Raw genomic sequence first — 114,505 nt, forward strand, 5'->3', positions numbered from 1 at the left:
CACTTCGACCTCGTCCGTCCCGGCATCGCGATGTACGGCGTCTCGCCCAGCCCCGAGATCGGCCTCCCCGCCGACTTCGGACTGCGCCCGGTGATGACCCTGGCCGCCTCCCTCGCGCTGGTGAAGCGCGTTCCCGAAGGCCACGGCGTCAGCTACGGCCATCACTACGTCACGTCCGGCGCGACCACTCTTGGCCTGGTCCCGCTCGGGTACGCGGACGGCATCCCACGCCACGCCTCCTCCACCGGGCCGGTGCTCGTCGAGGGCAAGTGGCGCACGGTCGCGGGGCGGGTCGCCATGGACCAGTTCGTCGTCGACCTGGGCGGTGACGACCCGGGCCCGGGCGCCGAGGCCGTCCTCTTCGGCCCCGGCGACCGCGGCGAGCCCACCGCCGAGGACTGGGCGAAGGCGGCCGGGACCATCGCGTACGAGATCGTCACCCGGATCGGAAACCGCGTTCCGCGCGTCTACGTCGATGACGCACATGAGGGGAGCGGTACGTGAGCGAGAGCATCGCGGGGGCCGCAGTCTCCGCGGCCGAGGTGTCCCGCGGTGGCTGGCGCCGGGCCACCGGTGTCGCCGGCATAGCGATAGGCGTGCTCGCCACCGGAGCCGCCGCGGGTGTCGCCATAGAGCGGATGACGGTCGGCCGGGGCATGCGGAAGAGGGCCAGGCTCGCCCTCGACTCCGCCGGACCGTACGGCTCCCTGCGTGGCACCCCGGGCAGGGCGTACGCCGACGACGGCACAGAGCTGTACTACGAGATCGACGACCCCGACCCCGACCCCGAGGCGACGCCCGCGCGGCGGCGCCGGCTGTTCGGCCGCAAGGCCCCGGCCCCGGTCACCGTCGTCTTCAGCCACGGCTACTGCCTCAACCAGGATTCCTGGCACTTCCAGCGGGCCGCGCTCCGGGGCGTCGTACGGAGCGTGTACTGGGACCAGCGCAGCCACGGCCGTTCGGCGAGGGGCGCGGCGCAGGTGGAACGCGGTGAGCCGGTCAGCATCGAACAGCTGGGGCGCGATCTGAAGGCCGTCATCGACGCCGCGGCGCCCAAGGGGCCCGTCGTGCTGGTCGGTCACTCCATGGGCGGCATGACGGTGATGGCCCTCGCCGACCAGTACCCGGAGCTGATCCGGGAGCGGTGCGTGGGCGTCGCCCTGGTCGGTACGTCGTCGGGGCGGCTCGGGGAGGTCAACTTCGGGCTGCCGGTGGCCGGCGTCAACGCGGTGCGGCGGGTGCTGCCGGGTGTGCTGAAGGCGCTGGGACAGCGGGCCGAACTGGTGGAGAAGGGGCGCCGGGCCACCGCGGACCTGTTCGCCGGGGTCATCAAGCGGTACTCGTTCGCGTCCCGGGACGTGGACCCGGCCGTCGCCCGGTTCGCCGAGCGGATGATCGAGGGCACGCCGATCGATGTGGTCGCCGAGTACTATCCGGCGTTCAACGACCACGAGAAGACCGAGGCCCTCGCCCACTTCGCCGGACTGCCGGTGCTGGTGCTGGCCGGGGTGCAGGACCTGGTCACGCCCAGCGAGCACAGCGAGGAGATCGCCGGTCTGCTCCCCGACGCGGAGCTGGTGCTGGTGCCGGACGCGGGGCATCTGGTGATGCTGGAGCACCCGGAGGTGGTCACCGACCGCCTCGCCGACCTGCTCGCCCGCGCGGGAGCGGTGCCCGCTGCGACTACCGTGGGTGGCTATGGAAGCAGCACCGCACAACCCGGCTGAACCGCGGCCGGCCGCGCCCTCCGTCGAGCTGACCGTCACCTCCCCCGAGCAGATGCGCGAACTGGGGCGCAGGCTCGCCAAACTGCTGCGGGCGGGTGACCTCCTGCTGCTCTCGGGCGAACTGGGCGCCGGGAAGACGACGCTGGCCCGGGGACTGGGCGAAGGGCTCGGCGTACGGGGCGCGGTCACCTCGCCGACGTTCGTGATCGCCCGCGTGCACCCGTCGCTGGGGGACGGACCGCCGCTGGTCCACGTCGACGCGTACCGGCTCTCCGGCGGGCTGGACGAGATGGAGGACCTGGACCTCGACGTCTCCCTGCCCGATTCGGTGATCGCCGTGGAATGGGGCGAGGGCAAGGTCGAGGAGCTGACCGACGACCGCCTCCAGATCGTCATCCACCGCGCGGTCGGCGACACCACGGACGAGGTGCGGCGGGTGACCGTCACCGGCCTGGGCGAGCGCTGGGCGGGAACCGGCCTGAGCGCGCTGTCGGCCTGACGGGGTTCCAGGGAGCGCCGCGCCATGTTTCCGACATGGCGTCGGCAAACTGTTGCGCTCGGGGTCTCCGGCGTGGTCACATGGTATCCAGTTCGTAGTTAGGTCTGCCTAACTACGTCCGCCCCCGGCCCACAGGAGGCGTCCATGCCGGCCCCTCAGAACTCCCGTGAGTCCACGGCGCAGCCGCAGTCGCTTCCCGGGGTGCCCCTGCGTGATCTGCTGGCCGCGTGCGCCGCGGCCGCGGCGGTCTCCACCCCGCCGCGCGCCCCCGAGCCGCCGCGCCCCGAGCAGGTGCGCGGCCACCGCAAGGCGGCGTAGTTCCGCATCTCGACGGCAAAGTCTCACGGCACGACGACAACCGTCCGCCCGATCGTCGCGAACTTCCACATCGCCGCGCCGTCCGCGCGCGTCTCGCGGATGCCGCCCGTCCGCTCCCGGGGGTCGAGCACCGGTGCGGAACCGTCCAGCGCCGCGCTGAACCCGATCGCCGTGTCCCCGACGGTGGCGAACCGCACGACGTGCTCGACCGGAACCCCGTCCGATCCGGTGACCTCCCCGGACCGGGAGGTGACCCGGTAGGAACCCGGCGCCGGGTCGACCGTGCTGGGGCTGACCCCGAAGGTGCGCCGCACCTTGCCCCCTTCGTCCACCAGCCACACCCGGTCGGCGCCCAGGGAGTACACGACCCGCTCGCCCACCCCCGACCGGGCGGGCAGCACGGTGCGGGAGTCGTGGCGCGGGAACGCCTTGCGCACGGCCACCGCGGCCGCCGGGCGGCGCAGCTCGGGCGGGACGTTCACCGCCGCCTGGTGGCCGAGGTAGCCGATCGTCGCGAGGGCAGTCGCGGTCAGCCCCGCCACGATCAACGAGCTGGTGCCTGCCACCGCCGTCACCTCTGTCCCGCTCTGGACCGCTCTGTACGTACGTGGACGGACGGTAGCAGTCCGTGACCGTCCGGCCGGTGCGGCCGTGGCCGGGGCGCGGGAGCCGTAGGCTGTTTGCGTGCTCTTGCTCGCTCTGGATACCGCCACCCCCGCCGTCACCGTCGCGCTGCACGACGGCGACGACGTCATCGCCTCGTCGAGCCAGGTGGACGCCCGCCGGCACGGCGAGCTGCTGCTCCCGGCGATCGACCGGGTCCTCGCCGAGGCAGGCCTGCGGCTGGACGCCGTCACCGGCATCGTCGTCGGCATCGGGCCCGGCCCCTACACCGGACTGCGGGTCGGTCTGATGACCGCGGACACGTTGGGGCTCGCGCTCGGTGTGCCCGTGCACGGTCTGTGCACGCTGGACGGCCTCGCCTACGCGGCCGACCTGAAGGGCCCCTTCGTGGTGGCGACCGACGCCCGCCGCAAAGAGGTCTACTGGGCGCGCTACGCCGACTCGCGCACCCGCCTCACCGAGCCCGCCGTGGACCGGCCCGCCGACATCGCCGAGCAGGTGGCGGGCCTGCCCGCGGTCGGCGCCGGCGCGCTGCTGTACCCGGACACCTTCCCCGAGGTGCACGAGCCCCAGCACGTGAGCGCCGCCGCACTGGCCCGGCTGGCCGCACAGCGGCTCGCCGACGGCGAGGAACTGCCCGCGCCCCGGCCGCTGTATCTGCGCCGGCCCGATGCCCAGGTCCCCAAGAACTACAAGGTGGTCACCCCCAAGTGACGGGAACCGACACTGCCGTGCTGCGCGAGATGCGCTGGTGGGACATCGACTCCGTGCTGGAGCTGGAGCGCGACCTGTTCCCCGAGGACGCCTGGTCGCGCGGGATGTTCTGGTCCGAGCTGGCCCATGCGCGCGGGCCCGGGGCGACCCGGCGCTACGTCGTCGCCCAGGAGGGCGAGAGGATCGTCGGCTATGCGGGCCTCACCACCTCCGGCGCGGAGTCCGACGGCGGCCCCACCGCCGCTGCCGACATCCAGACCCTCGCCGTCGCCCGGGACCACTGGGGCACCGGCCTCGGCTCGCGGCTGCTGACCGAACTGCTGCGGGCGGCGACCGCGTTCGAGTGCGCCGAGGTGATGCTGGAGTGCCGGGTCGACAACGTCCGGGCCCAGAAGCTCTACGAGCGCTTCGGCTTCGAGGTCATCGGTGTCAGGCGCGGCTACTACCAGCCGGGGAACGTGGACGCCCTGGTGATGCGGCTGACCGACCCGTCCACCTCTGTCAACCCGGCGAGTCCCGTCGACGGCAACGGCGTACAAGGAACCGAGATCCATGGCTGACGAACCTCTGGTACTGGGGATCGAGACCTCCTGCGACGAGACCGGCGTCGGGATCGTGCGCGGGACCACCCTGCTGGCGGACGCGGTCGCCTCCAGCGTCGACGAGCACGCCCGCTTCGGGGGCGTCGTCCCCGAGGTGGCGAGCCGCGCCCACCTGGAGGCGATGGTCCCCACCATCGACCGCGCCCTGAAGGAGGCGGGCGTCGGCGCCCGCGATCTCGACGGCATCGCCGTCACCGCCGGTCCCGGACTCGCCGGGGCGCTGCTGGTCGGCGTCTCCGCGGCCAAGGCGTACGCCTACGCCCTCGGCAAGCCCCTGTACGGCGTGAACCACCTCGCCTCCCACATCTGCGTCGACCAGTTGGAGCACGGGACCCTGCCCGAGCCGACGATGGCCCTGCTGGTCTCCGGCGGCCACTCCTCGCTCCTGCTCTCCACGGACATCACCTCCGACGTCCGCCCCCTCGGCGCGACCATCGACGACGCGGCCGGCGAGGCCTTCGACAAGATCGCCCGGGTGCTGAACCTCGGCTTCCCCGGCGGCCCGGTCATCGACCGCTACGCCCGCGAGGGCGACCCGGAGGCGATCGCGTTCCCGCGGGGACTGACCGGCCCCCGCGACCCGGCGTACGACTTCTCCTTCTCGGGGCTGAAGACGGCCGTGGCCCGCTGGATCGAGGCCAAGCGGGCGGCCGGTGAGGAGGTGCCGGTGCGCGACGTGTCGGCGTCCTTCCAGGAGGCGGTGGTGGACGTGCTCACCCGCAAGGCCGTACGGGCCTGCAAGGACGAGGGGGTCGACCATCTGATGATCGGCGGCGGGGTGGCCGCCAACTCCCGTCTGCGGGAGCTGGCCCAGGAGCGCTGCGAGGCGGCCGGCATCCGGCTGCGGGTGCCCCGCCCCAAGCTGTGCACGGACAACGGGGCGATGGTCGCCGCACTGGGCGCGGAAATGGTCGCCCGGCGCCGTCCGGCCTCCGACTGGGACCTGTCGGCCGACTCCTCCCTGCCGGTGACGGAGCCGCACGTGCCGGGCGTCGGGCACGCCCACGACCATGTGCACGAGACCGCCGGGGAGAACCTGTACGGATGACGGTCGCGCTGATGTGGGAGGCACGGGCGGTGTCCGGCGGGGGCGCGGACCTGCTCGCCTGGGCGGAGGAGCGGGTCCGTGAACTCCCCCGACGCCCCCTGCGCCGCGAGACCTTCCGCGCCCCGCAGGACCGCGTCCTGGTCATCACCTGGTGGGACGCCCCCTACGACGCGGACCTGCCCGAACTCCCTGAGCCGGACGGGGAGTTGATCACCCGTCCGGTGCACCGGTGGCGGTTCGAGTCGCTGGGGAGTGGCTGAATCCGGGCGGCTGCCGGCGCGTGGACGCACGGGCTCTCACGCGGCAGACGGCGAATATTTCGTCATGGCCCACGAATGTTCCGGGAAATCCGGGGGCTCTGAGGTCTTCGTCAACAGGTCCGGCAGGGTTACGATCGCCGCCATGACTTCCCCGCAGCCCGCTGGAACCCGGACACGAGCACGCAGGACGCAGACCGCGACGCTCGCCGAGATCGCGCGCGAGGCCGGCGTCTCCGCACCGACTGTTTCGAAGGTCCTCAACGGTCGTGCCGATGTCGCTCCCGGCACCCGCAGCCGGGTCGAGGAACTGCTGCGCGCCCACGGCTACCGGCGCCGCCGGGCGGAGGCCACCCGCTCGCCCCTGATCGACCTGGTCTTCCACGAACTGGAGAGCGCCTGGGCGATGGAGGTCATCCGGGGCGTGGAGAACGTCGCCCGGGACGCGGGACTGAGCGTCGTGCTCTCCGAGAGCGCCGGGCGGCTCACCCCGGGCCGCACCTGGGCCGACCAGGTCGCCGCCCGCCGCCCGCACGGCGTGATCCTGGTGCTGTCCGGCCTCGACGAGTCCGGGCGGGCCCTGCTGACCAGCCGCTCCATCCCGTTCGTCGTCATGGACCCGGCCGGCGACCCGGGCACCGACGTGCCCTCCATCGGCGCGACCAACTGGCAGGGCGGACTCGCCGCCACCCGGCATCTGGTCGAGCTGGGCCACACGAGGATCGGCGCGATCAGCGGACCCTCCCGGATGATGTGCAGCCGCGCCCGCATCGACGGCTACCGGGCCGCCCTGGAGACGGCCGGGCTCCCGGTGGACCCCGCGCTGATCGTGACCGGCGACTTCCACCACGAGGCCGGCTACCGGCAGGGCCTCGCCCTGCTGCGCCGCGAGGACCGGCCCACCGCGGTCTTCGCCGGCAACGACCTCCAGGCGCTCGGGCTGTACGAGGCGGCGCGCGAGCTGGGGCTGCGCATCCCGGAGGACCTCAGCGTGGTCGGGTTCGACGACCTGCCGGTGGCCCGCTGGGTGGGTCCGCCGCTGACGACCGTACGGCAGCCGCTGACGGAGATGGCGGAGGCGGCGGCCAAGCTGGTCCTCGACCTCGGCAAGGGCGAGGACACCCCGGCCGCGACCCGGGTCGAACTGGCGACGAGCCTGGTGGTGCGGAGCAGCACGGCCCCGCCGGCCGGGGCCTGAGCTCGGGTCGATCCGGACCCCTGGTGTGAGGCCCCGCCTGCAGGCAGGCCCTTCTCCCCGCCCGGTCCCTTACAGCCGGGTCTTGAAGGTAGCCGTAGCCGCACCGCGGCCCCGAGCTCTTGCCGGCCGGTCGTCACGGCGGCCGACCGGCCCGTCCGGCCGGCGCGTCTCCGCCCGCGCCACCGCCCTGCGCGTCCCGCACCACCGCGTGCCGGCGCCAGGCGCGGGCGAGTCGCGCCGGCGGGTCGGCGCGGCCCGGCCAGGCCGCCGGCGAGGCGCCGAGGTGGCCGGTGAGCAGGTAGGGCCCCCAGCTCTTGCCGGCCGGTCGTCACGGCGGCCGACCGGCCCGTCCGGCCGGCGCGTCTCCGCCCGCGCCACCGCCCTGCGCGTCCCGCATCACCGCGTGCCGGCGCCAGGCGCGGGCGAGTCGCGCCGGCGGGTCGGCGCGGCCCGGCCGGGCCGCCGGCGAGGCGCCGAGGTGGCCGGTGAGCAGGTCGGGCGCCCCGTCCGCTGCCCGACGGGGGTGTTCAACAGCCCCTACGAGGTGGGCGGCCCGGTGTGCGCGAGGACTCGCTCGGCCGACGAACGGACGCGCGGGAGCTGTGGGCCTCGCTGAAGTGACGTGGTGGGCGCGAGAAAATCCGGCGTGGGTGTCGATTCCCGGGCTTCTCGTTCGACGTAGGGGTGAGAGGCCGGGAACGACCCGGTCCGCACCACACGAGGAGTCACCATGCCGCGCTATCTCTCCATGATCCGGATCGACGAGAACAACGCCCCCGAAGGCGGCCCCAGCCCCGAGCTGATGCAGCGGATGGGTGAGCTGATCGAGGAGATGACCAAGGCCGGGGTCCTGCTGGACACCGCCGGACTGACCCCGACCGCCCAGGGCACCCGGGTGCACTACGAGGACGGCCGGCTGTCGGTGACCGACGGACCGTTCACCGAGTCCAAGGAGGTCATCGGCGGCTACGCGATGCTGCAGGCCAAGGACAAGGCCGAGGCGATCGAGTGGACCAAGCGGTTCCTGAAGGTGCACGAGCCGCACTGGACGGTGACCTGCGAGGTCAGGGAGGTCGTGGAGGCCTGACCGGCCCGCGCGCCCGGGACTCTCCTTGGCTCCGTCGCCGTACGGGTGTCTGATGGTGGGTTGTGACACCACAGCCCACCGCCGGCCCCCACGACCCGGCCGGGATCGTCGAGACCGTGTTCCGCATGGAGTTCCCGCGCGTCGTCGCCGCCGTCACCCGGATCGTCCGGGACGTGGGAATCGCCGAGGAACTCGCGCAGGACGCGCTGGTCGCCGCGCTGGAGCGGTGGCCGGCGGACGGCGTCCCCGAGAACCCGGGCGCCTGGCTCACGACCGCCGCCCGCAACCGCGCCGTCGACCTGGTCCGCCGCCGCGAGACCTACGCCCGCAAGCTGGCCGAGATCGGCCGGGACCAGTCGATGGTGACGGCCCCGCCGGAGGAGCCCGCCGACCCCGACGACATCGACGACGACCTGCTGCGTCTCGTCTTCACCGCCTGCCACCCGGTGCTGTCCGCCGAGGCCCGCACCGCCCTCACCCTGCGTCTGCTCGGCGGCCTGACCACGGCGGAGATCGCCCGCGCCTTCCTCGTACCCGAACCGACGGTGGCCCAGCGGATCGTACGCGCCAAACGCACCCTGGCCAGGAAGAACGTCGCCTTCGAGGTGCCGTACGGCCCCGACCGCGAGGCCCGCCTCGGCTCGGTCCTCGACGTCATCTACCTGATCTTCAACGAGGGGTACGCGGCGACGGCCGGCGACGACTGGCTGCGCCCGGCGCTGTGCGAGGACGCGCTGCGGCTGGCCCGCGTCCTGTCCGCGCTGATGCCGAAGGAACCCGAGGTCCACGGGCTCACCGCACTGCTGGAGTTCCAGTCCTCCCGCGCCGCCGCCCGCACCGGCCCGGATGGCGCACCGGTCCTCCTCAAGGACCAGAACCGCGCCCGCTGGAACCGCATGCTCATCGCCCGCGGCGTCGCCGCCCTCACCCGCGCCGACGCCACCGCCGCCGGCGCCCCGGGCGCGTACGCGCTCCAGGCGGCCATCGCCGCCTGCCACGCGCACGCGTACCGCTACGAGGAGACCGACTGGCCCCGCATCGCCACCCTGTACGCCCTCCTCGCCGCCCGGGCGCCCTCCCCGGTCGTCGAACTCAACCGCGCGGTCGCCGTCTCCATGGCCGAGGGCCCCGCCGCCGCCCTGCCCCTCGTGGACGCCCTGACCGGCGTACCGGCGCTCCGGGACTACCACCTGCTGCCCAGTGTCCGCGGCGACCTGCTGGCCCGTCTCGGCCGCAGGGAGGAGGCACGCGCGGAGTTCGAACGGGCGGCGTCACTGACCCGCAACGCGCCCGAACGGGAACTGCTGCTGCGCCGCGCGGCGGAGGACGGCGCCTGAACGGCGCTTCCGCTCAGCGCACCGGGTGCCCCAGCAGCATCGTCGGCGCGCCGTCGACCCGGGTCAGGAAGACCGTGACGGACCCGGAACCCGTCGGCTTGGGCAGCACCTTGCGGCGCAGCTCCTCCGGCTCGACCGCCGAGCCGCGCTTCTTCACGGTCAGGGTGCCGACCCCGCGCTCCCGCAGCAGCGCCTTCAGCTTCTTGACGTTGAAGGGGAGGCGGTCGGTGATCTCGTAGGCGGTGGCGTACGGCGTCGGACGGTGCTCGTCCGCGGTGACGTAGGCGATGGTCGGGTCGATGAGCCCGCCGTCGAGTTGTTCGGCGACCTCCGCGACCAGATGGGACCGGATCACGGCACCGTCCGGCTCGTACAGGTACCGCCCGGGCGGGCGGACGGCGGGGTCGGGCAGTCCGCGGGAGGCGAGGGTGTGCGGACCCGGGAGCAGGGTCGCGCGCACCGGGCTCTCCCGGCCGGTGCCGAACCACAGCACCGCCTCCTTCACGTCCCCGCCGTCCGAGATCCACTCGGCCTCGGCGTCGCCGGGGACGGCCTCGTGCGGGATGCCAGGCGCCACCTTGAGCGCCGCGGCGCGGGGGGCCGTACGGGCGGCCCCGACCGCCCAGGACAGCGGGGGCGAGTACGCCTCGGGGTCGAAGATGCGGCCCCGCCCGCCGCGCCGGGCCGGGTCGACGAACACGGCGTCGTACCCGGCCGTGTCCACCTCCGTCACATCCGCCTCGCGGACCTCGATCAGCCCGGCGAGCCCCAGCGCGTCGGCGTTCGCCCGGGCCGCCGCCGCGGTGAGCGGATCCCGGTCCACGGCCAGGACCCGGATCCCGGCGCGGGCCAGCGCGATGGCGTCCCCGCCGATCCCGCAGCACAGATCGGCCACGGAGGTCACACCGAGCTCCCGGAACCGCTCCGCCCGGTACGCCGCGACGCTCGCCCTGGTCGACTGTTCGACCCCGTTGGGCGTGAAGAACATCCGTGCCGCGTCCCGCTCCCCGAACTTCGCCGCCGCACGCTGTCGCAGCCGCGCCTGGCCGAGCGCGGCCGACACCAGTTCGGCGGGGTGCTCGCGGCGCAGCCGGGTCGCGACGGCGAGTTCCTGCGCCGGGTCGGTGTCGCGCACCTCGTCGAGGAGGGCGCGGCCTTCGGGGGTGAGGAGGGGAGCGAGGTCGTTCACCGGGTCATTGTGGGCCAGTCGGTGGACCGTATGCCTCCGGCCGCGGTGTCGGGCCGGGTGCGGACCGTCCGGCTGCGAGGATCCGGCCCCATGGGAGCAGTAGGACAAAATGATAAAAAGCTGCCGTCGCGTGGTGCTCGGATCGGCCTCGCCGTCCTTGCTCTCGCCACCATCGCCTCCGGCTGCGAACAGGACGGCGCCGACGTCGAACCCGCGGGCGGCCAGCAGCCCCTCCAGGCGCCACCGGCCCGCGCACTCGACTCCTACGCCACCAAGCTGCGCGCCGCGCACGCCGCGAGGGTCGCCGCCGCGAAGCGCTGGGGCCTGCAACGGGTGCCCCTGACCGCCCCGCCGCCCCCGGAGAGGAAGCCGAGGATCACCACCCGGGACGGCTTCGAGGTCGACGGCCACCGCCGGCTGGGACTCCCGCCGGTCTTCACCACCGTCCCCACGAAGGAGAAGATCCTCTTCCTCACCATCGACGACGGCGAAGAGAAGGACCCGGCGTTCCTGCGGATGATGAGCGAGCTGAATATCCCCTACACCGCCTTCCTCAGCGACTACCTGGTCAAGGAGGACTACGGCTACTTCAAGAAGATGCAGGACAGGGGAGTCGGCCTGCACAACCACACCCTGCACCACCCCTACCTCCCGGCCCTGTCCCGCGCCCGCCAGAAGCGCGAGATCTGCGGCATGCAGAAGGTCATCGAGAAGCACTACGGCAGGCGCCCCGCCCTCTTCCGCCCGCCCTACGGCAACTACGACAAGAACACCCTGCGCGCCGCGAAGGCCTGCGGGATCACCCATGTCCCCCTGTGGAACGAAGAGGTCTTCGTCGACCGCTGGGAGTACCGCGAGTGGGACCGCTCGCTGCACCCCGGCGACATCGTCCTCTCCCACTTCCGCGGCCGCGACGACTGGAAGGGAACGATGCCGGACATGGTCCGCCGCTTCCTGGACAAGGTCACCGCCGAGGGATACGCGGTGGCGCGGCTGGAGGACTACCTGTGAGCCGGAGCAGGGCCTCGGCGGCGGCCCTCCTGCTGGCCCTGACCACCGGATGCACGTCGCCCGACGCGCCGGTCCCGGCGCCGGCACCGGACGACGCGACCGCACGGGCCTCCGCCCCGGCCGGCGCGCGTCAGGACCTCCCGCCGCTGGTCGACCACGTTCCGACCGACGACCCGGTCGTCTTCCTCACCTACGACGACGGCGCCGAACGCGACCCCCGCTTCATCGACCTGGTGCGCGAGCGCCGGCTCCCCGTCAGCATGTTCCTCACGGACAGCGTGATGGGCCCCGGCTACGCCCACTTCGCCCGCCTGCGCGCGGTCGGCGCGAGCCTGCAGAACCACACCCTGGACCATCCCGCCCTGCGCGGTCTGCCCTACGCCGGACAGCGCGCCGAGATCTGCGGCCAGCAGCGCAAGCTCAGGTCCCGCTTCGGCATCCGCCCCCGCCTCTTCCGCCCGCCCTACGGCACGTACGACACCACCACCCTGCGCGCCGCCGCCGACTGCGGCATTGCCGCGGTGGTCCTGTGGCGGGCGGTCCTGGAACCCGACGGCCACGTCACCTACACCCGCGGCCCGCACCACCTGAACCCCGGCGACATCGTCTCCGTACCGTCGGGCGAGGCACCGACGCTGTCACTGGCGGAACGGACGGTACGGCTGCTGGGGGAACTGGAGGAGCGGGGGTTGAAGGTGGGGCGCCTGGAGGACTACGTGGGTGAATCCTCACCGACGCTTTCTGGCGAGCACGGATCACCGTCCGGCGCTTGAGGGGCAAGGCCCGTTCGGGCCCGAAGCGGCAGCCCTTGCTGCACAACGAACGTGCCGACGAACGCCCCCACCGCCGACGCGCCGCACGGCAATTGGCACTCCGCTTGACCGAGTGCTAATCGCAGTCATAGTCTCGGCTTTGGCACTCCCCCCTGGAGAGTGCCAAACACGCGACGGGCAGGTCCGGCACCCGCGACGACGGATCCACCTGGTCGCCACCTCAGACAGTTAACCCCGTGAGATCTCCGAAGGGGGAGGTCGGATCGTGACGACCGCCAGCTCCAAGGTTGCCATCAAGCCGCTCGAGGACCGCATCGTGGTCCAGCCGCTCGACGCCGAGCAGACCACGGCTTCGGGCCTGGTCATTCCGGACACCGCCAAGGAGAAGCCCCAGGAGGGCGTCGTCCTGGCTGTCGGCCCGGGCCGGATCGAGGACGGCAAGCGCGTCGAGCTCGACGTGAAGGTCGGCGACGTCGTTCTGTACAGCAAGTACGGCGGCACCGAGGTCAAGTACAACGGCGAGGAGTACCTCGTCCTCTCGGCCCGCGACGTCCTCGCGATCGTCGAGAAGTAAGGGGACCCCGGGGCCCGACCCCGGAGAACCCGACCTCGAAGCAAGCACATTTGCTCGACACCGCGCCCCTGGCCCCAGCATCCGACAAGGAGCCGGGTGACCGGGGGCGTAGTGATTTCACCTAGATTTCGAGAGGGCTCCCGCTGCCATGGCGAAGATCCTGAAGTTCGACGAGGACGCCCGTCGCGCCCTCGAGCGCGGCGTCAACAAGCTTGCCGACACGGTGAAGGTGACGATCGGTCCGAAGGGCCGCAATGTCGTCATCGACAAGAAGTTCGGCGCTCCCACCATTACCAACGACGGTGTCACGATCGCCCGCGAGGTGGAGGTCGACGACCCGTACGAGAACCTCGGCGCGCAGCTGGTGAAGGAGGTGGCGACCAAGACCAACGACATCGCTGGTGACGGCACCACCACCGCCACGGTGCTGGCCCAGGCGCTGGTCCGCGAGGGCCTGAAGAACGTGGCCGCCGGCGCCTCCCCGGCGCTGCTGAAGAAGGGCATCGACGCGGCCGTCGCCGCGGTCTCCGAGGACCTGCTCGCCTCGGCCCGCCCGATCGACGAGAAGTCCGACATCGCCGCCGTCGCCGCGCTGTCCGCCCAGGACCAGCAGGTCGGCGAGCTCATCGCCGAGGCGATGGACAAGGTCGGCAAGGACGGTGTCATCACCGTCGAGGAGTCCAACACCTTCGGTCTGGAGCTGGACTTCACCGAGGGCATGGCCTTCGACAAGGGCTACCTGTCGCCGTACTTCGTGACGGACCAGGAGCGCATGGAGGCCGTCCTCGACGACCCCTACATCCTCATCACCCAGGGCAAGATCTCCTCCATCGCGGAGCTGCTGCCGCTGCTGGAGAAGATCATCCAGGCCAACGCCTCCAAGCCGCTGCTGATCATCGCCGAGGACGTCGAGGGCGAGGCCCTGTCGACCCTGGTCGTCAACAAGATCCGCGGCACCTTCAACGCGGTCGCCGTCAAGGCTCCGGGCTTCGGTGACCGCCGCAAGGCGATGCTGCAGGACATGGCCGTCCTCACCGGCGCCACGGTCGTCTCCGAGGAGGTCGGCCTCAAGCTCGACCAGGTCGGCCTGGACGTGCTGGGCTCCGCCCGCCGCGTGACCGTCACCAAGGACGACACCACGATCGTCGACGGCGGCGGCAAGAAGGACGACGTCGAGGCCCGCATCGCGCAGATCAAGGCCGAGATCGAGACCACCGACTCCGACTGGGACCGCGAGAAGCTCCAGGAGCGCCTCGCGAAGCTGGCCGGCGGCGTGTGCGTGATCAAGGTCGGCGCCGCCACCGAGGTGGAGCTGAAGGAGAAGAAGCACCGTCTGGAGGACGCCATCTCCGCGACCCGCGCCGCGGTCGAGGAGGGCATCGTCTCCGGTGGTGGCTCCGCGCTGGTCCACGCCGTCAAGGTCCTCGAGGGCAACCTCGACAAGACCGGCGACGAGGCCACCGGTGTCTCCGTGGTCCGCAAGGCCGCCGTCGAGCCGCTGCGCTGGATCGCCGAGAACGCCGGCCTCGAGGGCTACGTCATCGTCTCCAAGGTCGCCGAGCTCGAGAAGGGCAGCGGCTACAACGCCGCCACCGGCGAGTACGGCGACCTGGTCAACGCCGGCGTCATCGACCCGGTCAAGGTGACCCGTTCCGCCCTGGAGAACGCCGCCTCCATCGCCTCCCTGCTCCTCACGACCGAGACCCTGGTCGTCGAGAAGAAGGAAGAGGAAGAGCCGGCCGCCGCCGGTGGCCACGGCCACGCCCACTGACGACGCCGTAAGGTTCGCCAGAAGTCGAGCGAAGGCCCGGCACCCCGAAAACGGGGCTGCCGGGCCTTCGCCGTACCCACGACGATCGGAGTGGCTGCGGGGGAGGGGAGGGCGAGGAACCAGGTGCTGTACGGGGAACGGTCCGGGAACCCGTTGGCGCGGACCGTGGAACTGACCGTGGGCGGGCTGCGCAGAGGCGGCAGGACGACTCCGTTGGAGGAACTGAACCTCGGCGCCATGGCGGAGGCGTTCCTGTGTCGGGCTTGGGGGTGACCCCCCGGCAGACCGGTACGGGCGGAGGCGTCAGTCAGAGCCTCGGCTGCAGGAGCAGCACACTCCACGAGACCCCTGGACGTCCCTGCAGGTCCGGCTGCTCGCGGACCGTCAGTACGTCGAGTGCGGCCCGGCGCGCCAGCCGGATCGTCTCGGACAACGGGACATCGAACATACGCCGTCCGGAAGGGACGGGGCCGTGCCGGAGGGTGATGAGCACACGCCCCCTCGGGGACAGCAGCGACCGAACGCGCGTCATGGCCGGCTCCCGGTCCCCGTACTCCAGGTGCATCCATACGCCGACGATCAGAACGAGGTCGAAAGGACCGCGTATGCCGGGGAGTCCGGGCAGCGCGCTGTCGATCCACGTGAGGGGCACGCCGGTGTGCAGTCGCTGCCCGATCTCGCGGAGTTCGGGCGTCGGCTCGACCGCCACCACGTCATGGCCCAGCCTTGCGAGCCCCGCCGCGTCCCTGCCCGATCCCGCGCCGAGATCGGCGACCCTGCTGGGAGGGGACGGCAACAGGGGGAGCACCTCCCTGTGGACATCGTGGAAGGAGATGCTTTCGTACTGGCGCGCAAGATCCTCGGCGGCGGCACCATAACCCGCCACCCCAGCAGGAGGGGAGCGTCTACTACGCCTTGGACCGGGTGGGTGGTTGTTCTCAGCCTCACGCATTACTCACCATCCATGCAGAAGACAGAGCGGAAAAGGCGCAGGGAATCTGACGTACATCGTTTCAGCCGAGTTCAATGAACGATAGTCTTTTTACTTGTGTGCCCCTGCGGCGTCCGGTAAAGTCCTTCCGTATTTCTTCTCTTCTCTTCTCTTCTCTTCTCTTCTCGGCTGAGCCCTTGGGTGAGGGGTAGGCATGCAAAGTGGACTGCAGTGTGTCGATTCGGAATTCTGTGAGGAGATCGCCGGCGCGCCCGACAGCACCTTCTCGGAGATTTACGAGGGTGATCCGCCGAGTCGTGTCATCTGGGAAACCTCGCGGTTCCGCCTTATCGCCGACATGTCCCCCCTGTGCGCCGGTCACCTGCTGCTCCTCCCGGTCGAACATTATCTCAGCTTTGCGGAATTCATCGATGTGCGGCACGGTGAACTGGCGGCCGTCTTCTCGGTCATGGGGTCCTTATATCGAAGCGCCTTCGGACCGCTTACCGTGCTTGAGCACGGGTCCTCCGACGCCATGCGGACGCGCGCGTGCATTTCTCATGCGCATTGGCACCTACTGCCGGTCGACGGTCATCGCGTCGATTCCTTGATATCGGCGGACGGGCTGCCCGGAGTTTCCCTTACGAACATCAAGGACCTGGCGACCCTGCGGGGTGAGCCATATTTTTTCTGCGCCCATGAGGGCGAATACAAGGTGTATGACGGGCATTTCCCCATGCGCAGCCAGTATCTACGTTCCGTCGTCGGCCGCCTGCTCGGTATCCCCGACCCGCTCTGGGACTACGCCCTGGTTGTCCGCAAGGAACTGCTCCGCGAGACCATGACGCTCACCAGCCGTTGGCGGGATGCCTTGCCGGGCACGGGGGCGTCATCCTGACAACATGTGGAGGCGGCACGTGCCGCGTATCTCGATTTCCATTGACGGTCCTACGGCCAGCGGAAAAACCACGCTGGCCACACAACTTGCCCAGTCCCTCGGACTGGCTTTCCTGGACACCGGGCTCACGTACCGAAGCCTGGCCTACACCCTCTCCCAGGAACCGGCGGAGGGACTGCGCACCCGGCTGCATTCCGCTCTGGAGCACCGGCCCGTCGTCTACGACAGGGCGGGGGAGCTGGTACAGGACCATGCCATTCTCCTGCACGGCAAGGACATCACCGAGGAGATCTGGGACCTGGCCCTGGACGGCGGACTCAAGACGGTCGCGGGGGATTCCGCCTGGCGCGAGGAGATCCTGCGCATGCATCAGGCCATTGTCGAGAAGCACGGCGATGTCGTCGCCGTGGGGAGAGACGTGGCCATGACTCTCCTGCCGTCGGCGCACCTGCGGATCTACCTGACCGCCAGTCTGGCCGTGCGCAGGGAACGGCGGCGTGCGCAGTACCGCGACCGGAGCGACCGCTCCACGGCGGTGGGCCCGCCCACGGAACGCGACGCGGCGAACCGGGCCGCCGTCCGGTCGCTCCCCGACTCCATCGAGATCGACACGACGTATCTCCCCGCTCCGGCGGTTTCCGCATGCGCCCTGAACAGGCTGACGAACACCTCGGCCCCAGGCACTCAGCGAAAGGTGCGATGAATCGTGACCTCCCAGGAACCGGTCTACTCGGACGAGCCGACACGGGTAAAGCAACTGGTGAGTGATTTCTTGAGCGGTCAGTCCGGGGCCGATGTGGGACCGGGCGGCCTGGACGTGGTCCTGAGCATGGGTGCCGACGTGCGGGACGACTGCGCCGTGTATGACATCGGGTCGCCGGTGACCCTGGTCGTGGGATCGGACTACATTCGGGGCCCGAAATTCATCCTCCACGAGATGGGTCTTCTGTCGGACTTCGACATCGGTTATTACCTGGCCGCGGCCAATATCAGTGACATCGCCGCCATGGGAGCGACACCCATCGGCCTTCTCAGTGTCATCCGCTACCCGCACGAGTTGGACGATGCAGGATTCCGGGAGGTCATGGCCGGCATCCACCAGGGGTGCACCGATTTCGGAACCCTCAACGTGGGCGGCGACATCGGCAACGCGGAGCGCGTCATCCTCTCCGGAACCGCCCTGGGTGTCTGCCGGCCGGGCAAGGTACTGAAGCGGAGCGGCGCCCGACCAGGAGACCTGCTCTGTGTCACGGGCGCCTGCGGCCTTCTCGGAGCCGCGGTCGCGTATTTCCCGAAGGAGGACTCCTTCCTTCCGCGCAGGCTTCCTGAGGACGTGGCGCGGAAACTCCTGGACAGCTGGCGAAGGCCCCGGGCCCGCGTCGCCGAGGGACGCGTCCTCTCCGAGAAGCCGTTCGCCACGTCGTGCCAGGACACCTCTGACGGACTCAAGGCCACCATTGAGCAGATCATGCAGGCCGGCGGGGTGGGCTTCCGTGTCCTGGAGCGGGAGGTTCCCGTCGACCCCGCAGTGCGCATGGTCGCGGACCTCATGCGGGTCGATCCGCTGGCTCTGACGATGAGCGCCTCGTCCGACTTCCAGCTGGTCTTCACCCTCGCCCCGGATGATCTCGAGGCCTGCCGCGCGGAATTCGCGGCGACGGGGCTGGAATTCTTCGTCATCGGCGAGGCCACCGACGACGGAGAGGCACAGCTGGTGAGTGACGAGGGCCTGCGGCCGTTGCCCGGAGTGGCGTGGAAGCATCAGAAGTCCGATATCAGCCTGCTGGCCTCCGGATCGCCGGACTCGCAGTCCGGATGAGGGTACTGACCGCCAAATTCCTGGATCGATCGGTGCTGCTCGGGGCCTCCGTGGTGCTGATAGCCCGCCAATACGACCTGCCCAGCAAGCAGTTCTGGTCCGATGCGATGCTGAAGCATCCGTACGTCGTTGTCACGCTGGTCTGCACTGTCGCACTGTTCGGTGCTCTCACTCCGTTCCAGAGCTACGCGGACCGGCAGAGGGTGGGGCGGCGGGTCGTTGTCCGGCAGCAGGTGCTGGCGCACTTCGGCAAGATGCTGGCCGTGGCGCGAGACGCACACCCTCCTGTGGACACGGGTGACCTTGGGCTGCATGTCTGGGAGATTCAGCGGTCGCTCCGTCACCCTCTGCGGGGATACCTCCGGCGCACCGTCACGTATCGCCTCGGAAGTACGCCGGCCACCAGGTCGTTTGCGCCCACCAAGGGGGTGGGCGTCGTCGGCCTCTGCTGGAAGCGGAACGAGGAGGTTTCCTTCGATGTACAGGAACTGGCAAGCCGACTGACGGACCAACAGCAATTCGAGGCTTACCGGGACGCGCGGGGCGCCGACGCGGTGATGGGCCTGACCTGGTCGGACTTCCAGCGGGTGTCGCATCGCGGGGCTGTCTTCGCGAGCCCCATCAGGAACCGGCGCGGTGACTTCATCGGATGCGTCAGCGTGGATGCCCGACACGGCCACGAGGCCATGAACGTGGATGCCTTCTGGCACGAAGTGAACTCGTTGTGCTCCCGTATCGGGCAGGACGACTTCGACGTCCTGTGATCTGCCGTGGACTTCAGCGTCGGCCGGGATGCGCGTCGGTGAGTTGCCTCAGTTCGGGTTCGTCGTCGGGCTTCCGGGTCCAGAGGTCCGGGTCGCAGTTCGGGACCGCCCGCCGAATTCCGCCACGAGGATCCGCGACATCCCCGAAGCGCCGGGGGATCAGGTGGATGTGCAGGTGATCGACAGTTCGCCCGGCCGCTCGGCCCTCGTTGATGCCGATGGTGAACCCATCGGGGTCGTGTTCCTCCGTCAGACGGTCCCGAGCGGCGAGGATGAGGGCGTAGGCGTCCTTGACTTCTCGAGGGGTCAGTTCGAAGAAGGACTCCACGTGACGCTTGGGGACGACTTCCACATGGCCGGCGGTGGCTGGGAAGTTGTCATAGCGGACGTAAAACGTCTTGTTCTCCTGCATGACGTGGTTCAAATCGGGTCGGTGCCGCTGGCAGAAAATGCACGAGGAACCGCTCTCCGTCGAACGGCGCCGAAGCCGGCGGCTTAACGTTTCGAAGAGAGAGGAAAACATTCCTTCGGTACCCGACCGTTCCTGATTCATCGCTTGCTCCGCTCTCCCCGAGGTCGACTCCGTATTACCGCGCACGCACCATGATGTCGTGGCAGACGGGATTGTGCGTGATGTTTGGAAACTCTCTCCGCACAACCCTCGGGTGCCCCGCCCGTAGCGATGCACTTCATCCACTTCAGAAAATCGGGCGATAGTGATGAGATGGGGTGGACTGATGGTTAACACCTCGAACGGTAGCGAAATCCTTGGCGAGACGCTACCTGTCCTTCACGCCGACACGGTGAGGTGGGTGCGAGCAGGGCATACGTGCGGAAAGTCCCTGCCGCGGCGTTTCGGGAACCGGGGTCGAGTCGGCGATCGCTTTATCCGAACCGGGTCGCTCCGTGCACATGGTCGGACCGGCTGGTTGCAGAGGTGACCGTATCGCACGAAAAGGGGTGGTGTGCGCCGAGGGCGGGCTGTTCGGCGCGGGTTCACTCACAGGGGCCAACTCGTGGTGCTGCCATCATGATTGATGCATATGACGTCTAACCTGCGGTTACTCCGTCGTCGTCCGTCGGCCCAGCAGCCGCCCCTGGACCATGCCGGCGTCGATGCCCTTCTCACCGGTGCGCCGCGTGGCCTCGCAGACCAGCCGATCCTCGCCCCGCAGGGAGGCTGGCCGTACCACGATCAGCCCAGCCCGTGGGTGGGGATCTCGGTCTTACGACGGGCGTCGTACAGGGCCCGCTGCTCGCCCCCGTGGACACCGCTCACGGTGAGCCGGTCCGGCTTGTCGAAGTGCGGCACCGGCTGGTCGTGCCGAATCTCCCGGTACTCGACCACAGCCGGTGGTCGGGCCAGTACGCGTCGACCGGCAGCCGGATCTGGCGGCCCCCTGCCCCCCGGGTCGCTCAGCAGCCAGTCGAACCGGTGCTGCGTCAGGGCCTGTTCGCCGAGGATGCGTCGCACAGGCTGATCGCGTACACCTCGTCACTGTCGCCTCGCGATGCCATGGCGCGCATCCTGTCGGTGACACCGACAACGCCGGGTGCACGCACGTCCCGTCGCTCCAGGCCGGGGGTTCTCTTTCTTGGTGAGCTATGAGGAGTGAGGATTCTCCAGCTTGACGGCAGTGCCGTCTGCGTCATGCTGCCCGATCGGGCCAGCTGTAGAGGTAGGCGAGCTTCTGCGCGATGCGCAGCATGTGGCCGAAGTGCTGGGCGGTATCGGCGGGCACGGTGGCGGGAAGGGCGATGAAGCCGGGTATCCCGGCAGCCGCGGAGAGGGTACTGGCCTTGGCGGCTTCGTAGTGGATGGAGTCGTTGGCCGCTTTGTCCCTCCGGAGGTATTCCGCCCTGTGGATGCGCACACCCGGAAGACGGTGTGGACAGCTTGAACGGCGCGGTTGATGAGCCCATTTGGGCTCTGCGTGGCACCTGCCGGAATGCAATCGGGCAGGGACGCGCTCACCCGGGGCAGCCGTGCCGTAGGGAGCTGCAGGCTTGCGTCACACCGACCGGCTGGGAGATGCCTGCTGGTGAGTGAGGCAGCGTCGGCAGAGCGTTTCGTTACCGGCGGGCCGGAAGAGGGTCGCTTGTACGTGGTCGCCCTCGCATTCGCGGAGCGTTGCGAGTCTGCTGGACGAGCCTGTGGGGGCGGGGCGTTCGGCGGTTGGGGCGACGCTGGTCGGGGTGGGTGCGGGCGGCACGTCGCGGAGCAGGTAGCGCAGGAGGCCGCCGGGGCGGTGGACCGGGGTGCCGTCGTCGGGGAGGCCGCGCAGGATGTGCGTGCGGATGGCGGCGGGGGTGTGACCGGCGGCGAGCCAGTGGGAGACGAGCCGGGCGAGTTCGTCGTGCATGCCCCGGGGGATGCGGCGGAGGTCGGGGGAGGGCGGCGACGAGGGCGCGGGCCGCTTCGGGGGGCTCGGTTGTCTCCGGGCCGGGACCCGGATCCGCCTTCCGCTCGGGCTCGGCGGGACGGTGGGAGGTGTTTTCCCCGGGGTCCTTTCTTGGATGACCGTCGGTGGGCCGAGGGGTCGGAGCACCGGCCGCCGGAATGCGAGGACTCGGAGCGACCTGCGGTGACGCGGCGGTCGACGACGCCCCCGCGGGCATTCGGGCGAGGATCTTGGCGGCCTCGGCCTGGCTCAACGGAATGTTGGAGAGCAGCTGTTGGGTGACCCAGCGACCGCCTGGGCCCTGGACCCGCCGCTCGTGCACGAACCCCTCCTCCTTGAGCTGCCGCTTGGCCCGCGTGAAGGCGCACGCTCCGATGCGGGCACGCTCGGCGGTGCGCGACAGCGACTCACGCGCCCCGTCGGGGAGGGAGAGCTGCCAGGTCAGCAGCCGCACGGCGTCGGAGGACAGCCGGGGATGCCGGATGAGCTCGTGGGAGACTGCGTGAAGGCGCGCGGGGGCGCGATAGGGTGCCGGTAAATCACGGTGGAGGTCCTGTCCACTGGTGGTCCAGGCCCTCGCGGACGGTTGCAGCCGTCGCGGGGGCCGTCTTCGTTCCGCGCCCGGCGTGGGACGCGGATTGAAGCGATGTCCAGACGACGCTACCGCACGCAAAGTGCGCGTGCGAACGCGTTGGGTGAAGAGCTGTGCGGGGTTGACCATCCCATCGGGCCAGATGGGATCTGCTGACGCCCTGCCGGTAATACGATCAGACTCATGCACCGAAGGGGCCAGGTTGTCATTATGATCGGCCGCAGTCGATCGCTATCAGTCATTCCCCCAGCGTGCGACGGTCCCTCTCTGAATCGTGACTCAAGAACGCATTCCGCCTAACCGGTCTTCCCGGTACGGGAACGTGGCTATGCTTCCGACGTCGGCTCCCAAGGCCGCGTAATCCTCAATGGAGGTGGGCTGTTGAGTGCAGAGTCATTCGGTGGAATCAACTCGGGGATGATCAAGTCTGCGTTGTTCGTGGACTTCGACAACATCTACCTGGGACTTCGTGACATGGATCCGGAGGCGGCTGAAGCGTTTGCGACCCGTCCGGACAGGTGGATGAGTTGGCTGGAAGGCGAGGGTGACACGGGTGAGGCCCCCCAGGGCGGCCCCACCCGCCGCTTCCTTGTGCGGAACGTGTATATCAACCCGGAAGCATTCGGTAGGTATCGGGCATTCTTTACGCGTAGTGGCTTCCGGTCGATCGACTGCCCACCGTTGACCTCCCGCGGCAAGAACAGTGCCGACATCTACATGGTGCTTGACATCATGGATGCTCTCGGGGACGAGACCCGGTACGACGAGTTCGTGATCATGTCGGCTGACGCCGACTTCACCCCTGTGTTGCAGAGGCTTCGAGCCAAGGATCGGTGGACGACAGTGGTTGCGGCCGGTCTGAGCGCCGCAGCCTTCCGGGCGACATGCGATGTGTTCGTGACGCCTGAGCAGCTCGCTGCGGCCTCGGTCTGGGACGAGTTCCACCCGACTGGTGTCGCGCTCGACAGCGAAGAAGACGATGCGGTCGCGGTGGCCATTCCGCACCAAGCGGGCAGCGGTCGGCGCGATGCAGTCGTAAAGGAGATCCTCCGTGTGGTACGGGCGGCTCCCCGTCCACTCGCCCTGGCTGCCGCGGCACAGGCGGCACTCAGAATTGATCCTTCGATGAAGGATTCCGGGTGGTGCGGCGCCGGCAGCTTCAGTAATTTTGTGAAGATGAACTGCAGTGATCTTGAATACGTCGCCACGCCGCCCGGATATATCCTCGATCCAACGCTGCACTCATTCGAGGACAAAGGCGGTCGAGCGCAGCTCCCTCGCCTTCTCGCTCAGGTGAGTTCCCTGACGGATGTGCCGGCTTTGCAACCGGAGGCTTACGCTCTGCTGTTCGAGATTCTCGCCCAGGACTTGCAGACTTCTACGTTTCAGCTGTACCCGACGTCGAAGAGAGTCCGAGATGAAACAGAGGAACGTGGAACCCCTGTGAACCGCAATACGGTCAACTTCGTACTCAAGGGGCTTGTCTACGCGGGGCAGCGGATGGCTGAAGGCGTTACAGCTGAGGAACTAGCCGACGCGTGGGTGGAAAACGTCTACACGTTGTGCGCGAATGCGCGGATGTCGCTCTCCGAGGAGGACCGAGACCTGATCCGCAGGTGGATTACCGGTGGAGAAATCAACGGAATCGAGGGAGTGCTGCTTCCTCACGCGCCAGCTGGCCAGAGCCGAATGAGGTAACGCTCCACCCCACGACCGATGCCTTCGCCCTCCGACAGGGCGGCGGCCTCGGCCCGGCCCGCGCAACTGACCCGGGCCCGCCACGAACCGCCGGAGTCGCCCAGCACGATGATGTCGTCCTGCCGGCCCGTGTGCCCGGACCACACGGCGACCTGACCGCTCGTCGACTCGAAGGCGAGCTCAGCCTGCTCGTCCCAGTCCGCCGGGTCTTCCTCAGGCGGCGGCCCGTCCCACACCTCGACGGTGACCGTGGCGGTATGAGTGTGGCCACCGCTGTAGAAATCGAGGCGCCCTGGAAATCCGTTCAGGAACACGCCCCCCTCGTAGTCGTCCGGGAACGGCACCGGCAGTTCACCGTCATCGGACTCCTGAAGCGCGAAGGCGTGATACCCCACATCCGCGTTCACGCGCTGCTGCCGGACAAGTTGTGCCACGAGCACCCCTCCCAGATTCCGATGCCATTTTCCTTGCCGGAATGGTAGGCCGATGAGGGGGTTCACCCGTAAGCCGGAACTTGTCCCGTGTTGAGCATGGTTGATCTACGGCTGTCCTACGGTGCGAGCACGGATGACTGGTGGACGGATGTGCTGAGGGGGCGGGTGCGATGGAGTCGGGAGCGGACTCGGGTGCGGGCGTGGACGGCGCGGGCGCCGATTCCAGCGTGGAGTTCCTGCGCTGCTTCGGTCGCCAGATGAAGCTGCTGCGGGAGGCCGCAGGTTTGACCCGGGCGCAGTTGGGCCAGCGGGTCGGGTACGGCGAGGCACAGATCACTTCGGTGGAGCTAGGGCGGCGGATTCCCCGTCCGGAGCTGGTGGACTCGGTGGATCGGGAGGTGGGCGGGCGGGGCGTGTTGGTGGCGATGAAGGGGGAGGTGGCGAAGGCTCGGTATCCGGGGTTCTTCCGGCGGTATGCGGAGCTGGAGGGGCAGGCGGTCGAGTCGCACGCCTACTCGGATCACGTGGTCAAGGGCATCTTGCAAACGGAGGAGTACGCACGCGCGGTCTTCCGCATGTGGCGTCCGCTGTTGGACGAGGAGACGATCGAGCAGGGTGTGACGGCGCGGATGGAACGCCGGAAGCTCTTCGCCCGTAGGCCTGCTCCGTTGCTGAGCTTCGTCATCGAGGAGCATGTCCTACAACGACCTCTCGGAGGTCCGGAGGTGCTGCGGGGCCAACTGGAACAACTGCTGCTGTACGGGCATGAACGCAACGTCGAGTTGCAGGTCATGCCGACGCGGCGCGACGAGCACGCGGGACTGGCGGGCCCCTTCACATTGATCCATGTCGCCGATCAGCGCAGGATGGCTTACATGGAGGTACAGGACAGAAGTGCCCTGTACTCGGACCCGAAGAAGGTCAGCCCGTTGGAGGCGACGTACCGAGTCCTCGCGGCCCAGGCGTTGACCCCCAGGGAGTCTCTGGCCTTCATCCAGAAGCTGTTGGGAGAGCTATGAAGACAGGCAGCCCCGCGCCTGCCGCTGGCGAACTGCGCTGGTTCAAGAGCAGCTACAGCGCGGGAAACGGCGGTGATTGCATCGAGGTCGCGGACGCCGGTACGGCCGTACTGATACGCGACTCCAAGCGCCCGGACGTGGCGATCCTCAACGTGCCGCCCGCCCAGTGGACGGCGTTCGTGCGGATGGCCGCAGACGCGTGAGACCAACGAGGGGCGGTGGGAAGCCATGTGCGCTCCCCGCCGCCCCTCACTCAGCCCGGCGTACCGGGCTCAGATTGAACTATTCACAGCACGCGATCCGGCACTTACGCTGCTCAGACGGTTGATCACGCACCATCCGTCCCGGCAGGGGGGACGGCGGCTCTGGGGAGGGCCGCCAGGCGGACGGCAGGTCGCCGTACGCGCGGATCAGCGACAGGTAGGGGCGTAATGAGCGGCGCCGGAAACGGCCGGGCCGGGAGGCAGTCGGCGAAGACCGGGAACAAGCGGAGCAAAAACACAGGGATGCCGCTCTCCCCGCAGGAGGAGGAACAGCGGCGTCTGCGCGCCAAGTTGAATCTGGCACGCGCCCGCGAAGCCGGAAGCCGCGATGCGGCGACAGCCCGCCACGGCGCTCGTAGGATGCGTGAATGCTCAAGCCGATACGGACGAGCCGCCGCACGTGGGTGGCCGGGTGGGTGGTGCTGTGCGCGGCCGGTCTCGCCGCCACCGCCGGATTGAACGCCTCCTCGGCGCCGGACGCGCAGCCCGAGAGGCCCGTCAGCGCCGAGTGCGCCGAGTACGTCGCGGACATCGAGAGGCAACTCGCCGAAGCCAAGCAGGAAAGCAAGGGAGACGCAATGCTGGTCCTCTCCCGGGTCAAGGCCGGCACCGGAGACGACTGCAGCGACGAGCTCCGCGACCACCTCCGGGGCGATCGGTGAGCCGCGGTGCACGGCTCGCTGTGACGGCGGGATGGATCTGCGTCGGTGCCGTGGCGATCATTGCCGTGGGCGCCACGTCGGAACCGGAACCGGAGCCGCGGCCCGCACCGCCGCGGGTGTACTCCTCCTGCCTGGCGGCCGACACCGAGCCGGTGCCCGCGGACGGCGACCCGTGCGGCGGCCGTTGAAGAACTGAGCGACCGTCCGCCGCGGAACGGCGGAGCACCCGGGCCCGAGTGAGTCGGTCCCCCGGCCGACGCGGAGCCACGCCACGAACCGGTGGGCGCGGAAGGCCGTCAGTCCTCGTCCGGGACGGCCTCGGCGCCGTTCCGTCCGTGCATCCCCGTGAAGAACGGGTTGGCCGCAGCGGTGTCGGTCTCCAGGGCGGCGGCCTCCTCGGACCGGCCCTGCGCCCGCAGGGCGCGGACGACGTCGTGCACCACGGCCGCCTCGTTCCACGCGTAGTCCCCCGACCGGTAGACCTCAAGGGCGGCGTCGAAGTCGGCGTGCGCCTCCTCGTGGTGGCCGAGGTCGCGGTGGGCGACCCCGCGCAGATGGCGGGCCATGGCGTTGGCGTAGGCGTCACCGGCGCGTTCGGTCACCTCGACGGCGTGGCTCAGCGGTGCGATGGCGTTCGTGGGCCTGCCCTCCTTCAGGTGCAGCCAGCCGACGTCCCGCTGGGTGTGGGCGACCCACATCTCGTCGCCGACCTGTTGGAAGATCCCGAGAGCCGTCCCGGCCGTCTCGCCCGCCGCCTCCAGGTCGCCCAGGCCCGCCAGGACGCGGATCCTGGCGTTGGTGACCCGCCCCACCCAGTGCCGTTCGCCCATCGGCCCGAAGATCTCCTCCGCCCGCCGGTAACAGTCGAGCGCTTCGTCGCGGCGGCCGAGGAGACGGTAGATCTTGCCGAGGGCGTAGAGACCGGCCCCCTCCCACCTGCGGTCGTTCAGCACCCGGAAGTCGTGGATCGCCGATTCCAGCAGCGGCGCTGCCTCCTCCGGCTGGCGCAGGTAGCCGAGGGTCTCCGCGAGGGTCCGCCGCAGCCGGGCGCACGCCCGGAGGTCACCGGCCTGCTCGGCCAGCCGCAGCGCCTCCCGCTGGCTCCGCTCGGCGAGCTCCGGCTTTCCCCGCCACCTCTGGAACTCGCCCAGCCTCTCCAGGGAGTTCAGGACGTGCCAGGAGTCGCCGGCCGTCCGCAACCGGTCCACCGCCCCGGTCATGTGCCGCAGGGCGTCCCGGAAGTCGTGCTTCGCCGCGTGTGCGGCGGCGACGACCATCTCGTCCCTGGCCCGGCACGCCGCGTCTGGCGCCTCTTCGGCCTCCGTGCCGCCGGTCACCAGCAGCGCCAGTGCCGTATCCGGCGAACCCTCGGCCAGCGCCGCCGTCGCGCGGGCCCGCCGCAGACTGCGCCGTACCCGCAGCCTGGTCCCGGACGGCGCACGGAACAGCCAGTCCGCGGCACCGGACGGCAGGGTGATGTCGTTGAGGAAGTACGACAGCGCCTCGCCGATCTCGGCCGCCTCCGTGTCCATGCCGAGACTCCGGCCCCGGCCGATGGCCCACTCCAGCCGCTTCTGCTCGCCCGATACCCAGGCCGCGGCCGACGACCGGCCCAGGTCGCCGACCCGCTCCGCGGACACCTCCGCCGCGAGCTCCGGGGCGCGCTGTGCGGCGAGGTGGACGACGGCGTCCCGGAACGCCCGCACCAGACGGGCCTCCAGGCGCTGCCGGTCGTCCGGCGGCAGACGGTCGTACTGCTCGGCCGCGTAGACCCGGATCAGGTCGTGGACGCGGTAGCCGGGGTCCGCTTCCCCGTCGTCGCGGGCCTCCATCAGACTGACTTCGACCAGATCGTCGCAGGCCGCGACCGCCGTTCCGCGGGTCTCCAGAACGGACGCGAAGTGCCAGTCGGTGAGCCGACCCGGCGGTAACGAGGCGATCAGACCGAAGGCCGCCCGCGTCGGCTCCTCCAACTCCCGGTGGCTGAAGCCCAGACAGGCCTCAAGGGAGCTGTCGCCACGGGAGAGCTCCCGCAGCCGGTCCTGCTCGTTCTCGAGGCGGTCCTGCATCTGGGCCAGAGTCAGATCCGGCCGGTTCCTGAGCTTTGATCCGACGATGCGCAGGGCCAGGGGAAGCCGGCCGCAGAACCGCGTGATCCGGAGGGCGGCGGCGAGGTCGGCGGCGACGCGGTCCTCGCCGGCCCAGTGCGCCAGGACACTCAGCGCGTCGTCCTCGTTCGGCAGGGACACGTGTACGGGAGGACGGGCCACGTCCCCGACGGAGAGCGCCCTGCGGCTGGTGATCAGTACCGCGCACCCCGCTCCCACCGGCAGCAGGGGGCGTACCTGTTCGGCGCTGTGCGCGTTGTCGAGCATGATCAGCAGCCGGAGGTCATTGGTCAGCGACCGCAGACGCGCGGCCCGGTCCGCGACGCGCGCGGGGATGTCCTCGCGCGCGACATCGAGCCGCAGCAGGAGCTGCTCCAGGGCGTCCCTACTCGTCATGGGCTCGTCGCCGTCACCCCGCAGCGCGAGGTGCAACTGTCCGTCGGGGTATTCGTCCTTGACCCGGTGCGCCGCGTTGAGGGCGAGCGTCGTCTTTCCCGTGCCGGGCGCCCCGTGGACGGCGACGATCTTCGACTGGCTGTGCGAGAGGTCGACGGACAGGGCCCCGCCCGTCGGCGCCGGAACGTCCCGGAGCGTGGCGAGCAGGCCGTCGAGCAGCGTCTGGCGGCCCACCCAGGGTGCGGTGGACGGCAGTTCGTGCCGCGCCACGCCGCGTGCGGCCGGTTGCGCAACCGCCCCGGCCCGGGTGCGCGCCACGTGATACCAGGTGAGGCCACCGATGACCGCCGCCGTCCCGCTTCCCACGGCGACGGCGGTCGACCCGTCGAAGACGTCGAAAATGATGTCACCGGTCGCGCCGAGCGCGGCCACGGTGCCGCAGAGGGCGCCGGTGACCCAGTACGGCGAGCGACGTGAACTGACCTGATCCACCATGGAGTTCCCCCGATAAGCCAATGTGCCGCGAGCCGATGATGCCATGATCACGAGCCCGCGCACAGCGGTGGGGATCGTGGGTGCTCGCTGAGAACCGCGGCGGCATGCCGGAAGCCGCCACTCATCCCGTGCCGTCCACATAAGGGCGGGCCAGGCGGCGCAGCGGGGACGTCCTGTCCCACACGTGCCAGCGCGCTCCGCACACGGGGTCCGTCGCGTACGCCACCTCGGCCGGGAAGCCGTCAACTGCTACCCGCTCGGCCGGCGGATCGGCGAGACGCCTGCCGCAGCGCGGACAGTGATCCGGGGTACGCATGGGATACATGCCCATCGCTCTGCTCCTGCCTACGCCGACACCCATCCGCTGACCGCCACCGCGTCGGTGTCGCACGTCAGGACCCGCCAGGCGCCGGGTGTCCAGGCGAACACCGCGTCCTGCCCGAAGCGGCGCCCCAGAGCACGCGCCGCCGCATCGCTCAGTCCGACGACGGCGACGCTCTCCTCCCGATGCGTGCCGCACACGTCGCCACCCACCGCGGGCCACGAGGTAAGACCACGGTGACGAACCTCCTCAAGCAGCAGACGCTGGTCCCGGGCATTGGCGTCGTCCGACGCGGTACGGCCACGGGGGTTCCAGGCGGTGATCACGTGGACGGTGGTGCCGCTGCCGTCCGTTACCGGGAAGAAACCCTCGGCCGTGCCCCGAGGACGCGGCTCGACCCGGACGGTCCGCTTCCCGAACCGGATGTCGACAACCGCCGTCCGGTAGAGATCCCAGTTACGGGGCGTGCCGGGTGCGCCGGTGGCGTGCACAAGGGCCTCCTGTGAAACGAAGACCCCCTTACACCTCGTGCAGGGAGATCGGTGCTCACCCCCACGGGATCATGGAGGCATCGGCCGCAAGATTTCATGATCCGGGCCCTCAAGCAAGAGGACCGACGTGGCCTTCGAGGACGCGAGCGGCCGGGGTCGTACCGTGGACGACCCGCCGAGCGGGCCGGGCTCATCCGGACCGGGTGCGCTCCCGGCTGCGGTAGCCGTCCAGGATGTCCTGGCGGAGCAGGTGGCCGAAGCCGGCGGACTGCAGCCGTAGGCCCAACTGGGCCTCGGTGAGGCCGAGGTGGGCTGCGGTGTCCGCCAGGTGCCAGTCGTGGGCGGCGAGGCGGTCGAGGAGGTGGCCGCGGCGGATCTGGCCCTCCGACAGCCGGAACGTCTTGAGGTAGACGATCCTGCCCCGGTCGTCGGTGATGGCCTCGCCGATGTGGTTCTCCTCCTTGGGACGGAACACCGGGAGGAAGCGGGAGAGGGTGAAGCGTCCCATCCGGTGGACCGTCCGCCAGGTGTACGTATGCCGCAGCAGGCCGGCGGCCATGGTCGTGTCGTGGAAACGCGCCCAGGCGTCCTCCTGCTCGGCGACCGCCGTGCGCAGCCCGGCCAGGGAGCGGATCCGCGTGTCGTCGACGCGGGCCCGGAAGTCCGGCACCGGCGGCATCAGCGTGGCGTAGTGGTGGATCAGCTCGCCGAACAGGTCCTGCAAGAGGGTCGGGTGGAGGGCGCGGTAGTCGTCGGGGTGCGGGACCGCGAACGCGGCCGCGAGCGCGTCGGCGACGTAGAGCAGTACGCCGCACTGGCCGGGGTGGATCTCGAAGACGCGCAGCGCTTCGGCGAGCCCGCGCACCTCGGCGCCCCGGTACGCCTCCTCGGCGCGGGGGGAGAGCCCCTGGCGGACCGCGTGCTGCGACCACTCCTCCCAGGCCACCGAGGGGCCGCCGAAGTGCAGGGACAGGTAGCCCTCCAGCGCCAGGTTCAGGGGGAGGAACCGCAGCCGCTGCTTGTTCTCGCGGCGGGCCATTCTGCGGTGGAAGCGCAGGTCCGTCGTGGCGGCGGGGGGCGAGTCGTCGGGGGAGAGGTGGGTGCCGTAGGCGGCGGCCGGCGTACCGTCACCGGTCCAGGTGGCGACGAATCCGTGCGGGACGTAGGAGACGTAGGCCTGGTGCGGGCGGACCTCGACCAGGCCCGTCGTGTCGCCGTACGGCCGTGCGTGCAGGCGGAGGTCCTCGACGGGTTCATCGCGCACCAGCGGGACCAGGCGGACGGCGCCCCAGACCTGGGAGGGGCGGGTGTCCAGCCCGGTCACGTCCAGTCCGGTCACATCCGGCGGGGTCATCGCGTCTGCTCCTGATCGTGGCCGCCGAGCATGCGGGCCGCACGGGCGTCCAGGTAGGCGGTCAGTTCGGCCAGCCCGGTCCGGCCCTCCGCGAACTGGGCCAGTTCCACCAGCGCGGGAAGGTCCTCGGCGTCGCGGATGCCCGCGGTGGGCACCGTCGGGGACAGCCGGCGCACGTTGAAGTCGGCCGCGTCGTAGACGGGGTTGAGGTGTACGACGCTGGTGCGGCGCCCGGGGTCGAGCCGGGTCCGCCAGACCCGCAGCACCTCGGCGGCCAGACCGGGGGGCGCGTTGTCCCATCCGTCGGAGACGATGACCAGCCGGGACGGGGCGGTCTCGAGCGCGTCGAGGATCCGCCGGCCCAGCGGCGTCGGCCCGTACGGGCGGACCAGCAGCGCGTCGGTCCGCCCGGACGTCCACAGCCCGGTGTAGCGGCCGGCGAGGGCCGCGAGCAAGTAATGACAGGCCAGGGCCACGGCCAGCGGCCGACGGCGCTTGTGAACCGAGCCGAAGGCGGAGAAGCTGTCGTCCAGGACGGCGGTGACCTCGCCCCAGCTCCCCCGGTGGGGGCCGACCACCCGGCCGGCGGCCGACCGCAGGGCACGGGTCAGCTCCTCGCGCCGGCGCAGGCGGTCCTCGACCGGCAGCGAGAGCACGTAGGACGCCAGCCGGGTCAGCGGCATCCCGGCCAGGTCCGTCCGCACTCCCGTGGCCCCGAGCCGGTGCGCGGAGCCCTGCAACCGCAGGGTCTCCAGCCGGGTCAGCCGCGGGGCGATGCGCTCCAGGAACACCTTCCGGGGGATGCCGTGCCGGGCGGCGAAGCCCTCGGCGACCGTGTAGGGCAGCTCGTACAGGGCGGCCTGCTCGTGGTGCGCCCGGCGCCAGGCCCCCAGCAGGGGCGCGGTGTAGTGCGCGCGCGTCCCGGGCGCGAACAGGAACGCTCCCAGCTCCTTGTCGGCGGGGGCCAGATGCGCGTGGCGCAGGGCCCGCTTGAGGCCGCCGCGGTACTTCACGGCGTCGAACGTGAGGTCCGGACGGGCGGACAGCCAGTCGCGGATGATCGCCCGGCACCGGCGGTTGTTCACCCCGGCCCGGCGCAGGGCGTCGAACAGCCCGTACACGCGCTGCGGCGGCAGCGTCGCCAGGCGGGACGCGATCAGGCGGCCCTCGCGGCGGCGCTGGTCGGCGGTGGCCTCACCGGCGGTTTCCAGCAGCCGCCGGATGACGAGGACCGCGTTGTGGTCGTTGATGTCGAGCGCGAGGACCCCGGCGTACAGGTCGCGGTAGTTCCCCAGCATGTACGCGTGGAGGAAGTCCAGGGAGAGCCGCTGCTCGTCCGCGCCGCCGTGGAACTCGCGCTGGCCGGTCGACGTGATCGCCGCGTTGACGAAGAGCAGGACGTCGTCGGCCGCGACGAGATCCCCGTACGTGTCCATACTGGTTCCCCCCGGATGTGGACGCCGGCCGGGGAATGGGGGCACGAGCTGCGAATCATTGCTTTACAGGCAAGTCCCGGAAGTCGTACCGGAGTCCCGCGGCCGGCCTCTGGACCGTAACAGGGCGGGGCGCGGGCCCTCCACCGACTTACGTCCCCCCGGGTGCCCTCCGGTGCCCCCGCCGTCCCCCGACGGGCCGGGTCGGCGGACCCGCGCTACCGTCGCGACGACGGGGACGGATTTACGGCTTTTCCGGTCCGTCCGGGCGAGGCACCTGAGGTTTCTTCATGACGTGGAGCGAGGCGGAGTACCTCGAGTACCTGCGGTCCGAGCGGCGTGCCTTCGCCTGGGTGATGCGGCGCTACGGCGGCCTGACCCCGGCGGAGGCGTGGAAGGAAGCCCTGGACTGCTACCCGTACGAGCCGGCCGATCGCGCCTATCGCGGCCTCGTCTTCCACGACGAGGCCTGGCACTGGGCGATGCTCACGATCCACGGCGACCGGTACGTGGTCGAGCATCCTGAACTGGCCGCTCCACCGGCCGAGTACGACGCCCTCAGCTGAGGCCGGGCACCACGGGCGACGGCGTTCGCCTCCCGTGCCGTAGCGCGGGAGGGCGGCGGGCGGCGCGGAGAACTCCTCCGGAGCGCGGGCGTACCCCAGATGGGCCGGTTTTCTTATGGCATACCCGGGTGAGTCGACCCTAACCTGGACGCGAGGTGGCTCTTCGTGGCCGAACGGGCACCGCCGGCAAAGGTGCAGCCAGAGATTTCGGCACTTGCCTGCGGCAGCGCACCATGGGCCACTACGCTTGACGGGCACCGTGTGGGGCGGCTCGGAGTATCGGGGGGAGACCGCGGTGGTTCATGAGGGGCGACCCTTATGGGAGAGAAGCAGCGCCTGCGGCAACGAGGGGGAGTGCGTGGAGGTGGCCGTGCTGGAAGGGCATGTCCTCGCGCGTGACTCGAAGCGGCCCGCCGCGTCCGTGCTGCGTTTCACCGCCCCTGCCTGGATGGGCTTCCTCCGTGACGTGGTACGAGAAGAACCAGGGAACGAATGACATCCTTACGGGCGGACGGCAGGAAGTGTGTGGCTGTTATGGACATCGAGAAGTCTGCAGCGCAGCGATTCGAGGATGAAGGCCGGTCGCGCTCCGTCGGCGTCGCGGTTCCCGCCGTCCTCCTGCTCGCCGTCGGGACGGTCGCCACGAGTACCGCGGCCGCCGCGTCCCTCCTGGTGGAGAGCGTGCCGGCGAAGCGGGTGCTCTGGATGGCCGTGCTCCTCGCCGTCTCGGTGAGCGCGGGCCTGTGGTGCGGACGGCACTCCGTCACGGCTTCCCCACCGAGTTCTGATCGTCTTTCGTACGTTCCGCGGGCGGGCTCGCCTCGGTAGGGCCGTTCCTCCGGCTCCGGCGCCGCCACGCCATTCCGGCCAGCCAGGCGAGCGCGGCGACGATCGTGGCGAACACTACGCTGACCACGACCCAGACGGCGGCACGCCGCGAGAAGTCCCAGACCCCGTTGAAGAACGCGATCACGAGGAACGCCCCGCTCGTCAGGAACAGTGCGGCCAGTACGGCGAGACAGCCGACGATCAGGTGATCGGACTCCGGGGACTCCTTGGACTCCGGAGACTCCGGGGATCCCGGGCATATGGAGTCGGGGCGCGTATGCGCGGGCTCCTCCGTCCGGCCCGGCTCTCCTGCGGTCTCCTCGTCGGCCGAGTCCGTACGATCCTGGCTTCTGCTTCCGGAAACGAACATCCGTTCCCGCAGACGCCGCCACGCTGCCCTCGTCACCTCGATCCTCCCCCTGCTCATGCCACCGGCAGTCGGTTCCGCGGGACTTGGACCGGTCAGCCCTGGTCCAGGTCCTGCTCGACCCGGCGGATCAGATCGAGCGATTCCGGGACCCCGAGGGCCAGGCGCGAGATCTGTTCCAGACATTCGTGATAGCGCCCCAGCAACTCGGGGTCCTCGCCCCCGGTCATGCTGCCGGTGGCGTACTCGAGATACAGCAGGTCCTCGTCGTCGGTGAAGCCGAGCAGAACGAAACTGCCGAGGGTGCTGTAGTGGGCGCCCGCGTCGAAAGGCAGGACGCGGACGGTCACACCGGGCCGGCCGGCGAAGTCCAGCAGCTGACGGAGCTGCCCGGCCATGACCGCGCCGCCGCCGATCTGGCGCCGGACGGCGGCCTCGTCCAGCACGAACAGGGTCTCCTGGGGGCCCTGGCCTTCGAACATCCGCTCCTGGCGCTCCATCCTGAGGTCCACGATGCGCGCGAGCCGATCGGCGTCGTCGACACGGGGACGCAGGAGCGCTTCCGCATAACTGCGGGTCTGCAGATGGCCCGGCACCACGATCGGGTGATACGTGGCCAGGCTGACGGCGGCGGTTTCGTAGCCCAGGTACTGGGCGAACTGCGGAGTGACGACGTCATGGAAACGCGACCACCAGCTGGGCCCCTTGCTTCCGCGGGCCGCGGTCTCCAGTTCCTCGACCGCGGCGGGGTCGGTGATGCCGTAGAGGTGGGTCAGAGCGCGTAGGTCGGTCACGGAGACGCTCACCGTGCCGTTCTCCACCCGGACCAGTTTGGACAGGGACCACTCCAAGCGCTCCGCGGCCTTCCGCTGTGTGAGGCCGGCGTCCTCCCGGGCTCTGCGCAGCGCGATACGCAGCTTGCGCCTGTTGAGGCTGGGGTCAACAAGGGGTGTCATCGCCGCTCCTTCCGTCGTGCGCGTACCCGGAACGATGACCGCTATGCGCGGAACGCTGTCACCCATCTGCTTATTCCACTAAGCCTATACCTGTTGGCTCATAGCAGAATGACATGTGCATGGTCGCCCGGGCGCCGGGCGTCCCGCGGTAGTTGCCCCGGGCTGGCGGCGCGGCAATCTGAAGGCCCGTGGCGGCGCGGCAAGGTGAAGGGCCCCCACGGTCGTGGGGGCCCAAGTGGCCACACTTCCTCCGCGCGACGGCCGGTCCTCTCTCAGTCGATCCGTCGCCTGGGATGCGCCCATGCCTCCCAGCGCATCCTGCACACTCCCGCGAAAGTGGCCAGGTAGTGGAAGGGGGGCAGGCGTCTGCCCCCCTCCCGCAGTTCGTTGCGGTGATTCATCATCTCCTCGAGGCGCCATTTCTCGTCGGCGGGGAGGAGGAGGCTGATGAAGCGCAGCCTGGCGCCCACCTGGTTGTCCCTGTGGGCGGCCGCGGACCGCCTCTCGTGCCGACTTTCCTTGCGCCAGGCCCCCCACAGGGAGACGAGCCGCCTGCCCACCCGGCCCAGGAACGCGTCCAGCGGTTCGGGGAGCAGCTTGATCGCTTGTGCTGTGGACTTTCTGCCGCGTCCTGCCAGGAGCAGCGTGAGGAGCAGGAGCAGGGTCGCCGAGACGGACAGAACCGCAATGGCGAGAGCGGTGACCATCACTGTGCAGAGTCCGTTCAGTCCGTGGCGGGTTTGAGGGCCGTTCCGGGCTTCGCCGGCTTCCTTCTCTTGGCCGTGGCCAGGGCCAGGGCCGTACGGGCCTGCTGCGCGCCGTCCGTGGTGAACTGGTAGTAACGGCGCCGGGGTCGGGGCGGGATGCTGGCGGCGTGCTCGTCGGGGTCCTCCCAGAAGCTCTCCAGTATCCCCGCTCGTTCGAGCCTGGCCAGGATGGGCTGGATGGTCCCGCTCTGCAGGTCCACCGCCTGGCCGATCGCCAGCCCGTAATGGGCTCGCGTCGGGTTCTGGAGCAGCTCCCTGAGGACCAGCTCGGTCTGCTTGGTCATTCGGAATCCACTCATACCTCTAACTCTACCTAACTTGTCTATGACTTATGTCGCCCTTACGGAAACGTTCTGTCGCCTGCGCTTCTCGCTGATCTAGTTAGGTTGTTTTCTACCTAGGTAGAGTTGTAGTAGGGTCCCGGTGGGACGCGACGAAAGGACGGTGTGCGACATGGCCGCGCAGGAACGCGAGGGGATGGGCGCCGACGGGTGCGAGACGTGTGGTGGCTCCGCGCAGCGGACGCCCGCCTGGGACTTCCGGCTCGACCGGGCGGGGCTGGACGTCAAGGCGGGCCGGTACCTGCAGCTCCGGATCTCCCTGGTGCTGCTGCTGTGGCTGATCGCCGCCGTGGGCGGCTGGGGCTACTTCCAGTGGGAACAGCCGCCGCTGCCCTGACGTGACGGCACCGACCGTCCCCCCGAGCCGCATCACGAGGCCTCCGTCATCGGCGGGGGCCTCGTGTCGTGGACACTCACATCTCCGTCGGTTCCACCGCCCCCAGCTGCACCATCAGCCCGAGCCGGTCGTACTGCCACCAGCCCTCGACGATCTTTCCCTTCCCGCCGAAGCGGAGGATGGCCGTGCCCGTCATGGTGACCTTCTTCCCGGTGGCCGGGATCCCGAGGAAGTCACCCTTGTGGACCCCCTCCCAGCTCCACCGCGTGCACACGCGGTCCCCCTGGGCGATCTGGTCCTCGATCCGGAACGAGAAGTCGAAGCCGCCGCGCCACACGTCCACCTTCCGCCGGAAGTGGTCGAGGCCGATGACGTCCTGCTCGTCCGCCGGATCGTGGTCGTGATAGTGCTCCTCGACCAGGCCGGTCAGCGCCGACAGGTCGCTCCCGCTGTCCAGCACCTCGAAGAACCGCCGCGCGGAGTCCGTGTTCAGCTGCGCGTCCCGCACCACCTCCAGATCCGTGAACGTGGGCATCCCGTCACAGAGATCCACCATCTCCCGGAAGATCTGGTTGGTCTCGGGAAGCTGCGAGTTCTGCATCGCCTCCTCGTACGACGGGAACTCCACGATCTCGACGACGTGCCCCGGGTCCGAGTGGTCCTTGCCGACCATTGCGTGCGTGGCCGTCCGCTTCCCCTGGGTCTGCTCGACCCACTGGTCCATGAGCCGGTCCATCTCCTCGAACTGGTTCGTCCTGCAGTCGATGAGCTGTACGAAGGTCATGACGCTCGCCTCCGGTGCCCCCTGGGTCCGGGTTCGGTCCTGTCAGCACCCATTTTCCTCCGGGGAGCGGGCCCCGTCCCGCTGTGCCCGTCCGCGCCGGGCTATCGCGGTCCGTACTTCCGCCCCGTCCGCGACGAGAGCCCGCCCAGCAGCCCGCGCGGGATCAGCTTCGCCGCCCCCATCAGCGCCTTGTACCGGGGGTCGGGAATCGACAGCGACTTGCCCCGGGCCAGGTCCGCAAGGGCTGCCGAGGCGACGTTGTCCGCGTCCAGCCACATCCAGTTGGGGATGTTGTCCGTGCCCATCCCCGCCCGCTCGTGGAACTCGGTGCGAACGAAGCCGGGGCACAGCGCCATCAGACGGACGCCATGGCCGGCGAGGTCCACGGCCGCGCCCTGGGTGAACTGCACGACCCACGCCTTCGACGCCCCGTACGTCCCGCGTGGTACGAACGCGGCGGTCGAGGCGACGTTGACGACACCTCCGCGCCCGCGCTCCTTCATCGCCTCCACCGCCGCCGACGTCAGCCGAAGCACCGCCTCGCAGTGCACCTTGAGCATCATCAGCTCATCGGACACGGGGACCTCGAGGTAGCGGCCCTTGTGACCGAAACCGGCGTTGTTGATCAGCAGGTCGACGGGGTTCCTGCGGTCGCCGAGACGCTCGGCCACCGCCTCGATGCCCTTGTCCTCCGCCAGGTCGGCCGTCAGCACCTCCGCCTCGATGCCGTGGCGGTCGTGCAACTCGGTCGCCTGTTCCCGCAGTCGGCCGGTGTTGCGGGCCACCAGCACCAGGTCGTGTCCGTCGGCCGCCAGCCGCCGCGCGAACGCGGCACCGATCCCAGCCGTCGATCCCGTAATCAGAGCCGTTGTCATGGCGCAAGAGTAGTTACCCGGAGCGGAGCCGTCCGCTCAGTGGTCTCGCTCCCGCCGGATCCGCGACCCCGCTCCCGTCGGACGGATCGCGGACCGGCCGGTTCAGTCGTCTCCCTGCCCGCGTCCATAGGCCGTATAGCCCGCATGACCCGCGTGTGCCGGGGGGTGTCCCGGCCGACTGGCCCTTGTCGACCACCACGAACTGACCCATCATCCCTTCGTCCCCGTGGTACAGCAGATGGCAGTGGTACATGTACGGCGTATCCGGATCGGCTGGTCCCGTGAAGCGCAGCGCCAGCTTCATCGTGACGGTCTCGTCGATGCGCTCCATCTCCATCGACCGGCCGTTGACCCCGACCGCTTCAGGTGGAAGTGCCGTCCGCGCACGGCCTCTTCCTCGTTCGGCAGCTGCGGCTCGACGAGCTCGGAGGGACGATGCTGTGCTGCGAGACGTGTGGTGAGACATGCCTTGAGCATCCTGGATCATGACGCGCCGGACATCGGGGAACGGCCCTGACCAGACCCCGAGCCGATCCCCGCCCGGAGTCCGGGTTCTCCCCCTAGGAGCCGCCGCGAACAGGCTGATAGCTCGTCAGGACCTTGTTCCCGCCCCGTACTTCTCCACGTACGCCCGCGCCTTCGCCAGCACCTCCGGATGCAGTGCCTCGCCCGCCGCCGGCAGCCGGGGCAGCAGCGTCCGCTCGGTCGTCACCGCCCGGAACTGCAGCGCGACCGTCACGTCGTGGTTCGGCCGGTGCAGGATCCGCACCGGGTCGCCCGCCCGTATCTCACCGGGCCGGATCACTCGCAGGTACGCGCCCGGGGCACCGCGCTCCGTGAACCGCTTCACCCAGCCCTTCTCTCCCATGTGGCCCTGGAAGGTGCGGCAGGGGATGCGCCCCGAGGTGATCTCCAGGACCACTTCGGGCCCGACGGCCCAGCGCTCACCGATCAGGGCGCCGGACACGTCGATGCCCGAGGTGGTGAGGTTCTCGCCGAACGAGCCGTTCGCCAGCCTGCGCCTCAGCGTGCGCTCCCACTCGTCCAGGTCCTCGCGGGCCACGGCGTACACCGCCTGGTCGTTTCCGCCGTGGTGCCGCGTCTCGCACACGGCGTCGCCGTCCAGACCGCTCGCGCCGATCCCCTTCGGTCCGGGCGCCGCCACCCGCACCGGCCGGTCGACGGGCCGCTTGTCGATACCGGTCATACCGTCGCGGTGTTCCGTGTACGGAACGGGTTTGGGCTGTCCCATGTTCACCGACAGAAGGTTCATGCGTCGCACGGTAAGTGATGCGGGTCAAAGCGTCGATGCGGTATTCCACGCCGTATCAAAGGGCCGCTTATTCTTGACGTGTGATTGAAGCCCGCCACCTCCGCGTGCTGCGCGCCGTGGCCACCACCGGTTCGTTCTCCGCGGCGGCCCGCGAACTGGGCTGCACCCAGCCCGCAGTCAGCCAGCAGATGAAGGCCCTGGAGGCCTCCGTCGGCACGCCCCTGCTCATCCGCAGCGGCCGTGAGATGCGGCTGACGCAGGCCGGCGAGGCGCTGGTGCGGCATGCCGCCGGGATCATCGCCGGACTCACCGCGGCCGAGGAGGAGGTCGCCGCGATCGCCGGACTGCGCGCGGGCCGGGTCCGGCTCGTCTCCTTCCCCAGCGGCAGCTCCACGCTCGTCCCGGCGGCCCTTGCCACTCTGCGGGACGCCCACCCGGGCACGCGCGTGTCCCTGGAGGAGGCGGAGCCGCCGCGCTCCGTGGAGATGCTGCGCGAGGGCGACTGCGATGTGGCCCTCGCCTTCCGGTACGAGGGGGCGGCGGGCGCCGAGGAGTGGGACGACCTCGTCGTACGGCCGTTGCTGTCGGACCGGCTGGTGGGCCTTGTGCCGGAGCGGCACCGGCTGGCCCGCGCGGAGTCCGTCGCCATCGGCGAACTCGCCGACGAACCGTGGATCGCCGGCTGCCCGCGCTGCCGGGGGCAGTTGGTCGAGGTGTGCGAGGCGGCCGGTTTCACTCCGCGCATCGACTTCGCGACCGACGACTATCCGGCGGTCGCCGGACTGGTGGGCGCGGGGCTCGGGGTCGCGGTCCTGCCTCAGCTGGCCATCGAGTCCGTACGGCCCCGGGGCGTGCGCACCGTGGCGCTGGAGCCGGCCGTGCGGAGGGAGATCGTCGCGCTCACCCTGCCGGACCTCGCTCACGTGCCCGCCGTCACCGCGACGCTGGAGAAGCTGGCGGCCGCTGCGGCACGGTGACAACGCGGCACGGCAACAAAACAAGGGCACGCGTGCGTGCCCGATTGTTTTCTGGAGAAACGTTCCTTCAGTTGTTGGGGGCGCTGGCGTGTCCGTTGCCGGCCGACGCCGACACCAGCCGGTTGCGCGCCCGCCCCATCAGCTCTTCGCGCTCGTCCTCGGTCAGGCCGCCCCACACGCCGTACGGCTCACGAACCGCCAGCGCGTGCGCGGCGCACTCGGCGCGCACCGGGCACCTCATGCAGACCTCTTTGGCCGAGTTCTCGCGTGCGCTTCGAGCCGCACCACGCTCGCCCTCCGGGTGGAAGAAGAGCGAGCTGTCCACCCCGCGGCAGGCAGCCAGGAGCTGCCAGTCCCACAGGTCCGCGTTCGGTCCGGGAAGGCGGGAGAAATCTGCCATTGCGTGACCCCTTGTAGCCGTTCTGGGCGGATCCGTGTCCAGACCGTACAAGTACGATCCAAGGAGATGAAAATATGACTCATTGCGAATCTAGCTCCGGACACCATCAAAGGGGAAGAAATGGGTCTAAATGGGGCATGAGTGGTGGCGAAAGTCCGAGGGTCCGCCGCGCATGTCTGCACCGTGAACGCCTCCTCACGTAGAGTGCCGAAGATGGCAGACGGCCCCGTAACTCTTTCGAGTGACCGTCGTTGAGAGTGCGAGGCGGTTGAAAGAACAAGCGCTCGGGCGGGCGTCCGAGACGGTCGACCGCACAGGTGACGATTTCGTACCAGCCTGGAGGCTCAAGGTGACGCGCATCAGCTGCGGAGGGCGGCCATGACTTCCGTCCTCGTCTGCGACGACTCCCCGCTTGCCCGAGAGGCGCTCCGCCGCGCGGTCGCGACCGTGCCCGGTGTCGAGCGCGTGACGACGGCGGCCAACGGCGAGGAAGTCCTCCGCCGCTGGGGTGCCGACCGCTCGGATCTGATTCTGATGGACGTACGCATGCCCGGTCTGGGCGGCGTCGAGACGGTCCGGCGTCTGCTGTCCGCCGACCCGGGAGCGCGCATCATCATGCTCACCGTCGCCGAGGACCTCGACGGTGTGGCGCTCGCGGTGGCCGCGGGTGCGCGTGGCTACCTGCACAAGGACGCCTCCCGCGCGGAGCTGCGCGCCACGGTGACGCAGGCGCTTGCCGACCCGACCTGGCGGCTCGCCCCGCGCCGGCTGCGCTCGGCAGAGATGGGCGCCGCGCCCACGCTCACCGCGCGTGAGATCCAGGTGCTCGAAGGCATGAGTCACGGCCGCTCCAACGCCGAGATCGGCCGCGAGCTCTTCCTCTCCGAGGACACCGTCAAGACCCACGCGCGCCGGCTCTTCAAAAAGCTCGGTGCCTCGGACCGGGCCCACGCGGTGGCGCTCGGGTTCCGGTGGGGCCTCGTGCGCTAGGGCCCGCCCTTCGGGCCGGGCCGGATGCGGTGCGCGGCACCGAGCGCAGCCCGGCGAACGGGGACACACGGACGCCCCCGCCCCGGATGCGGGCACGGGCGGCGCCGGGAGCGCGTGGGGGCCACGGGCACGCGGTGACGCGGGTGTGCTCCGCGCGGCGCGCCCCGATGCGGCTGCGTACCGCGCTGTGCACGTCGATGCGGGTGCGGATGCCATGCGGGGGCGTCCGCACGCTGGAGTGCTGCGGTTGCCCGTCGGCCATGTGGGCGCCGCCACCGCGCGGGTGTGCGGATGTCCCGCCCATCAGGCGACACGGCGGCCGGGCTGCTCCCGGCGCAAGGCAAGGCGTTTGGGTGCCAGCTGGCCACGGCGCCCGTGGCGTGCCGGTGCCACGCGCTCATGACGCTACCCGGGGCAGCTTCGCGCATACGTGTGTCGCCGTACGGCATCTGCCTTCGCGCGGGGGAGCCGAAGGCGGCGGGTCCTCGCGCGGGGAGCCAGAATGCGGCGGTCCCTCACGGGAGGGAGCCCAAGGCGACGGTCCGTCGCGCGGGGGAATTGAAGGCGGTGGACCCTCGCGCGGGGGAGCGCAAGGCTGCGGTCCGTCACGCGGGGGAGCCGAAGGCGGTGGACAGGCATCCCGCGCGGTGCCGTACCGGTGGCCCGGGCCCGCGTGTCGTGCCGCCCCGTGCGGCCGGACGCCGGGCCGACGAGGGCGTACGACATGCCCCGGGGCGGCCGCGTACTCCGCGGGACGGGTCTCCGGGGCGGCGGCGTGCTCCGCGGGACATGCCCCGGGGAAGGCGGCGTACTCCGCGGGACAGAGGCCCCCGGGCGGCCGGGGTGCTCCGCGGGACAGGGCCCCCGGGCGGCCGTATGTTCCGCGGGACAGGGCCCCGGCGGCATCGCACTCCGCGGCACAGGTCCCCAGAACGGCCGCGCACTCCGCAGGCAACCACCCCGAAAACCCGGTCCACCAGGGCGTCTCCGGTGGCCGGAAGAGGCCCGCTGCTTGTTTCGCCGTGGATGCCGCATCCTTGAGGTGTGGAGTTCCTCGCGGACGAGTCGGTCGAGCGGAAGGGGAGGGCGCAGGGTATGACTTCCGGCGCACCTGCTCATAACGCTTCGGTGCACAACAAGGGACACGGTGCCGCGGACCCGACGTCCGCAAGGCACCATGGACCGATGCGCGACGACGAGGCGGGCACTGCCCAAGGGGCGATCGGTGCGCTCGTCCATCGCGCTGTCGACGGAGACGAGCAGGCCACGCACGACCTGCTCGCCCATGTCCATCCCCTCGCGCTGCGCTACTGCCGTACGCGTCTGTCCCGGCTGCCGGGCGACGCCCGGCATTTCGTGGAGGACCTCGCGCAGGAGGTCTGCGTCGCGGTGCTTCTCGCACTGCCCCGCTACAAGGACACCGGGCGGCCCTTCGAGGCGTTCATCTTCGCCATCGCCTCCCACAAGGTCGCCGACCTCCAGCGCGCGGCGATGCGGCACCCTGGTTCGACCGCCGTGCCCTCCGACGAGATGCCCGAGCGGCCCGACGACTCCCTCGGCCCCGAGGAGCGCGCCCTGCTCAGCAGCGACGCCGAGTGGGCCAAGAAGCTGCTGGCCAGCCTGCCCGAGAACCAGCGCGAGCTGATCCTGCTGCGCATCGCCGTGGGCCTCACGGCGGAGGAGACTGGACAGATGTTGGGAATGTCACCCGGCGCCGTCCGCGTGGCCCAGCACCGCGCGCTGAGCAGGCTGCGCGCCCTGGCGGAGCAGTAACAACCCCGCCACCGCGCGTCCCCTTCGGCGTACAACGCCATATGAACGGACGATCAACCGTTCCCGTACAAACATACGAAGCCGGGAGCCGTGCCGGACCGTGGAATGAGACATCTCCGCTTCCCGTTAGCATGGACATCCGCACCGATCAAGGCCATTTGGGGAAGGTGTCATGACTGCCAACGTCGACGGAGTGCCCGGTAAATTCGCGACACTCGGGCTGACCTACGACGACGTGCTGTTGCTGCCGGGCGCGTCCGACATGGCGCCCGATGAGATCGACACCGCCTCGTACGTCTCCAAGAACGTGCGGGTCAACATCCCGCTGCTGTCCGCCGCCATGGACAAGGTGACCGAGTCCCGCATGGCCATCGCGATGGCCCGCCAGGGCGGCGTCGGTGTCCTGCACCGCAACCTGTCCATCGAGGACCAGGCCAACCAGGTCGATCTGGTGAAGCGGTCCGAATCCGGCATGGTCACCGACCCCATCACCATCCACCCGGACGCCACGCTCGCCGAGGCCGACGCCCTGTGCGCCAAGTTCCGCATCAGCGGCGTCCCGGTCACCGACGGCAACAAGAAGCTGCTCGGCATCGTCACCAACCGGGACATGGCCTTCGAGACCGACCGCTCCCGTCAGGTGCGCGAGGTCATGACGCCGATGCCGCTGGTCACGGGCAAGGTCGGCATCTCCGGCCCGGAGGCCATGGAGCTGCTGCGCCGCCACAAGATCGAGAAGCTTCCGCTCGTCGACGACCACGGCGTCCTCAAGGGCCTGATCACGGTCAAGGACTTCGTGAAGGCGGAGAAGTACCCCAACGCCGCCAAGGACGGCGAGGGGCGCCTGCTGGTCGGCGCCGCGGTCGGTGTCGCCGGTGACGCGTTCGAGCGTGCCCAGGCCCTCATCGAGGCGGGCGTCGACTTCATCGTCGTCGACACCGCGCACGGCCACTCCCGTCTCGTCGGCGACATGGTCGCCAAGATCAAGTCGAACTCGGCCGGCGTCGACGTCATCGGCGGCAACATCGCCACGCGCGACGGTGCGAAGGCCCTGGTCGACGCGGGCTGCGACGGCATCAAGGTCGGTGTCGGCCCCGGCTCCATCTGCACCACCCGCGTGGTGGCCGGCGTCGGCGTCCCGCAGGTCACGGCGATCTACGAGGCCGCGCTGGCCGCCAAGGAGGCCGGCGTGCCGGTCATCGGCGACGGCGGCCTGCAGTACTCCGGTGACATCGCCAAGGCCCTCGTCGCGGGCGCCGACACGGTGATGCTGGGCTCGCTGCTCGCGGGCTGCGAGGAGTCCCCGGGCGAGCTGATGTTCATCAACGGCAAGCAGTTCAAGTCGTACCGCGGCATGGGCTCGCTCGGCGCCATGCAGACGCGCGGCGACCGCCGGTCCTTCTCCAAGGACCGCTACTTCCAGGAGGGCGTCGCCTCCGACGAGCAGCTCGTGCCCGAGGGCATCGAGGGCCAGGTGCCCTACCGGGGCCCGCTCTCCTCGGTCGTCCACCAGCTGGTCGGCGGCCTGCGCCAGTCGATGTTCTACGTCGGCGGCCGCACCGTGCCCGAACTGCAGGACAACGGCCGCTTCGTGCGGATCACCTCCGCCGGCCTCAAGGAGAGCCACCCGCACGACATCCAGATGACGGTCGAGGCACCGAACTACAGCCGCAAGTAGACGGCGGGCTTCCCGAGGGCGGCTCCGGAGCATCCGGGGCCGCCCTCGCCGTACAGTTCGGTGCGGTGGGCGCCGCGGCCGTGCGGGATACTGGAAGGCGCTCCAACGCAACAGGGAAAGGCCACAGACGTGACTGAGATCGAGATCGGGCGCGGCAAGCGCGGCCGCCGGGCGTACGCCTTCGACGACATCGCCGTCGTCCCCAGCCGCCGTACGCGGGACCCGAAGGAGGTCTCGATCGCCTGGCAGATTGACGCCTACCGCTTCGAGCTGCCGTTCCTGGCCGCTCCCATGGACTCGGTCGTCTCGCCGGCCACGGCGATCCGCATCGGTGAGCTCGGCGGCCTCGGCGTGCTGAACCTCGAGGGCCTGTGGACGCGGTACGAGGACCCGCAGCCGCTGCTGGACGAGATCGTCGGCCTGCCCGCAGAGACGGCCACCCGCCGCCTTCAGGAGATCTACGCCGCGCCTATCAAGGAGGAGCTGATCGGGCAGCGCATCAAGGAGGTGCGCGACTCGGGCGTGGTCACCGCCGCCGCGCTCTCCCCGCAGCGCACCGCCCAGTTCTCCAAGGCCGTCGTCGACGCGGGCGTGGACATCTTCGTCATCCGCGGCACCACGGTCTCTGCCGAGCACGTCTCCGGCTCGCACGAGCCGCTGAACCTGAAGCAGTTCATCTACGAGCTCGACGTCCCGGTGATCGTCGGCGGCTGCGCCACCTACACGGCCGCCCTGCACCTGATGCGCACCGGCGCGGCGGGCGTCCTGGTCGGCTTCGGCGGCGGCGCCGCGCACACCACGCGCAACGTGCTGGGCATCCAGGTGCCCATGGCCACCGCGGTCGCCGACGTGGCCGCCGCCCGCCGTGACTACATGGACGAGTCCGGCGGCCGGTATGTGCACGTCATCGCGGACGGTGGGGTCGGCTGGTCCGGCGACCTGCCCAAGGCGATCGCCTGCGGCGCGGACTCCGTGATGATGGGCTCCCCGCTGGCCCGCGCGACGGACGGTCCGGGCCGGGGCAACCACTGGGGCATGGAGGCCGTCAACGAGGAGCTGCCGCGCGGCCAGAAGGTCGACCTCGGCACGGTGGGCACGCTGGAGGAGATCCTCACCGGCCCGTCCCACACCCCCGACGGCTCGATGAACCTCTTCGGCGCGCTGCGCCGCGCGATGGCCACGACCGGTTACAGCGAGCTGAAGGAGTTCCAGCGCGTCGAGGTGACGGTGGCGGACTCGCAGCACCGACGGTAACCGCTGCGCAAGCCTCTTACGGCACAGGCGCGAGCCTCTCATGGCACAGGGAAGGGGCCGACCACCCTTCCAGGTGACCGGCCCCTTCCCTGTGCCTGGAGGGGGCTTCATGGCCGCCCGGCGTGGTTCCGCTGTGCCCACCCGTTCCGCCCTGCGGAACGACTGCCGACAGCGGCGGGGGCAGCGGGAGGGCCCGTGGCGATGTCCATCCGATTCGTCCGCGCGCCCCCTCACAACCGGTGCGCCGCCCCCGTGGGTGTCGCCCCGCGTGTGTCCAGCATCAGCTGGGCCTTCACCGACAGCCCCTGAAGGTCGTACGTACGGTGCTGCTGGAGCAGGATCGTCAGGTCGGCCTCCGCGGCGGCCTCGTAGAGGGAGTCCGCGCGGGGGACGGGCCGGTCGAGGACGTTCCAGGACGGCACGTGGGGGTCGTGGTAGCTGACCGCGGCGCCCAGGTCCATCAGGCGGACCGCGATCTCCTGGGCCGGGCTGCCCTGCTGGTCGGCGAGGTCGGCCTTGTAGGTGACCCCCAGGAGCAGCACGCGTGCGCCGCGCGCGGACTTGCCGTGCTCGTTGAGGAGGGCGGCGGCGCGCTGCACGACGTAGCGCGGCATACGGCCGTTGACCTCCTGGGCGAGTTCCGCCATGCGCAGGGTGCGGCCCGCGTGGGCGGTCAGGTCCTGGGGGCAGGCGTGGCCGCCGACGCCGGGACCGGGGCGGAAGGCGTGGAAGCCGAACGGCTTGGTCTCCGCGCAGCGCAGGACGTCCCACAGGTCGATGCCCAGATCGTGGCAGAGAGTGGCCATCTCATTGACGAGGGCGATGTTGACGTGCCGGAAGTTGGTTTCCAGAAGCTGGACGGTCTCCGCTTCGCGTGTGCCCCGCGCGCGCACCACCTTGTCGGTGATGCGGCCGTAGAAGGCCGCGGCCGACTCCGTGCAGGCGGGGGTCAGGCCCCCGATCACCTTCGGGGTGTTGGCGGGGGTGAAGTCACGGTTACCGGGGTCGACGCGGCTGGGGGCGTGGGCGAGGTGGAAATCGCGCCCCGCGCGGAGACCCGATCCCGACTCGAGGAGGCGCAACAGCGGCCCCTCCGTCGTCCCGGGCGGCACGGGGGACTCGAGGATCACCGTGGTGTGCGGACGCAGCCGCGCGGCGAGTGTGCGCGCGGCCCTCTCGATCTGGCCGAGATCCAGCCCGCCGTCCGCCCCGCGCGGGGTCGGGGCGCAGATGACGGCGGTGCGCACCCGGCCCAGTTCGGTGGGGTTGGCCGTGACCCGGAAGCCCTGCGCCAGCATGCGGCGCTGTTCGGCGGCGCTGAGGGAACCCGCCTCGGGGCCCGTCCGGTAACCGATGGTGGAGATGCCGGCGGCGACGGCCGCCTGCGCCAGCGGCAGTCCGTACGGGCCGAGTCCGATGACGGCGAGATCTGCGGGCATGGCGTGGGCCGTCCTTCCCAATAACCGGAGTGCGACAGGTGCGCAAGCGCTGTGGACTGGACAGGCGAGCGCAATGTCAGACTAGGAGTAAATATGACCGATATGCGGGATTGATCGACTGGTTTTCGGTGAGTCGTTCCGCAGGGGTTGTCCACAGGCTCGGGGCGTGTGGTGGCTGAAGTCGGGCAGGCCAGTCAGAATTTGGGCATGAGGGTGGGAGACCGGGCTTCGCCGGACGGGTGCGGCCGACGCGACCGATGAGCGGGAGGCAGCGGTGAGGACAGCGACACTGGGGCCGGCGCAGCGCGCCGAATCACTCGCATCCATGGCCGAGCACGAACTGGACGTGCTCGTGGTGGGCGGTGGCGTGGTGGGCGCGGGGACGGCGCTCGACGCCGTGACGCGCGGCCTGTCCACGGGCCTGGTCGAGGCGCGTGACTGGGCTTCGGGCACCTCCAGCAGGTCCAGCAAACTGATACACGGTGGCCTGCGCTATCTGGAGATGCTCGACTTCGGCCTCGTGCGGGAGGCATTGAAGGAACGCGGCCTGCTGCTGGAGAAGCTGGCCCCGCACCTCGTGCGGCCGGTGCCCTTCCTGTACCCGTTGCAGCACAAGGGCTGGGAGCGGCTGTACGCGGGGACGGGCGTCGCGCTCTACGACGCCATGGCCATGACCCACGTGCACGGCAGGGGCCTGCCCACGCACCGCCACCTGACCCATCGGCGCGCCCTGCGGGTGGCGCCCTGCCTGAAGAAGGACGCTCTGGTCGGGGCCCTGCAGTACTACGACGCCCAAGTGGACGACGCCCGCTTCGTGGCGACTCTCGTTCGCACGGCCGCGGCATACGGCGCGAAGACCGCCAACCGCGCCCGGGTGACCGGTTTCCTGCGTGAGGGCGAGCGGGTGGTCGGCGCCCGGGTGCAGGACGTCGAGGGCGGCGGCGAGTACGAGGTCCGCGCCAAGCAGGTGGTCAACGCCACCGGAGTGTGGACCGACGACACCCAGGCGATGGTCGGCGAGCGGGGACAGATCCACGTCCGGGCCTCCAAGGGCATCCACCTGGTTGTCCCCAAGGACCGCATCCACTCCACGACCGGGCTCATCCTGCGCACCGAGAAGTCCGTGCTGTTCGTCATACCCTGGGGCCGGCACTGGATCATCGGCACCACGGACACCGAATGGAACCTCGACAAGGCCCACCCGGCCGCCTCGAGCGCCGACATCGACTATCTGCTCGATCATGTGAACTCGGTCCTCGCGGTGCCACTGACGAGGGATGACGTCGAGGGCGTGTACGCCGGTCTTCGGCCGCTGCTCGCCGGCGAGTCGGACGCCACGAGCAAGCTGTCCCGCGAGCACACGGTGGCCCACTCTGTGCCGGGGCTGGTCGTGGTGGCGGGCGGCAAGTACACGACGTACCGCGTGATGGCCAAGGACGCGGTGGACGCGGCGGTGCACGGGCTGGACATGCGCGTCGCCGACTGTGTCACCGAGGACACACCTCTGGTGGGCGCCGAAGGCTATCGCGCGCTGTGGAACTGGCGGGCCCGGACGGCCGCGCGCACCGGACTGCACCCGGTGCGGGTGGAGCACCTGCTGCAGCGGTACGGCGCGCTGTCGGAGGAGGTCCTGGACCTCATCACCTCCGATCCCTCGCTGGGCGAGCCGCTGGAGGCCGCCGACGACTATCTGCGCGCCGAGATCACCTATGCCGCCTCGCACGAAGGGGCGCGGCATCTTGACGACGTACTGACCCGGCGTACCCGCATATCGATCGAGACGTTCGACCGGGGCACGCGCAGCGCACGGGAGGCGGCCGAACTGATGGCGCCGGTGCTGGGCTGGGACCAGGGTCAGATCGAGCGCGAGGTGCAGCACTACGAGAAGCGGGTGGAGGCCGAGCGGGAGTCCCAGCGGCAGCCCGACGACCTGACGGCGGACGCGGCACGGCTGGGCGCGCCTGACATCGTGCCGCTGTAGTCGGCGAAGCCCTGCGGCCCTCTGCACGAGGGAGGCCGGTGTGGGCACCGCACGAGGGCAGTGGGTGAGGGCACGCACTAGGGAGGCCAGCGCGGAAACGGCGCGAGAGAAGCCGGCGGGGGCACGGCACGAGGGCAGTAGGTGCGGTCACCGCACGAAGCCGCGCCCCGAATCACTCGAACGGGTGACCGGGGCTGGGATCCTCGTTCGGAGCCCGCTCGTTCTACTCGGTGCCAGGGCAGAACTCGGCCGCGAGCACCGCGGACTCGAGACCGGGATCCGCCAACGCATCCGTGTTCACCCGGAAGGTGAGGACACGTCGGCCGTCGACCGTGGCTGCGGTGCGCACGTAGCTGCCGGAGATCCGACCGTTGTGCCCCCACACCGTGGTGCCGCACGGAAGCGTCACGGGAAGCAGGCCCATGCCGTACGAGCCGTGTGCGGTACGGGTGTCGAGCATCTCGCGCAGCCGGCGCGGGGGCAGCAGTTCACCGCCGAGCAGGGCCGAGTAGAAGCGGTCCAGATCGGCGAGCGTGGTCACCAGTTCGCCCGCGGCCCCGGCCACCCGCGGGTCGAGCCGGGTGACGTCGGTTCCGTCGGCGGCGTAGGAGCGGCCGTGCGGCGGGGGCAAGGAGGTGCGGGAACCGGGGAAGGAGGTGCCGGTCAGTCCCAGTGGAGTGATGACGCGGCGCTCGGTCTCGTCGGCGTACGAGCGGCCGGTGACCTGTTCGACGATCAGGCCGAGCAGGACGTAGTTGGTGTTCGAATAGGAGAAGCGGCCGCGGTCGGCCGGGGGGTGGGTGAGTGCGATGCGTACGGCTTGAAGAGGCGTCACCGGAAGGGCGCCCCGCGTGTCCGCGGTGAAGTCGGGGAGTCCGCTGGTGTGGGTGAGCAGGGACCGCAGGGTCAGCGCGCGGCCGTCGTTGCCGGCTCCCCGCACCAGGCCGGGCAGATGCTCCTCGACGGTGTCGGACAGCGACAGGCGGTCCTCCTCGGCCAGTTGCAGCACGACCGTGGCGATGAACGTCTTCGTGATGCTGCCCGCGCGGAAGTGGTCGGCACGCTCGATGCCCGGGCCGGCGTGGGCATAGCGCGGGCCGGTCCGCTCCAGGGCCAGCAGGGCCGCCGCGGGGGCGCCACCCCGCGTGACCAGCAGCGGAAGGAGCGCGTCCGCAGACGGGACGGCTGAGGCGGAGGAGGCGGCCGGGACCGGCGCGAGCAGGGCCAGGGACACAGCAACGGCCAGTAGAGTCCGAAGCGGCGGCATCCCGGTTCCTTTCTTGTCGGGGCCCATCATGCAGGGCGGCGGAAGGCGTCCTTCACCCGGGTTCCGCGGGCGCCGGCCCCGAGGTGCCGCCAGAGGCACCCTGGGCGTAGAGCACTTGTCGGGTGAGGGACAATGAAGGCTCTGTCAGGGCGGGTTGCATGAGGGGACGCATGTCGGAGGCGGATCGGGCGGGGACACCCCGTCAGGACAGGAGCGCACGTCTCCTCGCCGGGCGGTACCGGCTGGGAGATGTGCTCGGCCGCGGCGGCATGGGGACGGTCTGGCGTGCCCAGGACGAAACCCTGGGAAGAACCGTCGCCGTCAAGGAACTTCGCTTCCCGTCGAGCATCGACGAGGAGGAGAAGCGGCGGCTCATCACGCGCACGTTGCGTGAGGCCAAGGCCATCGCGCGGATCCGCAACAACAGCGCCGTGACCGTCTTCGACGTGGTGCAGGAGGACGACCGGCCCTGGATCGTGATGGAGCTCGTCGAGGGCAAGTCGCTCGCCGAGGCCATCCGGGAGGACGGTCTGCTGGAACCGCGGCGTGCCGCCGAGGTCGGGCTCGCGGTGCTCGACGTGCTGCGTTCCGCGCACCGGGAGGGCATTCTGCACCGCGACGTGAAGCCGTCGAACGTGCTGATCGCCGACGACGGCCGGGTCGTGCTCACCGACTTCGGCATCGCCCAGGTCGAGGGCGACCCGTCCATCACATCGACCGGCATGCTGGTCGGCGCCCCCTCCTACATCTCCCCGGAGCGGGCACGCGGGCACAAGCCGGGGCCGGCGGCCGACCTCTGGTCGCTGGGCGGCCTGCTGTACGCGGCGGTGGAGGGCACCCCGCCGTACGACAAGGGGTCCGCGATCGCGACGCTCACGGCGGTGATGACCGAGCCGCTCGAGGAGCCCAAGAACGCCGGACCGCTCAGGGACGTCATCCACGGGCTGCTCACCAAGGATCCCGCCCAGCGGCTCGACGACAGTGGCGCCCGGGCCATGCTGAACGCGGTCATCCACGCGCCCGGGCACCGGGAGGACGACCCGGAGCCGGCGGACGCGACGAAGGTCGTGCCCCTGCCCGAGCAGCCCGGCGAGCGCGGCACCCGGAGCAAGCGGAGCGAGGAGGCCGGGGAGAAGCTGCGGGGCGCGTTGCGTTCCGTGCGCAAGGCAGCGGTGGCGGCGGGGTCGGCCGGCGCCGCAGCGGCGGCCCGCGCCAAGTCACCGGGCGGCACCGCCGCTTCGGCGTCCAACGCCGACGCCGGGACCTCGGCCGCCGGGACGTCCGGAGCACCGGCCGGCGCGCCGGCCTCCGCCACCGCCTCCGGACCTGCCTCCGCGTCGGGGACCGGGCGGCAAGAGCTGTCGTCCGGCGGACGCAGCTCGGGGTGGCCGGTGATGACACCGCCGGATCTGCCGCCCAGACCCGTGCCGCGGGCGTCGCTCACCGATGTGGTGCCGCGGCGGACGCTGGTCGTCATCGCGGTGGTCGTGGCACTCGCCGTGCTCGGCGCCGTACTGACCGTCGTGCTCAGCGGCGGTGACGACGAGGGCGACAAGGGCGCCAAGGCGGGCGGGGGCGACCGCACCGCCACCAGTGAAACCTTCGGCGCCGACACCAAGGGCGACGAGAACGGCGGCACCCGCACCGACGGCAAGGAGTCCGGACCGGCGGAGAAGGAAACGGCACCGGGTGCCGGGGAGAACGGCGCGGGCGCCGGCGGAACGGCGGAACCGTCCGGGAACCGCGGTGGCACATCGGCCACGCAGACGCACCAGGGGAGCCAGGGGTACTCGATCGGACTGCCCGAAGGGTGGAAGTTCCAGTCGTCGGGGGCGGCCGGTGACCGGTTCACCGGGCCCGGCGGGCAGAAGCTGCTGATCGGCTGGACGACCGCGCCGAAGGACGACCCGGTGGCCGACTGGAAGAACCAGGAGCGCGCCATGGTGCGAGCTCAGTACAAGCGGATCCGTATCGAGTCGGTGGATTACCGGGGCTGGAACACGGCCGACTGGGAGTTCACCTATGTGGAGGGCGGGACCACGTACCGCTCCATCGACCGGGGAACCGTCGTCGGCGACCGTCTCGGATACGGGCTGATGTACACGGCCAAGGCCGCCAAGTGGGGCAGCGAGCAGCGCAAGGACACCTGGCGGACACTGACACGGACGTTCCGGCCGAAGTCCTGAGCATGAGCGGTTCCCGGAATGGGGAGTCAGATGTGACATCCCCTCTCTGCGGGCTGCCTCCGGCACGTATCGTGAATGCTTGCGGACCGTACGAAGCCGGAACGACCCGCAGGGCGAGCGGAACTGACCGACCGTAGTGCCGGGGGAGGCAATGTGGACGACTACGCGGGACGGGTTCTCGCCGACCGCTACCGCCTGCCGCTGCCGCCCTCCGACGAGTACGAACTGACCGAGACCCGCGCCTTCGACACCTACAGCGGGCAGGAGGTCCTGGTCAGGCAGGTTCCGCTGCCGGAGGTCGTCGAGGCCGAAGTGCTGGACGCCGAAGGGCTGCCCGACGGATTCACCGCACGTGACGGGACCGCACGGCATGGCGGGGCCGGGCCGGCGCGGACCGGGACGCGGCGCCCCACCGACCCGGTGGTACGGCGTGCCGTCGAGGCCGCGCAGGCGGCCGCCGCCCTTCCCGACCACCCGCGCCTGGACCAGGTCTTCGATGTCTTCGCCGAGGGCGGTTCGCTGTGGATCGTCAGTGAGCTCGTCCCCGCACGTCCGCTGGCCGCACTGCTCGCCGAGAAACCGCTGTCCCCCTACCGGGCGGCGGAGGTCGCCTCCGACGTGCTGACGGCCCTGCGCGTGCTGCACTCCCACGGCTGGGTGCACCGCAACATCACCGCGCGCACGGTCCTCGTCTGCGACGACGGCCGGGTCATGCTCACCGGTCTCGCCGTCGGGGCGGCCGAGGAGGCACTGTGCGGCTACGACCCGGTGCCGGAACGGGACGAGGACGACGAGGACACCGATCCGGGCCAGGGCACGGAAGCACCGGGGGCGCCGGGACCATCCGGACGGGGGCGTGGCCCCGCCTGGCCGCCCGGGTTCACCGCCGACACCGGCCCAGGCCCCGGCTTCGATCCGGACGCCGCGCGCAGGGCCGCCATCGAGGCACGGGCCGGCCGGTTGCCCGGCGGCGGGGCGGACGCCCCGGGCGGTCTCACGCCCGCCGCGGCCCCGAGGGCGCTTGACAGCGCGGGGGATGTGCGGGCGGCCCGTGCGGGGGCCATCGCCGCCTACCGGGCCGGTGCCCGTGCCGCCGCCCGGGTGCAGGAGGCCCAGCAGAGCAACCGCGCCGCCCTGCCCGGAGCCCGGTCCGCCCCCGAGAGCGAGGGAGCGGCGCCCGCCGCGGCCCTGCCCGGACAGATAGCCGACCCCTACGGCGTCGGCGCCACCGCATGGAACGGTGCCCCACCCAGCACCGCCCCCCGCGAAGCCACGGGACCCACCGGACCCGGCGCCCTGGAAGCAGCGGCTGTCCCCGGGGCGTCCGCCCCGCCCGCACGCTGGGACGACCTCGTGGCGCACGCCCCCGCGCGCCGGGGCCCGACCACCGCGCTGGCCGCCGAGCGGGCGCGGCAGGCGCGGATGGCCGTCGTCGGTCCCGTGACCGAGCGATGGGCGCCGGAGCAGGCCGGCCCCGTGCACGACAACTGGCAGCTGGCCGCGCCGATCGGGCCCGCCACCGACCTGTGGGCGCTGGGCTCACTGCTGTTCAGGGCCGTCCAGGGGCACGCCCCCTACCCGGAGGAGTCCACGGCCGAGCTGGTGCAGATGGTGTGCGCCGAGCCGCCCGCCTTCGCCGAGGAGTGTGGGCCGCTTCGCCCGGTCGTGGAGTCGCTGCTGCGTCAGGACCCCACCGAGCGCCCCGACTTCGAGGAACTGCGTGGCTGGCTGCGGTCGCTGGTGCGGTCGGCGCCCGAGCCCGAGGCCGGTGTACACGTGATAGCGGCACCCCCCGCCGCCGACACCAGCCGGCTGCCGATCATACGGCGCCGGGGCGAGCTGGTGCGCAGGCGACGGGCCGCGCTGCCCGCCCACCACGGGCGGCACAAGCGGGCCAAACCGGAGACCGGGTCCCCGCGCCGGCTCGGCCGCACCCTGCTTCTGCTGATACTCCTTGCCATGGCGGCGGCCATCGCCTACGCGATGCTGTTCATGCCCAAGGCCGGTGAGCAGGACGCGGGGACGGGATCCGCCGCCCGCACCGGCGCCGCGGACAGGGCGGCCGCCGCACCGAGCGAGCCGGGGACGGACAAGGAAGCGCCGAAGCCTGCGGACAGCCCCAAGAACAGCCCCGGAAACAGCCCCGAGGAGTCAACGGCCTCCAACGAGACCCAGACGACCGGCCCCGAAGTCCCCGAAGGCTTCACCCTGCGCAAGGACCCCGAAGGCTTCAGCGTCGCCGTCGCCGAGAACTGGCAGCGCACCGCGAAGAACGGCAGCGGCCAGGTCGTCTACTCCCGCGGCGACTTCGAGCTCATCGTCGTACCCGGCCGGGACAGCGCCGACCGGTACGGCAGCGACCCGATGGCCTACCAGCGGGACGACCAGCGCGAGCTCCAGCCCTACCGCGACTCCAGCTGGGCCACCTCCACCGGCCTCAAGACCATCGAGGTGGGCGGACGGACCATGGCCGAGGGCCAGTTCACCTGGACCGGCGACGCGGGCGAGCTGTACGTGCGCAATCTCGCGGCGCTGATCGACGGGCGCTACCACGTCGTCCAGGTGCGCGGACCGGAAGCACAACGGGACGAGGTGACACGGCTGTACGAGCAGGCGGCGACGACCTACCGGTACCCGGGCTGAACCGCGCACGGGTGCAGGCGTTTTGGTTGCTTTCCGGGCCCGGACAGCGACATCCATCACAGTGCGGTCTCCATGGCACGCCGTCGGTTCCCAGGAAGGGCGGGGCTACCTACTCTGACCCTGTCAAGACCATTGCGGGGCAACGTGAATCAGATGCAGGGCTCGCTCGTCGCGGGCCGCTACCGGCTCGGGAACTCCATCGGGAGCGGTGGCATGGGCCGGGTGTGGCGCGCCCACGATGAGGTGCTGCACCGTGCGGTCGCCATCAAGGAACTCACCGCGGCACTCTACGTCTCCGACAGCGAACGGGCCAGGCTGCTGGCGCGCACCCGCGCGGAGGCGCGGGCGGCCGCGCGGATCAACCACTCCGCCGTCGTCACGGTGCACGACGTACTGGAGCACGACGGCCGTCCGTGGATCGTGATGGAGCTGGTCGAGGGGCACTCCCTCGCCGACGCGGTGAACGAGCAGGAGCGCGTCGATCCCCGCGAGGCCGCCCGCATCGGCCTGTGGGTGCTGCGCGCGCTGCGCGCCGCGCACACCGCCGGCGTACTGCACCGCGACGTCAAGCCCGGCAACGTTCTCCTCGCCCGGGACGGCCGGGTGCTGCTCACCGACTTCGGCATAGCCCAGATAGACGGCGATACGGCCATCACCCGCACCGGCGAAGTCGTCGGCTCGGTCGACTACTTGGCGCCCGAGCGGATCCGCGGCCACGACCCCGGCCCATCCTCCGACCTCTGGGCGCTCGGCGCGACGCTCTACACGGCGGTGGAGGGCCGGTCGCCGTTCCGCCGCACCTCGCCGCTGACGACCATGCAGGCCGTCGTCGAGGAGGAGGCCGACGAACTGCGATACGCCGGCCCGCTCGCGCCCGTCATCAGCGCACTTCTGCGCAAGGATCCGGCCACCCGGCCCGACGCAGCCCAGGCCGAGCAGCTGCTCGCCGAGGCCGCCGAGGGGCGCAGACCACAAGCGGCGCAGGCATACGTGCCCACCCAGGTCGTCGACGCCCCGGTGCCGTCGCCGTACCGGACCGGGCCGCAGACGGCACCCACGGCGGCGCAGGCGCCGTACCCGCAGGCCGGCGGCGCCACGGCCGCCCAGCCACCGTACGGGCCGCCCGCCGGCGCGCCGCGCCGGAAGATGCGTATGCGGGCCGTCGCCCTGGTGGTCGCCCTGGCCGCCGTCATCGGCGGCGGTACGGCGGTGGTGGTCCAGCAGTGGGACCGCGACGGCGGCGGCACCACGGCCGACCCGTACGGGACCGACCGGACGCCCAGTCCCGTGAAGTCGGGCGAGACCGAGAAGACGGGCGGTCTGCCCGAGGGCTGGGTGCGCCGTACCGACCCCCTCGGCTTCACCGTCGTGCTGCCCGGCGAGGACTGGGAGCGCGTGGTGTTCGACGAGGAGACCGGGCAGGTCGACTACACGCCCGACGGCGGCGAGCACTTCCTGCGCATCGCGGTCGACGACTCCCCGGACTTCGACGACCCGTACCAGCACCTGAGCGACCTGGACCAGCAGATCGGCGGGCGTCTGGTCGGCTACGAGCGGCTGGGACTGGAACGCCTCACCTACCGCGACCACGAGAGCGCACGGCTGGAGTACAGCTGGACCGCGCTGGCCAAGGACACGGAGTTCCCGGGCCCGCGCCGGGCGATCGACCAGATGTACATCGCGCGCGACGGCGTCGAGTACGCGCTCTACATGTCCTCGCCGGCCGCCGACTGGGGCACGACCCGCGAGCAGTTCCGGACGGTCCTGAAGGGGTGGCGCGAGCCCTGACGCCCGTGGCGTGGGCGTATGCGCGCCGCTTGGCCGAATCGCCGTACCGGAGCGGACACATCCGGTGGGGCATGATGGGCCCATGGTGACCGAGGGGGAGCCGGAGAACGGGACCGACCGGCACAGAGCCCGTGTCGTCGCGGGCCGGTACCGTCTGGATGCGAGGATCGGACGCGGCGGTATGGGCGTGGTCTGGCGGGCCACCGACCAACTGCTCGGCCGAGGCGTGGCCGTCAAGGAACTCCCCTTCGACGAGACGCTGTCCGCGGCCGAGGCCCGCCGTCGGCGGGACCGCACCCTGCGCGAGGCGCGCGCTCTCGCCCAGCTGAGCCACCCGAACATCATCGTCGTCCACGATGTGGTCGAGGACGACGAACGCCCGTACATCGTGCTGGAGTTGATCGAGGGGCCGTCCCTGGCCGACCGCATCGCCGAACAGGGCCCGGTCGACGCGGCGGAGGCCGCGCGGATCGGCGTGGACCTGCTCGGCGCGCTGCGCGCCGCCCACACATCGGGTGTGCTGCACCGGGACCTGAAGCCCGCCAACGTCCTGCTGGAGGACGGCACCGACCGGGTCCTCCTCACCGACTTCGGCATCGCCCAGCTGTCCGGCTCCACCACGCTCACCGAGAGTGGCTCCTTCGTGGGCTCCCCCGAATACACCGCGCCCGAGCGGATGTCGGGCGCGCGGACGGGGCCGGAGGCCGACCTCTGGTCGCTGGGCGCGCTGCTGTGTGCGGCGCTCAGCGGCGAGTCGCCGTTCCGCCGCGACTCCCTGAGCGGGGTGCTGCACGCGGTCGTGGTCGACGAGATCCGGCCGCCCGCCGAGGCCGCGCCGATCCTCCCCGTGGTCCGCGGTCTGCTGGAACGCGACCCGGACCGCCGGCTGGACGCGGACCGGGCCGAACGGATGCTGCGCGTGTTCCTCGCGACGGGCCGTACACCGGAGGCGGCGCCTCCGGAGCTGCTGCCCGCGGTCCGGGACCGGCCCCGCCGGCGGTTCCCGGCACGGCGGACGGGGACGGCGAGAACGGCGCCGGGCCTCCCCGAGGAGCGTCCTGTCCGGCGGCAGCCCACCAAGGGCGTGCTGGTGGCCGCGGTGGCGGTCGCCGCGATGGCGGGAGCGGGCGTGTCCGCGGCGGCGCTGCTCCTGCAGGACCGCGACGGCGACGGGGGCGGTACGCCGACGAGTACGGCGCCGGAGACACCCGCCGACTCATCGCCCGCCCCCGGGCCCCGGCCACCCACGACCTCCGTCCCCACGACCACGAGCCCGCAGCGGACGCTGCCGTCGGAGTCCGGCTCCAGGACAGCAGCCCCGACGACGGCAGCCCCGACGACGGCAGCCCCAACTACGGCGACCGCGACGACGGCCACCCCCTCGGTGTCGTATTCCTCACCAAGGACCGGCGCCAAAGCGCCATAAAAGGTAGATAAGTTCCGCCGACGGTCACGGGTCTGTGACCGGTGGGCGTCCGCGGTGGATACGTGAGGGTCTCGCGCGATATGGATGGACCATGAGCAGCAACGGGGGAGCCCGCAACCGGGCCGACGAGCCAACCAGTTTCGGTCTGCAACCGCCGAGCCCGAATCCCCCGGCCGGGGTGCCGCACCCCGGCAACCCCTACGCGGCACCGACCCGGGTTGCGCAGCAGCCCCCGGCGCCCGACCCCGGAGCGGGGCGGCTGATCGCCGGACGGTACCGGCTGCTCGCCAAGCTCGGCCACGGCGGCATGGGCACGGTGTGGCGGGCCAAGGACGAGACGGTGGACCGCGAAGTCGCCGTCAAGGAGCCGCGCGTCCCGGACCACCTTCCCGACCGTGAACGTTCCAACGTCTTCGAGCGGATGCGCCGCGAAGCCCGCGCCGCCGCCCGGCTCGACCACCCGGCGGTCGTCAACGTCCATGATGTCGCGGTCGTCGACGACCGGCCGTGGATCGTGATGGAGCTGGTCCAGGGCCGTTCCCTGGGCGCCGTGCTGCAGGAGGAGGGCACCCTCTCCGCGCGCGAGGCGGCCCGGGTCGGCCTGGAGGTGCTCGGCGCGCTGGAGGCCGCCCACGCGGCGGGCGTCCTGCACCGGGACGTGAAGCCGGACAACGTGCTGCTCGGCCGGCACGACCGGGTCGTCCTCACCGACTTCGGCATCGCCCAGATCGAGGGCGAGACCAACCTGACCGACACCGGCGGCTTCGTCGGTTCACCCGAGTACATCGCTCCGGAAAGGGTGCTGGGCCAGCGCCCCGGCCCCGCCTCCGACCTGTGGTCGCTCGGTGTGGTGCTGTACACGGCGACGGAGGGCATCTCGCCGTTCCGCCGCAGCAACACCCCCGCCACCCTCCAGTCCGTCCTCAACGCCACCCCGGCACCGCCCGCCTCCGTCCAGGGGCCGCTGGCCGAGATGATCACCGCCCTGCTGCAGAAGGACCCGGCGCGCCGGCCGAACGCCGCACAGGTCCGCGCCGTACTGGAAGCGGCCGCGAACCCGCCGGCTCCGCAGCCCACGCAGGTGACCCCGACGGCGGTCCCCGGCGGGGACGGCAAGGGCATCCGGGTCGGCCGGAGGACGCTGGCCGGGCTGGGCGCCGCGGTGGTCGCGGCAGCGGTGGCGGTGTACCTCGTGGTGGCGAACCCGTTCGCGGGCCCGCTGCCCGACGGCTGGAAGAAGCACGATCTCCGAGACCGGGTGGGCGTGGCGGTCGCCGTGCCGGAGAACTTCGTGAAGGACAAGCCCGCCGACGACTCGGACGGGACGGTCGTCTCCTTCACCGACCCGAGCGGCATTGTGCGCGTCGAGACCGACCGCGACCTCAAGTCCGAGGACAAGGACGGCGAGCTCGAGGCCTCGGCGTCGGAGCGGGCCTTCGCGCACTGGAACGAACTCAAGGACGGCGAGTACGGCTGGGGCATCGCCGACTCACCGGCGCCCGAGGGGCAGCCGCGCGAGACCACGTACAAGGAGCATGACGCGGCTACCAACACGATCGTCTACACGACGACCACCACGCCGGCCCTGGTGCGCGAGGCGCAGGTCATGTACTACCGGAACAAGGACGGCGACATGTACCGGCTCTGGGTCGTCTACCCGGGCAAGGGCTACTTCGCGGAGGAGGGCCGGGAGATCGCCCGCACGGTCTTCAAGAGCTGGGAGGTCCACAAGCTCTGATCGCCAACGCCCTGATCAGGGGCTTTGTTGCCAGCGTTCACTGGCGATGTGTAAGGCCTGCGTGAATCTGTTACCGCCGGGTACACAAAGCGTTCGCCCGGGCATACCCTGCGCCTCATGACGGACGCGCAGACCCGGGAAACCACCGCTACCAACCCCCTCGCCCCCTCCCCTCCGGGGGCCCGTACCGCCGCCGACGTGGTCACGCCGGAGCTGGTCGCCCAGCTCACCAAGGGTGTGACCGGCTCCGGCCGGACCGCCAACCACACGCCGTTCACCGGCGAGAAGCTGGCCGACCTGCCCGAGTCGACCCCCGAGGACGTGGCCAAGGCCTTCGAGGCGGCCCGCGCCGCCCAGGCCGTCTGGGCACAGAGCCCGGTGCGGCAGCGCGCCGCCGTCCTGCTCCGCTTCCACGACCTGGTGCTGGAGCGCCAGGCCGAGGTGCTCGACCTGATCCAGCTGGAGACCGGCAAGGCCCGGCTGCACGCCCACGAGGAAGTCCAGGCCGTCGCGGTCGCGGCCCGCCACTACGGCCGCCGGGCCGCCGCCTACCTGCGGCCCAAGCGGCACACGGGCGCCATGCCGACCCTGACGAAGGTCACCGAACTGCGTCACCCGCGCGGTGTCGTGGGCCAGATCGCGCCCTGGAACTACCCCCTCGAACTCTCCGTCGGCGACGCACTCCCGGCGTTCGTCGCGGGCAACGCCGTCGTGATGAAGCCCGACACGGAGACCTGCCTGACCGCGCTGTGGGCCCGCGACCTGCTGATCGAGGCCGGACTGCCCGCCGACGTCTTCCAGGTCGTCCTCGGCGAGGGCCCGGTCGTCGGCCCCGAGGTCGTCCGGCACGCCGACTACGTCTCCTTCACCGGCTCCACCCGCACCGGCCGCGAGGTCGCCCAGAGCGCCGCCGCACGCCTGGTCGGCGTCTCCCTCGAACTCGGCGGCAAGAACGCCATGCTGGTCCTGGAGGACGCCGACCTCGACAAGGCCGCCGCGGGCGCCGTCCGCGCCTGCTTCTCCAGCGCCGGCCAGCTGTGCATCTCCATCGAGCGGCTGTACGTCCACGAGTCGGTCGCCGACGCCTTCCTGGAGCGCTTCGCCGCCCGTACCAAGGCGATACGCCTCGGCACGTCCCTCGCCTACGGCGCCGACATGGGTTCCCTGGTCGGACAGCGCCAGCTGGACGCCGTCACCCGGCATGTCGAGGACGCCGTCGCCAAGGGCGCCAAGGTCCTCGCGGGCGGCACGGCCCGCCCCGACATCGGCCCCTACTTCTACGAGCCGACCATCCTCGACGGGGTCGAAGCCCCCATGAGCGTCTGCTCCGAGGAAACCTTCGGCCCGGTCGTCTCCGTCTACCGCTTCTCCTCCGACGACGAGGCGGTCGAACGCGCCAACTCCACGCCGTACGGGCTGAACTCCTCCGTCTGGACGGGCAACGCCCGGCGCGGCCGCGAGGTCGCCGCCCGGCTGCGCACCGGCACCGTGAACATCAACGAGGGGTATGCGCCCGCGTACGGCAGCGTCCAGTCGCCGATGGGCGGCATGAAGGACTCCGGCCTCGGCCGCCGGCACGGCTCCGAGGGCATCCTCAAGTACACCGAGGCACAGACCGTCGCCCACCAGCGCCTGCTGCCGATGGCCCCCTCGCTGGGCATGGACGACGAGAAGTACGCGGCCTTCATGAGCCGCAGCCTGCGCCTGATGAAGGCGTTCCGGTTCCGGTGACCGGCTCAGGGGCGCGGGGAACCGCGCGCGACACCACGGACAACCCGCACGCGACACTCGAAGAGGAGACACCCGTGCCTCAGGAGGACTACGACTACGACGTCATCGTCGTGGGGTCCGGATTCGGCGGCTCCGTCTCGGCGCTCAGGCTCACGGAGAAGGGCTACCGCGTCGGCGTCCTCGAAGCCGGCCGCCGCTTCACCCGCGACAGCCTGCCGAAGAACTCCTGGGACCTGAAGAACTACCTCTGGGCCCCGAAGCTCGGCATGTACGGCATCCAGCGCATCCATCTGCTGGGCAACGTCATGGTCCTGGCCGGTGCGGGCGTCGGCGGCGGCTCCCTCAACTACGCCAACACCCTCTACGTACCGCCCAAGCCGTTCTTCGACGACCCGCAGTGGGGGCACATCACCGACTGGCAGGACGAGCTGAAGCCGTACTACGACCAGGCACGGCGCATGCTCGGCGTACGGCTCAACCCCACCATGACCCCGTCGGACGTGCATCTGAAGGCGGCGGCCGAGCGGATGGGCGTGGGCGACACCTTCCACATGGCGCCCGTCGGTGTCTTCTTCGGCGACGGCGAGGACGCCGACGGCACGGTGAAGGCGAAGCCGGGGCAGGAGGTGCCCGACCCCTACTTCGGCGGGGCCGGTCCCTCGCGCCGGGCCTGTGCCGAGTGCGGCGAGTGCATGACGGGCTGCCGGCACGGCGCGAAGAACACCCTCAACGAGAACTACCTCCACCTCGCCGAGAAGGCGGGCGCGGTCGTGCACCCCATGACCACAGTGGTGTCGGTGACGGAGGACTCGCAGGGCGGGTACGCGATCGCCACGCTCCCGACCGACAACCGCCGCAAGGGGCAAGGCCGTACCTTCCGTGCCCGCCGGGTGGTCCTGGCGGCCGGCACCTACGGCACCCAGACGCTGCTGCACCGGATGCGGGCCGGCGGACAGTTGCCGCACCTCTCGGACAAGTTGGGCGAACTGACCCGCACCAACTCCGAGGCGCTGGTGGGGGCGCAGACCGACAACCGCCGCTACCGCAAGGCCACCGGCGCGCCGAAGGTCGACTTCACCCGCGGTGTGGCCATCACGTCCTCGATCCACCCCGACGAGAACACCCATATCGAGCCGGTCCGTTACGGCAGGGGCTCCAACTCGATGGGCGGGCTGTCCATCCTCCAGGTGCCGTACGCGGGCGGCGGCTCGGGTGTGGCGCGGGTACTGGGCTGGCTGGGCAACGCGGCGCGGCACCCTGTGATGATGGCGCGGTCGCTGTCCAACCGGCGCTGGTCGGAACGGACCATCATCGGGCTGGTGATGCAGTCGCTGGACAACTCCCTGACGACGTACCTCAAGCCGTCCGGGATCGGCCGGGGGCTGCTGACGGCCCGGCAGGGCCACGGCGCCCCCAACCCCAAGCAGATCAAGGCGGCGACGGACGGTGCCTCCGCGCTGGCGGCGGAGATCAACGGCTTCGCCGGCTCCAACGTGGGCGAGTTGACGGGCATGCCGCTGACCGCGCACTTCCTGGGCGGCTGCCCGATCGGCGCCTCCCGCGAGACCGGTGTGATCGACCCGTACCACCGTCTGTACGGCCACCCCGGTATCTCGGTCGTGGACGGGGCGGCGGTCTCGGCGAACCTGGGCGTCAACCCGTCCCTGACGATCACCGCACAGGCCGAGCGGGCGATGTCGTACTGGCCCAACAAGGGCGACACCGATCCGCGCCCGCGGCAGGGCGAGCCGTACCGGCGTCTCCAGCCCGTCGAGCCGAAGTCCCCGGCGGTCCCGGCGGACGCGTTCGGCGCGCTGAAGCTGCCGTTCCTGGGGATGCCGGCGGTGCCGAAGAAGAAGAAGTAGCGGGCAGGGCCTGGAAGAAGAGGAAAGAAAAAGGGAAAAGGACCTGTGCCCCCCTCCGAGCTCAGGTCCTTTTCCCTTGTTCTGGGTGGTGCCGCGCGGGGCGCGGTCAGCCGGTGTTACGCCTCCGCACCGGCCTTGCGCCGGCGCACCACGAACACCGCACCCGCACCGGCCGCGACGGCGGCGCCGCCGACCAGTCCGATCATCGGCAGGGCGGAGTTCGAACCGGTCTGGGCAAGGCTGCCGGTCACCTCCGGAGTGTCGGAGGCGGGCTTCTTGTCCGTCACGGGCGCCTTGCCGCCTTCCTGCGGCTTGGTGCCGTCGGTGTCCGTGCCGGCGGACACGATCTGGAACCGGTACGACACGTCGCCGAAGCCGGTGCACTGGCCGTCCGCGTCGCCGTAGATCGTCGCGCCGAGCGAGAAGCCCGCACCGACCGGGGCGGAGGGCTGCACGTTGAGGCGCATCGGGATGTTGACCTCGTAGCCCGGCTCGAGTTCGTCGGTGTAGCCGACGTAGCCCACGGCGTAGCCGTCCTCGCTGAGGTCCTCCCACACCTTGGCGTCGGGGTTCCAGGCCTGCAGCCGGACGTGCTTGCTCGCGAACAGGTCCATGCCGTCCGCGTCGGAGGAGGCCCCGGCGAAGAAGTCCAGGTCCTGGAGCGTGGAGCCGGAGTCGTTCAGCACGTTCAGCGAGAACTTGTGCCAGCCGCTGCCCGCGGAGATCTTGCCGGGCAGGCCGGTGATGCTGACGTCGACCTTGGTGTCCTCGCACACGGACGGCTCGGGGTCCGGGGTCTCCTCCGGCGCCGACGTGCTCGGCGCGGGGGCACTCGTCGACGGCGACGTGGTCGCGGACGGCGAAGTGGACGTGGCGGGTTCGCTCGCCGAGGAGCTCGGGTTGGTCTTGTCCGCCGACTCGTCCGGCTTCTCTGAGTCGGTCGACTCGGTGGACTCGGTCGTGGACGGCGACGAAGACGTGGTCGTCGTGCCGCCGCCGGCCGCGGACTCGGTCGCGGACGGGGGCGGCGTGGGGTCGGTCGCGTACGCCGCCGGGGCGGCGAGGAGTGCGACCGGTGCTATCGCTGCCGTCGCGACCGCTGCGGCCATGGCACGGCGAAGCTTCATGAAGACCTCGGGAAGTCCGGTGTGCCGCGTGGCCGCGGCACGAAGCGAGTGACGGAAGGCCTCCGCGCCGGGGACGCGGGTGCCCTTGGTTCCAGTGGTTTGATCAATGAGGCCTGTGAATGGTTGTCCCGGATCTCACAGGATTTTTATGTGAGGTGGATCACTGGTGGGAGAAAGTGATCTCTGACGTACGCTCAGCCGCCGACAGCCGTCCCTGAGAGAAGGTCCGCCGTCCCGTGGCCGAGCAGCCGTCCGAAGAGAAGAGACCGGAGAACCGACCGGGGGACCGGGTGGAGTCCTCGTCCCCGTCCTCGTCCCTGCCGGACGACGTCTGGGAGAAGTTCGTCCAGGACAGTGAGGGCGACATTCGCGCGTCCGCTCCCAAGGAGCCGTCCGCGCGGGCCCGCATGGTGACCGAGCGGCTGCGGGCGATGGACGAGGCGCAGGCGGCCAGGACGGGCGGCGGCGGCCGGAAACGCCGCTGGGGCAGGAAGCGGGCGGCTCCGCAGCCCGCCCAGCCCGCGGGATGGCGTACGGGTCCGGCCTGGCAGGAGATGAACGGACGCGCCTCGCGCCGCCGCCGGGTGTGGAGCGTGGTGGGCGTGGTTTTTGTGGATCGGCCACCGGAGGGGGTCGGTGCGGTCGGACCCCGCCGGCCGGCTCCGGGCGTCCCCGGAGCCGGCCTTCTCTCGGGTGACCGGGCCGGCTGTCCCCTGCCGCCCGGTCACTTGTCCGGAACGAAGTCCCACGACGTACGACGCCAGCCGTACACCTCGACGCTCCGGTGAGCCACGCGTGGTTCTTTCGCGCCCGCCCCTGGCTGACACGGACACCGGTACCAACGAAGCGGCCGGACACCGGTCACGCGCCGGACGGGTGAGGGGCCATGCGTACGCCTGTACCGCGAACGCGGATTCAGATCCTGCCCCGGCACAGCTCCAGCAGCGTCATCGCGAGCGCGGTGCCGGGCTTGCCCAGGGCGTCCCGGTAGGTGGCGAGGATCTCCATCTCACGGGAGAGGTTCACGCGCCGGCCGCCGGAGGCGATCCGTTCCTTCTGGATGACGGCCGACACGGCCATCCGTTCCTGCACGAGGCCGATGATCCGGTCGTCGAGCACGTCGATCCGCTCGCGGGCACCGGTGATCAGTTCGGCCGCCTCGGCGGTGCGGGCGCCGGTCCTCTCGCCGGGCTGCGTGCCGGTCGGGGCGGTGGTGCTCGGCGCGGTGGTGGTGGCGGTCATGTCGGGGCTCCTCGGTGAGTGGTGGACGAGGCGCCCCCGAGCGGCGAGGTCCGGAGGGAAAACGTCAGGCGCCCCGGACCTTGTCGGCCCGGGGCGCCTGGGAAGTCGCTTGTCAGTTGCTCAAGCAGCACGACCATGGCAGCCGGCGGGCCGGGTGCCATAGGTAAAGACGAAGGTCTGGTGCGTGAGCATGGGGCCAGTATGCCCGGTCCGCCGCGGCTGTCCAACGCGGCCCGCATGGTGAGACGGGATCCGGCCGGTGCCCGCTCCCCGGTTCGGGGCGTGCTCCTCCGCCACCTCGGTAGAATCGGGAGGCACAAGACCCCCGACCCACCGCCGGAAGGCACCTCGTGTCCTCAGCGTCTCCCGCTGCCAACGCGCCCGACACCGTTCTGGTCGTCGACTTCGGCGCGCAGTACGCCCAGCTCATCGCCCGTCGCGTCCGCGAGGCGCGGGTCTACAGCGAGATCGTGCCGAGCACCATGCCGGTCACCGAGATGCTCGCCAAGAACCCGGCGGCGATCATCCTCTCCGGCGGCCCCTCGTCCGTGTACCAGGAGGGCGCCCCCCGCCTCGACCGCGAGCTCTTCGAGGCCGGCGTGCCCGTCTTCGGCATGTGCTACGGCTTCCAGCTCATGGCGCAGAGCCTGGGCGGCCAGGTGGACAACACCGGCGCCCGCGAGTACGGCCGTACCGAGCTGCACGTCTCCAGGAACTCCTCCACCCTCTTCGAGGGCACCCCGGGGGAGCAGTCCGTCTGGATGTCGCACGGCGACGCCTGCTCCGCGGCCCCCGAAGGATTCACGGTCACGGCGTCCACGGACGTCGTCCCGGTCGCCGCGTTCGAGAACGACGAGAAGAAGCTCTACGGCGTCCAGTACCACCCCGAGGTGATGCACTCCACGCACGGACAGCAGGTGCTGGAGCACTTCCTGTACCGGGGCGCGGGCCTGACCCCCAACTGGACGATGGGCAACGTGATCGAGGAGCAGGTCGCCGCCATCCGCGAGCAGGTCGGCGACAGGCGCGCCATCTGCGCTCTGTCCGGCGGTGTGGACTCCGCGGTCGCCGCCGCCCTCGTCCAGAAGGCCATCGGCTCCCAGCTGACCTGCGTCTACGTCGACCACGGCCTGATGCGCAAGGGCGAGACCGAGCAGGTCGAGAAGGACTTCGTCGCCGCGACCGGCGTGCAGCTGAAGGTCGTCGACGCCGAGGAGCGGTTCCTCACCGCGCTGAAGGGCGTGTCCGACCCGGAGGAGAAGCGGAAGATCATCGGCCGCGAGTTCATCCGGGTCTTCGAGCAGGCCCAGGCCGAGATCATCGCGGACCAGGGTCCGGCCGTGGAGTTCCTCGTTCAGGGGACCTTGTATCCCGACGTGGTCGAGTCCGGCGGAGGCACCGGTACCGCCAACATCAAGTCCCACCACAACGTGGGCGGCCTCCCCGAGGACCTCGAGTTCCAGCTGATCGAGCCGCTGCGCAAGCTGTTCAAGGACGAGGTCCGGATGGTCGGCCAGGAACTCGGCCTGCCGGACGAGATCGTCCATCGCCAGCCGTTCCCCGGACCCGGCCTGGGCATCCGTATCGTCGGCGACATCACCAAGGAGCGGCTCGACCTGCTCCGCGAGGCCGACGCCATCGCCCGTGAGGAGCTGACGGCGGCCGGTCTGGACCGGGACATCTGGCAGTGCCCGGTCGTGCTGCTGGCGGACGTGCGGTCGGTGGGCGTCCAGGGCGACGGGCGGACGTACGGTCACCCGATCGTGCTGCGGCCCGTCTCCAGCGAGGACGCCATGACCGCCGACTGGTCGCGGCTGCCGTACGACGTCCTCGCGAAGATCTCGACCCGCATCACCAACGAGGTGCGGGACGTCAACCGGGTCGTCCTCGACGTCACCTCCAAGCCGCCGGGGACCATCGAGTGGGAGTAGTCCCGGGTCGGGGGGTCCTGGTTTCGGGCGTCCCGGCTGCGGTGAGGCTCAGGTCCGTTTGAGGGTGCGTACCGGCTCTCCGGGCTTCCAGACCTGGACGACCAGGTACTTCTCGTCCTCGACGTAGGTCCGTACGACCTCCGTCAGCTCGGTGCGGAAGAGGTGGAACGGCTCCGGCGGTTCCACCTTTTCGGCGTACCGGGCCCGGGTCTCCGTGTCGTCGTCGGCGATCTCGACCGCCCGGCCGCTGATCCTGACGTCGCCGCCGCCCATGCCCGTGCCCTCACCGGGGTTCGCCTGGAGCGCGAAGCGCGGGTCGCGGCGCAGGTCGAGCGCCTTGAGCGAGTCCGGCATCATGCCGAACCAGAGCTCCCCGTTCAGGAAGCGGACCTCCAGACCGGTGGTCCGCGGTGAGCCGTCCTTGCGCAGGGTCGCGAGGACGTGGTGGGTGTATGCGGCGAAGCGCTCCTCGACGGTCTTCGCCAGTTCGGGTTCGGCCGCGGTGAAGGCCGCCCAGTTCGTGCCCGTGTCCGTACTCATGGAGTGAGTGTGGCGCGGATACCGGACATCCTGTGTCGGGTATCCGGGTCGTGTCGGCGTTACGGAACAGAGCTGTCGTCCGGCGCGCACCGCCGGTAACTTCCGCCCCGTACGCAAACCCCCCGCGGGAGGACTTATGCACGGGCCCACGCCGCCCATGCCGCTGCCCACCGACAAGCTGCGCTTCGCCATGCCGCCCATGCACGAATCGGTCGACGACGAACGCCGGCACCGCAAGGAACGGCTCGCGGGCGCGCTGCGGATCTTCGGGCGGCTCGGCTTCGAGGACGGCGTCTCGGGGCACATCACCGCACGCGACCCGGAGTTCAGCGACTGCTTCTGGGTCAATCCGTTCGGAATGCCCTTCCGGCACGTCACCGTCAGCGATCTGGTGCTCGCCAACCGGGACGGGCAGGTCGTCCAGGGCGGCCATCATGTCAACCAGGCCGCGTTCACCGTGCACGCCCAGGTGCATGCCGCCCGGCCCGATGTCGTCGCCGTCGCCCACTGCCACTCCATACACGGGCGGGCCCTCGCCGCCCTCGGCGACCTGCTGGATCCGCTCACCCAGGAGAGCTGCGCGTTCTACGAGGACCATGCCCTCTACGACGCGTACAGCGGCGTCACCGTCGACGCCGAGGAGGGGCGGCGGATCGCCGGTGTGCTCGGCTCCCACAAGGCGCTGGTGCTGCGCAACCACGGGCTGCTCACCGTGGGGGACTCGGTGGACGCGGCGGCCTGGTGGTTCGTCACGATGGAGCGGGCCTGCCAGGTGCAGCTCACGGCGAAGGCCGCGGGGCGGCCCGTCCTCATCGACCACCGGCAGGCGGTCGCTACGCGGGAGCAGCTCGGTGGGGACCTCGTGGCGTGGATCAACTACCAGCCGATGTGGCAGGAGATCAGCCGGAGCCAGCCGGATCTGCTGGACTGAGGGATCAGGGCGGTGGCTGAGGGGTCGGGGGCGGTGGCTGAGGCGGGGGTCAACCCTGTGCCGTGGGTTTCACTCGTACCGACCGGGGCTGCCGGACGGTGAGGGTGTGCGGTAGGGCACAATTCGCTTGCGTCACCGGGGACTTGTTTCGTGATCATCGATGGTGGGGAAGGCGGCTTCGGGCGTGGCGGTGCAGGAGGCGAGGCAGGGCGGCGTGGACGCGGGCCCGCACGAGGGCGGCTGCACCTGCGGCGACTGTCCGCACGGGGCACGTGAGGGGCATCGGCGGGCGGTTGCCGCGTTCCTCCTGAAGCGGGACGAGTTCGCGGCCGGGCAGGGGGTGCCGGCCGCGGTGGCCCACTCCGCGTCCGCGTCCCGGCAGTGGGTGTCGGAGGAACTGACACAGGCCGCGGAAGCCGTCGCCGAGCGGGGACGGGCCGAGGGAGCGGCGTGGCTGGAACGGCTGTGGCAGCGGACCGCCGTCGTGGTGTGGGCGGCCGTGGTGCTGCTGCTCCTGGGGCAGGCGCTCACGGCGGTCGGCGCGGACTGGACGGCGGCGCGCAGCGCCGGGTTGCTGGCCGCGGTGGTGGTGGCCGGCGCGCTGACCGCCGCTTCGTGGTTCCACCGGGCGCGTGGTGGCGCGCTGGCGCCGGTGATCGGTGAGGACAACCGGATCTCCACGTCCCGTGCGGTGGCTGCGTGCTGGGTGCTGTTCCTGGCGTTCGCGGTGCTCGTCCTGGTGGGGCAGCTGGCGGCCGCCTCCGGCAACCGGGAGCGGGACGCGTTGATCGACGGGCTCGAACTGGCGCGCGGTGCGGGTGTGGTGACCGTGCTCGCCGTGGTCTGCGGGATCGCCGTGCTGGTGCGGCGGGTCGTGGGGCTGCGGGTGCAGGGGCAGCGGCTGCAGAAGGTGCGTGCGCACCGGCCCAGGGCGGCGGATCTGCTGACCGACGACGCGGGGCGGGGGAGCTTCGCCGACATCCAGTACGTCGTGATCAGCGGGGTGGCGCTGGCGTTCGCGGCGGTGCGGCTGGCCCGGCGGCCGGATCAGCTGCCGGATCTGCCGTGGGGGCTGGCGGTGGTGGTCCTGGTGTCGGCCGGGACGTACCTCGCGGGGAAGTACGCGGAGGGTGGGCGTCCGGTGATTCTGTCGGTGGTGCGGGCGCGGGAGGCGGGCGATCTGGACGCGCCGATCCGTACCGGTGACGACATCGAGATCCGGGGGGCCGGGTTCGTGCCGGTGGGTGCGCAGGGGGCCGACCGGTTGTCGCGGATGGTGGTGCGGGTGGGAGCGGTGAACGTGCATGTGCCGCTGGTGCCGGTCACGGGCGGGTTCGACAACCCGACGGACACGCTGCTGACGGTGCCGGTGCCGGCGGAGGTGGAGCCGGGACGGGTAGACGTGCAGGTCGTCACGGCGGCAGGCGTGGAGACGAACCGCTACACGATCGACGTAACGGAGTAGCGGTCCCTCCGGGTGGGTGGGTGGTGCCCGTAGTCCGCGGGCAGTCGTGCCGCTGGGGCGGCACGGGTGGGCGCGACGGCACCCCGTCGGCGCCGGGCTGCGCAACCTCCCCCCGGCCCGCACCAGCGTGGGGCACCCCGCTTGCGCCGGGCTGCGCAACCCACCCCCGGCCCGCACCAACGTGGGGCACCCCGCCAACCGCCGGTTGCGAGGCTCCGTTCCGTGAAAAACCGTGCGCACAGGGTTGAGCCGGGCCAGATTGTCGTACGTATGGTCTTTGAAGGAGGCCCCGGCACGGCAGCGAAGGGCGGCACACAGCGATGACTCACGGTATGCGCGCGCACACGCATCCACCGCACCTCGACGGCGACAGAGACTGGCGGGATGTCGCCTCCCGCTACGCCCTGCTACCCCTACGCCTCTTCCTCGGCATCACCTTCATCTACGCCGGCCTGGACAAACTCACGGACAGCGCGTTCATGAAGGAATCCGGCGCCGGTTCCATCGGCGACATGATGCGCGGCGTCCGGGACTCCTCCGCCATCCCCGCGATGGTCGACATGGCGTTGGAGAACCCCGTCGCGTTCGGTTACGCCATCGCCTTCGGTGAGCTGGCCGTCGGGATCGGCACCCTGCTCGGTCTGCTCACCCGCCTGGCCGCACTCGGCGGTGCGCTGATCTCCCTCAGCCTGTGGCTGACCGTCAGCTGGTCCGCCGACCCGTACTACTACGGCAACGACCTCCCGTACCTCATGAGCTGGATCCCGCTGGTGCTGGGGGGCGCTCCGGTGTTGTCCATGGACGCCGCCCTCCGGGCGCGGCGACGGCATCGGACGGGGGACTACAGCTAGCTCCCCGTCAGACCGTGCGCCCTGCCACGGCGGCGGCGTATGAGGCCGGTCAGGAAGCCCACCGCGCCGGCCAGGCAGAGGCCGCCCGTGACGACGGGGATCACCACGAACCACGGGGTTTCCCAGGCGCCGCCCGCGTCGCCGGCGTAGATCACCGCGGCGAGGGTGAGGGACGCGCCGGCGATCAGCCTGCCGGGCTGGAACTCATGACGCAGCACGGCTGACCTCCGCCTGTCCCGCACCGACCTGGAGCTCGATGTCGAGCGTGCCCGCCTCCTCTGCGCCGGGGGGCGGCTCCAGGGTCACCTCCTTGTGCTTGCCCGGGGCCACGTCCACGTCCTTCTGGTCGTCGCCCGGCAACTGGATGTCGCCCACGCCCACATCGATGCTCAGCTTCACGGTCACGTCCCTCGGCACGATCACATGGATGCGGCCCAGACCGACCTCCGCCCGTGTGGCGACGGTGTCGTTCACGGGGACGCGTATCGCGGAGAGGTCCAGTTCGCCCTCGCCGGCCCCCAGGTCGTAGGTCGGGCGTATCTGCGCGACCGAGGTGGGCTCCCACGTGGTGCGTCTCCAGTCGGTGCCGATGTCCCCGGGGATCGCCGCCGAACCGGCGAGCAGGCCCGCCGTGATGACCGCCAGGATGATCGACCCCGCTCCGGTGCGGCCCAGGAACGCGCTCACGGCAACGCCGATGCCGAAGACGGCCAGCGCGCAGGCGAAGCCCGTCTGCAGGCTGGTGCCGAGAGGGTGCCCCTCCCAGGTCAGGCGGGTGCCGAGACCCGCGGCGAGCAGGGCGAGCAGGAAGATCCAGCCGCCGATGGCGCGGGGGCCGCGCGGCTTCGGCGGCCGCGGTGCGGGGGCCTTGTGGCGGGAGTCCAGGCTGATGTTGACGGCGGCGGCGATGTCCAGGTCCCGGGAGTCACCGGGCCCCCACAGATAGCCCGTACCGCCGACGTGTGTGCCGTCCTTGACGATGGGGTCGCGCCACCAGGAGGGGAACGCGGTGGGCACCGGCGGCGCCTGGGGCTCCGGCGGGGCGTCGGCGGCGGCCTGCGCGGCGATGTGATCGGGGCTGGGGGCGCCGCGCCGACGCGACCAGTACCCCGCTCCGGCGAGCAGCAGGGACAGTATGACGGCGAAGCTCAGCACGCCGTCGTTGCCCAGCATGGTGAGGAAGACGCCGCAGCCGACCAGCGCGAACAGCACGGCCGTCAGGGTGTGGCCGTCGACCCGGCCGGTCAGCAGCCGGCGGATCTCGTTCTCCTCCTCGTCGTCATAGGGGACGAAGAGCCAGGCGAAGCCGTAGAAGATCAGGCCGATGCCGCCGGTGGCGGAGAGGACCGCGAGCGTGATCCGGAAGATCACCGGGTCCATGTCGCACTGCCGGCCGAGCCCCGCGCATACCCCGCCGAGCATCTGGTGCCGGCGGTCGCGCCGGAACCGCTCGCCGGAGTCCGTCGGGCCGGTATCGCCCGGCGGCGCGGCGGTCGCCCACTCCTGCTCGGGCGGGCCCGCGGTGGGTCCGGCGCCCTTGCCGGGTCCCGGACCCGTCTGGTGATCGGTCATGGGTCCATGGTGACGGGCGAGTCGTCGTGGGGGCAGTCGGGATGACCCTGGCCGGACCCTGATATCGGTCCCTGAGGGCCGGCCGGGGAGTGTTCGACGGGGGAGGGACGCGGAGATCAGGGGTGTCTCCGGGGCCGACCCTGATGCTCCGGCACTGGGGGGCGTGTGACCATCAGTGGCATGTCGGAAGCCGCAGCAGCGCCACTCGCCGAGCCGCGGCCGCCGCGCAAGCTCTACCGCAGCAGTGACGGACGCTGGCTCGGGGGCGTGGCGCGGGGGCTCGCCGGGCATCTCGGGCTGCCCGTGATCTGGGTGCGCCTGGTCTTCGTCGGTCTGTTCATGGCCGACGGTCTCGGCGCCCTGCTGTATGCGGCCTTCTGGTTCTTCGTACCGCTCGGTGTCGGCGGCGTGGACGCGCAGAAGCCGCCCTCGCTGGTGACGACCGAGACCTCGCCGGACGGCCGGCGCAGACTCGTCACCCGCAGACCGGACAAGGGACAGATCGTCGCCCTGCTCCTCATGGTCGTCGTGGCCATGGTCTTCGTGGGCAGTGTGAACCTGAGCAGCGGCGCCAGGGCCTACCTCTGGCCGACCGTCCTGGTCGGCGCGGGCGTCGCCCTGGTGTGGCGGCAGGCGGACAACGCGCGCCGGGCCCGCTGGATGGAGGTCGGCCGGCGCCGCCGCACGGTCACACTGCTGCGGGCCGTCGCCGGTGTGCTGCTGGTGACGGCGGGCGCCTCGGGCATCTTCGTCCTGCGGGGCTCCGGCAGCCACCTTGGCTCGGTGCTCCAGGCCGCCCTCGCGGTGCTCGTGGGTATAACGCTGCTCGCCGGCCCCTACCTCGTGCGCATGACGCAGGACCTCTCCGAGGAGCGGCTGATGCGCATCCGGGCGCAGGAGCGCGCGGAGGTCGCCGCCCATGTCCACGACTCGGTGCTGCACACCCTGACCCTGATCCAGCGCAACGCCGAGAACGCGGGCGAGGTGCGCCGCCTGGCCCGCGCCCAGGAGCGCGACCTGCGCGCCTGGCTCTACAAGCCCGAGGGCAACGGCAAGGACGAGGACGACGAGCCCACCACCCTCGCCGAGGCCGTGAAGCGCAACGCCGCCGAGGTCGAGGACAAGCACGGCGTCCCCCTGGAGGTCGTGGTGGTCGGCGACTGCCCGCTCGACGACAGAATCGGCGCACAGATGCAGGCCGCGAGGGAAGCAATGGTCAACGCGGCCAAGTACGGTGGCCAGGGCGGCGCGGTTCAGGTCTTCGCCGAAGTCGAGGGGAGGACGGTGTTCGTGTCCGTCCGGGACCGGGGCCCGGGCTTCGACCTGGACTCGATACCCGCCGACCGCATGGGCGTCAGAGAATCGATCATCGGCCGTATGCAGCGCAACGGCGGCACGGCGCGGCTGCGCGCGGTGCCCGACGGCGGCACGGAGGTCGAACTGGAGATGGAGAGGGCGGAGAAGACGTCATGAGCGAGCCGACCGAGGCGAACGGGGCACAGGGGGCCGAGCCCGCGGAGAGCGCCGGGCGTCGTGTGCGCGTCGTCCTCGTCGACGACCACCGCATGTTCCGCACGGGGGTCCAGGCCGAGATCGGGCAGACCGCGCAGACGGGTGTCGAGGTGGTCGGCGAGGCCGCCGACGTCGACCAGGCGGTCACCGTCATCACCGCGACCCGGCCCGAGGTGGTCCTGCTCGATGTGCATCTGCCCGGCGGCGGCGGTGTTGAAGTGCTGCGCCGCTGCGCCCCGTTGATGGCGGACACGGAGCAGCCGGTCCGGTTTCTCGCCCTGTCCGTGTCGGACGCGGCGGAGGACGTGATCGGGGTGATCCGGGGCGGTGCCCGCGGTTACGTCACCAAGACGATCACCGGGACCGACCTGGTCGACTCGATCTTCCGGGTCCAGGAGGGAGACGCGGTCTTCTCGCCGCGTCTGGCCGGCTTCGTACTGGACGCCTTCGCCTCCACCGACGCCCCGCCGGTCGACGAGGACCTCGACCGCCTCACCCAGCGCGAGCGGGAGGTGCTGCGGCTGATCGCCCGCGGCTACGCGTACAAGGAGATCGCCAAGCAGCTGTTCATCTCGGTGAAGACGGTCGAGTCCCATGTCTCCGCGGTGCTGCGCAAGCTCCAGCTGTCCAACCGCCACGAACTGACCCGCTGGGCGACGGCACGGCGGCTGGTCTGAGCCGTCACCTCGTGGCAGCTCACGCGCGTCGCGCCCGCGAACGGCATCTCGTCGATCGGGGTCAGGCGTACGGGGGCCGAGGGGTTCGGGGCGTGGATCATCCGGCCGTCGCCGACGTAGATGCCGACGTGACTGATGCCGGAGTAGAAGAAGACCAGGTCGCCGGGGAGCAGTTCGGAGCGGGCGACACGACGGCCGGCGTTGATCTGGGCGTAGGTGGTGCGGGGCAGGGAGACGCCGGCGGAGCGGTACGCGGCCTGGATGAGGCCCGAGCAGTCGAAGGCGTCCGGGCCGGTGGCGCCCCAGACGTAGGGGCTGCCGAGCTTGCGGTAGGCGTAGTCGACGGCCTCCGCGGCGCGCGGGCCGGGGGCCCGGGCGGTAACGGAGCCGGGGGCCGCGGAGGAGCGGGAGGCGTGGTCGATGCCGCCGGTGAGGCCCGCGCGCTGTTCGGGTGACAGCCGGGCGAGCAGCCGGCGGGCGGCTGTCAGCTTGCCGGTGATCGTCTCCTTGTGCCGCTTCATCTCGGCGCGGCGGGACGTCAGCGACTTCGCCTCGATACGGGCCGCACCGCGCAACTGCTCGATCTCCCGGAGGTGTTTGCGTACGCGCCCGACCTGCGCCTTGTGGCGGGTGCCCGCGCGCTCGGCGAGGGCGGTGCCGTCCAGATAGCCGTCCGGGTCCTCGGAGAGGACGAGTTGCAGGGCGGGGTGCAGGCCCCCGCTGCGGTACTGCGCCGCCGCGACCGAACCCAGGGCGGACCGCGCGTCGTTGAGCCGGTCCTTCCTGCGGGCCGACTCGTCCTGCAGATCGCGCAGCCGCCGCTCGGCGGACTCCGCCTTCTCCTTCGCGCCGTTGTACTTCTCGGTGGTGGCCTCCGCCTGGCGGTAGAGCGTGTCGACATCGGCCCTGACCTGCTCCGGAGTCGGCCGGGGCGCGGCGTGCGCCGGCCCGTCGAGGCCCGTCGCGGTGGCCGCACCGGCGAGGGCGATTGTGGCGGCCGTGCGGGCCGTGTGACCGCCCGCCGAGCGCTGTCGGGACCTGCGGTGCGCTGCCACCTCGACTCCCGTCCTCGTCCACGACCGCCCCGGGCGGTCCGGCGGCGGGGTGCTCAGGGGGAGCCGTCCGCCGCCGGACCTCTTCGGCGGTGGTGTCCGGCTGCCGCCCCTGGTCCGGGCGGCGACGGAGAGCCGGTCACCTGGGGGAGGACGCTAGGCCTTGCCGCGCGGCCCGGGTAACGGGTTGTGCGGAAGTGGCGCGAGCAGACCGTCGGGTGACCGTACGTGACCGGGGTCCCGTTCCGGCTTCGTCGTCTTCACTCGGGGTGATGACCGATGTGGTGGACCGGGACGAGGCGAGGGCGCCGGAGTGCTATGGAACGCGTGTGGTTAGGCTCCGGCCCCATGGACGTACTCATCCACCTCTTCGTCGGTCTGCACATCATCGGCATCGCGGCGCTGCTCGGCGGCTTCCTCACCCAGATGAAGGCGATGGGCGAGGGCACCGCCCGCCTCAGCCCCCCGATGCTGCACGGTGCGCTGACGATGCTGGTCACCGGGGTGGCTCTGGTCGGCCTCAACCAGGCGCAGGACCACTCCGTCGACAACATCAAGATCGGCGTGAAGCTGGCCCTGCTGATCGTGATCCTCGGCCTGGTCTATGTGAAGCGGGACGACGAGAAGGTGGACAAGGGCCTGTTCGGGCTGGTCGGCCTGCTGACCGTGGCGAACGTCTTCATCGCCGTGCTGTGGACCTGACCGGTCAGGCGGGGCGCACCACGCTGTGGACCGAGGACTCGCCGTCGTAGAAGATCGACTCATCGCGGACGTAGGTGCCGGGCTTCGGGGCGTGGATCATCATGCCGTTGCCGATGTAGATCCCCACGTGGGTGATGTCGTCGTAGAAGAAGACCAGGTCACCCGGCTGTGCCTGGGAGACGGGGACCGTCGTTCCGGCGTCGACCTGGTCGTAGGTGGTGCGCGGGATGGTGACGCCGGCGGCCTTCCAAGCGGCCTGGGTGAGGCCGGAGCAGTCGTAGGAGCCCGGGCCGGTGGCGCCCCAGACGTACGGCTTGCCGATCTGCGCGCGGGCGAAGGCGAGGGCCTTCTCGGCCTTGGTGGAGTACGAGGAGTCCGTCGACGTGGACGGCGGCGTGGTTGAGCCGGAGGATTCCGAGGTGCCCGTGCCGCCGCTCTGCTGCTGAGCGGCCTCCTCCTGGGCCTGCTGCTGCTCCGCCTGCTGCCGGGCGAGCTCCGCGGCCTTGCGGGCGGCCTCCTCCTGCTTCTTCTTCTCGATCGCCGCGAGCCGCGCCTTCTCCTCGGCGGTCAGCTTCGACATCAGCTCACGCGCGTCGGTGAGCTTCTTCTGGACGGTGGCCTTGGCCTTCTTCAGATCGCCCTGCGACTCCGTGAGCGTCTCGAGGCTCTTGGTCGCCTCCTGGCGCTTCTTCATCGTCTCGGACTGCTGGGTGACGTAGTCGTCGACCGCCTCCTTCTGGCGGCCGGTCATCCGGTCCATCACCTGGCGCTGGTCGAAGATGTCCTGCGGTGTGTCCGCGAGCAGGAAGGTCGCGGTGTCGGGGACGCCCGCGCCGGTCCGGTACTGGGCGGCGGCGAAGGAACCCAGTTCCTCCCGCGCGTCGTTGAGCTTCTGGGTGCGCTTGGCCACGTCGTCGAGGAGGGTGTCGACGCGCTTGCGCTGCTTGGTGGTCTTCTCCTTGGCCGCGTTGTACTTCTCGGTCGCCGACTCGGCCTGGCGGTAGAGGTCGCCGACCTTCTTCTCGACCTCCTCCAGGCTCGGCTTGTCGTCGTCCGAAGGGGCGGCGTTGGCCGTCTGGGAGAGCAGGGCGACGGAGGTCAGGGCGGCCGTTGCCAGGGCCGGGGTCCGTATGCCTGCCACGCGGGTGCCGGGGGTGCGCGACTTGCGGTGCGACGCCAAGGGAGGCGACTCCTTCCAGTGCTCCGCCTACCGGGTTAGCGGTGGGGGTACCTCCCAGGCCGTTCAGGCACTGGGGGAGGGTTCGGGCGGGAAGGGTTGCCCTACGGCCGCTCCGCGAGGGAGTGGGCCGATTCACCCCATGGGTCTCGGTGGGTCCCCGGCTCCGGCTGCCACGGCGGACAGTGACGGACTCGGCGGGGGCCGCGCGGCCCGGCGAGGTTCGCCGGTGGGGGTCGTACGGCCCGCCCGCACGGTAGCCAACTGGTGTGGCGCCTGTGAAGGTTGATGGGCGATATGCCCGATACATTTTTGTGACCTTGTGCGGCGCGTCACTGAGGGTGAGGTGATCGTGCCGGCGGGTGTGCGGGCGGGCGGTGAACCGGGGCCGGCGCGTGTGCGGCCGGAAACCGGGGGATGTTCCCGGGGCGGGCCCGGGTTGTCGGTGGGGCACCCTAGACTCGGAGAGCGATGAGCAGCCTTTTTGACGACAGCTTCCTGGCGGACCTCCAGGCCCAGCGGGGCCCCGCGGACGAGCCCCCGCCGCCGCCCGAGGACGATCATGTGCCGGAGACCGTTCCGGACGATCTGTTCGGCGGGAAGTTCGACGTGCCCCCGGACCGGGACACCCACTACCGCGACGGCGCCCCGCGCCCGGTGTTCGACGCCGCCGCGCTGCTGGAGGGGCTGAACGACAACCAGCGCGCCGCCGTCGTGCACTCCGGCAGCCCGCTGCTCATCGTGGCCGGCGCCGGTTCCGGCAAGACCCGTGTGCTCACCCACCGCATCGCCCACCTGCTGGCCGAGCGCGGCGTCCACCCGGGCCAGATCCTCGCGATCACCTTCACCAACAAGGCCGCGGGCGAGATGAAGGAGCGCGTCGAGCAGCTCGTCGGCCCGCGTGCCAACGCCATGTGGGTCATGACCTTCCACAGCGCGTGCGTGCGCATCCTGCGCCGCGAGAGCAAGAAGCTCGGCTTCACGTCGTCGTTCTCGATCTACGACGCGGCCGACTCCAAGCGCCTGATGGCCCTGGTCTGCCGTGATCTGGACCTCGACCCCAAGCGCTTCCCGCCGAAGTCGTTCAGCGCCAAGATCAGCAATCTGAAGAACGAACTGATCGACGAGGAGGACTTCGCGGCCCAGGCGAGCGACGGCTTCGAGAAGACCCTCGCCCAGGCCTACGCGCTCTACCAGTCGCGGCTGCGTGAGGCGAACGCCCTCGACTTCGACGACCTGATCATGACGACGGTCAATCTGCTGCGCGCCTTCCCGGACGTCGCCGAGCACTACCGCCGCCGCTTCCGGCACGTCCTGGTCGACGAGTACCAGGACACCAACCACGCCCAGTACGCCCTGGTCCGCGAGCTGGTCGGGGGCCCCTCCGAGCACCCCGTCGACGTCCCGCCGGAGGCCGAGGTGCCGCCGGCCGAGCTGTGCGTGGTGGGTGACGCCGACCAGTCGATCTACGCCTTCCGCGGTGCGACGATCCGCAACATCCTCCAGTTCGAGGAGGACTACCCGGACGCGACGACCATCCTGCTGGAGCAGAACTACCGCTCCACCCAGACCATCCTGAGCGCGGCCAACGCGGTCATCGAGCGCAACGAGTCACGCCGCCCCAAGAACCTGTGGACCAACGCCGGCTCCGGCGCCCGGATCACCGGATACGTCGCCGACACCGAGCACGACGAGGCGCAGTTCGTCGCCGACGAGATAGACCGCCTCACGGACGCGGGCGAGGCCAAGGCGGGCGATGTCGCGGTCTTCTACCGCACCAACGCCCAGTCCCGTGTCTTCGAGGAGATCTTCATCCGCGTCGGCCTGCCCTACAAGGTCGTCGGCGGGGTCCGCTTCTACGAGCGCAAGGAGGTCCGGGACGTCCTGGCCTATCTGCGGGTGCTCGCCAACCCGGAGGACTCGGTACCGCTGCGCCGCATCCTCAACGTCCCCAAGCGGGGCATCGGCGACCGCGCGGAGGCCATGATCGACGCCCTCGCCCAGCGCGAGAAGATCAGCTTCCCGCAGGCGCTGAAGCGCGTCGACGAGGCGTACGGGATGGCCGCCCGGTCGTCGAACGCCGTGAAGCGGTTCAACACGCTGATGGAGGACCTCCGTACGGTCGTCGAGTCCGGCGCGGGGCCGGCGACGGTCCTGGAGGCGATCCTGGAACGCACCGGCTACCTCGCCGAGTTGCAGGCGTCCACCGACCCGCAGGACGAGACCCGCATCGAGAACCTCCAGGAACTCGCGGCCGTCGCCCTGGAGTTCGAGCAGGAGCGCGGCGAGGGCGAGCCGGCCGCGCTGTCCGACTTCCTCGAGCAGGTCGCCCTGGTCGCCGACTCCGACCAGATCCCCGACGAGGACGACGACGGCTCCGGTGTCATCACGCTGATGACCCTGCACACCGCCAAGGGCCTGGAGTTCCCGGTCGTCTTCCTGACCGGCATGGAGGACGGCGTCTTCCCGCACATGCGTGCCCTCGGCGAGACCAAGGAACTGGAGGAGGAGCGGCGACTGGCGTACGTCGGCATCACGCGCGCCCGGGAGCGGCTCTACCTCACCCGGTCGACCCTGCGCAGTGCGTGGGGCCAGCCGTCGTACAACCCGCCCTCACGGTTCCTGGAGGAGATCCCGGCCGCCCACCTGGAGTGGAAGCGGACGGGGCCGAGCGCGCCCGGGTCCTCCGGGCCGGCTGCGGGTGTGGCGGCCTCGCTGTCGTCGTCCCGCTCCCGCTCGTCGGCGTCGGGCGCCTCCGGCTTCGCCACCCGGCGGACGGCGGAGAAGCCCGTGGTGTCGCTGGCGGTCGGGGACCGGGTCACGCACGACCAGTTCGGCCTCGGCACCGTGGTCGCGGTGAAGGGCTCGGGGGCGAACGCGGAGGCGACGATCGACTTCGGGGACACCAAGCCCAAGCGTCTGCTGCTGCGGTACGCGCCGGTGGAGAAGCTGTAGCCGCAGGCGGCGGCCCGTCGCGGGGATGTCCCCTACGACGGGTCGAGGCCGTGGCTGCGCAGCCAGGAGAGCGGGTCGATCGCCGCGCCGCCGCCGGGCCGCACCTCGAAGTGCAGGTGCGGGCCGGTCGAGTTCCCCGAGTTTCCGGAGAACGCGATCTGGTCGCCGGCCTTCACGGTCGAACCGGAGGGGATCTGGTAGCTGGAGAGGTGGCAGTACCAGGTCTCCGTGCCGTCCTTCGCCGTGACGATCATCATGTTGCCGTAGGCGGAGTTGTACTGCGTGCGGACGGTGCCGTCGGTCGCGGCCAGCACCGGGGTGCCGTACGAGACGGGGAAGTCGATTCCGGTGTGCATGGACATCCAGTTGATGCCGGACTGGCCGTAGTAGGCGCTGAGGCCGTGCCGCGCGACCGGGAGCGCGAACTTCGGACGCAGCCGCTCCTTGCGGGCCGCCTCCTCCGCCGCCCGCTTGCGCTCGGCCTCCTGCTGTGCCTTGAGGTCGATGCGCTCCTGGGTGCGGCTGGCCCGGTCGGCGAAGTCGTCGGCGCCGGCGGCGAGGGTCTCCAGCTGGGTGTCCAGCTTGACGTTGGCGGCGGACGGTTTCACCGGCTGGGCGTCGGCCGCGGTGGTCCTCGTCTCCTGGCCGCCCTCCTCGGGCAGATCGCCGACCGAGGCCGCGGCGATGCCGGCGACGCCCATCACGCACGCCGAGGGCACGGCCACCGTCAGCAGCGCGGAGCGTTTGGGGGGCGTACGGCGGCGGGAACGGGACCCGGCGCGTGAGCCGGCGCGCGGCTGGGGGACGGGGAGGATCTCCTCCTGCTCGTCGAGCAGGGACACCGCGGGCAGTTCGCCGGTGTCACCCGGCTCGACGGGGGCGGGCTCGTCGGTGGTGGGGGACTCGTGGGTGTCCCGCTCGTGCGTGCCCTGCTCGTACGGGCTCTGCTCGTACCCGTCCTGGCCGCCGTAGGTGTCCTGGCCGCTGTCGGAGTTCCACTGCGTGGCGTCGTAGATGCCGCTGTCGAAGGTCTGTGAGCCCCAGTCCCAGTGCTGCGTCCCGTCCGCGGGGTTCTCGGTCTGGTCCGGCTGGAGCCAGGCACCGGCGTCCCACTGGCCGCTCGTCTCGGGCGAGGTGCCCTGCGCCGGGATGACCGTCATCGGCTGATGGCCGGTGGTCCAGGCGGTGGCGTCGTAGCCGCCGCTGTCGTACGCGCCGGTGTGCTGGGCCGCGTACGCGTCGTAGTGCCCGGTCTCCTGGCCGGCCGCGGGCCACTGCCCGGAGTCGTACGCGCCGGTGTCCTGGCCGCTGCCCGGGAGGTCTCCGAAGAGGGGGTCGGTGGCGAAGCTGCCGGTCGTATGGGCGCCGGTGCCGTAGTGCGTGGCGCCGAAACCGGTCTCGTCGTAGCCGCCGTAGCCGGTGAAGTCACCGTACGGGGCTTCCTGGGTGCCATACGACGCGTAGGGCGCCGAGGCGGCATCGGAAGCCGGAGCCGGGGTCATGGTCCCCGACGGGTGACGGTCGTTCACCAACTTCTCTTTCGCCTCGACAACAGGGGCTGCCAGAGCAGTGCGGCGACTGTACCCGGCGGTACGCGGGCACGACAATCTTCCCCAGGTTTCGGGCGCGCAGGAAACGGGCATTCGGTCGTGTTTTGGGGGACGGCGGGCGCGGTCTTGGCTCTTTGTTCGAAACCTGTTCGAGATTGTGGGTGTGTCGCGGCCGTAAGTAGGCGGTGGCGGACCGTTGTTGTTCGGATGTGGACGCTCGCGATGCTGCTGTCACGGCGGACGGGTGCCGGGCGTGTCGCGCCGCGCCCCCCTCACGCCACCGTAAGGCCGTTCGCGCGGCCGGTGGACGGCTCGCCGGGATGCGCCGTGTCCAGCGCCTGCCGTATGCCGGTCGCCACGGTGGGGTGCACGGGCAGGGCGAGGTGGCCGACGCCGCTCACCCGGACATTCACCGCGGTGAGGTCCGGGTGCTCGAGGCAGGCCGCGTCCAGCGGGTCCATGATGTGGTCGAGGTCGCTCCAGAAGGCGACGAAGTGTGTACGGCAGCCGGGTGAGGGCAGCGACAGCTCCTCGAGTACCGGTGAGCCGGGACGCATCTGGCGCACGATGGGGTGGGCATTGGCCAGCGGGGCGACGCGCGTGCCGGAGTGCGGGGTGCCCAGCGTGACGAGCGTCCGTACCCGGGTGTCACCGCCCAGCCGCTGCACGTAGTACCGCGCGATCAGGCCACCGAGGCTGTGCCCCACCACGTCCACCTGATCCCTGCCCGTGCGCTCGCATACCTGTTCTATGTGTCGTCCGAGCAGTTCGGCGGCGATGCGGATGTCGCAGGTCAGCGGGGAGTAGTTGAGCGACTCGATCTGCTGCCTGCCGTGCTGGGACAGGCTGCGGCGCAGCAGGAGAAAGACCGAGCGGTTGTCGATGAAGCCGTGCAGCAGCACGACCGGGGGTTTGGCCTCCGTCGGCAGCTGTGCGGCGCCGTCCGGTGCCGGCAGCGTGGGGCGGCCCTGAGCCCGTCGCTCCTGGATGATCCCGGCGGGATAGAGCAGGAGGTGGCCCGCGAGGATCGCCAGCTCCAGGGCGGTCGCCTTCAGCAGGGCCAGGGAGAGATCCGCCAGCCGGGCCGGCAGAAGACGCCGGCAGAGCGGCAGAAACGGAAGTGCTGCCTCGGTGACCTTCATGGCCGACCTCCTGTCGACACGCGGAAGGACAGCCCCGTCCCCCGTATGCCCTCATGGGATGTCGCTACGAGAGGGGTCGACGGCGCGCATGCTTGTGTAGAGGGGGCGCAGTGGTACGTCGACCTCGGTGCGAATCCCTTATGCGCATGTTCCCACCGATGCCCATGAGTCGCACGAGCACGCGGTGTGCGGACCTCCGGCCCCGGGAACGCTGCGCTATGAACGTGTCCCACTGTGTGATTTCCCCCTCCCTGTACCCCGCGAAACTGCCGGTTGCGGGATGCTGGAGATAACGTTCGTTCACTTCTCGGGCCGGTTCGGGTCGGGGTGTCCGCGCGATGTGTGCGGTACTTGTCGGTACTTGTCGGTACGGATGGATGTAGTCGCTTCATGGAGGCAGTGATGGGTGTGGCAGCCGGACCGATCCGCGTGGTGGTGGCCAAGCCGGGGCTCGACGGCCACGATCGCGGGGCCAAGGTGATCGCGCGGGCGCTGCGCGACGCCGGTATGGAGGTGATCTACACCGGGCTTCACCAGACCCCCGAGCAGATCGTCGACACCGCGATCCAGGAGGACGCCGACGCTATCGGTCTGTCCATCCTCTCCGGGGCGCACAACACGCTCTTCGCGGCGGTCATCGAGCTGCTCGAGCAGCGGGACGCGGCGGACATCCTGGTCTTCGGCGGCGGCATCATTCCCGAGGCGGACATCGCTCCGCTCAAGGAGAAGGGCGTCGCGGAGATCTTCACGCCGGGTGCCACCACGGCGTCGATCGTGGACTGGGTCCGCGCCCACGCCCGCCAGCCTGCGGAGGCGTAGTGTAGGGCCTGTCGGCCGGATCATGCCGGGACGCGGGGTCTGGCACGCCCATTTGCGGCGTTGTCGTCGGCCGCTGACTCCCCCACTCTCGGCTTCTCCCCCACTCTCGGCTTCGCTCGAGCGGGGGGACCCCCATGAGCGGGGGGACCCCCATGAGCGGGGGCCCCCATCGCGTCGACTCCCTCCTCCGCCTTGCAGCTGGACGCACCAGACCCGGCTCACCTGGGTTGCACGGCGCCGTACCTTTCCCCCGACTTGACCCGCCGGGCAGGCCCGAGCGGACGCGTTCGACGAGCAGCCGCCTGCCATGAACGGTCAACCGGGCATCACGGTGGGACACGGAGGCCTCCGTACGGTGAAGATTCGACACCTTCACCACACACGGAGGCCTTCGCCATGATCAAGCCCGGCCAGCGTGGACAACGCTCGTGATCAATACACCCAGCACCGTCCCGCCGCCCTGGCGCCGGTACAGGCCAGGGGCGGGTCGCGCGGCCCGCACCGACGGGTGCTGGCGCGCGCGCCCGTGCGTTTCCGTCGGCCCGGCTGCCCGCGGCCGGCGTGGCCCGGCCGGGGGTGGTCACGGGCCGGGTGGGGTCAGTTCCGCCAGCATGGCTGCGCGCAGGCGCAAGGTGGTGACCAGGCGCTGGAAGGCCTCCGACCAGTAGCCCCCGGCCCCCGGTGACGCGTTCTCCGGCTCGTCCGGAACCGCCAGGAGCGCGTCGAGGCGGCCGGCCTCGGACGGGTCCAGGCAGCGTTCGGCCAGGCCCATGACTCCGCTGAAGCTCCAGGGATAACTCCCTGCGTCACGCGCGATGTTGAGCGCGTCGACCACCGCCCGTCCGACCGGCGCCGCCCAGGGCACGGCACATACCCCGAGCAGCTGGAACGCCTCGGACAGGCCGTGCGTCTCGATGAACCCGGCCACCCACTCCGCCCGTTCGCCGGCGTTCAGAGTGCCGAGCAGCTTGGCCCGTTCGGCCAGGGACACCGCCCCGGGTCCGCCCGCCTCCGGCGCCGAAGGGTCTCCGAGCAGCGCACGGGACCATGCCATATCCCGCTGCCGGACCGCCGCCCGGCACCAGGCCGCGTGCAGCTCGCCCTGCCAGTCGTCCGCCACCGGCAGGGCCACGATCTCCTGGGGGGTGCGCCCGCCGAGCCGCCGCGACCAGGTGCCCAGCGGGGCCGCTTCCACCAACTGGCCAAGCCACCAGGACCGTTCGCCCCGGCCCGCCGGGGCCTTGGCCACCACACCGTCGCACTCCATGCTCGCGTCGCACTCGTGCGGCGCCTCGACGGCGATCGTCGGTACGTCCCGCGTGTGGTCGACGGTCACACACGCACCGGCTCTGACCGCCATGCGTTGCGCCAGTGCCGAGCCGGGCAGCGCCGACAGCAACTCCGCCGCCGTCGCCCGCACATTGCGGCTGCGGTCGCCCAGGGCCTGCTCCAGGAAGGGTTCGTCGTCCGGACCCAGACCGGTGCGCAGCGAGTCCAGGAACATCAGCCGGTCCTCGGCCCGCTCCGTGGCCCAGGTCGACTCGAGCAGCCCGCGTGCGACGTCGGGCTCGCGGGAGCGCAGGGCGGCGAGGAGCGCGACCCGCTCGGCGAAGAGGCCCTCCTCCCAGAGGTCCCATATCCCGTCCGTGTCGTGCAGGCCGGGTACGGACCTGCCGCCGCCCGGTGTGGAGCGCAGGGCGAACCGCCAGGCCGGGTTGAGCCGGGCGAGCCAGAGTGCGCGCGGGCCGGCGAACCGCAGCGCCGCCGGACGCAGGTCCGTGCGTCCCCGGGCCGCGTCGAGCAGGGCGGGCAGCACCTCGGGGGGCGGCGCGAAACCGTGGGCGTTCGCCGCGGCCAGCCACTGCGGGAGCAGCTCCATCAGATCCGGTGCGGTGCCCCGGCGTCCGCCACCGGAGGAGCCGGGACGGTCGGCGAGCAGCATCGTCAGCCTGCGCGCCGCGGCGGACGGCAGCGGAGGGCGCGGGTCCGCGGGGGCGGGCGGGGGACGCTCCGCGGCCCGCGCGGGCAGCAGCCCCGCCCGTCGCCGCACGGTCGCCGCGGCCGCCGCGTCCAGCAGGGCCGACGGCGCCCCGGGACCGGGTGCGACACCTGCCGGGGTGCGCCGGTCCGTCCCCAGCAGGGCCGTGGTGACCAGCTCCTCCCAGCCGTCCGGGAGGGGCGCCTCCATAGCGGCGGTCGTCCTGCTCATGAGCTTCCCTTCCGACGAAAGATTCCTGGGGTGGGTGGTGGGCTCAGCACAGCGGCACCGGCTCCCCGGGCCCCTCGGGCCATGCCGCCAAAGGGGTGATTCCCTGGTGGCCGCACTCGCCGAAGACCCTGACCGGGGCGCCGCCCGACAGGGCCACGAGGCGCCACAGACCGGGGCGGGACCGCGCGGCCGGGGTGAGCGGCAGGGCCGCGTCCTCGTCGGCGTCGGCCAGCTGCCAGCCGTTAGGTGTTCGGGTACGGCCGACGACGTGGGTGGTGCGCAGGGGAGTGCGGGGCTCAGCACAGCGGCACCGGCTCCCCCGGCCCCTCGGGCCATGCCGCCAAAGGGGTGAATCCCTGGTGGCCGCATTCGCCGAAGACCCTGACCGGGGCGCCGCCCGACAGGGCCACGAGGCGCCACAGACCGGGGCGGGACCGCGCGGCCGGGGTGAGCGGTAGGGCCGCGTCCACGTCGGCGTCCGCCAGCTGCCAGCCTTCACCGTCCGGGACGGGTATCACCCGGTCGAGCGTCACCGGTACCGAGTCCAGCCAGGGGTCGTCGCGCAGTGCCTCGCCGTAGCGGGCGACCGCCCGGCCGGTCGTCGTGCCCGGCGGCCGCGCCGCCGTCGGCCCGGGCGGCGCGAACTGCTCCCGCAGGGCCACCCGCACCTGTCCCGCGCCCGGATACGCGGACACCTCCGCGTCCAGGGCCAGCCCGACCGGCAGCGCGAGCTCCGGGGAGCGGCCCGCCGCACCGTAGGAGAGGAGCACCGCCGTACGCCCCGAGTCGGTGCCGTACAGCCAGATGCGGCGGGTCGTGAGACGGCTGTCCGCCGTGTCGTACTGGGCGAGGACCAGCCAGTGGTCCCGCACCGGCGGGCCGTCCGCCGCAGCGGACAGGCCGATACGGGAACGGACCGTCGCGGCGAGCCCTTCCGGCAGTTCCTCCCGGTGCAGCCAGCCCCGGGCCAGGAGATGGAGCAGCGCGCACTCCTCCAGCAGCCGCACCGGCCGTCCCGGTCCGGTGTCCGGGAGCGCCCCCAGCTCCCGCACCCGGGTGGCCAGCCCCTGCGCCTGTGCGTCCACCATGCGGGCTGCGGTCTCCTCCCAGAGTGCGTACCCGGACTGCTCGGCCGATGCCAGACCGCCGCGGAGCAGATCGGCCAGGCGCTGCTCCAGTTCCGCCGCGCCCGCGGCGATCCGCTCGGCCCGCCGCTCCGCCCTGCGCCGCGCCGCCTCCGGATCCGCCGGCCCCGGTGCGGCACCCCTGGCGCCCCCGGCTGGCCCGTCCTCCGCCCGTGCGCGCCGGGCCGCGATCCACTGCCCGGCCCACTCCGGCTCCTCCGCCCGCGGCAGCGCCTCCTCCCCGCCCGCCCAGAGCAGCAGCAGACCGAGCGCGTGCTTGCACGGGAACGTGCGGCTCGGACAACTGCACGTGTACGCGGGCCCGGAGGCGTCCGCGATGTCGACGACCGTCCGGTACGGCGTGCTGCCGCTGCCCCTGCACAGCCCCCACACCGTCCCCTCGCCGGAACGGCCGGTCTCCGACCACGGCCCGGGCACGCCGAGTTCGCTTCCCGCCTTGCGTGACGCGGGGTCAGGCGCCAGTGCCAGCACCCGGTCCGCGGTCCAGCCCACCCCCTGCTGAGTCATGCCACCGAAACTAGATCCCGGCACTGACAATCGGCCCGCAGACCATCATTCATGCAGGTCAGAGCGATTGTCAGTGGCGTGGTGCACGGTTGGTGACAGATCCGAACCGGCCGAGCTGGAGGGGGACTCAGCCATGACTGTGTCTGTTGAACCGACGTCCGTCGACCCGGGCCGGAACGACTCCGCACCCGCGCTCACCTCCGGCACCGCACCGGCGGACACGGAGAAGCTGCGACCGCACGCCGAGGACGCCTTCGCCGCCGAACTTGCCGCGCTGGCGGCCCAGGACGACCGACCGCGGCCCGCCCGCTGGCGGCTCTCGCCGTGGGCGGTCGCCACCTACCTGCTCGGCGGCACGCTGCCGGACGGCACGGTGATCACGCCCAAGTACGTCGGTCCGCGCCGGATCGTAGAGGTGGCGGTGACCACCCTCGCCACCGACCGGGCCCTGCTGCTGCTCGGGGTGCCGGGCACGGCGAAGACCTGGGTCTCCGAGCATCTGGCCGCCGCGGTCAGCGGCGACTCGACGCTGCTGGTGCAGGGCACGGCCGGCACACCCGAGGAGGCCATCCGCTACGGCTGGAACTACGCCCGGCTGCTCGCCCACGGCCCCAGCCGGGACGCCCTGGTGCCCAGCCCGGTGATGCGGGCCATGGCGGAGGGCATGACGGCGCGCGTCGAGGAGCTGACCCGTATCCCGGCCGACGTCCAGGACACGCTGATCACGATCCTGTCGGAGAAGACGCTGCCGATACCGGAACTGGGCCAGGAGGTACAAGCGGTCCGCGGGTTCAACCTGATCGCCACGGCCAACGACCGCGACCGCGGGGTCAACGAGCTGTCCAGCGCCCTGCGCCGCAGGTTCAACACCGTGGTGCTGCCGCTTCCGGAAACCGCTGAGGCGGAGGTCGACATCGTCTCCCGCCGGGTCGGCCAGATCGGCCGCTCCCTCGACCTGCCGGCCGTGCCCGACGGCATCGACGAGATCCGCCGTGTCGTCACCGTCTTCCGCGAACTGCGCGACGGGATCACGGCCGACGGGCGGACGAAGCTCAAGTCGCCCAGCGGCACGCTGTCGACCGCCGAGGCGATCTCCGTCGTCACGGGCGGGCTGGCGCTGGCCGCCCACTTCGGCGACGGCGTGCTGCGGGCCGGGGACGTCGCCGCGGGCATCCTCGGCGCGGTCGTCCGCGACCCGGCGGCGGACCGCGTCGTCTGGCAGGAGTACCTGGAGACCGTCGTCCGCGAGCGGGACGGCTGGAAGGACTTCTACCGGGCCTGCCGGGAGGCCGGCGCATGAGCCGGGAGCAGGAGAGCGCCGGTGGACCGCTGCTGCTCGGGGTGCGGCACCACGGTCCCGGGTCGGCGCGGGCGGTGCGGGCCGTGCTGGACGACGTCCGGCCGGGCGTCGTGCTGATCGAGGGCCCGCCTGAGGCGGACGCGCTGGTCCCGCTCGCCGCCGAGGAGGACATGCGGCCTCCGGTCGCCCTGCTAGCCCACGCGGTGGACGAGCCCGGCCGTTCGGCCTTCTGGCCGCTGGCCGGGTTCTCCCCGGAGTGGGCCGCGATCCGCTGGGCGGTGGAGCACGGGGTCCCGGCCCGCTTCATCGACCTGCCCGCCGCGCACACACTGGCCTGGGAGAGGGACGAGGAGCCCGACGGTGAGAACGGTGGGACCGGGCCCGCGGCCGGTGAGGGCGGCCCGGCGGGCTCCGACGTGCGGGTCGATCCGCTGGGGGTGCTGGCCGCGGCCGCCGGCTATGACGACGCCGAGCGGTGGTGGGAGGACGTCGTGGAGCACCGGGGCGTCGGGAAGGGGGACCCGGTCGCGCCCTTCACCGCGCTCGAGGAGGCCATGACCGCGCTCCGGGAGGAGTACGGCAGCGGGGGACACGAGCGGGACGCGGTCCGCGAAGCCCATATGCGGCTGCGGATCCGCGCGGCGCAACGCGAGTGCGACAACGGCGTGGCGGTGGTGTGCGGGGCCTGGCATGTGCCCGCGCTCCGGCTCAGGACCACCGTCGCAGCCGACCGGGCCCTGCTGAAGGGGCTGCCCAAGGTGAAGACGGACATGACCTGGGTGCCCTGGACCCACCGCAGGCTCTCCCGGGCGAGCGGCTACGGCGCGGGCATCGACTCCCCCGGTTGGTACGGGCATCTGTTCGACGCCCCGGACCGGCCGGTGGAACGGTGGCTGACCAAGGTGGCGCGGCTGCTGCGGGCCGAGGACATCGGCGTGTCGTCCGCGCATGTCATCGAGGCCGTGCGGCTGGCGGAGACCCTTGCGGCGATGCGCGGACGGCCGCTGCCCGGGCTGAGCGAGACGACCGACGCGGTGCGTGCGGTGATGTGCGAGGGCTCCGACATGCCGCTGGCCCTGGTGCACGACCGGCTGGTCGTCGGCTACGTCCTCGGAGAGGTGCCGGCCGGCGCGCCCGCCGTGCCGTTGCAACGGGACCTCACGCGGATCCAGCGCCGGCTGCGGCTGAGACCGGAGGCGGCCGAGCGGGAGCTGGAGCTCGACCTGCGCAAGGAGACCGACGCGGAGCGCAGCAGACTGCTGCACCGGCTGCGGCTGCTCGGTGTCGGCTGGGGCGAGCCCGCCCTCTCGCGTGGCAGCACGGGGACGTTCCGTGAGACGTGGCGGCTGCGCTGGGAACCGGAGCTGTCCCTGCGGGTCGCCGAGGCCGGGGTGTGGGGGACGACCGTCCTCGCCGCCGCGACCGCCAAGGCAGGGACGGACGCCGTCTCCGCGCGGGGCCTCGCCGACGTCACCGGCCTCGCCGAGCACTGCCTGCTGGCCGGGCTGTCCGAGGCGCTGCCCACGGTGATGCGGGTCCTGGCCGACCGTGCGGCCCTCGACACCGACGTCGCCCACCTCGCCCAGGCGCTGCCCGCCCTGCTCCGCTCCTTGCGCTACGGCGACGTCCGGGGCACGGACACCGCATCGCTGGCCGGGGTCGCCGCCGGTCTCGCCGAGCGGGTCTTCGTCGGACTCCCCCCGGCCTGCGCCGCACTGGATGCCGACGCGGCCGAGGATATGCGGGGCCACGTCGACGCGGTGCACGGGGCGGTGGGCCTCCTCGGCGACGACCCCGCGCCGGGCCACGGGAGACTGCGCGCCCGCTGGCAGTCGGTGCTGCGGACGCTGTCCGCCCGGGACACCGTGCCGGGCGTCGTACGGGGCCGCTCCGTGCGGCTGCTGCTGGACGACGGGGGGCTGGCGCGGGACGAGGCGGCGCGGCTGATGGGGCTCGTGCTGTCGCCGGGCACACCGCCGGCGGACGCGGCCGCGTGGATCGAGGGGTTCGTCGGAGGCGGCTCCGGCGGCGGGCTGCTGCTGGTCCACGACGAGCGGCTGCTCGGGCTGGTCGACGCGTGGCTGACGGGCGTACCGGCGGAGGCGTTCACCGATGTACTGCCGCTGCTGCGGCGGACGTTCTCGGCCTACGAGCCCGGAGTGCGCCGCACCCTCGGCGAGCTGGTCCGGCGCGGACCGGAGGCCCGCGGCAGCGCGGTCGCGATGTCCCGCCCGCCCGGCTTCGGGCCCGGCCTCGACACCAGACGTGCGGACGCCGTACTGCCGGTCGTACGGCTGCTGCTCGGCCCGCACGGGAACGAGGAGACGACGGACGCCGGACGGGCGGAGGTGACGGCATGACGGGCACACGGACACCGGGGGAGACGCCCTCGGAGGACAAGGCGACCGACCCGGCGCAGGAGCGGCTGCGCAGATGGCGGCTCGTACTCGGCGGGGGCGCGGCCGACGGGACCGGCCGCACCCTGTCCGGGCAGGACGCCGCGATGGACGGGGCGCTCGCCGCGCTGTACGGAAAGGGGGACAGCAGACCACAGTCGGGGCGGGACCGCTCGGCGGGGCTCGGGGCATCGGCGCCGTCGGTGGCCCGCTGGCTCGGGGACATCCGCACCTACTTCCCCTCCTCCGTCGTCCAGGTCATGCAGCGCGACGCCATCGACCGGCTCGGGCTCGCCACGCTCCTGCTCGAACCCGAGATGCTGGAGGCGGTCGAGGCCGACGTCCACCTCGTCGGCACCCTGCTGTCGCTCCACAGGGCCATGCCGGAAACGACGAAGGAGACGGCGCGGACCGTCGTGCGCAAGGTCGTCGAGGACCTGGAGAAGCGGCTCGCCACCCGCACCCGGACCACCCTCACCGGCGCCCTGGACCGCAGCGCCCGCGTCAGCCGGCCCCGTCACCACGACATCGACTGGAACCGCACGATCGCGGCCAACCTCAAGCACTACCTCCCCGAGCACCGGACGGTCGTGCCCGAGCGGCTCATCGGCTACGGGCATGCCTCGCGGTCGGTGAAGAAGGAGGTGGTCCTCTGCGTCGACCAGTCCGGGTCGATGGCGGCGTCCGTGGTGTACGCGTCGGTGTTCGGGGCGGTCCTGGCGTCGATGCGGTCGATCGACACGCGGCTGGTCGTGTTCGACACGACGGTCGTCGACCTCACCGACCGGCTCGACGACCCCGTCGACGTGCTCTTCGGCACCCGGCTCGGCGGCGGTACGGACATCAACCGGGCGCTCGCGTACTGCCAGTCGCTGATCACCCGCCCGGCGGAGACGGTGGTCGTGCTGATCAGCGACCTCTACGAAGGGGGGATACGCGACGAGATGCTCAAGCGGGTGGGGGCGATGAAGGCGTCGGGCGTCCGGTTCGTGACGCTGCTCGCGCTGTCCGACGAGGGGGCGCCCGCATACGACGGGCAGCATGCGGCGGCGCTGGCGGCGCTGGGCACACCGGCGTTCGCCTGCACGCCCGATCTGTTCCCGGAGGTAATGGCTGCGGCGATCGAGAAGCGGCCGCTGCCGATACCGGACGCGGGATGACGAGGGCGGACTCACGCCGGTAAACAGGGACATGACGACCCATCGCTAACGGAGGGCTTGCGCAACCGCGGGAGGTGCGTGCGAGGATCGGCGCTGTTCGATTTGGGCCGCTGCCGCGCCCTCACTCGTCCCGCCGTCCAGGAGGAATCCCGCCTTGTCCTGGTCCCCCGCCGTGTCCGATGCCGCCTTGCGCGCGATGCGCCTGACGGCCGGACGGCGCCTGGTCCAGTTGGCGCTGCTGGTGGGTGCAGTGTTCATGCTCGGCGTGCTGTGCGGGGAGCGGGCGCAGGCGGCGGACGGTGCGCCGCAGCGCGAGAACTCCCCCGTCGCGGCCACGGTGTTGGCCGACCCGCGCACGCCCGATTCGAACGCCGTCCGCTCCCTCGTCGACACCCTCACCGTGCCGCGCCCGGAGGCCGCCGACCCGATCCGTCCGCTGACGGAGACGGTGGTCCGGTCCGTGGGCGAGCGCGTCGTACGGCCGGCCGGGGAACTGGTGGGCACGGTGACCGAAGGGCTCGGCCAGGTACCGGGAGCGCTTCCCGGCCTGCCCCTGCTGCCCGGCCCGGAGCAGTCCGCGCCGCTGCCGGAGCTCCCGGCGCTGCCCGGCGCCCCGGCGGATACCCTTCCCGAGCCGACCACGCCCGGGCGGCCGTCCTCCCCGTCCGCCGAAGCACCGGAAGCACCGGAAGCACCCCAAGCACCCGACGCGCCCACTCCGGACGCCCCTGACGCCCCCGACACCCCCGACGCCCCGGACAGACCGGCCCGTACCGCCGCCCCCGCCCACCATGGCCCGGCGCTCACCGGCGTCGACGGGGTGACGCACGCCGGCCATGGGGAGCGGGGTGGTCATGGACGCGGCGCCCCGGATGGTGAGGGCATGATGGCCGGTCAGGTGCTCGCCCCCCATGCCCCCGTCGGGGGTGGATCGGACGGCGCCGTGGGCAGCCGCTCGGCCGCGGACCACGGCACGCAGCGTCACGGTGACGCGTGCGCCGTCCCCGCGTTCCGCCGGCCCGCGCCCGGGCTCGTACCCGGCCTCGCCGAGCGCGCCGAGGCGTCCGGCACGCGGGACCAGTGCCGGGACGTGCCGGTCTCACCCGCCTAGGGCGCGCCTCCCGCGCGGCGGACGCGTGTGCGTGAGGGCGTGACCAGGCATGCCCGGCCCGCGGAAGCCTCACGCCCCGGCAGGCAGGGCAGGCACGGCGGCACGGCGGGAACCCGGCGCGCGAGCCGACGAGAACAGGCACGAGTCGGGGCACGAGCCGACGCCGGCCGACCGTCAGAAATCGGCCGGAACCCGCAGAAACCCTCGCGGGCCGCCCCGCCCTCGAGCGCCGCTCCGCACCCCGCCCCCCACCCGCTACTGACTCGCGGGTAATAAAGGACTCCGTGGGGCATCACGACCCGGGCAGCCGAAAACCGTCGGCTCGTCCGGCCGCAACCTCGCGGAGGGGCGGCCGGCCCCCATTGGGGTGGGGGCCGGCCGCCCCGCAACCCCGGGAAACAGGGCGTCCACCGCCCTTCCGGGTTGTTCGAAAGGGCCTCACCGGGTCAACCCCAGCCCGGTGAGGCCCCTCGCGTCAGGCACGCCGTGTCAGAGAGGCGGCATCATGTGACAGGTATCACCGCTCACGTGTGACCCGCGATTTAGAGAGGTCACCCAAGCGGCGATAACCTGCGAGACGGACATGCCGCGCGCTCGGACACCGTGTGCGCCTCCCTTGTGACAGAGCGGACGTCACGTTGCCCTTCGCGGCACGCCCACGCATCCAACGAACCGCGAGATCACTGATAGGGACGGAAGCGCGTGGACCTGTTCGAGTACCAGGCGAGGGACCTCTTCGCCAAGCACGATGTACCGGTGCTGGCCGGTGAAGTCATCGACACGCCTGAGGCGGCCCGCGCAGCCACTGAGCGTCTCGGTGGCAAGTCCGTCGTCAAGGCCCAGGTGAAGGTCGGGGGCCGTGGCAAGGCCGGCGGCGTCAAGCTCGCCGCCACCCCTGACGAGGCGGTGGAGCACGCGACCAACATCCTCGGCATGGACATCAAGGGCCACACGGTCCACAAGGTGATGATCGCCGAGACCGCCCCGGAGATCGTGGAGGAGTACTACGTCTCCTTCCTCCTCGACCGTGCCAACCGCACCTTCCTCTCCATCGCCTCCGTCGAGGGCGGCATGGAGATCGAGGAGGTGGCGGCCACCCGTCCGGAGGCCGTCGCCAAGACGCCGATCGACGCCAATGAGGGGGTGACCCCCGCCAAGGCCCGCGAGATCGTCGAGGCCGCGAACTTCCCTGCTGACGTCGCCGACAAGGTCGCCGACATCCTGATCACCCTGTGGAAGACCTTCGTCGACGAGGACGCCCTCCTCGTCGAGGTCAACCCGCTGGCCAAGGTCGCCTCCGGTGACGTGATCGCCCTGGACGGCAAGGTCTCCCTGGACGAGAACGCCGACTTCCGCCAGCCGGACCACGAGGCCCTGCAGGACAAGGCCTCGGCCAACCCGCTCGAGGCGGCCGCCAAGGAGAAGAACCTCAACTACGTCAAGCTCGACGGCGAGGTCGGCATCATCGGCAACGGCGCGGGTCTCGTCATGAGCACCCTGGACGTCGTCGCCTACGCCGGTGAGGCCCACGGCGGCGTCAAGCCTGCCAACTTCCTCGACATCGGCGGCGGCGCCTCCGCCGCGGTCATGGCGAACGGCCTGGAGATCATCCTCGGCGACCCGGACGTCAAGTCCGTCTTCGTCAACGTCTTCGGCGGCATCACCGCCTGCGACGAGGTCGCCAACGGCATCGTGCAGGCGCTGCAGCTGCTGAAGGACAAGGGCGAGGAAGTCACCAAGCCCCTCGTCGTCCGTCTCGACGGCAACAACGCCGAGCTGGGTCGCAAGATCCTCTCCGACGCCAACCACCCGCTGGTGCAGCGCGTGGACACCATGGACGGCGCGGCCGACAAGGCCGCCGAGCTCGCGGCTGCGAAGTAAGGAAGAGGGACTCAGACAGCCATGGCTATCTTCCTCAACAAGGACTCCAAGGTCATCGTCCAGGGCATGACCGGTGCCACGGGCATGAAGCACACCAAGCTCATGCTGGCCGACGGCACGAACATCGTCGGTGGCGTGAACCCGCGCAAGGCCGGCACCTCCGTCGACATCGACGGCAACGAGATCCCGGTCTTCGGCACGGTCGCCGAGGCGATGGAGAAGACGGGCGCCAACGTGTCCGTCCTCTTCGTGCCGCCGCCGTTCGCCAAGGCCGCCGTCGTCGAGGCCATCGACGCCGAGATCCCGCTCGCGGTCGTCATCACCGAGGGCATCGCGGTGCACGACTCCGCCGCCTTCTACGCGTACGCCGTGGAGAAGGGCAACAAGACCCGGATCATCGGCCCCAACTGCCCGGGCCTGATCACCCCCGGTCAGTCCAACGCCGGCATCATCCCGGGCGACATCACCAAGCCCGGCCGCATCGGCCTGGTGTCGAAGTCCGGCACGCTGACGTACCAGATGATGTACGAGCTGCGTGACATCGGCTTCTCCTCCGCCGTCGGCATCGGTGGCGACCCGGTCATCGGCACCACGCACATCGACGCGCTGGCCGCGTTCGAGGCCGACCCCGACACCGACCTGATCGTGATGATCGGTGAGATCGGCGGCGACGCCGAGGAGCGGGCCGCGGCCTTCATCAAGGAGAACGTGACGAAGCCGGTCGTCGGCTACGTCGCGGGCTTCACCGCGCCCGAGGGCAAGACCATGGGCCACGCCGGCGCCATCGTCTCCGGCTCCTCCGGTACGGCCGCCGCCAAGAAGGAGGCCCTCGAGGCCGCCGGCGTCAAGGTCGGCAAGACGCCGACCGAGACGGCGAAGCTGGCGCGCGCGATCCTCGCCGGCTGAGCCGGGTCACTCGCGCAGAACACCGCACGGTCGGGCCCGTTCCCCGCAAGGGGGGACGGGCCCGCCGTCGTTGCGGCGGGGGTCATCGTGCCTGCGGCAGCAGCCGTTCCGGTCCTCCCGGCAGCTGCTTCCGCAGCTTGGCGCGCAGCTTCCGCTGGTCCTCCGACAGGGGGCCGGGTGCCATACGCGGCGGCACACCCTGGACCGTCTCGCCCGGCGGCACCGGTGGCTCGTACCGGGTGGGGGACGTGTGCAGGGTGAGAGCCGTGGTGCCGATCAGGGCGGCGGTGAAGGCGATGGCCGACCGGGTCCAGAAGCGCGCCCGGCGCTCGCTGCCGCGCCGCACCGCGGGTGGTTCGGCGGCCCGCAGCCGCCCGGTGGATGCGAGTTCGGCGAGCCGCTGGTGCAGTTCGCGCGGGTCCGACAGCTCCGGCAGCCGGGCGGCGACGGTGTCCCGCGCGTGCATCAGCCGGCCGGCCGCCGCCCGGGTGGTGGCCTCCGTCTCCGCGGCCGTCTCCGGCAGGCCGAGGCCGACCCCGTCGTACAGCAGAAGCGTGCGGCGGTACGGCGGCGGCAGGCGCAGCAGGGCGTCGAGAAGTGTGCGGTCGTCTTGCCGGGGCGGCGGCGGCTCGGGCTGCCGGTAGCGGCGGCGGAACCGGTGCCACGGGGACAGCGCACACTCGTGGGCCGCCGCGCGCACCCAGCCAGCCGGGTCCGGGTCGCGGGCCACCTCGGGCCAGCGGTCCCAGGCCAGCTGGAAGGCGCGCTCCACGGACTCGCGGGCGCGGTCGCGGCGGCCGCTGAGCAGGTACGTCTGCCGGAGGAGCGCGGGAGCGCAGAAGGAGTACAGGGCGTCGAAGGCCTCAGCGGGCGTCAGCCAGGCACCGTCGTCGCGCGGCGCCCGGGCCAGACCGGCCAGCAGTTGGGCATACGCCTCCCGCTTCCGCCCGCGCGGTGTCCTGCGGCCGGACTCCCACGCACGCACCCTGCCGGGCCGTACGCCGACCCGCTCGGCGAGCCGAGCACGCGTCAGCGCGTGCGCCTCGCGCAGACGTCGTCGTTCCTTGGGCGAGGGGAGCGGGGTGGCGGGGCTCCGTGTCACTGGGCGCCCCTCCGTACGGAAAAGTACATAAACGTATATTGAGCGACACAGCCGGGCTCCGCCCGTTACACCGGGAAAGCGCGTGTCGTTGGGAGCATGGCGGGCGTGATCCAGCTGACTGCTCGCCGCGCGACACCGGCCGCCCTGCTCACCCGGATGCGTGACCGCTCGCCGGGCCTGGCCTCCGGCCTCTTCGGCGGTGCCCTCGCGGCGGGGCTCGGGCTCGCGGCGTTCACCGTGCTGGTGATGCTGCTGTGGATGAGCTCGCTCTACCCCGACAGCGGACCCGGCGGCGCCCTGCACATCGCGGCGGCCCTGTGGCTGCTGGCGCACGGCGCGGAACTGGTCCGCACCGACACCCTCTCGGGCGTCCCCGCTCCCATGGGCCTCGCCCCGCTGCTGCTGCTCGTGCTGCCGGTATGGCTGCTCCACCGCGCGGCACGGGACGCCGCGGACGGCAACGCGGGCGACGAGGCGCCACTGGTTCCCGGCCGTACGGCACTGGTGGGCGTCGTCGCCGGCTACCTCGCCGTCGCCGCGCCCACCGCGCTCTACGCCGCCGGCGGTGCGCTGCGTCCCGCGTGGGCGGGGACGGGTGTGTGCGTGCCCCTGGTCGCCGTGCTGGCGGCGGGGAGCGGGGTGTGGACGGCGTACGGCCGCCCCAGCGGGCCCCTGGAACGGGTGCTGGGCCGGGTGCTGCCCAGGCGCGTACGCCATCTGGTCCTCGGGCCGGACGGCCGCCCCGGTGTCGCCGCGCGCGCCGCGGCGGCCGGGACGACGGTGCTGGTCGGCGGTGGGGCGTTGCTCCTCCTAGTGTCCCTGGGATGGCACGGAGGGGAGACCCGGAAGGCGTTCCTGCGGCTGACCGAGGGCTGGTCGGGATGGCTGGCCGTGCTGCTGCTCTGCGTCGCCCTGGCGCCTAACGCTGCCGTGTGGGCGGCCGCCTACGCCCTCGGCCCCGGCTTCCTCCTCGGCAGCGGCACCTCGGTGACCCCGCTCGCCTCCGCACCGGCCCCGCTGCTGCCCCCGTTCCCGCTGCTCACGGCGGTGCCGGACGCCGGGGCGGGGACGCCGGTGAACTGGGCCGCCGGGGCGGTGCCGATGGCGGCCGGGGTGGTGGCCGGGTGGTTCGTGGGCCGGGGCGCCACGATCAGCGGACGGGCGTCGGCCCCCGTGTGGACGGGCGGCCGGACAGCGGGGGCGGCGGTCCTGGCGGCGGCGCTGTGCGCGGCCCTGCTGTCGGTGCTCGCCGCGCTCGCGGGCGGCCCGCTGGGGGTGGCGGCGCTCTCCCGGTTCGGCCCGGTGTGGTGGCAGGTGGGGGTCGCGACACTGGTGTGGCTCGGCCCGGCGGCGGCCGCGACGTCGCTGGCGGTACGGGCCTGGCGGGCACGCCCGCTCACCGACCTCCCGGCGGGCCGGATCCCGGGGCCCGGCAGCCTCCGCCGACTGCCCCCGCGCCCGAGCCCCGCCGACGGCCGACGGTCGGGCTCCCGGTTCGGAACGCAAGGCAAGAAGTCCACTACGGCCGCACGACGCCACCCGGCGCCGGCCATCCCGGACGACGACCCGGACGAGCCGTACCTGCTCCCCGACCAGCCCTGAACACCCACGAGCACATACCGCCCCGCGACGACTGGAACCTGGGCGCCGTTTGGGAAGCGCCGCACCAGAGCCCCGTGTCGTCGGCGCCCCCTGGGTCACCGGAGGCGGGTGGCAGGTACGCAGCCCGGCGTTGGCGGGGTGCCGCTGCGCCCACCCTCCCCCACTCTCGACTTCGCTCGAGCGGGGGGACCCCCATCGCCCCAGCGGCACGACTGCCCGCAGCTGCGCGGGCGCAACCTCGCATGCTTCGGTTGGTGGTCAGTGAAGCGGTGTGCGTGGTCGCGCTTCGGGTCCGGGGGTTACTCGCCGTCGCCGAGTAGGCCGCGGAGTTGCTCCGGCAGGTGGTCGCTGCAGCTCTGGCGCGCCTCCTGGGTGAGGGCGTCGTTGGTACAGGTGTAGTAGTCGCTGTACACCAGCTGCGCGGCGAAGGACGCGGCGACCAGCGCGAGCGCCAGGGAGGCCGTGACCAGACCGCTCACCGCGGCCGTGGTCTGCGGGCGGCCCTTCTGCTCGGGCGCCGGCGTGTCCGGGTCCTGTCCGCGGGGCTTGGCGCGCAGGGCGCTGATGGCCCAGTACATGGCCAGGGCACCCAGCAGCAACGCCACGTACGGCCAGCTGAACAGGGCGAAGAAGAAGGCCCACATGCCGGACAGCAGGGCGTACCGCGCCCTGCGCTGGGCCGGGTCCGTGGGGTCCCAGCGGGGTGCCGGGCTCTGGGGACCGCCGCCCTGTCCCTCGGGGCCTCGCGGGCGCTCGCCGAAACCGCCGGGGGAGCGGCCGGGCTGGCGGTCGCTCCAGTTGCGGCCCCACGGGGAGCGGCCGCCGCCCTCCCCGCCCGAGGGGTGCCTCGGCTGCCAGGGCCGGTCGGGAGTCCCCTCCGGCGGCGGTGCGAACGGGTTGTCGTCCTGGGTGCCCTGCGTCTCCTCGGAGTCCTGGGGGTCCTGGGAGTCACGGCGCCGGTCGTCGCCGCTGCCCTGGGGGGCGTCCGGCGGGGAGGAGGGGCGCTCCCGGAGCAGCACGGCGCCACGCTCCCCTCCCTGGGCCGACTGCTGGGGGAACGTGAGGAGTCGCAGGCTGCGGTACGGCGTCAAGTGAGCGTCTTCCCCTTAATGAAGCACGGCGTGGTCCGGCGGCAGCCGCCTCGCACGACGTATCGACTACGACTGAGCTGTGAGCCGGTGCGTTCCCTTCGGCTCTCCGCGGCCCGGGTCCGTCATTCTGTGAACGCCCGGTGCGCGGTTCGCGTTCCCCCGCGCACGGGCTGTTTCCCGTCCGGCTTCCCGGACCGGCTCTTCCCAGACGCTACCTTCCGGCCACGCCCCCGTCCCCTGGGGGCCGCCGGGTGTGCCGGTATCGTTGCTGACGGTCGGCCGCTTCGTAGGCTTCCCCGTATGAGGGACCCCGAAGCATTCGTGTGAATGTACAAAGCGCTGTGCCGCCGACCGCGCAGACGCTCCCCGAGAAAGGGCCCCACCGTGGCCGCCAAGCCCGTGGCCGAGCGCGCGAGGCGTCTCGTCGTACTGGTTTCCGGATCCGGCACCAATCTGCAGGCGCTCCTCGACGAGATCGCCGCCACCGGCGCGGAGGCGTACGGGGCCGAGGTCGTGGCCGTCGGCGCCGACCGCGAGGGCATCGAGGGGCTGGCCCGCGCCGAGCGCGCCGGGCTGCCGACCTTCGTCCGCAAGGTCAGGGACTACCCGACCCGCGAGGAGTGGGACGCGGCGCTCGCCGAGGCCGTCGCCGCCCACGAGCCCGACCTCGTGGTGTCCGCCGGGTTCATGAAGATCGTGGGCAAGGAGTTCCTCGCACGCTTCGGCGGGCGGTTCGTCAACACCCACCCCGCCCTGCTGCCCAGTTTCCCCGGGGCCCACGGCGTCCGGGACGCGCTCGCGTACGGCGCCAGGGTCACCGGCTGCACCGTCCACTTCGTCGACGACGGCGTCGACACCGGGCCGATCATCGCGCAGGGCGTGGTGGAGATCCGGGACGAGGACGACGAGAGCGCTCTGCACGAGCGCATCAAGGAAGTCGAGCGAAGGCTGCTCGTCGAGGTCGTGGGGCGGCTCGCCCGCAACGGCTATCGCATTGAGGGACGAAAGGTAGTTATCCAGTGACCGCCGAGAGCAACAAGCGGGCCATCCGACGGGCGCTCGTCAGCGTCTACGACAAGACCGGCCTCGAGGACCTCGCGCGCGGCCTGCACGAGGCCGGCGTGGAGCTCGTCTCCACCGGATCCACCGCCGCGAAGATCGCCGCCGCGGGCGTCCCCGTCACCAAGGTCGAGGAGCTCACCGGCTTCCCCGAGTGCCTGGACGGCCGCGTCAAGACCCTGCACCCGAAGGTCCACGCCGGCATCCTCGCCGACCTGCGTCTGGACGACCACCAGCGACAGCTCACCGAGCTGGGCGTGGAGCCGTTCGACCTGGTGGTCGTCAACCTCTACCCGTTCCGTGAGACCGTGGCCTTCGGCGCCACGCCCGACGAGTGCGTGGAGCAGATCGACATCGGCGGCCCGTCGATGGTGCGCGCCGCCGCCAAGAACCACCCCTCGGTCGCGGTGGTCACCAGCCCCGCTCGGTACGCCGACGTCCTCGCGGCCGTCCGCGACGGCGGCTTCGACCTCACCACCCGCAAGCGGCTCGCCGCCGAGGCCTTCCAGCACACGGCGGCCTACGACGTGGCCGTGGCGAGCTGGTTCGCGTCCGAGTACGCGCCCGTCGACGATTCCCGGTTCCCCGACTTCCTCGGGGCCACCTGGGAGCGCAAGAACACCCTCCGCTATGGCGAGAACCCGCACCAGCCGGCGGCCCTGTACGTGTCCGGCACGGGCGGCCTCGCCGAGGCCGAGCAGTTGCACGGCAAGGAGATGTCCTACAACAACTACACGGACACCGACGCCGCGCTGCGTGCCGCGTACGACCACGACGCCCCGGCCGTCGCGATCATCAAGCACGCCAACCCGTGCGGCATCGCGGTCGGTGCGGACGTCGCCGAGGCGCACCGCAAGGCGCACGCCTGCGACCCGCTGTCGGCGTTCGGCGGTGTGATCGCGGTCAACCGCCCGGTGTCCAGGGAGATGGCCGAGCAGGTCGCGGAGATCTTCACCGAGGTGATCGTCGCGCCGGACTACGAGGAGGGCGCCCTCGACGCCCTCACCAGGAAGAAGAACATCCGCGTCCTGCGCGCCCCCGAGGCCCCGAGCGCCCCGGTCGAGATGAAGCCGATCGACGGCGGCGCCCTCCTGCAGGTCACCGACCGCCTCCAGGCCGAGGGCGACGATCCGGCCACCTGGACACTGGCCACCGGCGAGGCCCTGTCCGAGGCCGAGCTGGCCGACCTGGCCTTCGCCTGGAAGGCCTGCCGCGCGGTGAAGTCCAACGCTATCCTGCTCGCCAAGGACGGCGCCTCCGTCGGCGTCGGCATGGGCCAGGTCAACCGCGTCGACTCCGCGAAGCTGGCGGTGGAGCGGGCGGGTGCCGAGCGCGCGGCCGGTTCGTACGCGGCCTCGGACGCGTTCTTCCCGTTCCCGGACGGCCTGGAGATCCTCACCGGGGCCGGAGTGAAGGCCGTGGTCCAGCCCGGCGGCTCGGTCCGTGACGAACTGGTCGTCGAGGCCGCCAAGAAGGCCGGCGTGACCATGTACTTCACGGGCACGCGGCACTTCTTCCACTGATTCCACTGACGGATCCGTGTGCCCGGCCGCCGACGAGTCGGCCGGGCACACGGGAGTCCTACCGGTCCACCTCGTACTGGCCGGACTCCAGGAAGTACCGCAGTTCCTCGGGCGTACCGTCGATGACGTCCTGCGCGGCCGCGCGGAGAGCATCGCTGATGTCCGGATCGGCCAGCATCCGGGCGACGGTGACCCGGTCGTCCTCGGCCTGCGCGAGGCGGTAGCCGGTCTCCAGGAAGGCGCGGGCGGCCTCCGGGGTGCCGGCGTCCAGGGCTTCGCCGGCCTCGCGCCTGACGGCCCTGCCGGAGTCGGGATCGGCCAGGATGCGGGTGATGGCGACCCGGTCGTCCTCGAACCGCGCGAGGCGGAGCCCGGTCTCCAGGAAGGCGCGTACGACTTCGGGGCTGCCGTCGTCGAGGGCCCTGGTCGCCTCCCGGACGACGGCGCGTCCGGAAGCGGGGTCGCCGAGGAGACGGACGATGGCCACGCGGTCGTCGTCGGCCTGCGCGAGGCGGTAGCCGGTCCTCAGGAACTCCCTCATGTCCTCCACGGTGCCGTCGAGGGCCTCGTTGGCCGCCTCGGTGACGCCGCGACCGGAGTCCGGGTCGGCCAGGATGCGGACGATGGTGACACGGAGCTCCTCCTCCGACATCTCGTCCACCGGCGTGCCGGGGTCGACGACGCTCGGCGCGGCCGTCACGGCGACGGACACCGGTGCCGTGTCCGCGGCAACGGCGGGGGTGGTGAGGAGGAGCGCCGGCGCCAGTGCCGTACCGGCCACCAGCAGAGCACCGCGGGTCAGTCTCATACGCGAACCTTCCTTGTGCACAAGGGCGTTGACGGAGGACGGCGGAGCGAGCCGTCTCGAACACCCTTTCACTTTCCGGCTCGGAGATCACTGCCGGATCCGGGCAGTCCTGACGTCCCGTCATTGCCGGGCGCGGGCCGCCCTGTGGAGCCGCCCCCGGGACGCACAAGGGCCGTGTCCCCCGGTACGGGTGGGACACGGCCCTTGCGGTGGTGAACGGCGGGCATCCGCCCGGGGGTTCAGTACCTCGGTCGCCTGAACCAGTCCGCGCTGGTCCGCTTGGCCGCGAAGACGATCACCAGGATCGAGACGATCATGATGAGCAGGCCGAGGCCGTACAGGGCCAGCGAGAAGATGCCGCTGACGATCGCGAACGAGGCGTACACGATGGAGCAGACACGGACGCCGTTGCCGCCCTTGGCGTACTGCAGCAGCAGCACCAGGCCGAGGATCGCGAAGACGGCGGCCAGGCCCAGGAAGAAGACGACGACACCCTTGCCCAGGTCGGCGTAACGCTCGGCCTCGGCGTCACCGGTGACGCCGGCCTCGAGCATCCTCTCGTCCCACTCGCCCAGATACTTGCCGTACACGGCCGCGATGATGACGTGCGCCACGGCGATCACGGCGAGCAGGATCTGCGCGGCGCGCGTGATGCCGGGCATCTGGGCGGGGGCGTAACCGCCGCCGTACGGCTGGGACACCGGCGGGGCGGAGGGGTAGCCGTAGCCCTGCTGCGGGGCGCCGGGCTGCTGGGGGTAGCCGTAGCCGGGGCCCGCCGGGGGCTGCTGGGGCGGCTGCCCGTAAGGGTTGTTCGGGTCGCCGAAACTCATGGCGGTTCTTCCTCCGTTTGTGCTCCAGGTGCGGGGACGACGCGAGGGCCGGCTCGGAGGAAGTTCTACAGGTGCGGTCCGTCCCCCCGGTTCTGCCCGCGGCACCGTGCCACTCATCGTTCTTGACCGTTCCTTTCCTTGTCCAGCCGTACGCCATATGTGTTGTGCAAGTGCAACATCACTGATCTTGGGCGGATTCGGACGGAAGGGAGCGGAGAGGGGCCCGCGTGCGCCGCCGTGGCCCGGAATGCGGGCTGATTGGAACCCGGGCCCGGTCATCCGCGAGGATGGGGCCATGACCGCCCAGATTCTCGATGGCAAGGCCACCGCAGCCGAGATCAAGTCCGATCTGTCCGCCCGCGTGGCGGCGCTGAAGGAGAAAGGCGTCACGCCCGGCCTCGGCACGATCCTCGTCGGGGAGGACCCCGGCAGCCAGAAGTACGTCGCAGGCAAGCACCGTGACTGTGCCCAGGTGGGCATCGCCTCCATCCAGCGCGAACTGCCGGGAACGGCCACGCAGGAGGAGATCGAGGCGGTCGTCCGGGAGTTGAACGAGGACCCAGCCTGCACCGGTTACATCGTCCAGCTGCCGCTGCCCAAGGGCGTCGACGAGAACCGCATCCTCGAACTGATGGACCCGGAGAAGGACGCCGACGGCCTCCACCCGATGAACCTCGGCCGTCTCGTTCTCAACGAGCCGGCCCCCCTGCCCTGCACCCCCAACGGCATCATCACCCTGCTGCGCCGCCACGGCGTGGAGATCAAGGGCGCCGAGGTCGTGGTCGTCGGGCGCGGGGTGACCATCGGCCGCCCAATGCCGCTGCTGCTCACCCGGCGCAGCGAGAACGCCACCGTGACCCAGTGCCACACCGGCACGCGTGACCTCGGGGCCCATCTCCGTCGCGCGGACATCATCGTGGCCGCGGCCGGCAGTGCCCACCTGGTCCGTCCCGAGGACGTCAAGCCGGGCGCCGCCGTCCTCGACGTGGGTGTCTCCCGCAGTGCCGAGGGCAAGATCGTGGGCGACGTCCACCCGGGTGTCGCCGAGGTGGCCGGCTGGGTCGCTCCGAACCCCGGCGGTGTGGGCCCCATGACCCGGGCCCAGCTGCTGGTCAACGTGGTCGAGGCGGCGGAGCGCAGTGTCGGCTGAGCGGAACACCCCCGGCGCCCCGGACGCCCCCAGCGACCCGGACGCCCCCAGCGACCCGGACGTCCGCGACGCCCCGGACGTCCCCGACGCCGCCGGGGCGGCGCCGGAGCGGCCCGAGGACGTCACGGTCCGGGACCCCGTCAGCGCGCCCGACGCGGAGGGCCGGCCGCGCCGCACCACCCGCCGGTTCCCGCTGTTCACCCGGGACACCGCGCGTCCCGAGGGCGGCGGCAGGGCGGCGCCGGGTGACGCCCCCGCGCCCGCCCGCCAGTGGCCGATCCTCGCCGTGCTGCTCACGGTCGGACTGGGGCTGCTGGTGACCGCGCTGGACCAGTTCCGGCTCGGCACCTTGCTGGTGGGCGTGGCCCTGGTGGCCGGGGCCCTGCTGCGCTGGCTGGTGCCGGACGTCGGCATGCTCGCGGTGCGCTCCCGCTTCACGGACATCGTCACGTACGGCGGGCTGGGTCTGGGCATCGTGCTGCTGGCGCTGATGGTCCAGCCGGAGCCGAAGGTGAGGATTCCGTTCCTGGCGGATCTGCTGCACTTCACGATCAGCGGTTGAGCCGGCGAGGAACACGGGCGGCCGGCCGGAAACGACACCGAACCGCCGCGGACGGCGGCCCGTCCACACCCCCGTGAGAGGACGGGCCGCCGTCGCGCACCACACTCCTGCACGGCGAAGTGCCTGTTCAACGGCTGCCCGGCCGCTGTGGCACGGAAGTGACCATTCCGCTACGTCTCCCGGAATCCCCGGACAGGTCCGCGATGCGACCGCGACACCTTCGCGACAGATTGGGTGTCGGTCCGTGTTCATGTATTGACAAGTTCGAAGATGTACGACGAAGTAGGGGAGGGTGGGGTCAGCCTGAACAATGGGGACGGTTCAGGACGTCCCGCTCGCCAGTTACGGGTTCTGTTCGGTCGAGGGGGTGACCGATGGGACACTGGAGCGCAACAAGCAGGCAGGCGTGCGACGTTGCACGTCTGCGGCCCTGATGCTCCCGTGCGCCCCCACCCCGGGAACTGAGACCCTGCCTGGTGGCATCCCTGTGGGTAGCCGGACGGGGACTCGGCAGAGGGCACCATGCGCGAGGGAAGAACCAGCACGAACCGGGGGGAAGAGGGGGGAAGCAATGCCTCGTTGGAAGGCCTTGCCGGATGAGCTCGATCCGCAGATCAGGGAGTTCACGAGCCAGCTCAGGCGGGTCGTGGACCGCAGTGGCCTGAGCGTCGCGTCGGTCTCCGACCGCACGGGCTACAGCAAGACGTCCTGGGAGCGTTATCTGAACGGCCGGCTGCTCGCGCCCAAGGGCGCGATCGTGGCCCTGGCCGAGGTCACCGGGACCAACCCGTTGCACCTCACCACGATGTGGGAGCTGGCCGAGCGTGCCTGGAGCCGCTCGGAGATGCGGCACGACATGACCATGGAGGCGATCCGGATCTCGCAGGCGCGTGCCGCGCTGAGCGAGCTGTCCGGGCCGTCGTCGGGCGGCAGATCCCGCAAGGGCGGGGCCGCGGTCCGTCCGGGTGTGGCGGGACCCGCCGGTGTCGCGCCCACCGTGCCGGCGCAGCCGACCGCCTCGGACGTACGCGACGCCGTCGGGGGCGTGCGGGCGGACGGCGCGTCCGGCAACTCCTGGGGTGTCTCCGGGCCCGCCGGGTCGCCGCAGCCGGGCCGTCGCGGCCCCGGTGCCGCGACCGCACCGCCCGCCGGTGGCGGGCGTACGCCGGGAGCGCACGGCGCGCCGCCCCGCGGCACGTCCGGCCACGGCCGTTCGGGCGGCTCCAGCCGCTCCGGCGGCAAGAACCGGACGTCGACGTTCATCGCGGGTGCGCTGGGCGCCCTGGTGGTGGTCGCCGCGGGGTTCTACGTCGTCGGGACCGAGGGTGACAAGAAGAAGGACGAGACGCAGAAGTCCCCGTCGCCCACCGTGACCACCGACGCGAACCTGCCCCCGGGTGTGGAGTGCAGCGGGACGAGCTGCGACGGCAAGGACGCGGAGGTCATGGGGTGCAGCGGTGACCTCGTCACCACGGCGCAGACCGGGACCGTCGGCACCACCACGGTGGAGGTCCGCTACAGCAAGACGTGCGGCGCGGCGTGGGGGCGGATCACCCAGGCGACGCAGGGCGACACGGTCGAGATCACCGCGGGTACGTCGAAGCAGAGCGACACCATCTCCGCGGCCGGCGACACGGTCGCCTACACGATGATGGTGCCGGCGAAGAGCGCGACCGAGGCGAAGGCCTGCGTGACCCTGGCCGCGTCCGGCGAGAAGGGCTGCGCCGAGTAGCCCCGCGCCCCGACGCGGGGTCCTCCCGCGTCGGGTGCCGCACGTCTGACCCGGGCGGGGCGCTCGTACGGCCCGGGCGGGGCGCCGGTATGGGCCGGGCGGGGCTCCTACGGGCTGGGTGGTGCGCTTGTACAGGCCGCGCGGGGCGCACGTGTGGGCCAGGCGGGGCTCGTACCGGCCGGGTGGTGTGCTCCTACGGCGGCGGGTGGTGCGCTCCTACGGGCCGGGTGGTGCGCTCCTAGGGCCCGGGCGGGGCTCATACCGGCCGGGTGGTGTGCTCCTACGGCTCGGGCGGGGCGCCCGTACGGCCCGGATGGTGTGCTCGTACGGTCCGGTGGTGTGCTCGTACGGTCCGGGTGGTGCGCTCGTACGGTCCGGTGGTGTGCTCGTACCGCCCGGGTGGTCGGCCCGGGTGGTGCGATCGTACGGTCCGGTGGTGCGCTCGTACGGCCCGGGTGGTGTGTGTAGGCCATACGGGCACATAAGTGTGCGGAATTCGTGGGGACGTGCATGAGGGCGCGAAAGACGGGCACGCGGAAAGTACCCCCACGGGAGTCCGGCACGGTCGGTCCCCGACGGCGGCCGCCCCGCCCCCACCTCTCCCGGACGGAGCGGCCGCCCCCTTCTGTGCCCTCCCGGACGCCCGAGTACGCGTACGGTCACTCTGTGGGACGGGCCACAGGGAGCCCGGCCGTCCGCGGTCACGGATGCGCGATAGCCTGACCGCTGGATCTCTCTTGACGCCAAGAGATCGATCATGCGAACCGGTGATCGATCATCGTGGCGGACGCCGGTCACGAGCCGGAGCGGGATCCCGCACCCCGGGGCAGGGACCGCCCCACCGCCAGCTGTCATACGGAGAACGCCATGACCCGCACTCCCGTGAATGTCACCGTCACCGGCGCGGCCGGCCAGATCGGTTACGCCCTGCTCTTCCGCATCGCCTCCGGCCAGCTGCTCGGCGCGGACGTGCCGGTCAAGCTGCGCCTGCTGGAGATCACCCCGGCGCTGAAGGCCGCCGAGGGCACGGCCATGGAGCTGGACGACTGCGCGTTCCCGCTCCTGCAGGGCATCGACATCACGGACGACCCGAACGTGGCCTTCGACGGCGCCAACGTCGCACTCCTCGTGGGTGCCCGTCCGCGCACCAAGGGCATGGAGCGCGGTGACCTCCTGGAGGCCAACGGCGGCATCTTCAAGCCGCAGGGCCAGGCCATCAACGCCCACGCCGCGGACGACGTCCGCGTCCTGGTCGTCGGCAACCCGGCCAACACCAACGCCCTGATCGCCCAGGCCGCCGCCCCGGACGTGCCCGCCGAGCGGTTCACCGCCATGACCCGCCTGGACCACAACCGCGCGCTGACCCAGCTGTCGAAGAAGACCGGCGTCCCGGTCACCGAGATCAAGAAGCTGACGATCTGGGGCAACCACTCCGCCACCCAGTACCCGGACATCTTCCACGCCACCGTCGCCGGCAAGAACGCCGCCGAGGTCGTGGGCGACGAGAAGTGGCTGGCCGAGGACTTCATCCCGACCGTCGCCAAGCGCGGGGCCGCGATCATTGAGGCCCGCGGCGCCTCGTCGGCCGCCTCCGCCGCCAACGCCGCCATCGACCACGTGTACAACTGGGTCAACGGCACCGACGAGGGGGACTGGGTCTCCATGGGCATCCCGTCGGACGGCTCCTACGGCGTTCCGGAGGGCCTCATCTCCTCCTTCCCGGTCACCGTCAAGGACGGGAAGTACGAGATCGTCCAGGGCCTGGAGATCAACGACTTCTCCCGCGCCCGCATCGACGCCTCCGTCAAGGAGCTCGAGGAGGAGCGCGAGGCGGTCCGCGGCCTCGGCCTCATCTGATCCCGCCCGCCCAGGGTCTCGGGCCCCGCACCGGTTCCGCCGGTGCGGGGCCCGCCGCGTTCAGTAGCCGCCCGAGTGATTGCCGACTGTTGTCAGGCGACCACAAACTGGGGGATTTGTGTCGTTTTCTCCTTTGATTCAGTGACTCGGCGCACTTCCGGCCTTGAATTCGGCATGCATTCGGGGCCCCAGGGCAGGAGCACCCGGTCCCGTGGATGACACGTGTGTGATGCACGGACGCTGAACAGGAACGGAAGGCAGTAACCGATCATGGCGGACAGTACAGAACTTCGGGTGCGCGGCACCATCCACGCGGGAGGCGAGTGGCGGACCGCCGTCTCCGGGGCCACCCGCGAGATCCTCGACCCCGCGGACGCCCGGCCCTTCGCCGTGGTCGCGGAGGGCGACGAGAAGGACACCGACCTCGCGGTGGCCGCCGCGCGCCGCGCCTTCGACGAGGGGCCGTGGCCGCACACGCCCGTCGCCGAACGGGCCGCGCTGCTGCGCCGCGTGGCCGATCTGCTGGTGCGCGACCGCGAGGAACTGGGGCTGCTGGAGAGCCGGGACGCCGGGAAGACCGTCGAGGAGGGCCGCGTCGACATCGACTGCGTCGCCGACGCCTTCCGCTACTTCGCCGACCTCGTCGCCGGGGAGGCCCCCGGACGGGTCGTCGACGCCGGCTCGCCCGACATCCACAGCGTGGTCGTGCACGAGCCGGTCGGCGTCTGCGCGCTGATCACGCCCTGGAACTACCCGCTGCTGCAGGCCAGTTGGAAGATCGCCCCGGCCCTTGCGGCCGGCAACACCTTCGTGGTCAAGCCCAGCGAGATCACCCCGCTCACCACCGTCGCCCTCATCGAGCTGCTGATCGAGGCCGGACTGCCCGCCGGCGTCGCCAACATCGTCACCGGCCCCGGTCACACCGTCGGCGCCCGGATGGCCGAGCACCCCGACGTCGACCTGGTCTCCTTCACCGGTGGTCTGGTCAGCGGCACGAAGGTCGCCCAGGCCGCCGCCCCGGGCGTGAAGAAGGTTGCCCTCGAACTGGGCGGCAAGAACCCCAACGTGGTCTTCGCCGACGCCTGCGCCACCGAGGAGGGCTTCGACACCGCCGTGGACCAGGCCCTCAACGCGGCCTTCATCCACAGCGGCCAGGTGTGCTCCGCGGGTGCGCGGCTCATCGTCGAGGAGTCGGTCCGCGACCGCTTCGTCGCCGAACTCGCCCGCCGTGCCGGACGGATCAGGCTCGGCCGGGGCACCGAGGACGGCGTCGAGTGCGGGCCGCTGGTCTCCGCCCAGCAGCGCGCGAAGGTCGAGGCATACGTCGAGTCCGCGCTCCAGGAAGGCGCGGTGCTGCGCTGCGGCGGCAAGCGGCCCGAGCCGTCCGCCGAACGCCCCGAGACCGGCTACTTCTACGAGCCGACCGTCCTCGACCGCTGCCACCGTGAGATGCGCGTCGTGCGCGAGGAGGTCTTCGGACCGGTCCTCACCGTCGAGACCTTCCGCACCGAGGACGAGGCCGTCGCCCTCGCCAACGACACCGAGTACGGACTGGCCGGCGCCGTATGGACCGCCGACGCGGGCCGCGCCCGGCGCGTGGCCGGACGGCTGCGCCACGGCACCGTCTGGATCAACGACTTCCACCCCTACCTCCCCCAGGCGGAGTGGGGCGGCTTCGGCAAGAGCGGAGTCGGCCGCGAACTCGGCCCGGCCGGACTCGCCGAGTACCGCGAGACCAAGCACGTCTACCAGAACCTGGCGCCCAGGCCGGTGCGCTGGTTCACGGGCTGAGCCCGCAGGCCCGCCGGGCGGTGTCCCCGCACCGCCCCTTCTCCCCGCACCGGCCCTCTCCTGCGGCACCGCCGCCCTCCGGCGGTACCGCCCCCCTCCACGTACCGCTCGTCGCGCCGCGACCGGCCCACCTGTCCCGAGTCCCCGGAGGAGTACCACCCAGATGACCGCTCACACCCCCGAACGCGCACATGAATACGACTACGTCGTCATAGGCGGCGGCACCGCCGGTTCCGTCATCGCCTCCCGGCTGACGGAGAACCCGGACGTGACCGTCGCCGTCATCGAGGGCGGCCCCAGCGACGTCGGCCGCGACGACGTGCTGACCCTGCGCCGCTGGATGGGCCTGCTCGGCGGAGAACTGGACTACGACTACCCCACCACCGAGCAGCCGCGGGGCAATTCGCACATCCGGCACAGCCGCGCCCGCGTCCTCGGCGGCTGCTCCTCGCACAACACGCTCATCGCCTTCAAGCCGCTGCCGTCCGACTGGGACGA

Annotated in this window: 100 protein-coding genes and 6 pseudogenes (2 of these 106 running past the window's edge); 64 read left to right on the forward strand and 42 right to left on the reverse strand. The window is 71.4% G+C overall.

Annotated features, from left to right (window positions below; all coding sequences use genetic code 11):
* From alr to AB0L56_RS01015, 4 genes are all read left to right on the forward strand, one after another.
* On the forward strand, window positions 1-504 hold the 3' portion of the coding sequence (alr, locus tag AB0L56_RS01000; RefSeq protein WP_365417507.1) for an alanine racemase. The gene continues 663 nt to the left of window position 1, outside the view; the window shows 504 of its 1,167 coding nt (coding positions 664-1,167); the start codon falls outside the window, past its left edge; it ends in the stop codon at window positions 502-504.
* The gene (locus tag AB0L56_RS01005) at window positions 501-1,727 is read left to right on the forward strand and encodes an alpha/beta hydrolase (protein WP_365417510.1); all 1,227 of its coding nucleotides are present in this window, start codon (window positions 501-503) and stop codon (window positions 1,725-1,727) included. Before alr ends, AB0L56_RS01005 begins: the two co-directional genes overlap by 4 nt.
* Entirely contained in the window at window positions 1,699-2,226 is a 528-nt protein-coding gene (gene tsaE, locus AB0L56_RS01010) for a tRNA (adenosine(37)-N6)-threonylcarbamoyltransferase complex ATPase subunit type 1 TsaE (protein ID WP_361036944.1), read from the forward strand. The genes AB0L56_RS01005 and tsaE overlap by 29 nt, the downstream gene beginning before the upstream one ends.
* A gap of 144 nt (window positions 2,227-2,370) precedes the next feature.
* A complete protein-coding gene (locus AB0L56_RS01015) occupies window positions 2,371-2,544 on the forward strand; it encodes a hypothetical protein (RefSeq protein WP_361036946.1) in 174 nt (57 codons plus the stop codon).
* 23 nt (window positions 2,545-2,567) lie between these two features.
* On the opposite strand, the gene AB0L56_RS01020 is transcribed toward AB0L56_RS01015, so the two are convergent.
* The gene (locus AB0L56_RS01020) at window positions 2,568-3,110 is read right to left on the reverse strand and encodes a hypothetical protein (RefSeq protein WP_365417513.1); all 543 of its coding nucleotides are present in this window, start codon (window positions 3,108-3,110) and stop codon (window positions 2,568-2,570) included.
* A gap of 118 nt (window positions 3,111-3,228) precedes the next feature.
* Here AB0L56_RS01020 and tsaB point away from each other — a divergent pair, with 118 nt between their 5' ends.
* The 7 genes from tsaB (at window position 3,229) to AB0L56_RS01055 (ending at window position 9,411) form a co-directional block, all read left to right on the forward strand.
* A complete protein-coding gene (gene tsaB / locus AB0L56_RS01025) occupies window positions 3,229-3,882 on the forward strand; it encodes a tRNA (adenosine(37)-N6)-threonylcarbamoyltransferase complex dimerization subunit type 1 TsaB (RefSeq protein ID WP_361036950.1) in 654 nt (217 codons plus the stop codon).
* On the forward strand, window positions 3,879-4,442 hold the full coding sequence (gene rimI / locus AB0L56_RS01030; RefSeq protein WP_365417517.1) for a ribosomal protein S18-alanine N-acetyltransferase: 564 nt from the start codon (window positions 3,879-3,881) through the stop codon (window positions 4,440-4,442). The genes tsaB and rimI overlap by 4 nt, the downstream gene beginning before the upstream one ends.
* Entirely contained in the window at window positions 4,435-5,532 is a 1,098-nt protein-coding gene (tsaD, locus tag AB0L56_RS01035) for a tRNA (adenosine(37)-N6)-threonylcarbamoyltransferase complex transferase subunit TsaD (protein WP_365417520.1), read from the forward strand. The genes rimI and tsaD overlap by 8 nt, the downstream gene beginning before the upstream one ends.
* Window positions 5,529-5,792: a hypothetical protein gene (locus tag AB0L56_RS01040; protein WP_365417522.1), complete on the forward strand. Its 264-nt coding sequence runs from the start codon at window positions 5,529-5,531 to the stop codon at window positions 5,790-5,792. Before tsaD ends, AB0L56_RS01040 begins: the two co-directional genes overlap by 4 nt.
* A gap of 142 nt (window positions 5,793-5,934) precedes the next feature.
* Entirely contained in the window at window positions 5,935-6,987 is a 1,053-nt protein-coding gene (locus AB0L56_RS01045; RefSeq protein ID WP_365417525.1) for a LacI family DNA-binding transcriptional regulator, read from the forward strand.
* Window positions 6,988-7,717: 730 nt separating this feature from the next.
* Window positions 7,718-8,074, forward strand: a complete 357-nt coding sequence (locus tag AB0L56_RS01050; protein ID WP_361036960.1) for a YciI family protein — start codon at window positions 7,718-7,720, stop codon at window positions 8,072-8,074.
* Between the two features lie 62 nt (window positions 8,075-8,136).
* On the forward strand, window positions 8,137-9,411 hold the full coding sequence (locus tag AB0L56_RS01055; RefSeq protein ID WP_365417529.1) for a sigma-70 family RNA polymerase sigma factor: 1,275 nt from the start codon (window positions 8,137-8,139) through the stop codon (window positions 9,409-9,411).
* A 13-nt stretch (window positions 9,412-9,424) separates the two neighbouring features.
* On the opposite strand, the gene AB0L56_RS01060 is transcribed toward AB0L56_RS01055, so the two are convergent.
* The gene (locus AB0L56_RS01060; protein ID WP_365417531.1) at window positions 9,425-10,600 is read right to left on the reverse strand and encodes a methyltransferase domain-containing protein; all 1,176 of its coding nucleotides are present in this window, start codon (window positions 10,598-10,600) and stop codon (window positions 9,425-9,427) included.
* A gap of 90 nt (window positions 10,601-10,690) precedes the next feature.
* Here AB0L56_RS01060 and AB0L56_RS01065 point away from each other — a divergent pair, with 90 nt between their 5' ends.
* From AB0L56_RS01065 to groL, 4 genes are all read left to right on the forward strand, one after another.
* Window positions 10,691-11,611: a polysaccharide deacetylase family protein gene (locus tag AB0L56_RS01065; RefSeq protein ID WP_365417534.1), complete on the forward strand. Its 921-nt coding sequence runs from the start codon at window positions 10,691-10,693 to the stop codon at window positions 11,609-11,611.
* Window positions 11,608-12,384, forward strand: a complete 777-nt coding sequence (locus AB0L56_RS01070; protein ID WP_361036968.1) for a polysaccharide deacetylase family protein — start codon at window positions 11,608-11,610, stop codon at window positions 12,382-12,384. The genes AB0L56_RS01065 and AB0L56_RS01070 overlap by 4 nt, the downstream gene beginning before the upstream one ends.
* Window positions 12,385-12,649: 265 nt before the next feature.
* Window positions 12,650-12,958 (forward strand): co-chaperone GroES, encoded by a 309-nt coding sequence (groES, locus tag AB0L56_RS01075; protein WP_263211703.1) that lies wholly within the window; start codon window positions 12,650-12,652, stop codon window positions 12,956-12,958.
* 148 nt (window positions 12,959-13,106) lie between these two features.
* Window positions 13,107-14,729, forward strand: a complete 1,623-nt coding sequence (groL, locus tag AB0L56_RS01080; RefSeq protein ID WP_365417538.1) for a chaperonin GroEL — start codon at window positions 13,107-13,109, stop codon at window positions 14,727-14,729.
* A gap of 307 nt (window positions 14,730-15,036) precedes the next feature.
* Here the strand turns inward: groL and AB0L56_RS01085 are convergent, their stop codons facing one another.
* On the reverse strand, window positions 15,037-15,681 hold the full coding sequence (locus AB0L56_RS01085) for a class I SAM-dependent methyltransferase (RefSeq protein ID WP_365417541.1): 645 nt from the start codon (window positions 15,679-15,681) through the stop codon (window positions 15,037-15,039).
* A gap of 193 nt (window positions 15,682-15,874) precedes the next feature.
* Here AB0L56_RS01085 and AB0L56_RS01090 point away from each other — a divergent pair, with 193 nt between their 5' ends.
* The 4 genes from AB0L56_RS01090 to AB0L56_RS01105 are packed head-to-tail and all read left to right on the forward strand — an operon-like array spanning window position 15,875 to window position 19,141.
* Window positions 15,875-16,558, forward strand: a complete 684-nt coding sequence (locus tag AB0L56_RS01090; RefSeq protein WP_365417543.1) for an HIT domain-containing protein — start codon at window positions 15,875-15,877, stop codon at window positions 16,556-16,558.
* A gap of 19 nt (window positions 16,559-16,577) precedes the next feature.
* Window positions 16,578-17,261, forward strand: a complete 684-nt coding sequence (locus tag AB0L56_RS01095) for a (d)CMP kinase (RefSeq protein WP_365417545.1) — start codon at window positions 16,578-16,580, stop codon at window positions 17,259-17,261.
* A 3-nt stretch (window positions 17,262-17,264) separates the two neighbouring features.
* Window positions 17,265-18,377 carry a thiamine-phosphate kinase gene (gene thiL / locus AB0L56_RS01100; RefSeq protein ID WP_365417548.1) on the forward strand — a complete coding sequence of 371 codons (1,113 nt, stop codon included), beginning with the start codon at window positions 17,265-17,267 and terminating at the stop codon, window positions 18,375-18,377.
* A complete protein-coding gene (locus AB0L56_RS01105; RefSeq protein ID WP_365417551.1) occupies window positions 18,374-19,141 on the forward strand; it encodes a hypothetical protein in 768 nt (255 codons plus the stop codon). Before thiL ends, AB0L56_RS01105 begins: the two co-directional genes overlap by 4 nt.
* 13 nt (window positions 19,142-19,154) lie before the next feature.
* Here the strand turns inward: AB0L56_RS01105 and AB0L56_RS01110 are convergent, their stop codons facing one another.
* The 5 genes and pseudogenes from AB0L56_RS01110 to AB0L56_RS01130 form a co-directional block, all read right to left on the reverse strand.
* Window positions 19,155-19,694 carry an HIT family protein gene (locus AB0L56_RS01110; RefSeq protein WP_365417554.1) on the reverse strand — a complete coding sequence of 180 codons (540 nt, stop codon included), beginning with the start codon at window positions 19,692-19,694 and terminating at the stop codon, window positions 19,155-19,157.
* A gap of 508 nt (window positions 19,695-20,202) precedes the next feature.
* Window positions 20,203-20,334, reverse strand: coding sequence for a hypothetical protein (locus AB0L56_RS01115; RefSeq protein ID WP_365417557.1), 132 nt, complete (start codon window positions 20,332-20,334; stop codon window positions 20,203-20,205).
* Between the two features lie 2 nt (window positions 20,335-20,336).
* Window positions 20,337-20,615, reverse strand: coding sequence for a hypothetical protein (locus AB0L56_RS01120; protein ID WP_365417560.1), 279 nt, complete (start codon window positions 20,613-20,615; stop codon window positions 20,337-20,339).
* A gap of 187 nt (window positions 20,616-20,802) precedes the next feature.
* Window positions 20,803-21,015: pseudogene (locus AB0L56_RS01125) on the reverse strand (hypothetical protein); the annotation flags it as partial.
* Window positions 21,016-21,153: 138 nt separating this feature from the next.
* Window positions 21,154-21,504 (reverse strand): hypothetical protein, encoded by a 351-nt coding sequence (locus AB0L56_RS01130; RefSeq protein WP_365417563.1) that lies wholly within the window; start codon window positions 21,502-21,504, stop codon window positions 21,154-21,156.
* Window positions 21,505-22,516: 1,012 nt separating this feature from the next.
* Here AB0L56_RS01130 and AB0L56_RS01135 point away from each other — a divergent pair.
* On the forward strand, window positions 22,517-23,833 hold the full coding sequence (locus AB0L56_RS01135; protein ID WP_365417566.1) for an NYN domain-containing protein: 1,317 nt from the start codon (window positions 22,517-22,519) through the stop codon (window positions 23,831-23,833).
* Here AB0L56_RS01135 and AB0L56_RS01140 read toward each other — a convergent pair.
* Window positions 23,800-24,273, reverse strand: coding sequence for a hypothetical protein (locus tag AB0L56_RS01140; protein ID WP_361036976.1), 474 nt, complete (start codon window positions 24,271-24,273; stop codon window positions 23,800-23,802). The two genes, AB0L56_RS01135 and AB0L56_RS01140, sit on opposite strands and share 34 nt — an antisense overlap.
* Window positions 24,274-24,467: 194 nt before the next feature.
* On the opposite strand from AB0L56_RS01140, the gene AB0L56_RS01145 reads away from it, so the two are divergent.
* From AB0L56_RS01145 to AB0L56_RS01155, 3 genes are all read left to right on the forward strand, one after another.
* Window positions 24,468-25,286 (forward strand): helix-turn-helix transcriptional regulator, encoded by an 819-nt coding sequence (locus AB0L56_RS01145; RefSeq protein ID WP_365417569.1) that lies wholly within the window; start codon window positions 24,468-24,470, stop codon window positions 25,284-25,286.
* Window positions 25,283-25,489 (forward strand): DUF397 domain-containing protein, encoded by a 207-nt coding sequence (locus AB0L56_RS01150; protein ID WP_361021363.1) that lies wholly within the window; start codon window positions 25,283-25,285, stop codon window positions 25,487-25,489. The genes AB0L56_RS01145 and AB0L56_RS01150 overlap by 4 nt, the downstream gene beginning before the upstream one ends.
* A gap of 428 nt (window positions 25,490-25,917) precedes the next feature.
* Entirely contained in the window at window positions 25,918-26,211 is a 294-nt protein-coding gene (locus AB0L56_RS01155) for a hypothetical protein (protein WP_361021366.1), read from the forward strand.
* Between the two features lie 296 nt (window positions 26,212-26,507).
* On the opposite strand, the gene AB0L56_RS01160 is transcribed toward AB0L56_RS01155, so the two are convergent.
* The 5 genes from AB0L56_RS01160 to AB0L56_RS01180 form a co-directional block, all read right to left on the reverse strand.
* Entirely contained in the window at window positions 26,508-29,210 is a 2,703-nt protein-coding gene (locus AB0L56_RS01160) for an NB-ARC domain-containing protein (RefSeq protein WP_365417574.1), read from the reverse strand.
* Between the two features lie 121 nt (window positions 29,211-29,331).
* Complete coding sequence (locus AB0L56_RS01165) at window positions 29,332-29,541, reverse strand: hypothetical protein (RefSeq protein WP_361021372.1); 210 nt, start codon at window positions 29,539-29,541, stop codon at window positions 29,332-29,334.
* Window positions 29,542-29,555: 14 nt separating this feature from the next.
* A complete protein-coding gene (locus AB0L56_RS01170; protein ID WP_365417578.1) occupies window positions 29,556-30,023 on the reverse strand; it encodes a DUF3293 domain-containing protein in 468 nt (155 codons plus the stop codon).
* Window positions 30,024-30,213: 190 nt separating this feature from the next.
* Window positions 30,214-31,377, reverse strand: coding sequence for a hypothetical protein (locus tag AB0L56_RS01175; protein WP_365417581.1), 1,164 nt, complete (start codon window positions 31,375-31,377; stop codon window positions 30,214-30,216).
* Window positions 31,374-32,813 (reverse strand): hypothetical protein, encoded by a 1,440-nt coding sequence (locus AB0L56_RS01180; protein ID WP_365417583.1) that lies wholly within the window; start codon window positions 32,811-32,813, stop codon window positions 31,374-31,376. Before AB0L56_RS01180 ends, AB0L56_RS01175 begins: the two co-directional genes overlap by 4 nt.
* A gap of 287 nt (window positions 32,814-33,100) precedes the next feature.
* Here AB0L56_RS01180 and AB0L56_RS01185 point away from each other — a divergent pair, with 287 nt between their 5' ends.
* Window positions 33,101-33,376, forward strand: a complete 276-nt coding sequence (locus tag AB0L56_RS01185; RefSeq protein WP_361021384.1) for a hypothetical protein — start codon at window positions 33,101-33,103, stop codon at window positions 33,374-33,376.
* Window positions 33,377-33,491: 115 nt separating this feature from the next.
* Window positions 33,492-33,872 (forward strand): DUF397 domain-containing protein, encoded by a 381-nt coding sequence (locus AB0L56_RS01190; protein ID WP_361021387.1) that lies wholly within the window; start codon window positions 33,492-33,494, stop codon window positions 33,870-33,872.
* A 267-nt stretch (window positions 33,873-34,139) separates the two neighbouring features.
* Here AB0L56_RS01190 and AB0L56_RS01195 read toward each other — a convergent pair whose 3' ends face one another.
* The 4 genes from AB0L56_RS01195 to AB0L56_RS01210 all read right to left on the reverse strand — a co-directional run bounded on the left by AB0L56_RS01195 (window position 34,140) and on the right by AB0L56_RS01210 (window position 36,593).
* Window positions 34,140-34,610, reverse strand: coding sequence for a hypothetical protein (locus tag AB0L56_RS01195; RefSeq protein WP_365417586.1), 471 nt, complete (start codon window positions 34,608-34,610; stop codon window positions 34,140-34,142).
* Between the two features lie 56 nt (window positions 34,611-34,666).
* Window positions 34,667-35,527 (reverse strand): helix-turn-helix transcriptional regulator, encoded by an 861-nt coding sequence (locus AB0L56_RS01200; protein WP_365417589.1) that lies wholly within the window; start codon window positions 35,525-35,527, stop codon window positions 34,667-34,669.
* 272 nt (window positions 35,528-35,799) lie between these two features.
* Window positions 35,800-36,234, reverse strand: coding sequence for a hypothetical protein (locus tag AB0L56_RS01205; protein WP_361021396.1), 435 nt, complete (start codon window positions 36,232-36,234; stop codon window positions 35,800-35,802).
* A 17-nt stretch (window positions 36,235-36,251) separates the two neighbouring features.
* Window positions 36,252-36,593 (reverse strand): helix-turn-helix transcriptional regulator, encoded by a 342-nt coding sequence (locus AB0L56_RS01210; protein ID WP_361021399.1) that lies wholly within the window; start codon window positions 36,591-36,593, stop codon window positions 36,252-36,254.
* Window positions 36,594-36,747: 154 nt separating this feature from the next.
* Here AB0L56_RS01210 and AB0L56_RS01215 point away from each other — a divergent pair, with 154 nt between their 5' ends.
* On the forward strand, window positions 36,748-36,972 hold the full coding sequence (locus AB0L56_RS01215; protein ID WP_361021402.1) for a hypothetical protein: 225 nt from the start codon (window positions 36,748-36,750) through the stop codon (window positions 36,970-36,972).
* 76 nt (window positions 36,973-37,048) lie between these two features.
* On the opposite strand, the gene AB0L56_RS01220 is transcribed toward AB0L56_RS01215, so the two are convergent.
* The 4 genes from AB0L56_RS01220 to AB0L56_RS01235 form a co-directional block, all read right to left on the reverse strand.
* Window positions 37,049-37,756 (reverse strand): ester cyclase, encoded by a 708-nt coding sequence (locus tag AB0L56_RS01220; protein ID WP_361021405.1) that lies wholly within the window; start codon window positions 37,754-37,756, stop codon window positions 37,049-37,051.
* Between the two features lie 101 nt (window positions 37,757-37,857).
* Window positions 37,858-38,631, reverse strand: a complete 774-nt coding sequence (locus AB0L56_RS01225) for an SDR family oxidoreductase (protein ID WP_361021408.1) — start codon at window positions 38,629-38,631, stop codon at window positions 37,858-37,860.
* Window positions 38,632-38,644: 13 nt separating this feature from the next.
* A complete protein-coding gene (locus AB0L56_RS01230; RefSeq protein WP_365417594.1) occupies window positions 38,645-39,118 on the reverse strand; it encodes a multicopper oxidase domain-containing protein in 474 nt (157 codons plus the stop codon).
* A gap of 105 nt (window positions 39,119-39,223) precedes the next feature.
* Window positions 39,224-39,904: an MOSC domain-containing protein gene (locus AB0L56_RS01235; RefSeq protein WP_365417597.1), complete on the reverse strand. Its 681-nt coding sequence runs from the start codon at window positions 39,902-39,904 to the stop codon at window positions 39,224-39,226.
* A gap of 80 nt (window positions 39,905-39,984) precedes the next feature.
* Between AB0L56_RS01235 and AB0L56_RS01240 the strand changes: the two genes are divergently transcribed.
* Window positions 39,985-40,881, forward strand: coding sequence for a LysR family transcriptional regulator (locus AB0L56_RS01240; protein ID WP_361021416.1), 897 nt, complete (start codon window positions 39,985-39,987; stop codon window positions 40,879-40,881).
* Between the two features lie 67 nt (window positions 40,882-40,948).
* On the opposite strand, the gene AB0L56_RS01245 is transcribed toward AB0L56_RS01240, so the two are convergent.
* On the reverse strand, window positions 40,949-41,281 hold the full coding sequence (locus AB0L56_RS01245; RefSeq protein ID WP_361021419.1) for a WhiB family transcriptional regulator: 333 nt from the start codon (window positions 41,279-41,281) through the stop codon (window positions 40,949-40,951).
* Window positions 41,282-41,659: 378 nt separating this feature from the next.
* On the opposite strand from AB0L56_RS01245, the gene AB0L56_RS01250 reads away from it, so the two are divergent.
* The 4 genes from AB0L56_RS01250 (at window position 41,660) to AB0L56_RS01265 (ending at window position 46,976) form a co-directional block, all read left to right on the forward strand.
* Window positions 41,660-42,271 (forward strand): response regulator transcription factor, encoded by a 612-nt coding sequence (locus AB0L56_RS01250; RefSeq protein WP_003948568.1) that lies wholly within the window; start codon window positions 41,660-41,662, stop codon window positions 42,269-42,271.
* Between the two features lie 1,185 nt (window positions 42,272-43,456).
* Window positions 43,457-44,044, forward strand: a complete 588-nt coding sequence (locus AB0L56_RS01255; RefSeq protein WP_006130726.1) for a sigma-70 family RNA polymerase sigma factor — start codon at window positions 43,457-43,459, stop codon at window positions 44,042-44,044.
* Window positions 44,045-44,216: 172 nt separating this feature from the next.
* Window positions 44,217-45,722: an IMP dehydrogenase gene (gene guaB / locus AB0L56_RS01260; RefSeq protein WP_361021424.1), complete on the forward strand. Its 1,506-nt coding sequence runs from the start codon at window positions 44,217-44,219 to the stop codon at window positions 45,720-45,722.
* Between the two features lie 129 nt (window positions 45,723-45,851).
* Window positions 45,852-46,976 carry a GuaB3 family IMP dehydrogenase-related protein gene (locus AB0L56_RS01265; protein WP_361021427.1) on the forward strand — a complete coding sequence of 375 codons (1,125 nt, stop codon included), beginning with the start codon at window positions 45,852-45,854 and terminating at the stop codon, window positions 46,974-46,976.
* A 230-nt stretch (window positions 46,977-47,206) separates the two neighbouring features.
* Here AB0L56_RS01265 and AB0L56_RS01270 read toward each other — a convergent pair whose 3' ends face one another.
* A complete protein-coding gene (locus AB0L56_RS01270; protein ID WP_365417603.1) occupies window positions 47,207-48,415 on the reverse strand; it encodes a nucleotide sugar dehydrogenase in 1,209 nt (402 codons plus the stop codon).
* Between the two features lie 274 nt (window positions 48,416-48,689).
* Here AB0L56_RS01270 and AB0L56_RS01275 point away from each other — a divergent pair, with 274 nt between their 5' ends.
* On the forward strand, window positions 48,690-50,396 hold the full coding sequence (locus tag AB0L56_RS01275) for a glycerol-3-phosphate dehydrogenase/oxidase (RefSeq protein WP_365417606.1): 1,707 nt from the start codon (window positions 48,690-48,692) through the stop codon (window positions 50,394-50,396).
* Between the two features lie 223 nt (window positions 50,397-50,619).
* On the opposite strand, the gene AB0L56_RS01280 is transcribed toward AB0L56_RS01275, so the two are convergent.
* A complete protein-coding gene (locus AB0L56_RS01280; RefSeq protein ID WP_361021436.1) occupies window positions 50,620-51,663 on the reverse strand; it encodes a serine hydrolase domain-containing protein in 1,044 nt (347 codons plus the stop codon).
* Window positions 51,664-51,833: 170 nt separating this feature from the next.
* Between AB0L56_RS01280 and AB0L56_RS01285 the strand changes: the two genes are divergently transcribed.
* The 7 genes and pseudogenes from AB0L56_RS01285 (at window position 51,834) to AB0L56_RS01315 (ending at window position 65,040) form a co-directional block, all read left to right on the forward strand.
* On the forward strand, window positions 51,834-53,849 hold the full coding sequence (locus tag AB0L56_RS01285; protein WP_361021439.1) for a serine/threonine-protein kinase: 2,016 nt from the start codon (window positions 51,834-51,836) through the stop codon (window positions 53,847-53,849).
* A 153-nt stretch (window positions 53,850-54,002) separates the two neighbouring features.
* Window positions 54,003-56,492 (forward strand): protein kinase, encoded by a 2,490-nt coding sequence (locus AB0L56_RS01290; protein WP_365417609.1) that lies wholly within the window; start codon window positions 54,003-54,005, stop codon window positions 56,490-56,492.
* 153 nt (window positions 56,493-56,645) lie between these two features.
* A complete protein-coding gene (locus tag AB0L56_RS01295; RefSeq protein WP_365417612.1) occupies window positions 56,646-58,280 on the forward strand; it encodes a protein kinase in 1,635 nt (544 codons plus the stop codon).
* Between the two features lie 82 nt (window positions 58,281-58,362).
* A pseudogene (locus AB0L56_RS01300) lies at window positions 58,363-59,502 on the forward strand (serine/threonine-protein kinase); the annotation flags it as partial.
* 295 nt (window positions 59,503-59,797) lie between these two features.
* Complete coding sequence (locus AB0L56_RS01305; protein ID WP_365417615.1) at window positions 59,798-61,444, forward strand: serine/threonine-protein kinase; 1,647 nt, start codon at window positions 59,798-59,800, stop codon at window positions 61,442-61,444.
* 117 nt (window positions 61,445-61,561) lie between these two features.
* On the forward strand, window positions 61,562-63,175 hold the full coding sequence (locus AB0L56_RS01310; protein ID WP_365417618.1) for a succinic semialdehyde dehydrogenase: 1,614 nt from the start codon (window positions 61,562-61,564) through the stop codon (window positions 63,173-63,175).
* A gap of 74 nt (window positions 63,176-63,249) precedes the next feature.
* On the forward strand, window positions 63,250-65,040 hold the full coding sequence (locus AB0L56_RS01315; protein WP_365417621.1) for a GMC family oxidoreductase: 1,791 nt from the start codon (window positions 63,250-63,252) through the stop codon (window positions 65,038-65,040).
* Window positions 65,041-65,156: 116 nt separating this feature from the next.
* Here AB0L56_RS01315 and AB0L56_RS01320 read toward each other — a convergent pair whose 3' ends face one another.
* Window positions 65,157-66,167 carry an LPXTG cell wall anchor domain-containing protein gene (locus AB0L56_RS01320; protein WP_365417623.1) on the reverse strand — a complete coding sequence of 337 codons (1,011 nt, stop codon included), beginning with the start codon at window positions 66,165-66,167 and terminating at the stop codon, window positions 65,157-65,159.
* Between the two features lie 290 nt (window positions 66,168-66,457).
* Between AB0L56_RS01320 and AB0L56_RS01325 the strand changes: the two are divergent.
* Window positions 66,458-66,772, forward strand: a pseudogene (locus tag AB0L56_RS01325) (hypothetical protein); the annotation flags it as partial.
* Window positions 66,773-67,082: 310 nt separating this feature from the next.
* Here the strand turns inward: AB0L56_RS01325 and AB0L56_RS01330 are convergent.
* Window positions 67,083-67,409 (reverse strand): chorismate mutase, encoded by a 327-nt coding sequence (locus tag AB0L56_RS01330; RefSeq protein WP_365417626.1) that lies wholly within the window; start codon window positions 67,407-67,409, stop codon window positions 67,083-67,085.
* 350 nt (window positions 67,410-67,759) lie between these two features.
* Between AB0L56_RS01330 and guaA the strand changes: the two genes are divergently transcribed.
* Window positions 67,760-69,340, forward strand: coding sequence for a glutamine-hydrolyzing GMP synthase (guaA, locus tag AB0L56_RS01335; protein WP_365417629.1), 1,581 nt, complete (start codon window positions 67,760-67,762; stop codon window positions 69,338-69,340).
* A 48-nt stretch (window positions 69,341-69,388) separates the two neighbouring features.
* On the opposite strand, the gene AB0L56_RS01340 is transcribed toward guaA, so the two are convergent.
* Window positions 69,389-69,880 (reverse strand): pyridoxamine 5'-phosphate oxidase family protein, encoded by a 492-nt coding sequence (locus AB0L56_RS01340; protein WP_365417632.1) that lies wholly within the window; start codon window positions 69,878-69,880, stop codon window positions 69,389-69,391.
* 136 nt (window positions 69,881-70,016) lie between these two features.
* Between AB0L56_RS01340 and AB0L56_RS01345 the strand changes: the two genes are divergently transcribed.
* The 3 genes from AB0L56_RS01345 (at window position 70,017) to AB0L56_RS01355 (ending at window position 73,127) form a co-directional block, all read left to right on the forward strand.
* Window positions 70,017-70,811, forward strand: a complete 795-nt coding sequence (locus AB0L56_RS01345) for a class II aldolase/adducin family protein (RefSeq protein WP_361021472.1) — start codon at window positions 70,017-70,019, stop codon at window positions 70,809-70,811.
* A gap of 184 nt (window positions 70,812-70,995) precedes the next feature.
* The gene (locus AB0L56_RS01350) at window positions 70,996-72,276 is read left to right on the forward strand and encodes a hypothetical protein (RefSeq protein ID WP_365417634.1); all 1,281 of its coding nucleotides are present in this window, start codon (window positions 70,996-70,998) and stop codon (window positions 72,274-72,276) included.
* A gap of 320 nt (window positions 72,277-72,596) precedes the next feature.
* Entirely contained in the window at window positions 72,597-73,127 is a 531-nt protein-coding gene (locus tag AB0L56_RS01355) for a DoxX family membrane protein (protein ID WP_365417637.1), read from the forward strand.
* On the opposite strand, the gene AB0L56_RS01360 is transcribed toward AB0L56_RS01355, so the two are convergent.
* Entirely contained in the window at window positions 73,124-73,345 is a 222-nt protein-coding gene (locus AB0L56_RS01360; protein WP_361021481.1) for a hypothetical protein, read from the reverse strand. The genes AB0L56_RS01355 and AB0L56_RS01360 overlap by 4 nt on opposite strands.
* On the reverse strand, window positions 73,332-74,699 hold the full coding sequence (locus tag AB0L56_RS01365; protein ID WP_365417640.1) for a PspC domain-containing protein: 1,368 nt from the start codon (window positions 74,697-74,699) through the stop codon (window positions 73,332-73,334). The genes AB0L56_RS01360 and AB0L56_RS01365 overlap by 14 nt, the downstream gene beginning before the upstream one ends.
* A 180-nt stretch (window positions 74,700-74,879) precedes the next feature.
* On the opposite strand from AB0L56_RS01365, the gene AB0L56_RS01370 reads away from it, so the two are divergent.
* Together AB0L56_RS01370 and AB0L56_RS01375 are read left to right on the forward strand one after the other, a co-directional pair.
* Complete coding sequence (locus AB0L56_RS01370) at window positions 74,880-76,172, forward strand: PspC domain-containing protein (protein WP_365417643.1); 1,293 nt, start codon at window positions 74,880-74,882, stop codon at window positions 76,170-76,172.
* Window positions 76,169-76,888 (forward strand): response regulator transcription factor, encoded by a 720-nt coding sequence (locus tag AB0L56_RS01375; protein ID WP_361021490.1) that lies wholly within the window; start codon window positions 76,169-76,171, stop codon window positions 76,886-76,888. The genes AB0L56_RS01370 and AB0L56_RS01375 overlap by 4 nt, the downstream gene beginning before the upstream one ends.
* A gap of 20 nt (window positions 76,889-76,908) precedes the next feature.
* Here the strand turns inward: AB0L56_RS01375 and AB0L56_RS01380 are convergent.
* A pseudogene (locus AB0L56_RS01380) lies at window positions 76,909-77,943 on the reverse strand (C40 family peptidase); the annotation flags it as partial.
* Between the two features lie 345 nt (window positions 77,944-78,288).
* Between AB0L56_RS01380 and AB0L56_RS01385 the strand changes: the two are divergent.
* Window positions 78,289-78,642: a hypothetical protein gene (locus AB0L56_RS01385; protein WP_365417646.1), complete on the forward strand. Its 354-nt coding sequence runs from the start codon at window positions 78,289-78,291 to the stop codon at window positions 78,640-78,642.
* Window positions 78,643-78,646: 4 nt separating this feature from the next.
* Here AB0L56_RS01385 and AB0L56_RS01390 read toward each other — a convergent pair whose 3' ends face one another.
* A complete protein-coding gene (locus AB0L56_RS01390; protein WP_365417649.1) occupies window positions 78,647-79,822 on the reverse strand; it encodes an NlpC/P60 family protein in 1,176 nt (391 codons plus the stop codon).
* A 468-nt stretch (window positions 79,823-80,290) separates the two neighbouring features.
* On the opposite strand from AB0L56_RS01390, the gene pcrA reads away from it, so the two are divergent.
* Complete coding sequence (gene pcrA, locus AB0L56_RS01395) at window positions 80,291-82,774, forward strand: DNA helicase PcrA (protein ID WP_365417652.1); 2,484 nt, start codon at window positions 80,291-80,293, stop codon at window positions 82,772-82,774.
* Between the two features lie 32 nt (window positions 82,775-82,806).
* Here the strand turns inward: pcrA and AB0L56_RS01400 are convergent, their stop codons facing one another.
* Both AB0L56_RS01400 and AB0L56_RS01405 read right to left on the reverse strand, forming a co-directional pair.
* On the reverse strand, window positions 82,807-84,417 hold the full coding sequence (locus AB0L56_RS01400; RefSeq protein ID WP_365417654.1) for a M23 family metallopeptidase: 1,611 nt from the start codon (window positions 84,415-84,417) through the stop codon (window positions 82,807-82,809).
* Between the two features lie 179 nt (window positions 84,418-84,596).
* Entirely contained in the window at window positions 84,597-85,466 is an 870-nt protein-coding gene (locus AB0L56_RS01405; protein ID WP_361021510.1) for an alpha/beta fold hydrolase, read from the reverse strand.
* Between the two features lie 402 nt (window positions 85,467-85,868).
* On the opposite strand from AB0L56_RS01405, the gene AB0L56_RS01410 reads away from it, so the two are divergent.
* Entirely contained in the window at window positions 85,869-86,285 is a 417-nt protein-coding gene (locus AB0L56_RS01410) for a cobalamin B12-binding domain-containing protein (protein ID WP_361021513.1), read from the forward strand.
* 265 nt (window positions 86,286-86,550) lie between these two features.
* On the opposite strand, the pseudogene AB0L56_RS01415 reads toward AB0L56_RS01410, so the two are convergent.
* From AB0L56_RS01415 to AB0L56_RS01430, 4 genes and pseudogenes are all read right to left on the reverse strand, one after another.
* A pseudogene (locus tag AB0L56_RS01415) lies at window positions 86,551-86,625 on the reverse strand (leucine zipper domain-containing protein); the annotation flags it as partial.
* A 240-nt stretch (window positions 86,626-86,865) separates the two neighbouring features.
* Entirely contained in the window at window positions 86,866-88,494 is a 1,629-nt protein-coding gene (locus AB0L56_RS01420; RefSeq protein WP_365417658.1) for a DUF5691 domain-containing protein, read from the reverse strand.
* 43 nt (window positions 88,495-88,537) lie between these two features.
* A pseudogene (locus tag AB0L56_RS01425) lies at window positions 88,538-88,741 on the reverse strand (SWIM zinc finger family protein); the annotation flags it as partial.
* A 49-nt stretch (window positions 88,742-88,790) separates the two neighbouring features.
* Window positions 88,791-90,146 (reverse strand): SWIM zinc finger family protein, encoded by a 1,356-nt coding sequence (locus tag AB0L56_RS01430; RefSeq protein ID WP_365417661.1) that lies wholly within the window; start codon window positions 90,144-90,146, stop codon window positions 88,791-88,793.
* Window positions 90,147-90,279: 133 nt separating this feature from the next.
* Here AB0L56_RS01430 and AB0L56_RS01435 point away from each other — a divergent pair, with 133 nt between their 5' ends.
* The 6 genes from AB0L56_RS01435 (at window position 90,280) to sucD (ending at window position 98,900) form a co-directional block, all read left to right on the forward strand.
* Window positions 90,280-91,446, forward strand: a complete 1,167-nt coding sequence (locus tag AB0L56_RS01435; protein ID WP_361021522.1) for an AAA family ATPase — start codon at window positions 90,280-90,282, stop codon at window positions 91,444-91,446.
* Window positions 91,443-93,806 (forward strand): DUF5682 family protein, encoded by a 2,364-nt coding sequence (locus AB0L56_RS01440; RefSeq protein WP_365417664.1) that lies wholly within the window; start codon window positions 91,443-91,445, stop codon window positions 93,804-93,806. The genes AB0L56_RS01435 and AB0L56_RS01440 overlap by 4 nt, the downstream gene beginning before the upstream one ends.
* On the forward strand, window positions 93,803-95,002 hold the full coding sequence (locus tag AB0L56_RS01445) for a VWA domain-containing protein (protein ID WP_365417667.1): 1,200 nt from the start codon (window positions 93,803-93,805) through the stop codon (window positions 95,000-95,002). The genes AB0L56_RS01440 and AB0L56_RS01445 overlap by 4 nt, the downstream gene beginning before the upstream one ends.
* Before the next feature lie 154 nt (window positions 95,003-95,156).
* Entirely contained in the window at window positions 95,157-96,113 is a 957-nt protein-coding gene (locus AB0L56_RS01450; RefSeq protein ID WP_365417670.1) for a hypothetical protein, read from the forward strand.
* A 702-nt stretch (window positions 96,114-96,815) separates the two neighbouring features.
* Window positions 96,816-97,994, forward strand: a complete 1,179-nt coding sequence (gene sucC, locus AB0L56_RS01455) for an ADP-forming succinate--CoA ligase subunit beta (protein ID WP_361021534.1) — start codon at window positions 96,816-96,818, stop codon at window positions 97,992-97,994.
* A gap of 21 nt (window positions 97,995-98,015) precedes the next feature.
* The gene (sucD, locus tag AB0L56_RS01460) at window positions 98,016-98,900 is read left to right on the forward strand and encodes a succinate--CoA ligase subunit alpha (RefSeq protein WP_361021537.1); all 885 of its coding nucleotides are present in this window, start codon (window positions 98,016-98,018) and stop codon (window positions 98,898-98,900) included.
* A gap of 82 nt (window positions 98,901-98,982) precedes the next feature.
* Here the strand turns inward: sucD and AB0L56_RS01465 are convergent, their stop codons facing one another.
* Complete coding sequence (locus tag AB0L56_RS01465; RefSeq protein WP_365417674.1) at window positions 98,983-100,002, reverse strand: helix-turn-helix domain-containing protein; 1,020 nt, start codon at window positions 100,000-100,002, stop codon at window positions 98,983-98,985.
* Between the two features lie 96 nt (window positions 100,003-100,098).
* On the opposite strand from AB0L56_RS01465, the gene AB0L56_RS01470 reads away from it, so the two are divergent.
* The gene (locus tag AB0L56_RS01470) at window positions 100,099-101,604 is read left to right on the forward strand and encodes a DUF6350 family protein (protein ID WP_365417677.1); all 1,506 of its coding nucleotides are present in this window, start codon (window positions 100,099-100,101) and stop codon (window positions 101,602-101,604) included.
* A 299-nt stretch (window positions 101,605-101,903) separates the two neighbouring features.
* On the opposite strand, the gene AB0L56_RS01475 is transcribed toward AB0L56_RS01470, so the two are convergent.
* The gene (locus AB0L56_RS01475; RefSeq protein WP_361021546.1) at window positions 101,904-102,695 is read right to left on the reverse strand and encodes a hypothetical protein; all 792 of its coding nucleotides are present in this window, start codon (window positions 102,693-102,695) and stop codon (window positions 101,904-101,906) included.
* 384 nt (window positions 102,696-103,079) lie between these two features.
* Here AB0L56_RS01475 and purN point away from each other — a divergent pair, with 384 nt between their 5' ends.
* Together purN and purH are read left to right on the forward strand one after the other, a co-directional pair.
* Window positions 103,080-103,718 carry a phosphoribosylglycinamide formyltransferase gene (purN, locus tag AB0L56_RS01480; protein WP_361021549.1) on the forward strand — a complete coding sequence of 213 codons (639 nt, stop codon included), beginning with the start codon at window positions 103,080-103,082 and terminating at the stop codon, window positions 103,716-103,718.
* A complete protein-coding gene (gene purH / locus AB0L56_RS01485) occupies window positions 103,715-105,277 on the forward strand; it encodes a bifunctional phosphoribosylaminoimidazolecarboxamide formyltransferase/IMP cyclohydrolase (protein ID WP_365417680.1) in 1,563 nt (520 codons plus the stop codon). The genes purN and purH overlap by 4 nt, the downstream gene beginning before the upstream one ends.
* A gap of 58 nt (window positions 105,278-105,335) precedes the next feature.
* Here purH and AB0L56_RS01490 read toward each other — a convergent pair whose 3' ends face one another.
* Together AB0L56_RS01490 and AB0L56_RS01495 are read right to left on the reverse strand one after the other, a co-directional pair.
* Entirely contained in the window at window positions 105,336-106,085 is a 750-nt protein-coding gene (locus tag AB0L56_RS01490; RefSeq protein ID WP_365417683.1) for an ALF repeat-containing protein, read from the reverse strand.
* Between the two features lie 239 nt (window positions 106,086-106,324).
* A complete protein-coding gene (locus AB0L56_RS01495; protein ID WP_365417685.1) occupies window positions 106,325-106,915 on the reverse strand; it encodes a hypothetical protein in 591 nt (196 codons plus the stop codon).
* Between the two features lie 295 nt (window positions 106,916-107,210).
* Between AB0L56_RS01495 and AB0L56_RS01500 the strand changes: the two genes are divergently transcribed.
* From AB0L56_RS01500 to AB0L56_RS01525, 6 genes are all read left to right on the forward strand, one after another.
* Window positions 107,211-108,065: a bifunctional methylenetetrahydrofolate dehydrogenase/methenyltetrahydrofolate cyclohydrolase gene (locus AB0L56_RS01500; RefSeq protein WP_361021560.1), complete on the forward strand. Its 855-nt coding sequence runs from the start codon at window positions 107,211-107,213 to the stop codon at window positions 108,063-108,065.
* A complete protein-coding gene (locus tag AB0L56_RS01505) occupies window positions 108,055-108,627 on the forward strand; it encodes a DUF3017 domain-containing protein (protein WP_365417688.1) in 573 nt (190 codons plus the stop codon). The genes AB0L56_RS01500 and AB0L56_RS01505 overlap by 11 nt, the downstream gene beginning before the upstream one ends.
* 571 nt (window positions 108,628-109,198) lie before the next feature.
* A complete protein-coding gene (locus AB0L56_RS01510) occupies window positions 109,199-110,359 on the forward strand; it encodes a DUF2690 domain-containing protein (RefSeq protein WP_365417690.1) in 1,161 nt (386 codons plus the stop codon).
* A gap of 867 nt (window positions 110,360-111,226) precedes the next feature.
* The gene (locus AB0L56_RS01515) at window positions 111,227-112,216 is read left to right on the forward strand and encodes a malate dehydrogenase (protein ID WP_361021569.1); all 990 of its coding nucleotides are present in this window, start codon (window positions 111,227-111,229) and stop codon (window positions 112,214-112,216) included.
* A gap of 270 nt (window positions 112,217-112,486) precedes the next feature.
* On the forward strand, window positions 112,487-114,007 hold the full coding sequence (locus tag AB0L56_RS01520; RefSeq protein ID WP_365417694.1) for an aldehyde dehydrogenase family protein: 1,521 nt from the start codon (window positions 112,487-112,489) through the stop codon (window positions 114,005-114,007).
* A gap of 163 nt (window positions 114,008-114,170) precedes the next feature.
* Window positions 114,171-114,505, forward strand: partial view of a GMC oxidoreductase gene (locus AB0L56_RS01525; RefSeq protein WP_365417697.1) — the beginning only. The gene runs 1,207 nt beyond the window's last position; 335 of the gene's 1,542 nt are visible here — the first part of the coding sequence; the start codon lies at window positions 114,171-114,173; the stop codon falls past the right edge of the window.

Origin of the sequence: Streptomyces sp. NPDC052079, from assembly GCF_040680275.1 — a bacterium.
Lineage (GTDB): Bacteria > Actinomycetota > Actinomycetes > Streptomycetales > Streptomycetaceae > Streptomyces.

Coding starts and splice junctions, on each gene's coding strand:
- AB0L56_RS01185 (WP_361021384.1), top strand. CDS start 33,101: ATGACGTGGAGCGAGGCGGAGTACCTCGAGTACCTGCGGTCCGAGCGG.
- AB0L56_RS01500 (WP_361021560.1), top strand. CDS start 107,211: ATGACCGCCCAGATTCTCGATGGCAAGGCCACCGCAGCCGAGATCAAG.
- AB0L56_RS01090 (WP_365417543.1), top strand. CDS start 15,875: ATGCAAAGTGGACTGCAGTGTGTCGATTCGGAATTCTGTGAGGAGATC.
- AB0L56_RS01180 (WP_365417583.1), bottom strand. CDS start 32,813: ATGGACACGTACGGGGATCTCGTCGCGGCCGACGACGTCCTGCTCTTC.
- AB0L56_RS01320 (WP_365417623.1), bottom strand. CDS start 66,167: ATGAAGCTTCGCCGTGCCATGGCCGCAGCGGTCGCGACGGCAGCGATA.
- pcrA (WP_365417652.1), top strand. CDS start 80,291: ATGAGCAGCCTTTTTGACGACAGCTTCCTGGCGGACCTCCAGGCCCAG.
- AB0L56_RS01230 (WP_365417594.1), bottom strand. CDS start 39,118: ATGATCCAGGATGCTCAAGGCATGTCTCACCACACGTCTCGCAGCACA.
- AB0L56_RS01305 (WP_365417615.1), top strand. CDS start 59,798: ATGAGCAGCAACGGGGGAGCCCGCAACCGGGCCGACGAGCCAACCAGT.
- AB0L56_RS01365 (WP_365417640.1), bottom strand. CDS start 74,699: ATGACCGATCACCAGACGGGTCCGGGACCCGGCAAGGGCGCCGGACCC.
- AB0L56_RS01065 (WP_365417534.1), top strand. CDS start 10,691: ATGGGAGCAGTAGGACAAAATGATAAAAAGCTGCCGTCGCGTGGTGCT.
- AB0L56_RS01330 (WP_365417626.1), bottom strand. CDS start 67,409: ATGACCGCCACCACCACCGCGCCGAGCACCACCGCCCCGACCGGCACG.
- AB0L56_RS01175 (WP_365417581.1), bottom strand. CDS start 31,377: ATGACCCCGCCGGATGTGACCGGACTGGACGTGACCGGGCTGGACACC.
- AB0L56_RS01200 (WP_365417589.1), bottom strand. CDS start 35,527: ATGACACCCCTTGTTGACCCCAGCCTCAACAGGCGCAAGCTGCGTATC.
- AB0L56_RS01085 (WP_365417541.1), bottom strand. CDS start 15,681: ATGCGTGAGGCTGAGAACAACCACCCACCCGGTCCAAGGCGTAGTAGA.
- AB0L56_RS01340 (WP_365417632.1), bottom strand. CDS start 69,880: ATGAGTACGGACACGGGCACGAACTGGGCGGCCTTCACCGCGGCCGAA.
- AB0L56_RS01165 (WP_361021372.1), bottom strand. CDS start 29,541: ATGGGCATGTATCCCATGCGTACCCCGGATCACTGTCCGCGCTGCGGC.
- AB0L56_RS01255 (WP_006130726.1), top strand. CDS start 43,457: ATGCGCGACGACGAGGCGGGCACTGCCCAAGGGGCGATCGGTGCGCTC.
- AB0L56_RS01235 (WP_365417597.1), bottom strand. CDS start 39,904: ATGAACCTTCTGTCGGTGAACATGGGACAGCCCAAACCCGTTCCGTAC.
- AB0L56_RS01245 (WP_361021419.1), bottom strand. CDS start 41,281: ATGGCAGATTTCTCCCGCCTTCCCGGACCGAACGCGGACCTGTGGGAC.
- AB0L56_RS01490 (WP_365417683.1), bottom strand. CDS start 106,085: ATGAGACTGACCCGCGGTGCTCTGCTGGTGGCCGGTACGGCACTGGCG.
- AB0L56_RS01375 (WP_361021490.1), top strand. CDS start 76,169: ATGAGCGAGCCGACCGAGGCGAACGGGGCACAGGGGGCCGAGCCCGCG.
- tsaE (WP_361036944.1), top strand. CDS start 1,699: ATGGAAGCAGCACCGCACAACCCGGCTGAACCGCGGCCGGCCGCGCCC.
- groL (WP_365417538.1), top strand. CDS start 13,107: ATGGCGAAGATCCTGAAGTTCGACGAGGACGCCCGTCGCGCCCTCGAG.
- AB0L56_RS01250 (WP_003948568.1), top strand. CDS start 41,660: ATGACTTCCGTCCTCGTCTGCGACGACTCCCCGCTTGCCCGAGAGGCG.
- AB0L56_RS01310 (WP_365417618.1), top strand. CDS start 61,562: ATGACGGACGCGCAGACCCGGGAAACCACCGCTACCAACCCCCTCGCC.
- AB0L56_RS01420 (WP_365417658.1), bottom strand. CDS start 88,494: ATGAGCAGGACGACCGCCGCTATGGAGGCGCCCCTCCCGGACGGCTGG.
- AB0L56_RS01220 (WP_361021405.1), bottom strand. CDS start 37,756: ATGACCTTCGTACAGCTCATCGACTGCAGGACGAACCAGTTCGAGGAG.
- tsaD (WP_365417520.1), top strand. CDS start 4,435: ATGGCTGACGAACCTCTGGTACTGGGGATCGAGACCTCCTGCGACGAG.
- AB0L56_RS01215 (WP_361021402.1), top strand. CDS start 36,748: ATGGCCGCGCAGGAACGCGAGGGGATGGGCGCCGACGGGTGCGAGACG.
- AB0L56_RS01435 (WP_361021522.1), top strand. CDS start 90,280: ATGACTGTGTCTGTTGAACCGACGTCCGTCGACCCGGGCCGGAACGAC.
- AB0L56_RS01405 (WP_361021510.1), bottom strand. CDS start 85,466: ATGAAGGTCACCGAGGCAGCACTTCCGTTTCTGCCGCTCTGCCGGCGT.
- AB0L56_RS01155 (WP_361021366.1), top strand. CDS start 25,918: ATGCTCAAGCCGATACGGACGAGCCGCCGCACGTGGGTGGCCGGGTGG.
- AB0L56_RS01295 (WP_365417612.1), top strand. CDS start 56,646: ATGCAGGGCTCGCTCGTCGCGGGCCGCTACCGGCTCGGGAACTCCATC.
- AB0L56_RS01015 (WP_361036946.1), top strand. CDS start 2,371: ATGCCGGCCCCTCAGAACTCCCGTGAGTCCACGGCGCAGCCGCAGTCG.
- AB0L56_RS01280 (WP_361021436.1), bottom strand. CDS start 51,663: ATGCCGCCGCTTCGGACTCTACTGGCCGTTGCTGTGTCCCTGGCCCTG.
- AB0L56_RS01440 (WP_365417664.1), top strand. CDS start 91,443: ATGAGCCGGGAGCAGGAGAGCGCCGGTGGACCGCTGCTGCTCGGGGTG.
- AB0L56_RS01410 (WP_361021513.1), top strand. CDS start 85,869: ATGGGTGTGGCAGCCGGACCGATCCGCGTGGTGGTGGCCAAGCCGGGG.
- AB0L56_RS01370 (WP_365417643.1), top strand. CDS start 74,880: ATGTCGGAAGCCGCAGCAGCGCCACTCGCCGAGCCGCGGCCGCCGCGC.
- AB0L56_RS01510 (WP_365417690.1), top strand. CDS start 109,199: ATGCCTCGTTGGAAGGCCTTGCCGGATGAGCTCGATCCGCAGATCAGG.
- AB0L56_RS01150 (WP_361021363.1), top strand. CDS start 25,283: ATGAAGACAGGCAGCCCCGCGCCTGCCGCTGGCGAACTGCGCTGGTTC.
- AB0L56_RS01190 (WP_361021387.1), top strand. CDS start 33,492: ATGGCATACCCGGGTGAGTCGACCCTAACCTGGACGCGAGGTGGCTCT.
- AB0L56_RS01515 (WP_361021569.1), top strand. CDS start 111,227: ATGACCCGCACTCCCGTGAATGTCACCGTCACCGGCGCGGCCGGCCAG.
- AB0L56_RS01210 (WP_361021399.1), bottom strand. CDS start 36,593: ATGAGTGGATTCCGAATGACCAAGCAGACCGAGCTGGTCCTCAGGGAG.
- AB0L56_RS01430 (WP_365417661.1), bottom strand. CDS start 90,146: ATGACTCAGCAGGGGGTGGGCTGGACCGCGGACCGGGTGCTGGCACTG.
- AB0L56_RS01110 (WP_365417554.1), bottom strand. CDS start 19,694: ATGAATCAGGAACGGTCGGGTACCGAAGGAATGTTTTCCTCTCTCTTC.
- AB0L56_RS01130 (WP_365417563.1), bottom strand. CDS start 21,504: ATGCACGACGAACTCGCCCGGCTCGTCTCCCACTGGCTCGCCGCCGGT.
- AB0L56_RS01400 (WP_365417654.1), bottom strand. CDS start 84,417: ATGCCCGTTTCCTGCGCGCCCGAAACCTGGGGAAGATTGTCGTGCCCG.
- AB0L56_RS01385 (WP_365417646.1), top strand. CDS start 78,289: ATGGACGTACTCATCCACCTCTTCGTCGGTCTGCACATCATCGGCATC.
- AB0L56_RS01285 (WP_361021439.1), top strand. CDS start 51,834: ATGTCGGAGGCGGATCGGGCGGGGACACCCCGTCAGGACAGGAGCGCA.
- AB0L56_RS01495 (WP_365417685.1), bottom strand. CDS start 106,915: ATGAGTTTCGGCGACCCGAACAACCCTTACGGGCAGCCGCCCCAGCAG.
- AB0L56_RS01520 (WP_365417694.1), top strand. CDS start 112,487: ATGGCGGACAGTACAGAACTTCGGGTGCGCGGCACCATCCACGCGGGA.
- AB0L56_RS01445 (WP_365417667.1), top strand. CDS start 93,803: ATGACGGGCACACGGACACCGGGGGAGACGCCCTCGGAGGACAAGGCG.
- AB0L56_RS01270 (WP_365417603.1), bottom strand. CDS start 48,415: ATGCCCGCAGATCTCGCCGTCATCGGACTCGGCCCGTACGGACTGCCG.
- AB0L56_RS01045 (WP_365417525.1), top strand. CDS start 5,935: ATGACTTCCCCGCAGCCCGCTGGAACCCGGACACGAGCACGCAGGACG.
- AB0L56_RS01470 (WP_365417677.1), top strand. CDS start 100,099: ATGGCGGGCGTGATCCAGCTGACTGCTCGCCGCGCGACACCGGCCGCC.
- AB0L56_RS01355 (WP_365417637.1), top strand. CDS start 72,597: ATGACTCACGGTATGCGCGCGCACACGCATCCACCGCACCTCGACGGC.
- AB0L56_RS01105 (WP_365417551.1), top strand. CDS start 18,374: ATGAGGGTACTGACCGCCAAATTCCTGGATCGATCGGTGCTGCTCGGG.
- sucD (WP_361021537.1), top strand. CDS start 98,016: ATGGCTATCTTCCTCAACAAGGACTCCAAGGTCATCGTCCAGGGCATG.
- AB0L56_RS01050 (WP_361036960.1), top strand. CDS start 7,718: ATGCCGCGCTATCTCTCCATGATCCGGATCGACGAGAACAACGCCCCC.
- AB0L56_RS01205 (WP_361021396.1), bottom strand. CDS start 36,234: ATGGTCACCGCTCTCGCCATTGCGGTTCTGTCCGTCTCGGCGACCCTG.
- AB0L56_RS01225 (WP_361021408.1), bottom strand. CDS start 38,631: ATGACAACGGCTCTGATTACGGGATCGACGGCTGGGATCGGTGCCGCG.
- guaB (WP_361021424.1), top strand. CDS start 44,217: ATGACTGCCAACGTCGACGGAGTGCCCGGTAAATTCGCGACACTCGGG.
- AB0L56_RS01040 (WP_365417522.1), top strand. CDS start 5,529: ATGACGGTCGCGCTGATGTGGGAGGCACGGGCGGTGTCCGGCGGGGGC.
- AB0L56_RS01345 (WP_361021472.1), top strand. CDS start 70,017: ATGCACGGGCCCACGCCGCCCATGCCGCTGCCCACCGACAAGCTGCGC.
- AB0L56_RS01160 (WP_365417574.1), bottom strand. CDS start 29,210: ATGGTGGATCAGGTCAGTTCACGTCGCTCGCCGTACTGGGTCACCGGC.